127 protein-coding genes, 2 tRNA genes and 2 pseudogenes (1 of these 131 only partly in view) are annotated in these 111,198 nt (G+C 55.4%); 82 read left to right on the top strand and 49 right to left on the bottom strand.

The window, feature by feature from the left end:
- The 20 genes from DWY76_RS09375 to DWY76_RS09290 all read left to right on the top strand — a co-directional run.
- A protein-coding gene (locus tag DWY76_RS09375; RefSeq protein ID WP_120081142.1) for a hypothetical protein crosses the window boundary here: on the top strand, positions 1-29 show its 3' portion. It extends 481 nt beyond the left edge of the window; the window shows 29 of its 510 coding nt (coding positions 482-510); its start codon lies beyond the left edge, outside the window; the stop codon is at positions 27-29.
- A gap of 418 nt (positions 30-447) precedes the next feature.
- Positions 448-987: a DNA cytosine methyltransferase gene (locus DWY76_RS09370; RefSeq protein WP_347562243.1), complete on the top strand. Its 540-nt coding sequence runs from the start codon at positions 448-450 to the stop codon at positions 985-987.
- Complete coding sequence (locus DWY76_RS14055; RefSeq protein ID WP_165852599.1) at positions 954-1,331, top strand: hypothetical protein; 378 nt, start codon at positions 954-956, stop codon at positions 1,329-1,331. Before DWY76_RS09370 ends, DWY76_RS14055 begins: the two co-directional genes overlap by 34 nt.
- 32 nt (positions 1,332-1,363) lie before the next feature.
- Positions 1,364-2,335: a DNA cytosine methyltransferase gene (locus tag DWY76_RS14545; protein ID WP_347562246.1), complete on the top strand. Its 972-nt coding sequence runs from the start codon at positions 1,364-1,366 to the stop codon at positions 2,333-2,335.
- Positions 2,325-2,861, top strand: coding sequence for a 3D domain-containing protein (locus DWY76_RS09355; protein WP_120081140.1), 537 nt, complete (start codon positions 2,325-2,327; stop codon positions 2,859-2,861). Before DWY76_RS14545 ends, DWY76_RS09355 begins: the two co-directional genes overlap by 11 nt.
- Complete coding sequence (locus DWY76_RS13860) at positions 2,858-3,214, top strand: hypothetical protein (RefSeq protein ID WP_133300810.1); 357 nt, start codon at positions 2,858-2,860, stop codon at positions 3,212-3,214. The genes DWY76_RS09355 and DWY76_RS13860 overlap by 4 nt, the downstream gene beginning before the upstream one ends.
- Before the next feature lie 327 nt (positions 3,215-3,541).
- Entirely contained in the window at positions 3,542-3,730 is a 189-nt protein-coding gene (locus DWY76_RS09350) for a hypothetical protein (RefSeq protein WP_112148771.1), read from the top strand.
- The gene (locus DWY76_RS09345) at positions 3,727-4,356 is read left to right on the top strand and encodes a hypothetical protein (protein ID WP_120081138.1); all 630 of its coding nucleotides are present in this window, start codon (positions 3,727-3,729) and stop codon (positions 4,354-4,356) included. The genes DWY76_RS09350 and DWY76_RS09345 overlap by 4 nt, the downstream gene beginning before the upstream one ends.
- Positions 4,349-4,618, top strand: coding sequence for a hypothetical protein (locus DWY76_RS09340; RefSeq protein WP_120081136.1), 270 nt, complete (start codon positions 4,349-4,351; stop codon positions 4,616-4,618). Before DWY76_RS09345 ends, DWY76_RS09340 begins: the two co-directional genes overlap by 8 nt.
- Before the next feature lie 2 nt (positions 4,619-4,620).
- On the top strand, positions 4,621-5,268 hold the full coding sequence (locus tag DWY76_RS09335; protein ID WP_120081134.1) for a DUF6273 domain-containing protein: 648 nt from the start codon (positions 4,621-4,623) through the stop codon (positions 5,266-5,268).
- Positions 5,269-5,270: 2 nt separating this feature from the next.
- Positions 5,271-5,615 (top strand): hypothetical protein, encoded by a 345-nt coding sequence (locus DWY76_RS09330; protein WP_120081132.1) that lies wholly within the window; start codon positions 5,271-5,273, stop codon positions 5,613-5,615.
- Entirely contained in the window at positions 5,599-6,078 is a 480-nt protein-coding gene (locus DWY76_RS09325) for a hypothetical protein (RefSeq protein WP_120081130.1), read from the top strand. The genes DWY76_RS09330 and DWY76_RS09325 overlap by 17 nt, the downstream gene beginning before the upstream one ends.
- Positions 6,075-6,251, top strand: a complete 177-nt coding sequence (locus DWY76_RS14050) for a hypothetical protein (RefSeq protein ID WP_165852611.1) — start codon at positions 6,075-6,077, stop codon at positions 6,249-6,251. The genes DWY76_RS09325 and DWY76_RS14050 overlap by 4 nt, the downstream gene beginning before the upstream one ends.
- A 483-nt stretch (positions 6,252-6,734) precedes the next feature.
- Complete coding sequence (locus DWY76_RS14045; RefSeq protein ID WP_165852610.1) at positions 6,735-6,908, top strand: hypothetical protein; 174 nt, start codon at positions 6,735-6,737, stop codon at positions 6,906-6,908.
- 346 nt (positions 6,909-7,254) lie between these two features.
- Positions 7,255-8,022: a hypothetical protein gene (locus DWY76_RS09315; protein WP_165852609.1), complete on the top strand. Its 768-nt coding sequence runs from the start codon at positions 7,255-7,257 to the stop codon at positions 8,020-8,022.
- Complete coding sequence (locus DWY76_RS09310) at positions 8,019-8,603, top strand: DUF1064 domain-containing protein (RefSeq protein WP_243112000.1); 585 nt, start codon at positions 8,019-8,021, stop codon at positions 8,601-8,603. Before DWY76_RS09315 ends, DWY76_RS09310 begins: the two co-directional genes overlap by 4 nt.
- The gene (locus tag DWY76_RS09305; protein WP_120081124.1) at positions 8,564-9,184 is read left to right on the top strand and encodes a hypothetical protein; all 621 of its coding nucleotides are present in this window, start codon (positions 8,564-8,566) and stop codon (positions 9,182-9,184) included. The genes DWY76_RS09310 and DWY76_RS09305 overlap by 40 nt, the downstream gene beginning before the upstream one ends.
- A 20-nt stretch (positions 9,185-9,204) precedes the next feature.
- Positions 9,205-9,732, top strand: coding sequence for a hypothetical protein (locus DWY76_RS09300; RefSeq protein ID WP_120081122.1), 528 nt, complete (start codon positions 9,205-9,207; stop codon positions 9,730-9,732).
- Between the two features lie 161 nt (positions 9,733-9,893).
- The gene (locus tag DWY76_RS09295) at positions 9,894-10,217 is read left to right on the top strand and encodes a hypothetical protein (protein WP_120081120.1); all 324 of its coding nucleotides are present in this window, start codon (positions 9,894-9,896) and stop codon (positions 10,215-10,217) included.
- Positions 10,201-10,554, top strand: coding sequence for a hypothetical protein (locus DWY76_RS09290; RefSeq protein ID WP_120081118.1), 354 nt, complete (start codon positions 10,201-10,203; stop codon positions 10,552-10,554). The genes DWY76_RS09295 and DWY76_RS09290 overlap by 17 nt, the downstream gene beginning before the upstream one ends.
- A 149-nt stretch (positions 10,555-10,703) precedes the next feature.
- Here DWY76_RS09290 and DWY76_RS09285 read toward each other — a convergent pair whose 3' ends face one another.
- From DWY76_RS09285 to DWY76_RS09240, 10 genes are all read right to left on the bottom strand, one after another.
- A complete protein-coding gene (locus tag DWY76_RS09285; RefSeq protein ID WP_279221597.1) occupies positions 10,704-11,129 on the bottom strand; it encodes a DUF2513 domain-containing protein in 426 nt (141 codons plus the stop codon).
- An 82-nt stretch (positions 11,130-11,211) separates the two neighbouring features.
- Complete coding sequence (locus tag DWY76_RS09280; RefSeq protein WP_120081116.1) at positions 11,212-11,496, bottom strand: hypothetical protein; 285 nt, start codon at positions 11,494-11,496, stop codon at positions 11,212-11,214.
- A gap of 217 nt (positions 11,497-11,713) precedes the next feature.
- Positions 11,714-12,604 (bottom strand): SWIM zinc finger family protein, encoded by an 891-nt coding sequence (locus DWY76_RS09275; RefSeq protein WP_120081114.1) that lies wholly within the window; start codon positions 12,602-12,604, stop codon positions 11,714-11,716.
- Positions 12,605-12,733: 129 nt separating this feature from the next.
- The gene (locus tag DWY76_RS14040) at positions 12,734-12,883 is read right to left on the bottom strand and encodes a hypothetical protein (protein WP_207665845.1); all 150 of its coding nucleotides are present in this window, start codon (positions 12,881-12,883) and stop codon (positions 12,734-12,736) included.
- A 174-nt stretch (positions 12,884-13,057) separates the two neighbouring features.
- Entirely contained in the window at positions 13,058-14,683 is a 1,626-nt protein-coding gene (locus DWY76_RS09265) for a DUF4942 domain-containing protein (protein WP_120081112.1), read from the bottom strand.
- 105 nt (positions 14,684-14,788) lie between these two features.
- Entirely contained in the window at positions 14,789-14,968 is a 180-nt protein-coding gene (locus DWY76_RS09260) for a hypothetical protein (RefSeq protein ID WP_112148790.1), read from the bottom strand.
- 20 nt (positions 14,969-14,988) lie between these two features.
- Complete coding sequence (locus DWY76_RS09255; RefSeq protein ID WP_120081110.1) at positions 14,989-15,579, bottom strand: hypothetical protein; 591 nt, start codon at positions 15,577-15,579, stop codon at positions 14,989-14,991.
- A 122-nt stretch (positions 15,580-15,701) separates the two neighbouring features.
- Positions 15,702-16,601 carry a hypothetical protein gene (locus DWY76_RS09250; protein ID WP_243111999.1) on the bottom strand — a complete coding sequence of 300 codons (900 nt, stop codon included), beginning with the start codon at positions 16,599-16,601 and terminating at the stop codon, positions 15,702-15,704.
- 118 nt (positions 16,602-16,719) lie between these two features.
- Positions 16,720-16,932: a hypothetical protein gene (locus tag DWY76_RS09245; protein WP_120081108.1), complete on the bottom strand. Its 213-nt coding sequence runs from the start codon at positions 16,930-16,932 to the stop codon at positions 16,720-16,722.
- A gap of 20 nt (positions 16,933-16,952) precedes the next feature.
- Positions 16,953-17,300, bottom strand: coding sequence for a hypothetical protein (locus DWY76_RS09240; RefSeq protein ID WP_120081106.1), 348 nt, complete (start codon positions 17,298-17,300; stop codon positions 16,953-16,955).
- A 434-nt stretch (positions 17,301-17,734) separates the two neighbouring features.
- Here DWY76_RS09240 and DWY76_RS09235 point away from each other — a divergent pair, with 434 nt between their 5' ends.
- Positions 17,735-18,028: a hypothetical protein gene (locus DWY76_RS09235; protein ID WP_243111997.1), complete on the top strand. Its 294-nt coding sequence runs from the start codon at positions 17,735-17,737 to the stop codon at positions 18,026-18,028.
- A gap of 382 nt (positions 18,029-18,410) precedes the next feature.
- Here the strand turns inward: DWY76_RS09235 and DWY76_RS13855 are convergent, their stop codons facing one another.
- A complete protein-coding gene (locus tag DWY76_RS13855; protein WP_133300809.1) occupies positions 18,411-18,686 on the bottom strand; it encodes a hypothetical protein in 276 nt (91 codons plus the stop codon).
- 755 nt (positions 18,687-19,441) lie between these two features.
- Here DWY76_RS13855 and terS point away from each other — a divergent pair.
- The 39 genes from terS to DWY76_RS09050 all read left to right on the top strand — a co-directional run bounded on the left by terS (position 19,442) and on the right by DWY76_RS09050 (position 49,722).
- The gene (gene terS / locus DWY76_RS09230) at positions 19,442-20,176 is read left to right on the top strand and encodes a phage terminase small subunit (protein WP_165852606.1); all 735 of its coding nucleotides are present in this window, start codon (positions 19,442-19,444) and stop codon (positions 20,174-20,176) included.
- Complete coding sequence (locus DWY76_RS09225) at positions 20,160-20,648, top strand: hypothetical protein (RefSeq protein WP_120081099.1); 489 nt, start codon at positions 20,160-20,162, stop codon at positions 20,646-20,648. Before terS ends, DWY76_RS09225 begins: the two co-directional genes overlap by 17 nt.
- A gap of 89 nt (positions 20,649-20,737) precedes the next feature.
- A complete protein-coding gene (locus tag DWY76_RS09220; protein WP_120081096.1) occupies positions 20,738-22,576 on the top strand; it encodes a phage terminase large subunit family protein in 1,839 nt (612 codons plus the stop codon).
- Positions 22,577-22,579: 3 nt separating this feature from the next.
- Positions 22,580-22,816: a DUF6148 family protein gene (locus DWY76_RS09215; protein ID WP_120081094.1), complete on the top strand. Its 237-nt coding sequence runs from the start codon at positions 22,580-22,582 to the stop codon at positions 22,814-22,816.
- A gap of 14 nt (positions 22,817-22,830) precedes the next feature.
- Positions 22,831-24,429 carry a phage portal protein gene (locus DWY76_RS09210; protein WP_120081092.1) on the top strand — a complete coding sequence of 533 codons (1,599 nt, stop codon included), beginning with the start codon at positions 22,831-22,833 and terminating at the stop codon, positions 24,427-24,429.
- Positions 24,386-25,543 carry a head maturation protease, ClpP-related gene (locus tag DWY76_RS09205; RefSeq protein WP_120081090.1) on the top strand — a complete coding sequence of 386 codons (1,158 nt, stop codon included), beginning with the start codon at positions 24,386-24,388 and terminating at the stop codon, positions 25,541-25,543. The genes DWY76_RS09210 and DWY76_RS09205 overlap by 44 nt, the downstream gene beginning before the upstream one ends.
- 13 nt (positions 25,544-25,556) lie before the next feature.
- Positions 25,557-25,907, top strand: coding sequence for a hypothetical protein (locus DWY76_RS09200; RefSeq protein ID WP_120081088.1), 351 nt, complete (start codon positions 25,557-25,559; stop codon positions 25,905-25,907).
- Between the two features lie 14 nt (positions 25,908-25,921).
- Complete coding sequence (locus tag DWY76_RS09195) at positions 25,922-26,959, top strand: major capsid protein (protein WP_120081086.1); 1,038 nt, start codon at positions 25,922-25,924, stop codon at positions 26,957-26,959.
- 1 nt (position 26,960) lies between these two features.
- A complete protein-coding gene (locus DWY76_RS09190) occupies positions 26,961-27,350 on the top strand; it encodes a hypothetical protein (protein ID WP_120081084.1) in 390 nt (129 codons plus the stop codon).
- Position 27,351: 1 nt separating this feature from the next.
- Complete coding sequence (locus DWY76_RS09185) at positions 27,352-28,056, top strand: hypothetical protein (protein WP_120081082.1); 705 nt, start codon at positions 27,352-27,354, stop codon at positions 28,054-28,056.
- A gap of 1 nt (position 28,057) precedes the next feature.
- Entirely contained in the window at positions 28,058-28,564 is a 507-nt protein-coding gene (locus DWY76_RS09180) for a hypothetical protein (RefSeq protein ID WP_120081080.1), read from the top strand.
- A gap of 1 nt (position 28,565) precedes the next feature.
- Complete coding sequence (locus DWY76_RS09175) at positions 28,566-28,862, top strand: hypothetical protein (RefSeq protein ID WP_120081078.1); 297 nt, start codon at positions 28,566-28,568, stop codon at positions 28,860-28,862.
- Positions 28,863-28,876: 14 nt separating this feature from the next.
- Positions 28,877-30,334 (top strand): phage tail sheath subtilisin-like domain-containing protein, encoded by a 1,458-nt coding sequence (locus tag DWY76_RS09170; protein ID WP_120081076.1) that lies wholly within the window; start codon positions 28,877-28,879, stop codon positions 30,332-30,334.
- 16 nt (positions 30,335-30,350) lie between these two features.
- A complete protein-coding gene (locus DWY76_RS09165) occupies positions 30,351-30,884 on the top strand; it encodes a phage major tail tube protein (RefSeq protein WP_120081074.1) in 534 nt (177 codons plus the stop codon).
- Positions 30,885-30,955: 71 nt separating this feature from the next.
- Entirely contained in the window at positions 30,956-31,579 is a 624-nt protein-coding gene (locus tag DWY76_RS09160) for a phage tail assembly protein (RefSeq protein WP_120081072.1), read from the top strand.
- Positions 31,580-31,706: 127 nt separating this feature from the next.
- On the top strand, positions 31,707-35,699 hold the full coding sequence (locus DWY76_RS09155; RefSeq protein WP_120081070.1) for a phage tail tape measure protein: 3,993 nt from the start codon (positions 31,707-31,709) through the stop codon (positions 35,697-35,699).
- Positions 35,689-35,898, top strand: a complete 210-nt coding sequence (locus tag DWY76_RS09150) for a phage tail protein (RefSeq protein WP_112148809.1) — start codon at positions 35,689-35,691, stop codon at positions 35,896-35,898. The genes DWY76_RS09155 and DWY76_RS09150 overlap by 11 nt, the downstream gene beginning before the upstream one ends.
- Positions 35,895-36,968: a preprotein translocase subunit TatB gene (locus tag DWY76_RS09145; protein ID WP_243111995.1), complete on the top strand. Its 1,074-nt coding sequence runs from the start codon at positions 35,895-35,897 to the stop codon at positions 36,966-36,968. The genes DWY76_RS09150 and DWY76_RS09145 overlap by 4 nt, the downstream gene beginning before the upstream one ends.
- Positions 36,965-37,573 (top strand): phage baseplate protein, encoded by a 609-nt coding sequence (locus DWY76_RS09140; protein WP_112148810.1) that lies wholly within the window; start codon positions 36,965-36,967, stop codon positions 37,571-37,573. Before DWY76_RS09145 ends, DWY76_RS09140 begins: the two co-directional genes overlap by 4 nt.
- A gap of 12 nt (positions 37,574-37,585) precedes the next feature.
- Positions 37,586-37,978 carry a phage tail protein gene (locus DWY76_RS09135; protein ID WP_112148811.1) on the top strand — a complete coding sequence of 131 codons (393 nt, stop codon included), beginning with the start codon at positions 37,586-37,588 and terminating at the stop codon, positions 37,976-37,978.
- Complete coding sequence (locus tag DWY76_RS09130) at positions 37,975-38,292, top strand: hypothetical protein (RefSeq protein ID WP_112148812.1); 318 nt, start codon at positions 37,975-37,977, stop codon at positions 38,290-38,292. Before DWY76_RS09135 ends, DWY76_RS09130 begins: the two co-directional genes overlap by 4 nt.
- Entirely contained in the window at positions 38,285-39,430 is a 1,146-nt protein-coding gene (locus DWY76_RS09125; RefSeq protein WP_120081068.1) for a baseplate J/gp47 family protein, read from the top strand. Before DWY76_RS09130 ends, DWY76_RS09125 begins: the two co-directional genes overlap by 8 nt.
- Positions 39,423-40,190, top strand: a complete 768-nt coding sequence (locus DWY76_RS09120; protein ID WP_112148814.1) for a phage tail protein I — start codon at positions 39,423-39,425, stop codon at positions 40,188-40,190. The genes DWY76_RS09125 and DWY76_RS09120 overlap by 8 nt, the downstream gene beginning before the upstream one ends.
- Positions 40,187-41,314 carry a hypothetical protein gene (locus DWY76_RS09115; protein ID WP_120081066.1) on the top strand — a complete coding sequence of 376 codons (1,128 nt, stop codon included), beginning with the start codon at positions 40,187-40,189 and terminating at the stop codon, positions 41,312-41,314. Before DWY76_RS09120 ends, DWY76_RS09115 begins: the two co-directional genes overlap by 4 nt.
- A gap of 19 nt (positions 41,315-41,333) precedes the next feature.
- Positions 41,334-42,203, top strand: coding sequence for a hypothetical protein (locus tag DWY76_RS09110; RefSeq protein WP_015564791.1), 870 nt, complete (start codon positions 41,334-41,336; stop codon positions 42,201-42,203).
- Positions 42,204-42,223: 20 nt separating this feature from the next.
- Complete coding sequence (locus tag DWY76_RS09105) at positions 42,224-42,673, top strand: hypothetical protein (protein ID WP_120081064.1); 450 nt, start codon at positions 42,224-42,226, stop codon at positions 42,671-42,673.
- Positions 42,674-43,060, top strand: a complete 387-nt coding sequence (locus tag DWY76_RS09100; protein WP_112148818.1) for a hypothetical protein — start codon at positions 42,674-42,676, stop codon at positions 43,058-43,060.
- Positions 43,060-43,635, top strand: a complete 576-nt coding sequence (locus tag DWY76_RS09095) for a hypothetical protein (protein ID WP_120081063.1) — start codon at positions 43,060-43,062, stop codon at positions 43,633-43,635. Before DWY76_RS09100 ends, DWY76_RS09095 begins: the two co-directional genes overlap by 1 nt.
- Before the next feature lie 42 nt (positions 43,636-43,677).
- A complete protein-coding gene (locus tag DWY76_RS14035) occupies positions 43,678-43,830 on the top strand; it encodes a DUF6273 domain-containing protein (RefSeq protein WP_005940875.1) in 153 nt (50 codons plus the stop codon).
- A 146-nt stretch (positions 43,831-43,976) separates the two neighbouring features.
- Positions 43,977-45,206, top strand: coding sequence for a reverse transcriptase/maturase family protein (locus tag DWY76_RS09090; RefSeq protein WP_120081061.1), 1,230 nt, complete (start codon positions 43,977-43,979; stop codon positions 45,204-45,206).
- Between the two features lie 20 nt (positions 45,207-45,226).
- Positions 45,227-46,486 carry a DUF6273 domain-containing protein gene (locus DWY76_RS09085; RefSeq protein ID WP_120081059.1) on the top strand — a complete coding sequence of 420 codons (1,260 nt, stop codon included), beginning with the start codon at positions 45,227-45,229 and terminating at the stop codon, positions 46,484-46,486.
- Positions 46,487-46,500: 14 nt separating this feature from the next.
- Positions 46,501-46,704, top strand: a complete 204-nt coding sequence (locus DWY76_RS09080) for a hypothetical protein (protein WP_120081057.1) — start codon at positions 46,501-46,503, stop codon at positions 46,702-46,704.
- A gap of 12 nt (positions 46,705-46,716) precedes the next feature.
- The gene (locus tag DWY76_RS09075) at positions 46,717-46,887 is read left to right on the top strand and encodes an XkdX family protein (RefSeq protein ID WP_097782167.1); all 171 of its coding nucleotides are present in this window, start codon (positions 46,717-46,719) and stop codon (positions 46,885-46,887) included.
- The gene (locus DWY76_RS14030) at positions 46,874-47,038 is read left to right on the top strand and encodes a hypothetical protein (protein WP_165852605.1); all 165 of its coding nucleotides are present in this window, start codon (positions 46,874-46,876) and stop codon (positions 47,036-47,038) included. The genes DWY76_RS09075 and DWY76_RS14030 overlap by 14 nt, the downstream gene beginning before the upstream one ends.
- Entirely contained in the window at positions 47,028-47,441 is a 414-nt protein-coding gene (locus DWY76_RS09070; RefSeq protein WP_112148821.1) for a D-Ala-D-Ala carboxypeptidase family metallohydrolase, read from the top strand. Before DWY76_RS14030 ends, DWY76_RS09070 begins: the two co-directional genes overlap by 11 nt.
- Before the next feature lie 18 nt (positions 47,442-47,459).
- Positions 47,460-47,855 (top strand): hypothetical protein, encoded by a 396-nt coding sequence (locus tag DWY76_RS09065; protein ID WP_112148822.1) that lies wholly within the window; start codon positions 47,460-47,462, stop codon positions 47,853-47,855.
- Positions 47,848-48,165: a hypothetical protein gene (locus DWY76_RS09060; RefSeq protein ID WP_005940900.1), complete on the top strand. Its 318-nt coding sequence runs from the start codon at positions 47,848-47,850 to the stop codon at positions 48,163-48,165. The genes DWY76_RS09065 and DWY76_RS09060 overlap by 8 nt, the downstream gene beginning before the upstream one ends.
- 178 nt (positions 48,166-48,343) lie before the next feature.
- Positions 48,344-49,402: an IS30 family transposase gene (locus DWY76_RS09055; RefSeq protein WP_112148824.1), complete on the top strand. Its 1,059-nt coding sequence runs from the start codon at positions 48,344-48,346 to the stop codon at positions 49,400-49,402.
- A gap of 243 nt (positions 49,403-49,645) precedes the next feature.
- Positions 49,646-49,722, top strand: a tRNA-Met gene (locus DWY76_RS09050).
- A gap of 119 nt (positions 49,723-49,841) precedes the next feature.
- Here the strand turns inward: DWY76_RS09050 and DWY76_RS13850 are convergent.
- Positions 49,842-50,090, bottom strand: coding sequence for a hypothetical protein (locus DWY76_RS13850; protein ID WP_133300808.1), 249 nt, complete (start codon positions 50,088-50,090; stop codon positions 49,842-49,844).
- A 23-nt stretch (positions 50,091-50,113) separates the two neighbouring features.
- Here DWY76_RS13850 and DWY76_RS09045 point away from each other — a divergent pair, with 23 nt between their 5' ends.
- From DWY76_RS09045 to DWY76_RS14025, 4 genes are all read left to right on the top strand, one after another.
- Positions 50,114-50,740 (top strand): hypothetical protein, encoded by a 627-nt coding sequence (locus DWY76_RS09045; protein WP_133300807.1) that lies wholly within the window; start codon positions 50,114-50,116, stop codon positions 50,738-50,740.
- Positions 50,741-50,840: 100 nt separating this feature from the next.
- Entirely contained in the window at positions 50,841-51,167 is a 327-nt protein-coding gene (locus DWY76_RS09040; RefSeq protein WP_243111994.1) for an EAL domain-containing protein, read from the top strand.
- A 120-nt stretch (positions 51,168-51,287) separates the two neighbouring features.
- Positions 51,288-52,232 carry a GTP-binding protein gene (locus DWY76_RS09035; RefSeq protein WP_120081053.1) on the top strand — a complete coding sequence of 315 codons (945 nt, stop codon included), beginning with the start codon at positions 51,288-51,290 and terminating at the stop codon, positions 52,230-52,232.
- Positions 52,233-52,280: 48 nt separating this feature from the next.
- Positions 52,281-52,427 (top strand): hypothetical protein, encoded by a 147-nt coding sequence (locus tag DWY76_RS14025; RefSeq protein ID WP_165852604.1) that lies wholly within the window; start codon positions 52,281-52,283, stop codon positions 52,425-52,427.
- A gap of 51 nt (positions 52,428-52,478) precedes the next feature.
- On the opposite strand, the gene DWY76_RS09030 is transcribed toward DWY76_RS14025, so the two are convergent.
- Positions 52,479-52,994, bottom strand: a complete 516-nt coding sequence (locus tag DWY76_RS09030) for a PTS glucose transporter subunit IIA (RefSeq protein ID WP_097781401.1) — start codon at positions 52,992-52,994, stop codon at positions 52,479-52,481.
- Between the two features lie 164 nt (positions 52,995-53,158).
- Positions 53,159-54,181 carry an aminotransferase class I/II-fold pyridoxal phosphate-dependent enzyme gene (locus tag DWY76_RS09025; RefSeq protein ID WP_005944946.1) on the bottom strand — a complete coding sequence of 341 codons (1,023 nt, stop codon included), beginning with the start codon at positions 54,179-54,181 and terminating at the stop codon, positions 53,159-53,161.
- Positions 54,182-54,352: 171 nt separating this feature from the next.
- On the opposite strand from DWY76_RS09025, the gene DWY76_RS09020 reads away from it, so the two are divergent.
- The 4 genes from DWY76_RS09020 to DWY76_RS09005 all read left to right on the top strand — a co-directional run bounded on the left by DWY76_RS09020 (position 54,353) and on the right by DWY76_RS09005 (position 57,775).
- Positions 54,353-55,426, top strand: a complete 1,074-nt coding sequence (locus tag DWY76_RS09020) for an ATP-binding protein (protein ID WP_097775006.1) — start codon at positions 54,353-54,355, stop codon at positions 55,424-55,426.
- A complete protein-coding gene (locus tag DWY76_RS09015) occupies positions 55,416-56,150 on the top strand; it encodes a response regulator transcription factor (RefSeq protein WP_044954127.1) in 735 nt (244 codons plus the stop codon). Before DWY76_RS09020 ends, DWY76_RS09015 begins: the two co-directional genes overlap by 11 nt.
- Positions 56,147-57,469 carry an SLC13 family permease gene (locus DWY76_RS09010; protein ID WP_120081051.1) on the top strand — a complete coding sequence of 441 codons (1,323 nt, stop codon included), beginning with the start codon at positions 56,147-56,149 and terminating at the stop codon, positions 57,467-57,469. Before DWY76_RS09015 ends, DWY76_RS09010 begins: the two co-directional genes overlap by 4 nt.
- A gap of 219 nt (positions 57,470-57,688) precedes the next feature.
- Positions 57,689-57,775, top strand: a tRNA-Leu gene (locus DWY76_RS09005).
- Positions 57,776-57,998: 223 nt separating this feature from the next.
- Here DWY76_RS09005 and DWY76_RS09000 read toward each other — a convergent pair.
- Positions 57,999-59,156 (bottom strand): annotated as a pseudogene (locus DWY76_RS09000) (relaxase/mobilization nuclease domain-containing protein); the annotation flags it as partial.
- Positions 59,128-59,562, bottom strand: coding sequence for a plasmid mobilization relaxosome protein MobC (locus tag DWY76_RS08995; protein ID WP_120081047.1), 435 nt, complete (start codon positions 59,560-59,562; stop codon positions 59,128-59,130). The gene DWY76_RS08995 and the pseudogene DWY76_RS09000, both read right to left, overlap by 29 nt.
- 804 nt (positions 59,563-60,366) lie before the next feature.
- On the opposite strand from DWY76_RS08995, the gene DWY76_RS14230 reads away from it, so the two are divergent.
- On the top strand, positions 60,367-60,528 hold the full coding sequence (locus DWY76_RS14230) for a hypothetical protein (RefSeq protein WP_207665844.1): 162 nt from the start codon (positions 60,367-60,369) through the stop codon (positions 60,526-60,528).
- A 213-nt stretch (positions 60,529-60,741) separates the two neighbouring features.
- Here the strand turns inward: DWY76_RS14230 and DWY76_RS08990 are convergent, their stop codons facing one another.
- From DWY76_RS08990 to DWY76_RS08970, 5 genes are read right to left on the bottom strand one after another with little or no spacing between them, the layout of a single operon-like run.
- Positions 60,742-62,145 (bottom strand): hypothetical protein, encoded by a 1,404-nt coding sequence (locus tag DWY76_RS08990; RefSeq protein WP_120081045.1) that lies wholly within the window; start codon positions 62,143-62,145, stop codon positions 60,742-60,744.
- 1 nt (position 62,146) lies between these two features.
- Positions 62,147-62,941, bottom strand: coding sequence for a carbohydrate-binding protein (locus tag DWY76_RS08985; RefSeq protein WP_120081043.1), 795 nt, complete (start codon positions 62,939-62,941; stop codon positions 62,147-62,149).
- 11 nt (positions 62,942-62,952) lie between these two features.
- A complete protein-coding gene (locus DWY76_RS08980) occupies positions 62,953-64,749 on the bottom strand; it encodes a heparinase II/III family protein (protein WP_120081041.1) in 1,797 nt (598 codons plus the stop codon).
- Positions 64,750-64,763: 14 nt separating this feature from the next.
- Positions 64,764-66,026, bottom strand: coding sequence for a response regulator (locus DWY76_RS08975; protein ID WP_015565852.1), 1,263 nt, complete (start codon positions 66,024-66,026; stop codon positions 64,764-64,766).
- Positions 66,001-67,818, bottom strand: a complete 1,818-nt coding sequence (locus tag DWY76_RS08970; RefSeq protein ID WP_015565853.1) for a sensor histidine kinase — start codon at positions 67,816-67,818, stop codon at positions 66,001-66,003. The genes DWY76_RS08975 and DWY76_RS08970 overlap by 26 nt, the downstream gene beginning before the upstream one ends.
- A gap of 344 nt (positions 67,819-68,162) precedes the next feature.
- On the opposite strand from DWY76_RS08970, the gene DWY76_RS08960 reads away from it, so the two are divergent.
- The 8 genes from DWY76_RS08960 to DWY76_RS08925 all read left to right on the top strand — a co-directional run bounded on the left by DWY76_RS08960 (position 68,163) and on the right by DWY76_RS08925 (position 81,416).
- On the top strand, positions 68,163-69,482 hold the full coding sequence (locus DWY76_RS08960) for a sugar ABC transporter substrate-binding protein (protein ID WP_015565854.1): 1,320 nt from the start codon (positions 68,163-68,165) through the stop codon (positions 69,480-69,482).
- Positions 69,483-69,659: 177 nt separating this feature from the next.
- On the top strand, positions 69,660-70,586 hold the full coding sequence (locus DWY76_RS08955) for a sugar ABC transporter permease (protein WP_120081037.1): 927 nt from the start codon (positions 69,660-69,662) through the stop codon (positions 70,584-70,586).
- A gap of 16 nt (positions 70,587-70,602) precedes the next feature.
- On the top strand, positions 70,603-71,463 hold the full coding sequence (locus DWY76_RS08950; RefSeq protein ID WP_005920167.1) for a carbohydrate ABC transporter permease: 861 nt from the start codon (positions 70,603-70,605) through the stop codon (positions 71,461-71,463).
- Between the two features lie 73 nt (positions 71,464-71,536).
- Positions 71,537-73,333 (top strand): beta-glucuronidase, encoded by a 1,797-nt coding sequence (gene uidA, locus DWY76_RS08945; protein WP_005943354.1) that lies wholly within the window; start codon positions 71,537-71,539, stop codon positions 73,331-73,333.
- Positions 73,334-73,335: 2 nt separating this feature from the next.
- Positions 73,336-74,499 carry a glycoside hydrolase family 88 protein gene (locus tag DWY76_RS08940; RefSeq protein ID WP_120081034.1) on the top strand — a complete coding sequence of 388 codons (1,164 nt, stop codon included), beginning with the start codon at positions 73,336-73,338 and terminating at the stop codon, positions 74,497-74,499.
- Positions 74,499-76,187 (top strand): DUF2264 domain-containing protein, encoded by a 1,689-nt coding sequence (locus DWY76_RS08935; RefSeq protein ID WP_120081032.1) that lies wholly within the window; start codon positions 74,499-74,501, stop codon positions 76,185-76,187. The genes DWY76_RS08940 and DWY76_RS08935 overlap by 1 nt, the downstream gene beginning before the upstream one ends.
- Positions 76,188-76,377: 190 nt before the next feature.
- Positions 76,378-79,392: a glycoside hydrolase family 2 TIM barrel-domain containing protein gene (locus DWY76_RS08930; protein ID WP_005943346.1), complete on the top strand. Its 3,015-nt coding sequence runs from the start codon at positions 76,378-76,380 to the stop codon at positions 79,390-79,392.
- A 395-nt stretch (positions 79,393-79,787) separates the two neighbouring features.
- Positions 79,788-81,416 carry a recombinase family protein gene (locus DWY76_RS08925; protein WP_243111992.1) on the top strand — a complete coding sequence of 543 codons (1,629 nt, stop codon included), beginning with the start codon at positions 79,788-79,790 and terminating at the stop codon, positions 81,414-81,416.
- Positions 81,417-81,945: 529 nt separating this feature from the next.
- On the opposite strand, the gene DWY76_RS08920 is transcribed toward DWY76_RS08925, so the two are convergent.
- A complete protein-coding gene (locus DWY76_RS08920) occupies positions 81,946-82,524 on the bottom strand; it encodes a cytidylate kinase-like family protein (protein ID WP_120081030.1) in 579 nt (192 codons plus the stop codon).
- Entirely contained in the window at positions 82,524-83,924 is a 1,401-nt protein-coding gene (locus DWY76_RS08915; RefSeq protein WP_120081028.1) for an MATE family efflux transporter, read from the bottom strand. Before DWY76_RS08915 ends, DWY76_RS08920 begins: the two co-directional genes overlap by 1 nt.
- A 304-nt stretch (positions 83,925-84,228) precedes the next feature.
- Between DWY76_RS08915 and DWY76_RS08910 the strand changes: the two genes are divergently transcribed.
- The 5 genes from DWY76_RS08910 to DWY76_RS08890 all read left to right on the top strand — a co-directional run bounded on the left by DWY76_RS08910 (position 84,229) and on the right by DWY76_RS08890 (position 89,788).
- Positions 84,229-84,732 (top strand): CarD family transcriptional regulator, encoded by a 504-nt coding sequence (locus tag DWY76_RS08910; protein WP_120081026.1) that lies wholly within the window; start codon positions 84,229-84,231, stop codon positions 84,730-84,732.
- Between the two features lie 193 nt (positions 84,733-84,925).
- Entirely contained in the window at positions 84,926-86,263 is a 1,338-nt protein-coding gene (locus DWY76_RS08905) for a potassium transporter TrkG (RefSeq protein ID WP_120081024.1), read from the top strand.
- Positions 86,264-86,274: 11 nt separating this feature from the next.
- Positions 86,275-86,922 carry a TrkA family potassium uptake protein gene (locus DWY76_RS08900; protein WP_097779996.1) on the top strand — a complete coding sequence of 216 codons (648 nt, stop codon included), beginning with the start codon at positions 86,275-86,277 and terminating at the stop codon, positions 86,920-86,922.
- A 279-nt stretch (positions 86,923-87,201) separates the two neighbouring features.
- The gene (locus DWY76_RS08895; RefSeq protein ID WP_165852612.1) at positions 87,202-89,085 is read left to right on the top strand and encodes a DUF4118 domain-containing protein; all 1,884 of its coding nucleotides are present in this window, start codon (positions 87,202-87,204) and stop codon (positions 89,083-89,085) included.
- Entirely contained in the window at positions 89,078-89,788 is a 711-nt protein-coding gene (locus DWY76_RS08890; protein WP_120081020.1) for a response regulator transcription factor, read from the top strand. The genes DWY76_RS08895 and DWY76_RS08890 overlap by 8 nt, the downstream gene beginning before the upstream one ends.
- Positions 89,789-90,006: 218 nt before the next feature.
- Here the strand turns inward: DWY76_RS08890 and DWY76_RS08880 are convergent, their stop codons facing one another.
- The 26 genes and pseudogenes from DWY76_RS08880 to DWY76_RS08765 all read right to left on the bottom strand — a co-directional run bounded on the left by DWY76_RS08880 (position 90,007) and on the right by DWY76_RS08765 (position 111,154).
- Entirely contained in the window at positions 90,007-90,729 is a 723-nt protein-coding gene (locus tag DWY76_RS08880) for an ABC transporter ATP-binding protein (RefSeq protein WP_120081018.1), read from the bottom strand.
- Positions 90,722-91,564, bottom strand: a complete 843-nt coding sequence (locus DWY76_RS08875) for an ABC transporter ATP-binding protein (RefSeq protein WP_120081016.1) — start codon at positions 91,562-91,564, stop codon at positions 90,722-90,724. Before DWY76_RS08875 ends, DWY76_RS08880 begins: the two co-directional genes overlap by 8 nt.
- Complete coding sequence (locus DWY76_RS08870; protein WP_243111989.1) at positions 91,561-92,715, bottom strand: branched-chain amino acid ABC transporter permease; 1,155 nt, start codon at positions 92,713-92,715, stop codon at positions 91,561-91,563. Before DWY76_RS08870 ends, DWY76_RS08875 begins: the two co-directional genes overlap by 4 nt.
- Before the next feature lie 5 nt (positions 92,716-92,720).
- Positions 92,721-93,599 (bottom strand): branched-chain amino acid ABC transporter permease, encoded by an 879-nt coding sequence (locus tag DWY76_RS08865; protein ID WP_120081012.1) that lies wholly within the window; start codon positions 93,597-93,599, stop codon positions 92,721-92,723.
- 174 nt (positions 93,600-93,773) lie between these two features.
- The gene (locus DWY76_RS08860; protein WP_120081010.1) at positions 93,774-94,991 is read right to left on the bottom strand and encodes an ABC transporter substrate-binding protein; all 1,218 of its coding nucleotides are present in this window, start codon (positions 94,989-94,991) and stop codon (positions 93,774-93,776) included.
- 269 nt (positions 94,992-95,260) lie between these two features.
- Positions 95,261-96,478, bottom strand: a complete 1,218-nt coding sequence (locus tag DWY76_RS08855) for a carboxynorspermidine decarboxylase (protein ID WP_120081008.1) — start codon at positions 96,476-96,478, stop codon at positions 95,261-95,263.
- Entirely contained in the window at positions 96,478-97,737 is a 1,260-nt protein-coding gene (locus tag DWY76_RS08850) for a saccharopine dehydrogenase family protein (protein WP_005943308.1), read from the bottom strand. Before DWY76_RS08850 ends, DWY76_RS08855 begins: the two co-directional genes overlap by 1 nt.
- Positions 97,738-97,773: 36 nt before the next feature.
- Positions 97,774-98,649, bottom strand: a complete 876-nt coding sequence (speB, locus tag DWY76_RS08845; RefSeq protein WP_005943304.1) for an agmatinase — start codon at positions 98,647-98,649, stop codon at positions 97,774-97,776.
- Positions 98,649-99,506, bottom strand: a complete 858-nt coding sequence (gene speE / locus DWY76_RS08840; protein WP_044953854.1) for a polyamine aminopropyltransferase — start codon at positions 99,504-99,506, stop codon at positions 98,649-98,651. Before speE ends, speB begins: the two co-directional genes overlap by 1 nt.
- Positions 99,507-99,519: 13 nt before the next feature.
- The gene (locus tag DWY76_RS08835; RefSeq protein WP_097775018.1) at positions 99,520-100,986 is read right to left on the bottom strand and encodes an aminotransferase class I/II-fold pyridoxal phosphate-dependent enzyme; all 1,467 of its coding nucleotides are present in this window, start codon (positions 100,984-100,986) and stop codon (positions 99,520-99,522) included.
- Between the two features lie 553 nt (positions 100,987-101,539).
- Positions 101,540-101,881 carry a hypothetical protein gene (locus DWY76_RS13845; protein ID WP_133300806.1) on the bottom strand — a complete coding sequence of 114 codons (342 nt, stop codon included), beginning with the start codon at positions 101,879-101,881 and terminating at the stop codon, positions 101,540-101,542.
- Positions 101,878-103,437, bottom strand: coding sequence for an IS66 family transposase (locus DWY76_RS08830; RefSeq protein ID WP_242985192.1), 1,560 nt, complete (start codon positions 103,435-103,437; stop codon positions 101,878-101,880). The genes DWY76_RS13845 and DWY76_RS08830 overlap by 4 nt, the downstream gene beginning before the upstream one ends.
- A 108-nt stretch (positions 103,438-103,545) precedes the next feature.
- On the bottom strand, positions 103,546-103,902 hold the full coding sequence (gene tnpB / locus DWY76_RS08825) for an IS66 family insertion sequence element accessory protein TnpB (RefSeq protein WP_117472324.1): 357 nt from the start codon (positions 103,900-103,902) through the stop codon (positions 103,546-103,548).
- Positions 103,896-104,240, bottom strand: a complete 345-nt coding sequence (locus DWY76_RS08820) for a hypothetical protein (protein WP_117472322.1) — start codon at positions 104,238-104,240, stop codon at positions 103,896-103,898. The genes tnpB and DWY76_RS08820 overlap by 7 nt, the downstream gene beginning before the upstream one ends.
- A 54-nt stretch (positions 104,241-104,294) precedes the next feature.
- Complete coding sequence (locus tag DWY76_RS08815) at positions 104,295-105,863, bottom strand: recombinase family protein (RefSeq protein WP_120081006.1); 1,569 nt, start codon at positions 105,861-105,863, stop codon at positions 104,295-104,297.
- A 13-nt stretch (positions 105,864-105,876) separates the two neighbouring features.
- Positions 105,877-106,197 (bottom strand): type II toxin-antitoxin system RelE/ParE family toxin, encoded by a 321-nt coding sequence (locus DWY76_RS08810; protein WP_120081004.1) that lies wholly within the window; start codon positions 106,195-106,197, stop codon positions 105,877-105,879.
- Positions 106,194-106,499 (bottom strand): type II toxin-antitoxin system RelB/DinJ family antitoxin, encoded by a 306-nt coding sequence (locus DWY76_RS08805; protein WP_035393314.1) that lies wholly within the window; start codon positions 106,497-106,499, stop codon positions 106,194-106,196. The genes DWY76_RS08810 and DWY76_RS08805 overlap by 4 nt, the downstream gene beginning before the upstream one ends.
- 237 nt (positions 106,500-106,736) lie before the next feature.
- Positions 106,737-106,946, bottom strand: coding sequence for a hypothetical protein (locus DWY76_RS08800; RefSeq protein ID WP_097775234.1), 210 nt, complete (start codon positions 106,944-106,946; stop codon positions 106,737-106,739).
- A 48-nt stretch (positions 106,947-106,994) separates the two neighbouring features.
- Positions 106,995-107,279 (bottom strand): hypothetical protein, encoded by a 285-nt coding sequence (locus tag DWY76_RS13840; protein ID WP_165852601.1) that lies wholly within the window; start codon positions 107,277-107,279, stop codon positions 106,995-106,997.
- Between the two features lie 144 nt (positions 107,280-107,423).
- A complete protein-coding gene (locus DWY76_RS08795; RefSeq protein ID WP_097775233.1) occupies positions 107,424-107,963 on the bottom strand; it encodes a hypothetical protein in 540 nt (179 codons plus the stop codon).
- Positions 107,964-107,972: 9 nt separating this feature from the next.
- Positions 107,973-108,359 (bottom strand): hypothetical protein, encoded by a 387-nt coding sequence (locus tag DWY76_RS08790; protein WP_223382614.1) that lies wholly within the window; start codon positions 108,357-108,359, stop codon positions 107,973-107,975.
- Positions 108,360-108,591: 232 nt separating this feature from the next.
- Positions 108,592-108,798 carry a hypothetical protein gene (locus tag DWY76_RS08785; protein ID WP_005946665.1) on the bottom strand — a complete coding sequence of 69 codons (207 nt, stop codon included), beginning with the start codon at positions 108,796-108,798 and terminating at the stop codon, positions 108,592-108,594.
- 189 nt (positions 108,799-108,987) lie between these two features.
- Positions 108,988-109,122 (bottom strand): annotated as a pseudogene (locus DWY76_RS14380) (DUF4367 domain-containing protein); the annotation flags it as partial.
- Between the two features lie 164 nt (positions 109,123-109,286).
- Positions 109,287-109,727: a hypothetical protein gene (locus tag DWY76_RS08775; RefSeq protein WP_005929376.1), complete on the bottom strand. Its 441-nt coding sequence runs from the start codon at positions 109,725-109,727 to the stop codon at positions 109,287-109,289.
- Between the two features lie 438 nt (positions 109,728-110,165).
- Positions 110,166-110,576 (bottom strand): hypothetical protein, encoded by a 411-nt coding sequence (locus DWY76_RS08770; RefSeq protein WP_015564578.1) that lies wholly within the window; start codon positions 110,574-110,576, stop codon positions 110,166-110,168.
- A 188-nt stretch (positions 110,577-110,764) separates the two neighbouring features.
- Positions 110,765-111,154, bottom strand: coding sequence for a hypothetical protein (locus tag DWY76_RS08765; RefSeq protein ID WP_120081002.1), 390 nt, complete (start codon positions 111,152-111,154; stop codon positions 110,765-110,767).
- Positions 111,155-111,198: the final 44 nt, after the last annotated feature.

The raw sequence follows: 111,198 nt of genomic DNA, 5'->3' as shown, positions 1-111,198 counted from the left end.
ATACAAAGCATGGTTCTTCTCGAACGTGAAATAAGCAGCCCTGCACCGCAGAAGCGGGGCTGCTTTTATATGGCGCATGGCGCTTTTTCTAGGCATTGAGCGTTGCAAGCAGGGTCGGACCCTGTATGTGCCGAGTTGAGTTTTCCATGGAAGCCGGTACGGTCAGGAAATCAGCCGACCGGCATAGCGGAATGGTGCTGTACAGCAGCGTCCTCCTTTCCGTTAAAGCCCGGTGCAAAACCGGGCTGCCATTTCCGCAAAAGTCGCACCCGCATGGAATCGACGGGACCGGGTGCGCCGCAGCATGAGCGTAGAAATGCCCTGTTCAATCCGCCCAGGAACAAAAGCGGTAGGCCATTGCCGTGGCCACCCCGTCCGGTGCTCTCTTTGCCGGACGGGTATGATATGCGGACGCATAGAGGATGACCCTGCTTCTGACTATCCCCCATGAGCAGGAAAGCCGGTTCGATGCCGGCCGTCCGTGCAAAAAGAAATGAGGTCAATATGATTCATCTGGGAGATATAACAAAAATCCACGGTGATGAAATCGAGCCGGTGGACTGCATCACATTTGGAAGCCCATGCCAAGACTTGTCCATTGCCGGACGAAGAGCAGGTCTTGCAGGAGAACGGTCTGGACTGTTCATGGAAGCTGTTCGGATCATAAAGGAAATGAGGTCAAGCACAAATGGATTGTGTCCAACTTTCGCTATTTGGGAGAACGTACCCGGAGCCTTTTCCAGCAACAACGGAGAAGACTTCCGGGCGGTTCTGGAAGAACTTGCCCGCATTGGACAACCAGACGCTGCCATTCCTGGACCTACGAGGGGGGGGCAGATGGAGCAAGGCCGGTGCAATCACCGGAAACGGATGGTCTTTGGCTTGGCGACAGCTGGACAGTCAATATTTCGGAGTGGCCCAGCGCAGAAAGCGTATCGCTCTTATCCTCGACCTTGGAGGTCAACGCGCCGGAGAAATATTATTTGAGCGCACGAGCCTGTCAAGGCATCCTGACCCGCGCATCCCGGCGTGGAAAGAAGTTGCCGGACTTGTTGCAAACCGCCTTGCTGGAAATGATCGAGTGGTGGGAGCCGGGGACTTCTGCACGAGTGATGGAAGCATTGGCAGCGGAGGAGCAGAAACGGATAAGGCAGGAAAAGCTGGCGGCTCTGAACGAGAGGAAAGAACACCTGGAAGAAATAGCAGTGAAGCAGCTGCGTATTCGCTTAAAATCCGCTCTGGGTGCGCCGGAGGCGGAAAGGGCGCTCTTGTGCAAACAGAAAAAGTCGGGACACTATCGACACTCCAAGACCAAACGCTCTTCCAACTGATTCGAGAACCGACATACTGCATTAGCGGGAATATGGTTGACCGGAAAACAAACCAGAACGGGTCAGGAGTAAGAGAAAACGGATCCTTTACAGTTAACACTGTTGACCGGCACGCGGTGGTATACAGCATTCAAGAAGAAAACCCGGTAGTTTTGGAAAGCAATCAGGTTCACGCAACGGTCACGCAGACGGGTATTTGCCCAACATTACCGGCGAGTATGGGCCTTGGCGGCGGGCATGTCCCAATGATTACGGACCACCCGGCAGACAAGCCTGTTGTTTTTGAAAACCATGCGCAGGACGCACGGTACAAGGAAGCCCCCACCTGTTCCCCAACGGGCTACGACAGTTGGGGAACAGGTGGGGGAAATACGCCGCTCGTGGCCGTGCCGGGGCAGGTCACAAGCTACGGCATCGGCAATGGACAGGCACACGCCTACGCCAGTAAGGAAAAATCCGGGACGCTGGACACCATGCACGATGCGCAGGCTGTGGCAATCGAATACTCCGGCTGCCTGAATCCATGGGACACCCAGGCGCGGCGGGTATATGGCGAAGATGGCACATTCCCAGCACTTCCGTCCAGAGAATCAGCGGGCGGGAACCAGCAGGCGGTACTTGCTGGGCAGAGAACAAGATGGATTGTCCGCAGGCTGACACCGACAGAATGTGAGCGGTTGCAGGGCTACCCGGATGGATGGACGGACATTGGAGAGTGGACGGACACCAAAGGGAAAAAGCACAAGGCGGCGGACAGCCCACGGTACAAGGCGCTTGGAAATTCCATCGCTCTGCCGCAATGGTTCTGGATTGCGCAAAAAATGAAGCTATACATGGGTGATGGCGCAAAGTTGGGAAGTTTGTTTGACGGAATCGGCGGTTTCCCACTGGTCTGGGAAACTACATACGGCACCGGGACTGCTCGGTGGGCATCGGAAATTGAAGAATTTCCGATTGCCGTTACAAAGAAACACTTCCCGGAAAGGAAAGAATATGAAAATTGATGTGGGGAAAATCGCTCTGGTGGCGGTCATGATTGCAGGTATACAGGTCAACGTGCTTTATCACCGGATTGATGATCTGGAATGTCAGCGGGACATTTACAAGTCCCGGTATGAGGACTGGGAAGGCGTTTCAAAGGAAGTGGCAGAATACGCCGACACACTGCGGGATTCTCTGAAAGCACGGGACCGGCTGGATGGGAAGCTGCTGGTTGAAGATGCTGGAGATTTTCTCTGTACAGCCTATTGCACCGAAAAGCGAGAGCACATCTGCGGAACAGGAACCGGGATCACAGCCAGCGGTGCCCCCGTGGAAGCTGACGTGACGGTGGCGGCAGACCCGGACGTGTTCCCGTTTGGGACTGTCCTCTATATCGAGGATGTAGGAGTGCGGATCGTTCAGGACAAAGGAGCGGGAATCCAGGGAAAACACTTGGACATAGCCGTTTCTGGAAGCCACGAAGATGCACTGAGCTGGCAAGGCTATGGAACGCACCGGGTCTGGATCATCCAGGAGGCAGCGAAGTGATGTGGGGCAAGCTCCAAACGCACAGAGACAAGAAAAATGACGCAGAAGTTTTGGCTATTGCTGCTGCGGGTGCCCCGTTGGATGTCATGGCTATGTTTTTTGAATCACACATTGAGGAGTTGCCTGACTTGTGCGTTGAAAAACTTGCAGAAGCAGTTGATAAACGCGCCAGCGATACTCCATATCGCCGGGAATCTGAAAACTGGAAAGACCTTGCAGCTTGGGCAAGAATTGAACTTAAAAGGAGAAAAAGCAATGGACGGATTTGTGAAAACACTGGGTGTTCTGATGGTTTTGGCAGCTGTGGCACTGTGGGCGGCACTGATTTTCTTTGTGCCTGCCGCACTGATTAAGTTCCTTTGGCTTTATCTGGTGGCATGATGGACAATGAAACACTGACACGGATCCTCTCGGCACGGTTTATAACGTGTAATGAACAGACCAGAAAAGGCAGTAAAGGCTGCACGAAAGAGTGCAAGCTCTATGAGCTACAAGAGCCGGGTATGACCTGCCGGGACAGCGTCCTTCTCCACGCAGAGGAAGCAAAGAAAATTTTGAAAATAAGGTCGCACAACTCCTGACACAGGCCGCCCGCTGCGGCGGCCTTTTTTGTGAGCATGGGAACAGGCCCGGCCCGGTTCAACTCCGGGATTGCCCAAAACTGAAAGGAGAACACACCGATGCAGAGGTACTACATTTTGCTGAAAGCGACCGGTGCTGGTGGGTGGCCGGGTTGGCTGCCGTACCGGCTGGATGCGGACAGCGCCGAACAGGCTGTTGAAAAAGCCAAGGAGCAGGCCGAGAATCATTACCCGGAGTACGAAAAGTTTGAAGTTCAGGCTATCGAAATTGAAAGGAGAAGCAAATGAAGCTGGCAGCAATCGCAAAGCTCATTAAGGCAGATGGGTACTGTAAACTCTACAAAGTGTTCTATGACGATTGCAGAACCTATGATTTGTACATTGGAACCAAAACGGCAATCTTCCCGCTGACCGGATTTCCGAAGGCACAAAATGAAAGTGAGTTGGCAACCCTCCTGGGCATCAGCAAAAAGGAATGGGCAGACATCGAGTTTGATAATGACTGCCCGGATGATCTCCATCACATCGAAGGGATGGATTTGGACGACACGGAAGACGGAGAAATGGACTGCGTGACCGGAAGAATCGGCATCCGGTACTGCGGGTGTGAACTGGTTCCAATGATCGAGCCTGTTTCGGGAACGGTCGGTTTTGTGGATGCGAAGCAGATCATGCCAGTAGCAGATGAAATCCGCAAGAGCGGATATTTCAAATACTGCGCCAGGAAGATGGCGAGCGGCGGACGCTACTATGTTATCAAGGACGGAATGGTGGTGCGCGGCGCGGTGCTTCCTGTAAAGCTGGAACCTCTGGCAAAGTCTGGACTGCGTGAGCTTGCCGACATGGTGAAAAAGACTAGGGATGTTGCCGATGTGGAGGACTTGAGCGAACAGGAGAACAAAAACGATGCGTAAGACTTTGGAACTGCTGGCTTTGTCCACCTGCACTGCCGCGCTGTGCGTAACACTGACTGGGTGTGAAGCAGTCAAGGGCACAGCAAGCGGTGAAAAACCGGTCAAGACGGTATATGTTTACCTGCCGGACGGCACTTTACTGGACAAAGGACGGGCGGACAAGGTAAGTTCGTTTGCACACAATGATCGTATCGTGAAAGTCACGATTGACGGGAAAACATACGAGACCAGCTGGGCCAATGTGGTTTTAGTGGAGGAATAACGATGAGCAAGATTTTGAAAAGTGTAACCTTGGGTGATGTGAAAAATGGTGGCATCTTCAGAGCGCTGGGCAAGGAGTTTGTGAAGCTGGATGCGGACGAACACGGCTGCCTCGTTCTGGCAAAGGACATTTGGACGAAAATGCCGTTCCGTGAGGGAGACGACCCGGAATGCCCCAATGATCTGCGCCGGAGCGAGATCATGTCGTATCTGGGCAACCGTTTGGCAGAGTTTACCGAGAAAGGCACGCCGCTGGATATTTTCATCCCGTTCAAGATTGATCTGCAGGATACGACCGGCCAGACTGAATATGGAACTGTCGAGTACCGGATTGGCTTGCTGACCCTGCGCGGGTACGGAAAATATTGGCGGCTGATCCCGAAGGTAGATGCGCCGTGGTGGTTGGCAACGCCTTACGGTACGCCGAATTGCTCTCCGCTCACCGTCAATTACAGCGACGTCTGGTACGTCTACACCGATGGCTCCTTCAGCAGCAGCTGGTACAACTACTCCTATGGTGTTCGCCCCGTTTTGTGCTTTTCCTCTGCACTCTTGGTCTCTGTCGAGGACGAAAGAAAGGCCGGGTTTTCGCTTTCCGATGTTCCGCTGGATGACCTGCTGGCCGAAATCAAGAGCCGGACGGAGGGCTAATCATGGATGCGGTAAAAAATGACGTGAAGCGGCTGGTCAAAATTGAGCTGGCCGCTGCAAACAAGAAGTTTCGGATGTTTGCAGGGCCGCATGAGGGCGCGGGAATCATCCAAGAAGAAGTCGTGGAAGCTGCGCAGGAGATGAACGGTCTGCGTCAGGAACTCAATGCAATGTGGATGAATGTTTACTCCAACAATCCGCAGATTTCCACGAAGGGTGTATATGACCGGGCTGTTGCTCTGGCCGTGGAAGCTATTCAGACAGCAGCGATGGCCCGGAAGTTTGAGCGCAGCCAACGCCGTCACTGGCCGGGAGCGAAGGAGCCGCACTATGGCGAAGGAGAATGACGCACCTACCGAAATCGAGACCATCACGCTGACCATGAGCCGCCCAGTGGCGGAGGCTGTGCAGACTGCCTGCGAGTGGTATCTGCGGCTGCACATGGGACAGTTTTGGGATGTAGCCGATGATCTGTGCCTTGCAAAATTCCACTCTGATCTGAAAAATGGGGCATTCAAGACCAAGAAGCAGGAAGATAACGCTTTTGAGGTTGCGATAGACCGCAGAGATTTCATGCGTATAGGAATGGAACAGGCATATAACAGATTTGTTCTCCCTGCCCCTATCTCGGATGTAATGAGAGTGCCATACCGGGCGGAAATCGTTTGGCTGGTCATCCGGCACGCGCTGGCCTGGCACGATAACCCGGAAGGTATGCCGGGCTGTGTCAGCTACTACGACCCGATGAACCGCAGCGACCAGCCGCGGCCGAAAATCGAGTTGAGAGAAAAAGGAGCCGACGAGGAATGAAATACAAAGCGGAAGTCGTGGCCTATGAATCCTACGGCGAAGTTTACTTAGGAGATTTTGAGGTCGAGGCAGACAACGAGGAAGAAGCGGACATGGCAGCCCGCTGCGCCGCCAAAAAGCAGCACCCGAACCTTGAAGATTTTGAAGTTGGAAAGTTGGAGACAGTACCATGAGACAGAACGGAGCAATGTTTATCTGCAACCGGTGAAGAAAGCAGGTGTTCGCGGAACGGTTCGACGATGGTGTGTTTGACCAGAAAGCATTGGATGGTTGGGCGCTTGAAATGAGAAACATCCATGGAATCGGAGATCTGTGCCCGAAGTGCTACAAAGTGTACCGCGAAACGATGGATCGTTTTTATGAAGGTGGCCGACATGGAGGGTAAGACAGATAACTCCCAGAAAAAGGAAGAACACGATTCTTTGAAACCTGCAAGGGATGCCATTGCAACTGCTATGCGGGCCGCCCAATTTGCGAAAGCGACCGGCACCCCACTGCCGAAACCACTTAAATGGCAGCGTGAATTCTATGACGCTACCGGTGTGTTTCCATACGGCTGGTATGAGTGCCCGGTATGCGGGTACAGGACAGATTGGGAACCGCACGCCTGTCCGATTTGCCACACACTGCTAGAACCGTGACGAAAGGAACACAGGATGATGGAACCTGAAAGAACCTGCTGCACCTGCCGCTGGCATGAGGGCTACACCTGGGTATGCTTCAACGGCAATTCACCGAACCGTGCCGACTTCACTGACCCGGAGGACACCTGCGAGTGCTGGGAAGTCAGAACGGAAGAAAACAGCATCGGTGACTACGAAGTAAACTAATCAAGCTCTAATCAAGAATTAAGCAAGCCCGTCGTTAAATTGCCGCCCTGACGAGGCGGCAAGGGGCTTGTATGTGTAACTTAATCTAGCGACCACAGAAGAACACAAGCCGGGGAAAGCGGGGGTCAAGGGGGAGAAAACGAGGGCGGGTCTGTAGGGCTTGACGGAATAGGAAACTTAGAAAGACCTGCCCGGCGTTGTATCCCCCTTGCCCTGCGAAGCCGTGTGTGTTTGGTCCACAGAAAAGAAAATCCCAGTAGAACTTTGCGGAAGGAGGAAGTGAACGGTGCGGGCATGGTACATTCGGGAGCAGAAACACATTCTCGGAACATCCGATTATGCAGAAGTGGATCTCTTTGAAACAACGGACAAGGAACACACCGCGAGCACCCGCCGCAAAAGAGAGCTGGCAACCTCCATTGCGCAGCAGAAGTATAACGACATGATAGCAAGGCGGTATTTCTGCCAGCTGGCCTATACGAATTTCGGGGAAAGCGACTGGGCAGTCACGTTTACATACGACCACAACCACCAGCCAGCACCCGGAGATTTTGACCAAGTAGACCGGGACTGGACGAATTTTACTCGCCGCTTGAAGCGCTTCTGCAAAAAGATGGGTCGAGAAGCATCCAAGTGGATGCAGGTTGCAGAGTACAGCGTGATGGATGAGGACGGGAAAGTTACCGGCAGACACCACCATCATGCGATCCTGCAAGGCAATCTGACATGGCAGGAGATCAAGGACTTGTGGCGGGACAGCACCGGGCGGCCGATGGGGCTTGTGAAAGTTGAACCTATCGATCTGACCTGTTCCAGCTTTGAACGCTTGACGACCTACATGACGAAAGCCCGCGCCCGCATCCGCCGCTGGCGGCAGAGCCAAGGACTGAAAAAGCCGAAAACTCCGCGCCCGAACGACACAAGATGGAGCCGCAAGCGCTTTGACGAAGCGTTTACCCTACCGGATGATCGTGCGTACTGGGAGAAAAAATACCCTGGCTATACTCTGCGTGAGTGTGAGCAGCATATCACCGGCAACAACACCAAGCATTTGATCCTCAAGTTGAAAAAGAAACCGGAGACCCGGCGGAAGAACAGGAGAAACCAGCCATGAGCATGAGATTGGAACTTTCTGACCTGCCGCCACGCTACCGGGCACAGGCGGAAAAGCAGCTTGCACAGAGAAGGTGCGGGGGCAAAGCTGCACCTGCATCGTTGGAAGCCGCTGTGAATGCCGCCAGATCGACCGGACACGAGTTTGACAGCCGGGGCGAGTATGACTACTACATGGGAACTGTTCTGCCCAAAGTCCAGAGTGGCGAGGTCGTGAAGGTAGAGCTGCACCGCAGGTTTACTATGCTGCCGGAAAAAGAATACGGCAATGTGAAGCTCCCGGCGGCGCACTATACCCCGGATTTTGTGCTGACCTATGCTGATGGCACGGTTGAGGTGGTGGAAGTGAAAAGCAAATTCACCCGGCGGCAGCAGCGTGATTACATCCACCGCCGCCGTATGTTTATCGATCTTGTGGCAGAACCGCAGCACTGGCGGTTTATTGAGTATATCACGCCAGATACGGCGGAAGAAATCAGAAAGTGGAAGCGCCTGGCCGAACAGGCGGGAAAGGATTCATCATGGGAAAAAGCAGGGCAAGGATGCCAGCATTCTACCGGCAGAGCATCCAGAATGCAGTGAATCAGCAAATCAACATCGGCAAGTCGAAGCACCGCACGACGCTGAACCGTGAGGCAATCGGGCAGGTCGTTTCGTACTGCGCAGTTGCCGCGGCACATGATCTCTGGGACTGGGGCGAGAAAGAATCTACGCTCCTGACCTTGAAGATGAACAATGCTGCATCCAGGTATATCATGGATCACGACAAGTACGGTGCACCGGAAGCCCTCAAGCGGCTGGAAGCACGCACTGCCCACCTGATGCCGGAAGAATTTTGGCTCCCGGCGGGTGGTCTGGTAGGCTCTGAAAAAAAGCTGCGTGTTCTGGCTGAACGCCGGGACGCTGCAAAGATGATCGTTCGTTTCTTTGTGGAATCGCTGGAAGAAATGGAGTACACCCCTGAACAGATCGAGGTCGTGAAGGAAGAAATCAAGAAAAATTACCAACAGTTCCTCGGCTGGGTGGACGATGGCGGAGAAGAATTTGCCTATGATCGTCTGCGCCGGGTCATTGAGGACATTTACGGCGTGGGTGCCATGGTGGAGCGCGTCAAGGGTGAAGAACCCGTTTTCGGAGAACCCCTTTTCAAGAAAGATTTTTGATTTTTTGGGAGGACTGAGCAGTGAAAGTACACGAGGCGGAGGCAATCTTGAAATATTATGCGGACATCCCGCAGCGGATAGAGATCATCCGCCGTCAGTGTACCGCACTGAGCGATGAAGTGGACCCTATGCGGGGCATGGGCACCGATGGAATGCCCCGTGGCGGAACGCCTGGGGACAGCACGGCGGCGATGGCCTGCCGGATGGATGAACTGGGCATTGGAGACCAACTGCGTCAGCTGGAACAGCAGCGGGCGGTTTTGCTGGGAGATCAGCGTATCATCCAGGGACAAATGAACAGGCTGGACAGTGGCCACAATCTGATTTTAACGGAGTTCTACATCGGCCACAAAAAATGGCACGAAGTACAGCAGAAAGTTCCATACAGTGTGCAGCACTTGAAGTACCTGCGAAACGTCGCTCTTGCACAGCTGGGAAGGAACCTGGAACGGCTCCCGGAGTGCGCCGCTTTATTATCGCGTGCGTTAAACACGCGCGAGGGACAGCGCCGAGCGGATGCCTGGGCGGAGGGTGACATTCTCTTATAGGCAAGGCTGCCTGCGGAACTTCATGTGCAGGCGCTTCCGCAAAATCGTGTCCGATGGTCGTAGAAAAACAAACACGACTACCCCAAAAATCTGAAAACAGGCATAGAAATAACCCGGCGGGCAGTTGGCCTACCGGGTTTCGTGCAAAGGAGGACAAAGTTATGGGAAAGAAGCATAAAAACAAGGTTCGGGTGCCGCCCGGAAGGATGTATAGGCTGGTGCGGAGTGACAGGAGCGTATACTGTGACGCAGAGAACGCGCTCAGAACCTGCTTTATCAAAGAAACCAAAGAGCAGCAGGCCGCACGGGAAGAGGGCGAACTGTGCCGGTTCGTGAGGATGGCACCGGATGGTGGCGTTGAACTGATTTCAAACGCAGGAAGCGTAGTCCGTTTCAAGAACGCAGAAGATCTTGCGAAAACGCTGCGTTTCGCAAAAGATGTGCTGAGGGTTACGGAGGCCTTGAAAAATGGGAATCAAAATTGAACTGACCGATGATGAAATTATTGAACCGTCTGGCGGAATAGCAATGTTTAACCTTCCGGGCGGAGAATTTCCGGGGAACGAGGATGTGCTGTTTGATCTGCGCTGGTCTGTGATTCCACGGAGAGAGGGCGGAATTGAAGTCTTTGGAGGAAATGATGGCAAAATAGTCCTGGAATCGGAAGAAGAGGTAAAGGATCTGTGCGAAGCTATGATACGTCAAATTAGAGCAAAACCGATATTCTCGGATTCAGGAGAGCCGCTGCTGGACTGCCAATCTGAAAGGCGGGCAGCTGAACCGGATTTACGCGAAGGAGGACAAAGTGAAGATCAAAATTGAGATTGACAGCGGCATGATAAGCCCGCGAGAATATGCCGTTAGAACCATCGCAAAAGAAATCGTGAAAACTGGAATCAAAGAAAAGCAAATCTGGTACAACGAAGCGGCAATCCAAACCGAATTGGAAAATGCAGAGGTAGGAAAGCTCGTCAGGTGTTGGTTAAAAAATGTTTGGCCGCTTCCACAGCTACGTTCTTTGCAATCTCGATTATCACATCTGCGCTGAAAGAGCCGGCCTTTTTGGCAACGCTTTTGACCTTTTCCCAGTTCGTATCAGACCGAATGTTTTCAAGAAATCTATGCCCATCAGGCGTAATGCGGGAAATGGGAATGCGATAAGTGTCTTTCGAGAAAAGCGTTTCAACAAACCCGGATTTGACGCAATACTCAACGGCGTAAAAGAGATCGTCGTTGTCGTAGGTCTTTTCAAGTTCAAGCTGGTAGGCTGGCGGTGTTTCCGGGTCATCCAGCAGGAAGTCGTTCACATTGTTTTTCTGGTAAGAAATGAAATAGCAATAGTGGTTATAGTCTGTGTACTCTTCTGCGCAAAGCATAACGGCGCGGACGCAATCCATGTTTAACTTCATACAAACCATCCTTTCAACACCATAAGCCCGTCAGGTCATCGACCCGGCGGGCTTTTTTGGATTTTGTGATTTACTTTTCGTGCGGCGGCTGGTCATCCGGCGGAGCGTTGCGCTTGAAGATAATCTGCGGTTCGTTCGGATCCCGGCCTTCCTCTTTGGCGTTCTGGGCGATTTCGTCCATCAGGCCGACAGGAAAACCGTTTTCGTCGAGCGGCCCATCGTAACCGGTGAAGTCAACGACGTTCACGCAGGGCGGTTCGGGGATGGTTTTGTAGTATCTGCCGTCCTCATAGTTCTGATCCGTGACCCGGTTCCAGTAACCAATGTCTCCGTGCTGCTCCTGGGCGGCTTCCATCGCTTCCCGTGCCTGTTCTTCAGTCAATCCGTCGAACAAGAGCCTGGAGCCATCAGCAAAGGCAGCGACCAGCCGCCAAGGAGCGAAAAACTCTGCATCTTTCGTAGAAATGCCTCCTTCTGGGCAGTTAAGCCCCTAAATTGTAGGTTTTGTATCAAAAAGGCGGGTTAAATATGCCGAAATATCATCTTTAGCAGAAAAAGATGAAGTTTCGTTGTCAGGATTTCGATTTCGTGGGGGTGTACCCATTCAGGCAGCGATTGAAACCGCGTTTCGTGAGGGCATCGGTAACTCTGTCCTCTGGGAAGTAGTAAGTAGAACCGTCTGCCGCAGGAACAGCCCCAGCGGGATGCTCTGCGCCGGTGTACCAGTCCGTTTCCGTGTCGTACTTGCGATGCAGGTACTTGTAAACGTCGCGCTGGGCTTTGTCGAACACCTCCACGAAAGAGAAGGATGCACAAGGGGGCATCTCTTTTGCCAGCATGGGTGCGTTCTGCGCCAGCCATGCAGCCATTACGGTTTTGGCTGCATTTCGTTTCGGCTTGCCTTCCCGGTGCACCAGATCCAGCAGCTGCACAACAAAGGGCTTTGGCAGATCGTTCAGCACTTCTTCCAGCGGGTACGGATTTTCGTGCAGCAGGGGCGACGTGCGCAGCTCCGGCACGAGATCCAGATCGTGACAGGTTACAGGCTTCTGGCGGTCGTCGATGCGCTCACTGGTGTAATACAGCATATCTTTGATTGCATTCTGTGCCGCGTCGGAAAGCTGCTCCACCAGAGCAACACTGTCTGCAAAGCTGATCTGCGCCTCGTTTCGTTCGCCGGTGCTGCGGCCCGTCTTATAGGCCACATCAATGATACCAAGCTCCATAGCCAGCCGGAAAATGTGCTTGCAGGGCTTTTTGCGCTTTACAAAATCGTTGCAGGTGCAGCTTGCAAGGCTGGTCTGGTACGGCTCTTTGCCGGATCCATAGAAAACCCCGGTTTCGTGTTCCTTGTCCACAGAAAGCGGGCTGGTCTTGCTCTGCTGGGCGCTGGCAAGGCGCTTTTCTTCGTCAGTGTCTGCGGGATGCTCTGTCCAGGGGCCGAAGGCGGGAATCATAGTCATAACGGGAAACCTCCTTTTCGTGTTTCGTTACTGTCATGATAGAGCAAAACGCAAATAAAAGCAATAAATTAGAACAAGATTTCGTGACGAGATGCAAGAATAACCCCGGCGGGCTGCCGGGGCTGGCTGTCAGAACGGCAGGCCGGTATAGTTGCGCATGGGAATGGCATCGGCGGCGGGAACCAGCATATTAAGCAGCTGCCGGTATAAAGCCGGGTTTGCTGCACGCTGGGCACGGAAGTCCTCTAGGAATTGCGCCTGCGCTGCCAGATCAGCCAAGTTTTCGTCATCCACGTTGTAGCATTGGCATTGATCCGGCCCAGCGGAGTATATCCAACATCGAACCATGAAAATACCTCCTTTCTGTTTCGTGATGTTCCCGACGTAAATGCCGGGAAGATGGGGCAGGGTTGCTTTGTCCGGTGCAGCCCTGCCAAAATATCCGGTTTCGTGTTAAGCGTTCAGCTGTAAAAACGTGCTCTGCGTGGGGATCAGGTGCCGGGTGAGGGTGTCGGTGTAGCTGGCCTCCCCCTCGTAGCTGTCAACCACCCGGCGGTCTGAGGCGGCCATATCGTGATAGCTCTTTTTGCCGTAGGTGGGCGGCAGCCAGCCTTTGCGCTGTCCGGCGTAGAGGTTGAAGGACTTCAAAACGTCCGTGTTCGTAAACTCGATGTGGCAGGTGCCTTTCTTGTAAAACGTGGCGGTGAAATAGTGCAGCTGGATCTTCTGGGTCTGGCCGCTCTTTTCGGCGGCATCCAGGACGGCGCGGAGTTCGTCCCCATTGTAGGGCTTGCCGTTCGTGTCCAGGAAGTGCAGTACACGCTCGATCTGGGCAACATGGCCTGTTGCGTTGTACCGGGGGCAGAAACGCCCATCGTATGTATCAAAAGCGTTGCAGCGGAAAATCACCTTGCGGTTGATCTTGTACGCGGAGTTCGTGCACCAGCCGTTGTAATAATGCACGTTCTTGCTGTACTCGTCGTTATAATGCAGGTTCGTCCAGTCGTCGAACAGCTTTATAATTTCGTGGTCGATGCTGGAAAGAAGATTTCGTGAAATTTCTTCCCGGACGGTCAGAATGTTGTACGCGCTGAAGTCGTAGCCTTCAAGCTCTTTGATTCGCTTCTGGTAATCCCGCTGCATTTCGTAGGTCATCGCATCGAACAGCTGCGGCATTTCAAACAGCTGTTTCCAGTACATCCCGCGCAGTTCACGGATAGCGTCGTTATAAGATTTTGTGAAAGCCATCACAGGGTTTTCTTTCTTACCAGCGCCGGCAGAGGAAAACAACGACTTGATTCCGTTGTACTCTTCATAGATCCGGCGCACACCCTCTGCGGCGGCGTTGTACCGCTCAATGGCTGCCGTGATGGGGTCGGAAGATACCAGGGCGGCAAACTCCGGGTTTTCTTTCAAGCGCTCTGCGGTTTCGTTTTTCAGATCCAGCCGGATCCGGCTCACCGGCTCCCGGTCGGGAATGTCCACCGACACAAGCGCCACCTCTACGCGGGCGGCGCGGCGGGCGTTCTTGAACGCATCCGGGATATATTTTACCGTGGCGTGCAGCTCTTCCAGCTTTGCGGCCAGCTCTTTCCGTTCGTTGGTGCAGGGGTTGCGCAGGGTTTCGGCGTTGAGCAGACAGCGGATTTTGCCGCCGTCCTGCATGACATCCAGCGCTTTGAGCAGGTGCGCGGCACCGGCGGAGAAAGGCGGATTCATGACGATTGCGGCGTATTTCGTGGTGGGGCGGAAGGTCAGAAAGTTATCATGCACCACCCGAAAACCGTCTTTCTTCAGCACGGCGCGGAAGTCGCTGGAAAGCTCGATGCAGTCAAGCTCTGCGCTTCGTGCCTTCTCCTTGTCGTAGCGGTCGATTTCGCCGGTCTTATAGTCGTGGTGGACGTTGAACGCCAGAGCGTGGACCTGACGCGCAAGCGCTCCATCACCGGCGGACGGTTCAAGGATGGGTTTCGGGTAGGTGGTGAACCCGGATTTTACTTCCCGCAGGGAGAAAACCATATCAAAGGCCAGACTGTCCGGCGTGGGGTAGAAGTCCAGGGAATCGTTTGGGGTGGTCATGGTGTAAACCTCTTTTCGTGTTTCGTGATATGCCCGGCGGAATGCTGGGCGGTGGGGCGGGGCCGCTTTGTCCGGTGCGGCCCTGCCAGGGCATCCGGTTTCGTGTCAGGCGTTGAGCTGGTAGCCGCGGCGGGCGCAGATGAGGCGGAGCCGGGCGGCGGCGATCTGCTGGCGGACCTCTTCGGGCCTGCCGGTGCACTGGGCTTTCCGGCGCAGGTCTTGCAGTGTCCACTGCTGACGGATGATCTCGCGGGCCTGTTCAAAGATGTTGTCAAACTTCTTCATGATTTCGTTCTCCTTTCGTATCATGCAAACAGGCGGTTGCATACCTGCTGTATTTCGTCGTTCGCCTTCATCGGGGCAATGAGCACGGAAACGGCGGCCTTCTTCGGGTCTACGGTGTCCGTTGCCAGGATGGGCGCAAACGGGCTGTTGCTGCTGTGGTAAACAAATTCGTGATGATCCACAAAAGCGTCATACTCCGAATTTATCATGATGGGCCGGGATCCGTTGCGGAACATTCGGAACGTGCCCCAGACTTTGCCCTTTGCTTCGACTTCCTGCAAGATTGAAGTGCGTTTGACTTCTTCTTTGCAGGCGCTGAACTTCTGGAACATCTGCGCGGCGGTCAGCTGGTGCGGATCGTTGACCACAAACCCGTCATCACTGGAAACGATGGTCACGCCGTCGGCGGGTGCGTCCTGCATGGTCACGGGCTGGATAACATCCCGGTAGAGGATGGCGGGCAGCTTGAACGCTGCATAGCCGGTGATGATGTACACGCTGCCGCTCTGGCAGGTGATCCGAACGGCGTTGCGGCTTTTTGCCTGCCCTTTCAGATAGGCGGTGATCTTCTTCACGTTCAGCCCGGCGGGGGTGCTGGTTGCTCTTTTCATATTGCAAAAACTCCTTTTCGTTTTCGTTCTGTTTTTCGTGCCCGGTGCGCTGCCGGGGTAGTGGGGCGGGGTTGCTTTGCCCGGTGCAGCCCTGCCAAAATATCCGGTTTCGTGGTGGTGGGTCATGCCAGCAGCCCGGCGGCGATGCTTTCAAAGTCCAGCTGTTTCACGGGTGCTTCATCCGGCACAGCCACGGCGGCGGGGGCCTGCTTTGCATCCTCTACGGCCTTCCGGGTCTTGCGCCAGGCATCCAGCGCGGCGGCCTGACCCTTGCGGTCGGTTTCGGGGACAGCCAGGAAAGCGGCCTTTGCTTCCCGCTCTGCCTTGCGGAGTGCATCCGGGGCGGGCTGTGCGCTGGCCTGCGCGGCCTTTTTCGTGGCGGCGGGTTTCTTTGTGGCTTTCGGTGCGGTGGGCTTGCTGGCCTTCTTTGCGGCCTTCTTCGTGGGCAGCGGGTCAACGTGCACCAGCTCCGGCAATTCGTGGTGTTCTTCGGTGATGATGGGGGCGGCCTGTTCTGCTGCTGCCTTTGCGGCCTTGCGTTCTGCGGCCAGCTTCTTGTTATACTCCATGATGGCGGCGACAGATCCGAAGCGGCCGGCGGGGGCCTGCTTTGCGTCGTGTACCTGCAAGCAGCTGAACAGGTGCGATTTCGTGGGGTAGAAATGCGGCGCGGGGGCTGCTTCCTTGCCTTCGGCTTCAGCGGCTTCCCGCTGGGCCTTGCTGGGGCGGGTGGTGTACTTCCACAGGTAGCATTCAATCAAATGCGTTTCGCCCTTCTTGACGCTCTTGCCTTCTTTCTTCCAGTGATCGAAGGTGTGCAGCTCTGCCGCTGCAAGGATGATTTCAACGTCTGCGATGGTGGCGGGCTGCTCGTCGCCGTTCTCGTCGGTGGTGACTGCGTTTGCAGCCATTGCGGCGATCTGCTCCGGGGTGTGGTGCGCGGTGGCGATGGCGTGCAGGGTGGCGGGGTCCAGCTTCGCGGCTTCGTTCATGATGATCTGATTGTTGGTCATGCCTTTCATGGTTCGTTCTCCTTTGTTCGTTGTGGTTGATGTTCGGGATGATCTCCCGGCGGCTGCCGGGGTAGTGGGGCGGGGCCGCTTTGTCCGGTGCGGCTCTGCCAGGGCATCCGGTGGGCATTCAGCCCAGAAGCGCGGCCGCGGCATCCTGCCAGGTGGGGAAGGCGTAGAACGTGCGGCGCTCTGCGTTGGTGTTCTCGTTGGTGATCTGGGCGGCGATCCGCTGCCCGGTGCGGGGGTCCCATCCTTCCAGCCGATACCCGGCGGCCTGAAGGCGGCGGGCTGCGGCGTTCTCCTTGCAGTTCCGTTCGCGGATCTGTTCAAGTGTCATCATGTTGTTGCGCTCCTTTCGGTTCAATCTTCGGTGCAGTCGTGGCAAAACAGAGCGTCAACCACTCTGTCATCTGCGAAATTGTCCGGGGTGTCGTTGGCATCAACTACCAGCTGCACCCGGTCATAAATCCGCAGATCGGTTTTTGCATCGACGGTAAAAAACCAGTCGTCACCGTCCAGCGCATCGGTGCACCAGACTTCAACCGCGCCGTCATCGGTGGCGGTCATGCCCTGCACAATGGCCGGGGCGATGTAGCGGCCCAGGGGGCCGACGGTGTAGGGGCATTGCGCCGCGGCCTTTGGTGCGGTGCCTGCCAGCAGTGCGGCCGCCAGTGCGGCGGCGGTGGTGATCTTCTTTGCAAGTTTCATGTTCTTTGCTCCTTTGCTTTTCAGTTTCACCCCGGCGGGCTGCCGGGGTTATGGGGCGGGGCCGCTTTGTTTGAGCGGTGCGGCCCTGCCAGGGCATCCGCTTGACTTTACCGCCTTTCGGTGGTAAACTGGCTTACAAGATGCGTTGTGGAAAATTCATCTTGCAAGCCTGTCACCTGCTTTAGTGGGTGGCGGGCTTTTTTGCTGCCTGCTTCTTTTTCCACTCTGCCAGGTAGGCGGCCCAGATCGCTTTTTTCAAAGCGGCGGGGAGCTTGAAAAATTCAATGCTCATGTGTGCTTTTCTCCTTTCGGCTTACTCGCAACCGTCCGGCTGTTGTCTGGCTCGCTTGCTGTGGCTGCATTCTAGCATGACGGAATGCCACTTGTCAAGCATGACGGAATGTTTTCTACGTTTTGCACAAAAGAATGACGGAATGCTTGTTGATTTTTGCATGGCGGAATGCCGCTTTTTTTGCTATAATAAACGCAGGCGCGAAAGAGGTGATATAATGCCTATCTCGGACAAAAAGAAAATTTCAAACAGCCGGTATATTGCAAAATGCGATTCAATCCAGATTCGCCCACCAAAAGAACGCGGCGACGAAATCAGAGCGGCCGCAGCCGCAGCGGGTCAAAGTATGCAAAGCTATATTTTACAGGCTTGTGCCGAAAGAATGACCCGTGATGGATTCACCCCGGCGGAATCCGGGGAAGAAGGGGGACTATAGGGGGTTACTGGGGAGAGTTCTAGTCTGCTAGGTTAAAGCCCTACACCTGCTTCTCACTCCCGTTAGGTGGAGAATCTGACCCCTCCGGCAAACGTCCAAAACCGGCCCGGATGGAGCACCGCCAGCGCCAGCCGTGACGCTGGAACGCCGACAGCGGGAACGGTGCCAGCGCTGACCATGCCCACCGGCACCGCCAGCAGATCAGCCCCACCACCGGCACCGGGACGCACCCCGCCGGAACCATTGCCGCCAGTGCAGACCAAAGGCCAGAGCAGCAGCGCACGCCGCGCCGTCTGCCCTGGCCTTTTTCTTTTGCCCATCTTCCCGCCGCTGGCCCTGCTGCCTGCCCGCTGCACCGGATCGCCTGCCGGATCGGTGCGGATCAGTGACGGCCCGGCCCGGTCGATGACCCCGCCGGCACCCCGCCGCCGCAGCAGATCACCCCACCCACCCGCACCGCCAGCCAGAAGCAGACCGACACCAACAGCACCGCCAGCGCCGCACCGATGACCCCGCAGCCCACAAGCTGCACAGCCTGCACACCCTGCCAGACCTCACAGCAGCCAGCAGCCCACCGCCAGCACCTACCGACACCGCACCCCGCCAGCCCTGCCGCCCACCTGCCGCAGCAGATCACCCGCCAACAGCCAAAAACCACCCACCGCAGCCCGCCGCCGGAGGGGTCAGATTCTTTACCTGACCGGCATATGGCCTTTGCAGTATAGCCAATAGCTAGGCTATAGCCGCCTTATCTAACCCCCTGCCCCCTTCCTTCTCCGCCTCGACGGCCTGCCGCTGTCCTGGGCACCGCCCACCGGCGGCCCGGCACCGGCCCGGCCTGCCGTCGCTCCGTCCGGCCCCGCCGCCGGAAAGGTACTGCCCCCGCCGGCGGGCGCGGTGCGGGTTCCGAAGCCCCAAAATTTTTCTAGGTTCCAAATTTTTTGAAGGGCTTCCGCGTTTTTGACCCACGAAAAGGGGGTACGGGTCAAAAAATGTAAGTCTGGGGCGAACATGGCGGTAATGTCACCGGGATGGTGGACGCTTACAATTTGTAAGCAACTCACGTTTTGCCGGTGCCAACAAATCATCCCGGTGTGATCTTGTTGAGGTCAACAAAATCGGGATAGACCATCTTGCCGGGGCTGGCAAAATGGTGGCTATGTCATAAAGTGTTTACATTTGAAAGCCCCAACCGGCAAAAGATAAGACGTTATAAGACGGTTTTGGTGCTATACTTAGTACAGTGGAATTATGGAGAGAGGCCCCACGGCGGCGAACCGAGGGGCCTTTTTCATACACTGTTGCTTACAAGTTGTAAGCGACCCGAAGAAATGCCGCAGGACCGGCGGCGAAACTGAATGCTCTGCCTGGATGATTTGCCAGACGGGGCATTTTTTATTGGAGGAAAACCAAATGGCAAGGCGAAGCGATGAGCGCGATGCCGCCCGCGCTGAGTACATTGCCCGGATGGAGAAAGACGGAGAAGTGAATCTTCGGCAGCTGGCGGACGATCTCCATCTTAAATATGATACGGTCCGCCGCTGGAAGGCAAAGGACGGGTGGGGCCCGCCCGCACCCCGGAAGCCCGGCGGACAGCCGGGAAACAAAAACGCCGTGGGCAACCCCGGCGGCGGGGCACCTGTCGGGAATGAGAATGCAATGAAGGATGGAGCCTATGCGACCATCTTCTTTGACAAGCTCACCCCGGAAGAAAAACAGATCGTAGAGAATGCGCCCCGGAACAGCACCGAGCTGACTTCCCACGAAATCGGCGTGCTGTTGCTCCGGGAAAAGTACATTCTGGACAAAATCAAAGAGTATCAGGCTTTACCGCCCGACCAGATGATTACATCCAGTGTTATGGATATGCGAGTACCCGGCGGACGTGGCAAGCGGAAGCGGGACGGCGCAAACCAGCAGATCGGTATGTATCAGAAGGAGACCCCGGCACAGCGTATCTTGCAGCTGCAGGAAGCCTTGAACAAAATTCATGGCCGCATCCTGTCTGCGGCGGCCCAGATGCAGAAAAACGAAATGGACAAGCTGCACCTGGAAACCGAACAGCAGCGGCTTGAACTGCTGCGCATCCGGGCGACCGGCGAGATCGGAGAACCGGGGGACGGTGACAAAGATGCTGTACACGAGTAAGGCCGTTGGCGAATGGCTGGGTATCACTGACCGTCAGGTGCGGAACCTGCGGGATCAGGGCGTGCTGTCCGAAGTCCGGCCCGGTGTCTTTGACATGAAGGTCTGCGTCCGGCAATACCTGAACTTCAAGATCGGAAACAAAGACGATCAAGCCCGCCTTGTTGCTGCCCGTGCCGAGCGGGAGGAAACCCGCGGCAAGATCGAGAAAATGCGGATGGAGGAAGCCCAAGGCGACCTGCATCGCACCGAGGACGTGGAACGCGCCCTGAAAACCATCTTTGCCAATTTCAAGAACAGGCTGGAAACCATCCCGACTAAGTACGCAAGTACCATGGCCCAGCTGACCGACCCGGCGGAAGCCCACGACATTCTGCAAAAAGCAGTGCAGGAAGCACTTGTGGAATTGAGTGACCCCGAAATTGCGCTGGCAGCACCAGCGGGGGAGGAACCCGAAGATGAGCAGGAAGAATAAATGCCGGGGTTGTGTCTGGGGAACCCGGCTGAATGAGATTCAGCAGTTCTGCCCGTTCGGCGGCTGCGTGAAGAAAGGCGGCGGCAGCAATGGCAATGATCCACCTGGAACCGCAGACTGCACAGATGTTCAGCCGGGCACTGGGTGCGCTGAAGCCGCCCCCGAACCTGACCCTTAGTCAGTGGGCAGATAACTACCGCCGCTTGTCGGCGGAAGCATCCGCAGCACAAGGCCGTTGGAATACGGACAACGCACCTTTCCAGCGGGAGATCATGGATGCCATCGGGGATGTCCATATCCGCAAGGTGGTAGCCATGATGTGCGCCCAGTCCGGCAAGACGGACGGCCTGATCCTGAATACCATCGGGTACTACATGAGCTACTACCCGGCCCCTATCATGATCGTGCAGCCTACGGTGAACCTGGGCGAGAGCTTCAGCAAAGACCGTCTGGCTACCATGATCCGGGACACTCCGGTGCTTCGGGGCCTTGTGGATAACAAGAGCCGCTACTCCGGCAACACGATCATGAAAAAGAACTTCGCCGGTGGTCAACTGACCATCGTTGGCGCAAACGCCCCGACCGATCTGCGCGGCCGCCCCATCAAGGTGCTGCTGGCGGACGAGGTGGACGCTTACAAAGCCAGCGCCGGCAAAGAAGGCGACCCGGTCATGCTGGCCGAGCAGCGTCAAACGACCTACTGGGATTACAAGACGGTGCTGGTATCGACCCCCACCGACAAAAACAACAGCCGCATTTTGGACGAGTTCAACGCATCCACCCAAGAGGAATGGACGGTGCCTTGCCCGAACTGCGGCTTTTATCAGCCCTTTGTTTGGGACAACATGGTATTCGATAAAGACAAGTGGCCGGAAGGCGGCGTGCAATACCGCTGCGCCGAGTGCGGCTGCCTTGACAACGAATACCGCTGGAAGAAGAACAGCCTGAAAGGCAAGTGGCACGCAGAGCACCCGGAACGGGCGGTGCGGGGCTTCCACATGAACAAGATAGGCTCGACCCTCTGCGGGTGGGACAAAATCGTGGAGGACTTTATTGCCGCTGACCTGGATGCACAGCGCGGCGATTACGAGAAGATGCAGGTCTTTGTGAACACCGACCTGGGCTTGCCATGGGAGGAACCGGGCGAAGCGGTGGAGGCAAACAACCTGCTGGACCGCCGCGAGTTCTACGAGGCCGAAGTCCCGGACGGCGTAGTGTACCTGACGGCTGGTGTCGATACCCAGGATAACCGCTTCGAGGCCGAAGTGGTGGGCTGGGGTATCGGCAGAGAAAGCTGGGGCATCCGGTACCAACGCATCTACGGCGACCTGAAACGCGGTCAGGTGTGGGCAGACCTGGACGAGTTCCTTTCCCGCACATGGAAAAAGAAAGACGGCACGGAACTGTCCCTGCGGTCTGTCTGCATGGACAGTGGCGGCCACTTCCCGGATCAGGTCATCCGGTTTTGCAAAGAACGGGAGGAACGGCATATCTGGGCCATCAAAGGCCGCGGCGGCATGGACGTACCCTACCTGCGCAACCCCACTCAGAACAACCGCGTCAAGGGCGAACTGTTCACCTTGGGCGTTGACACCGGCAAGAACCACGTCCTTGCCCGGCTGAAAGTGCTTATCAAAGGCCCAAACTACTGCCACTTCCCGGCGGCAGAAGATGCCGGGTATGACGAAAATTATTTCAAGATGCTTACTGCGGAACACAAGGTCACACGCTGGAAGTCTGGCCGCAAAGTGGAACGGTGGGAGCTGAAGGATCCGGCGCAGAAACGTAACGAAGCATTTGACGTGCGGAACTACGCGACGGCTGCGCTGGAAATCAGCAACCCGCCCGGTCTGGAAATCCCCGGTGAGGATGCACAGCGTCCTGCACAACAGCGCCAGTACCGCAGAAGGAGATCGGGAGGTATCTAACCAATGCCTGTTATTTCAAAAGAGACCGCCCAGCGGCACCTTGATATGTGGCTGGAAGCTGAGGCTGCCGTATCGACCGGGCAGAGCTACCAGATCGAGCAGATGGTCTTGACCCGCGCCAGCCTGAAACAGATCCGGGAAAGCATTGCTTTCTGGGAAAAGAAAGTGGCTGAAGCGGAAGCGGAGGAAAGGGGCCGGGGCAGAAACCGGATCTACCACTTCTCTCCGCATGACGTGTAAGGAAGGTGGAGCACATGGCGAATTTCCTTGATAAGGCCATTGCGGCAATCTCCCCCGAAAAGGGGTATCGCCGCGCTGTGGCCCGCACGGCGCTGTCTGTCATAAACAACGGTACCGGCTACGGAAACTATGGAGCTTCCCACACATCCCGCTCTATGCGGAGCTGGCACGTTGGCGGCGGCAGTGCAAAAGAGGACATCGAGGACAATCTGGAAACACTGCGCAAGCGGAGCCGGGATGCTTACATGGGTATCCCACTGGCAGCCGGCGCAATCAAGACCCTGCGCACTAATGTGGTGGGGAGCGGCCTTGTGCCGACACCCCAGGTCGATGCGGACTATCTGCACCTGACCGAGGAACAGGCTGACCATTTGCAGGCGGAAATTTCCCGCGAGTTCAGCTTGTGGGCGGATAGTGCGGCCTGCGATGCAAGCGGCATGGATAACTTCTGGCGGCTGCAAACACTGGCATTCACCAGCTTCCTGATGAACGGTGACGTATTTGCAGCAGTGCAGTTCAAAGAACGTGGGAACTGGCCGTATGCCTTGCAGCTCCGGTTGATCGAGGCTGACCAGGTGTGCAGTCCTGACCGCACAGACAGAATGAATCCCTGCAAGGTGGACGGTATCAATGTGCACCAGATCGTTCAGGGCGTGGAAACGGACAAAGACGGCGCAGTCATTGCCTACTGGGTAGCCAGCAGGCACCCGCTGGCCTATGATAATCCGCTGCCTCTGACCTGGACGAGGGTGGAAGCCCGTGACAAAGAAACGGGAGAACCGAACATCCTGTGCGTCACCCAGAGGGAACGCGCCGGGCAGCGGCGCGGCGTTCCCCTGCTGGCACCGGTACTGCCCACGATGAAGCAGATGGGCAGATACACGGATGCAGAGTTAGCTGCGGCCATCGTAGCATCCTCCATCACACTGTTCATCAAACATGATAACCCGGTCAGCGGAGCGCCATTTGGTGAGGATCCGCCCGACAAGGCAGAGGATCCGAACACTCCGCCTGATGAACTGGCAATCAACCTTGCGCCGTCTGCGGTGTTTGACCTTGCGCCCGGCGAAACACCTGACACGTTTGATCCGAAACATCCGACCACGACATATGACGGCTTTATGTCAGCTATGTCCAACCAGGTGGCGACGGGTATTGAAGTGCCCAGCGAGGTGCTTTATAAGAAGTTCAGCTCCAACTACTCCGCAAGCCGCGGTTCTCTGAACGAGTTTTGGAGAACGTGCGATGTGATGCGGGACGGCTTTGCGGCGGACTTCTGCCAGCCTACCTACGAAAAGTGGTTTGCCGAAGCGGTAGCCCGTGGACGTATCCATGCGCCGGGCTTCTTCGATGATCCGGCTGTTGCAAAAGCCTATATGGCCTGTAACTGGAACGGCCCGGCACGCACCAATCTGGATGCAAAGAAAGAAATCGAGGCGACTATCCTGCGTATGGAGCAGGGCATTTCCACTGCCGAGCAGGAAACGGCGCAGATGACCGGCGGAAGCTGGCGGGCCAATATGAGGCAGCGCAAAAGTGAGATGGAAAAAATGAAGGAGGTAGGCTGCAATGGGCAAAGCCAATTCCCAGACGAACCCCAAGTCAACGAATAATAAGTTCTGGCAGTTCCGCAATCTGGCCGACGATGACCAGAAGGCGGAACTGCTGCTTTATGGCGATATTTCTGAGCGCAGCTGGTGGGAGGATGCAGCGACCCCGAAACGGTTTGCGGATGATCTTGCCGCCCTGGGCGATGTGAAAGAAATCACCGTGTACATCAACTCCGGCGGTGGTGATGTTTTCGCGGCCCAGGCCATTGGCAATATGCTGGAACGCAATGCCGCCACCGTGACGGCCCACATTGACGGGTTGTGTGCAAGTGCTGCCACTATCGTTGCCTGCCATGCAGACAAAGTTGTGGCCGCGGCAGACGGCAGCTACATGGTCCATCCGGTCAGCATGGGCGTTTGCGATTACCTGACCGCAGAGGATATGAAGAACTGCCTGAAAGCGCTTGAGACCATCCGCAGCAGCATCATTGCCCTGTACGCCAAAAAGTCCGGCAAGACCGAGGATGAATGCGCTAAGTGGATGGATGAAACGAACTGGTGGACGGCAACGGAAGCCCAAGAAAAAGGCTTCGTAGACGAGGTGGATGACGATGCAGAAGATTCCGTTGTGGAGAATCGCAATGGTGTTCTGTTCGTCAACAGCATCAGCATGAACACCCCGTTCAACGAAGCACCCAATTTTGTCAGAAGTCGGGTTACGGAAAAACCTGTGAACCGACCTGAAAATATGAACCCGGCGGAAAAGCCGGAACGCAATGACCATGGGGAGGTAAAAGACATGGACATCAAGACCACGGATGATCTCCGCAAGGCGTACCCGGATCTGGTAGCCACCATCGAGAATGAGGCTATCACTGCCGAGCGCACCCGCATTCAGGAGATCGAGAACGCAACTCTGCCCGGCGCGGAAGATCAGGCCAACGAGGCGAAGTTTACGAAGCCCGTTGATTCTGCGTCCTTTGCAAAGGCTGTCATTGCCAGCATGAAGGCAAAACAGCAGGAGCAGAGCAAGAAATACCTGAAGAATGCAAAGGAGGCTGCGGAGAACTCCAACGCCAACAGCATCGACAACACGCCGCCCGCAAACCCTGAAGCCGAAGATGAGGAAAGCAAGGCATTTATGAATGCAATCCGCAAGGCTAACGGCGTGAAGTAAGGAGGATGGAACTATGATCATGGATCTTGCAAGAAAAGATTTCAGCACGGCCCCGGAATATTTCATTGCCGGAACCGACATCGGCATCGCAAAGGCCACCAAGACGGCCAGTGCGGCGGTCGAGGCGCACGCCCCTGTTCTGATCGAGGGCGGCAAAGTGAAGCCGGTTGCAGATGCAGCCGGTGCAGGTCAGGCGGTTCTTACCGGCCTGTATGGTATTACCGCTGACAGTGCAGAGGCAGACAAAGAAGTGCCGATTTATCTGACCGGTGAGTTTTTCGCTGCTGGCCTTGTGCTGCCGAAGAACGTGAGCGTAGACGACGTTGAAGTTCCTCTGCGCAATCTTGGCATTTTCCTGAAGTAAGGAGGACAACATTTATGGCTAATGAAGTAAGCGTTTATGAGCCTCGGCACCTGATCGAGGTTGTTCGCACCACCCCGCCGATCCGCACGTTTCTGCGGGATCGCTTTTTCTCCAACGTGAAAACCTTCCCGACCCGCCGCGTTGACATTGATATTGTCAAGGGCAATCGCAAGATGGCTGCATTCATCCATCCGCTGGTTGGCGGCGAGATCGTGCAGAGCGAGGGCTACGAGACCAAATCCTATGCACCGCCCCTTATCAACCCGGCGACCATCAGCACGGCAGACCAGTACATGGAACGCCTGCCCGGTGAAGATCTGTTCTCTGGCCGCACCCCGGCAGACCGTGCAGCAGAAAAGCTGATCGAGGAATACAACCAGCTGAACGACATGACCACCCGCCGCGAAGAGTGGATGGCCGCACAGGTGCTTACCACCGGCAAGCTGAAGGTCAAGGGCAAGGGCGTGGATGAAGTCATCGACTTCGGCTTTGGCAACAAGATCACTCTTGAAGGCACGAAGCAGTGGGGCAAGTCCGCCGCTGACCCCTGGGGCAATCTGCGCGACTGGAAGCAGCTGGTGAGCCGTAACGGCTTTGCCAACGCAGATATGGTCGTCATGGGCAAGGTTGCAGCCGACAATTTCATGGCTGACGGTAAGATTCTGGAACTGATGGACAAGCGCCGCTTCGACATCGGTTCCATGGCACCCAAAGAGCTGGAAGGTGGCCTGACCTATTACGGCCACCTGAACCTGCCCGGTGTGGACGTTTACGGCTACGACGAAGTTTATCTGGATGACGCGACCGGCGAGACCAAGCCGCTGATTCCCGATAACATGGTGCTGATGATCCCCAGCAACGCAAACTTCATGCGTGCCTACGGCCTGTGCAACTATCTGGATGATGGCGGCAACTGGCACAGCTTTGAGGGCGACCGTCTGCTGCGCACCTATGTGGAGCATCGTCCTGACCGCCGCTTCATTGAGCTTCAGAGCCACCCGCTGCTGATCCCTGATAAGGTAGATTCCTGGCTGGTAGCTGAGGTTTGCTGATATGCTGGACGTTGACCAGAATTACGGCGAACCGGACACCCCGAAGCCGCTCCCTACGTTCAAAGACTATGTGGCGCAGGATGTGGAAACGGTGTTCTTCAACCTGAACGAGTTTGCAGAAGAACGCTACATAGATGATAAGCGGATGCTCTGCATTACCCAGCACCCCGGCGTAAATGAACGTGCGGCGCACTGGGAGGGCGGAGCAAAACAGTCCTTTGACCAGGGAATGTATAAGGCCGATCTGCTGCTGTTCGTGAAACAGAAAGACTACGGCCCGATGCCAAAGAACGGTAAGCAGATCACACTGGATAAGAAGCGGGACTACAAAATCAAGTCCTGCTCCCTGAAGGCGGGAGTTTACCGGATGGAATTGGAAAGGGTGAGGTAAGGTGGCATACTTCCATACCAACTACGACGCTTCCACCATGACGGTTTCCGTCAATGACGAAGAAGTGTCCCGTGCCCTTGGCGTGTTGTCGAACAAGACCCCGGCAGCGCTGAAGGTGGCGGTCAACACCACGGCCAGACAAACGCGAAAGCTGATGCTGACCGAGGTAAAGAATCGCTATGACCTCAATGCGGCTGGTAGGCGTATGATCGAAGATCTGCGCCAGCGGCAGAGAGCAACCAATCACCACCCGACGGCCATCCTCGCCATCATGAAGAACGACCCCGGCGCATTTCGGGCAGATCTGGGCTATTTCAGAACCAGCCCCACAAAGCCCTTCATGGGTCCGTCTGTCCGAAATGCGCCGCCTGTTTTTCAGGCACACGTTCTGAAAGGAAACCCGATGATCGGTCTGAGCGGAACCAGTGAAAAGAGCAAGGGCTTCCTGGTTCAGTTCAAGTCGAAGCACATCGGCATGGTACAGCGCCAGTTGGGCGTGCCTGCTGACAAAGACTACACCGAGAGCGGAAAAGAACGCTGGAAGCCGAACGAAAAGCTGGTCACGATGTCCAGCCCTTCCGGCTCTGCGATGCACCGCACTGTGTGGGAAATGCAGGAAATGACCGTGGAGCAGATGCTTCAGGACAACACCGAACGGCGCATCCGGCAGCTGATCGCCAATGCAAAGCGAAAGGGCGTGATCTGATATGGCCGAGAAAATCACCGGCTATACCAGCGAAATGTGCCAGCAAGCCATGATGGACGAGCTGGAAGAACTGTTCCGGGATATGAAGTTTACCGGACAGGAAGGAGAAAAGCCCCTCAAGATCTATAAGCAGTTTTTGCCGACCCAGACAGACGACGATGATGACATTGACACAAACGATGCCATGTACCCCTGCATCATCGTCATCGAATCAAGCGGTGAGGTCAACAATGACCATGATCCGCAGCTGGTTCTCATGCAGCTGGTTATTTGCAGCTATGACCGTGGGATTGATCGGCAGGGGTATGTGGAAACCGTGAACATCAAGGAAGCGATTATGCAGCACTTCAAGCGTAAGCCAGTTTTCGGTGGAGCGTTTGAGGTGGGCTATCCCAGAAAGTGGGAGCTTTCAGACGATGACATGGATCACTACTACTGGGGAATTGTGAACCTGATTTGCAAGACCCCGAACGCACTGAAAAATGAAGAAGTGGAGGCGTTGATTTAATATGGGCACTGAGAAAAAAGCAGCGGTAGAAGTTCAGGAAACTCAGACTGAACAGACCGCAGTGCAGGTGCAGGCCCCTGTGGCATACTGCGGTCCGACTATCAAGGGCATCGCACCGCAGTACACGGTTTTCGTGGACGGCCTGCCCGACAAGCTGAAAGAAAAAGTGGAACAGGTGCCGCTCCTGAAAGCACTGATTGTTCCGCTGGACAAGCTCGCTGAAATGCGGGTGAAACTGGAACAGGACGGCACCAGAGAAAATATTCTCTGCAACAAGGCTGCTGCCCTGATGAAGTAAGGAGGATATGACAGATGGCTATTTCGCATGGCTTTAATAAGACCGAAGCGGCGACCAGCGTCACCGCTCCGGTAACGGTCAACTCCGGCCTGCAGATCGTTGTGGGCACGGCTCCCGTTAATATGCTGGATGACCCGGAAGCAGCGGTGAACACGCCGCTGCTGGTGAACACCTTCAAAGAGGCTGCCGCCGCAGTGGGCTATTCCAGCGATTTTGCAAAGTATACCCTGTGCGAGGCTGTGAGCGCCAGCTTCCAGGTGATGGGCATTTCCCCCATCGTCGTGGTCAACGTCCTGGATCCTGCAAATGCAAAGCATATCACCGAACTGTCCAACAAGACTGTGCAGGTGAATGATGGCATCGCGGAGATCGACGAGACCGGCATCCTGCTGAAAAAGCTGGTGGTGAAGAAGGAACAGACCGTGCTCACGGCGGACGAGGACTATACTGCCAGCTTCAATGATGATGGTACTGTTAGCATCGCCCTGGTCAACGGCGGCAAAGGCGACGGGGCAACGGCCCTGACTGTTTCCGGCTCCATTCTGGATCCGACCAAGATTACCGCTGCTGACATCGTGGGCGGCGTGAATGCGGCCACCGGTGCAGAAACCGGTCTGGAAGTGGTAAGGCAGGTGTTCCCCAAGCTGGGCATGGTTCCCGGCATTCTGCTGGCACCCCGCTTCTCCAAGGATCCTATGGTGTGTGCCGCACTTCAGGCCAAGTGCCGCAAGATCAACGGCGTTTTCGATGCTGTGTGCTTCGTTGACATCGACAGTTCTGCTTCCGGTGCACGCAAGTACACCGATGTGGCAAACCAGAAGGTCAAGCAGGGCGCAACTTCTCGTGAAGCATATGCCCTGTGGCTGTACGGCAAGATCGGCAGCACCATCTACAGCGGTAGCTCTCTGGCCGCTGCTGCGGCAGTCTACAACGACAGCCTGTACAACGATACGCCCAATGCCAGCCCGTCCAATGTCAGCGTACCCATTTCCTCCGCCTGCCTGGAAGATGGCACCGAAGTCCTGATGGATCAGGAGCAGGGCAATGTGCTGAATGAGCAGGGCGTGGCGACCTTCATCCGCTCCGGCGACTTTGTTGTGTGGGGCAATGAGACCTGCTGCTACCCGAAAAACACTGACCCGAAGGACGCTTTCCTTTGCGTCCGCCGCTTCTTCAACCACTCCTGGACCAGCTTTGTTCTGGATAACATGAGCAAGCTGGACAAGCCGATGAACAAGAAGCGCCTTCAGTCCATCATCGACAGCGAGAACATGAAGGGCAGTGTCTATGTCTCTACCGAGGTATGCGCCAGCTACAGCATGAAGGCAGACCCCGACCGCAACACGACTGCTGAACTGGTTGCAGGCCACTACTCCTTCTATCAGTTCTGCACGCCGTTCCCGCCTTTTAAGCAGATCAATAACACCATGGAGTACGAGGCCGGCGCGCTGACCTCCGATCTGTCTCTGTAAGCAGGAGGAATGACATATGGCTCTGAATATTTCCAGCGACCTGGTTCCCCAGGTCATCAATGACTACAATGCGTATACGGAAGATGACCTGCTGATTGGTCTGGCAGATGAAGTCACCCTGCCCAAGATCAAGAACAAGACCACCTCCGTGTCCGGCATGGGCATTGCAGGCGAAGTCAATTCTCCCGTGCCCGGTCAGTTTGAATCCATGGAGGCAACTCTGAACTGGAACACCATGTACAGCTTCGCCACCAAGATGATGAACCCCAACAAGAACATCCAGATCACTCTGCGTGCTGCCATGCAGAACGACAACAAGAACGGCGGCTATACCTACAAGGGTCTGCGCGTTGTTCTGGGTGGTCGCCCCAAGGAGCTGGACCCCGGCAAGCTGAAGCGTGCTGACACCATGGGCAGCACCACCACGCTGGAAGTTACCCGTTACCTGATGGAGGTTGACGGCACTACCGTTATCGACATCGACAAGTTTGCAGGCCGCTACTATGTTGATGGTGAAGATATGCGTGCCGAGATCAACGCTCTTATCTAAACCCGATACATGAAGAAGTCAGCCGTCCCGGACGTGGGGCGGCTGATTCTCTTTTGAGAAAGGAAACAGCAATGGACAATATCGTGAAGTTCGATAAACCCTATAAGTTCGAGGGCAAGGAATACGACAGCCTGGATCTGTCCGGCATGGAGAAGATGACCGTACAGGACTTGATCGACATTCAGAAAAACATCGGCAACGAGCTGGCGGCCATGTCCGTGATGGAAATGACCACTTCTTTTGCACAGGAAATGGCCGTTAAGGCCACCGGTAAGCCTGTGGAGTTCTTCAAGCTCATGCCCCGTGGCAAGATCAAGAAAGTGCAGGCAGCGGTCGTCAAGGGTATGGACAACAGCGAGAACGCCGATGAAGTGAAAAAACAGCTGGAATCTCACACCCTGAAGTTTGCAGCGCCCTACACCTACGAGGGCAGCGAAAAGGCTGAGCTGAAGGGTAAGACCTTTGACAGCATCGACCTGTCCGGCGTGGGCGAACTGAACACTATGAGCGAATCCATGGCAGAAAACCGTATGGCTGCGGGCGGATTTGCACCGGTGAATACGCATCGCAACTACCTGTACTGCTGCATCATCGCCAGCATGGGCACCGGCTACCCGGTGGACTTCTTTGCCGGTCTGCCGCTGTGCGAGGCGGTCAAGCTGCGCGATGCCGTAAACTCTGATTTTTTCGAGTAAAAGGCGGGGCAAAAGGACTTCGGAAAGCAGCTATCCAGCTATCCATTGCCACGCATTCCAACATGACGGATCTGCTGCACCTGCCCCGGCGGGAGCTGGTGGATCTGTGTAACGAGGTGGCAGACGTATGGCGGGAAATGGAGCACTAGACCTCAGCATCCGCATCATGGGCAAGGTGGACCCGTCCCTTGTAACTGCAATAAAGCAGACGAAGGGGCTGACCGGTGATCTGGCAAACGCATTGACGGGAACCAAGTCACTGGGCAGCACGGTAGCAAACACTCTGGGCGTAATCGGGAAAACCGGACTGGGAATCATGGCGACGCTGACAACTGCGTCCGCTGTCATGATTAAAAAGACAACCTCCATGGCAGAGGAATACCAAGCCCAGGCGGCAGATGCAGTCAAGTATGTTGGCGGCATCATGAACGATGACGGCAGCATTGACCCGGAAAAGCGTGCCACCATGGAGGACGCGATCCTCAAGATGACCACGCAGGTCCCAATCAAACGGGACGAGATGGCGCAGATCGCCGCATCGCTGGGACAGTCCGGTAAGAGCTATGAGCAAATCTTTCTGGATAACCAGCAGACCGGAGAAAAAAGCTACCTGTACGATACGGCCCGGCTAGCTGCCGCGTGGGACATTGATGCAAAGTCTGCGGCCGATTATATGGCAAAGTGGGAAACCGCTTTTGGTAAGACCCACAACCAGATTATCGACATTGCAGATTCCATCAACTATCTGGGCGGCCACATGGCTACCACGGCGGCGGAAATCGCCAGCGTGGTGAATACGTCCGGCGGTGTCGGCCAGACAGCCGGCGTTGACCTGCACACGACCTCTGCGCTGGCAGCCACCATGCTGGCTATGGGCGTTAATGAGGGAAAGGCTGGAACAAGCCTGAACCGTGTGTTTACAAACATCACCCTTGGCAACAGTGCAACGGATGCGCAGGTGGGCGCATGGAACAGACTCGGTTTTGATCCTGTGCAGATTGCAAAGGATATGCAGTCCACCGGGCCGAACGGAGAAGATGGTGCAGCAAGCACTCTGTACAAAGTCTTTGAGGCGATCTCGAAACAGGACAAGTACCAGCAGACTGCGACCATCAAGACACTGTTTGGACAGTGGGCCATTGAGGGCGTTTCAAAAATTGTGGGCAACTTGCCTGCGTTCCAGAATGCCTTGCTTATGGCTGGTGATACCAGCGCATACAGCGGCAGCATGGAGAAAGAATTGCTTGTTCGTCTGGACACCGGCGAAGCGGTAAGCCAGATGGCAAGTAATGCGACAGACCGCCTGCTTATCAAGATGGGTAATCAGTTCCTTCCGGCAAAGAAAGAACTGACATCCATGTGGATCGACATAGCAAACGGTATCACCGAGAGCTTGCCAGATCTGTCCAACATCGTCAATGGCATTCTGCCGATGTTGCACTCCGCGCTGCTTGGAATTGGCAATGCGGCGCAGGCGGCATTGCCGTGGATCCAGAAGGGCATCGACTACACTGCAGAGCATGGGCCGGAAGTGGCAGGGGCCATTGCTGCCATAGTCGCGGCGTTCGGAGCTATGAGCTTTGCGCCGACGGCTTATAGCACAGGATCCTCGCTGCTGAACACCATCGGGAACATTGCAATCGGCGGAAAACCGAGCGGTGCCCCAGGCGGAACATTCGGAGGCATCACTGTCCGAAATCTGATGGGCGCACTGACACCCACAAGCCTGATCCAACGGGCAGTTGGTGGCGCATCCTTTGTAAAATCGAATGCCGGAATGTTTGCTGAAAATGCAAAGTACGGCGTTCAGATGGCCGGTGCCGGAGCGCAGCAGCCCACAACGCGCCTTGGAAAAATTGGGCAGACGTTGGACGGCGCTGGTGTCGGCATCTGGGCAACACTGAAAAATTTCAAGGGCCTGCGAAGCGGAACCAAGAAAGGAAACACCGGTTTTGTAAATGATGTGCTGGAAGCTAGCACGAACGGTGGCCTGCTGGGCGTGCTGAAAAACTCCGGCTCCGGCAGGTATGTTTCCAATGTCGGTCAATCGCTGGGCGGCCTGAAAAATGCTCTGGTAGGGTTCGGGAGCAGCAATCCGGTAGGACGATTTATCTCCAAGACCGGCAGCGTTGCGGGACAGATCCTTTCCGGCATTGCAGGGCCGAATGGCATTGACATCGGCGGCATGGCAGGTGGAGTGAAAAATTTCCTCGGCGCAGGAAAGACAGTCATTGGAAACGGGCTGTCCAATGCGTGGCAGACCGTCAGCCAGTCCAAGGTGGGTTCTACCGTCCTCGGTGTCGGCAGCAAGGTGGCGGGTGCGGCATCCAAAATCGGCGGTGGCGCTTTGAGTACGGTGAAGGGTGCCTTGAACGTCGGCGGCGCAGGGCTGAACGTACTGAGTACAACAGTAGGCCCGGTGGCCGCAAAACTGGGCGGCGGTTTTATGTCGATGCTTGGTACATTCGGCCCTGTCATTACCGGCATCGGCACGATCGTTGCGGCGGTTTCACTGTTGGGAGACCACTTCGAGGACATTCGCAACATTGTCGGAACGGTATTTGGCGAAGGCGGGCTTGCTGTCTTTGACAAATTCACCGAAAAGATAGCCGGCATCGGCGACACCGTGAAGCAGGTGTTCGGGCAGCTCACTACCCCGGAGGGCTTGCAGAGCATCCAGGAAAAGCTATCCGGTTTCAGTATCGGAGGGCTGAACCTGGGTGACGTGTTCGGCGCTATGACCCCGGCCATCCAGACGGTTATGCCGCTGATTGAATCGTTTGCCGGTGTGTTCTCTCAGATCGTGGATCTGGGAGTGAACCACATCAAGCCGGTGCTGACTGAAATCTTCGGCTTTATCGTGAATGAGGGCATCCCGGCAGTCATGCCGCTGCTGTCCACGGTGGTCAGCCTGGTGGGCACAACTCTGGTCAACGCCATCAAGGTGGCGGTGGATCTGGTAGGCAAGGTGCTTCCGGTGGTAGAGCCTGTGATTCTGGGCATCATAGGCTTCCTGAAGCAGGTTGCGACCATCGGTGTGAAAGCGGTCAACTTCATCATTGGAGCGCTGAACAAAATCCAGCTCACGATCCCGGAAACGCTGTTCGGCATCCCGGTTCCGGTAATCGGCGGTAAGTCGTTCGGATTCAACCTGTCGCCTGTGTCCGTCCCGGCATTTGCCAACGGCGGCATGACGCATGGGCCGTCCATTGCTGGCGAGGCTGGCCCGGAAGCTGTTATCAGTTTCCGGCGTGGTGTTCGTGAAAAGAACATTGATACCTGGCTGACAGCTGGTAAGCTGCTGGGCGTTGGCTTGGGCGATCTGCTTGGCCTGCCAGGCAGAAAGCCGAAGATGTTCGCGGACGGCGGCTTTACAGAAGAAGATTCTAACCTGATCGACTTCAACAGGGTACGTCGCCAGCAGTATTACAACCAGGTGGCCCAAAGTTTCGATACTATGGTTCAGCCGGTTGCAGCGGCATTGGTACTGGGTTCCGACGCTGGTGTGGCGTTCAGCCGTATCACGGAGATCGCAAACTATGCAGTGGATGGGCTGGAAACTCTGGCGGCAATGCCGACACCTACCGTGTCGGATGACCAGGGCAAAGCCCAACAGCTGTTGAACACCGGAATCGGGAAAGTGATTGCCGGTGCCCAGTCTGTTCTCGCAAACGAAAATGCTCAGAAAGCAATCCAGTTTATCCGGGGAGCGGATGCGGAAAAGGCAAAGCTGGAATACGCTGCCAACCCGGACAACTACGATCTGAGCAATGTAAACTTCTTCCCGACGGCTGGCAACAGTGAGCTGACAAGGCAAAATCTGTCGATGCTGGCAGACCTTCAGAACTACCAGCAGGAAGTGGAGCTGAAGCCCATCGGCGGGAGCGAAGATACTTCCAGTGGCGGCACCGGAAGCCTGCGCGGTGGATCCAGCAACAACTACCAGCGCACCTATACAAGTTCCAGCGGAAACACATATGTTTATGCACCAAACTTCACCATCTACGGCAGTATGAATGCCGAAGATCTGCGCTCCGTTATGGACGAAGGCTACGAGAAGTTCTGCGAGTATGTGGAACGGTACGAACGCGAAAAGAGGCGCACGCAGTATGGCACTTGATTACACCACGAAGTCCGGTGACACCTGGGACTTGATCGCCCTGAACGTGTACGGAAGTGAGCTGAAAGCCGATTGGCTGATGCAGAACAACCCCAGATATATCCATATCGTCCGGTTCGATTCCGGCACGGTGCTGTCAACACCAGCTCTGCCGGCTGAAAAGAGCGGAGATCTTCCGCCCTGGAAGGCAGGTGCATGATGGTACTGACAGCAGCGAGACCCAAAGGAAGGCAGGCTGCGGTTCTTCTGACCTACGAGAAAACCGATATTTCGGAAGAAATCGCACCTGATCTGGAAAGTTTCAAGTACACGGATGTGGCTGAATCCAAAAGCGACAGTGTGAGCATTACAGTCAATGCCAAAGCTGCCAAATGGAAAAATGACTGGATGCCGGAAAAGGGCGTGAAGCTCTACCCGGCTATTGTTGTAAAGGACTGGAATATCGGGGGCATTGAGAGCGGCTACAGAGATTACAGCGCCGAGTGCGGGGCATTCGTGCTGGATGATCTTAGTTTTGCCGGTGCACCTGATTCGCTGACGATGGGCGGCGTGGCAAAGCCGAACGACACCAGCTTCAGCGAGAGAAACCGGACCTTTACATGGAAGAACACCAGCGTAAAGAAAATCGCTGAAACCATTGCAGGCCGTTACAAATTGGAGCTGAAGTTTGAGGGAGACGACCACAGCATTGATGCAAAGGAACAGGACGGAACAGATAGTGCCTTTCTGCAAGATCTGTGCAGCACCTATGCACTGGTTATCAAAGTCTACACTTCAAAGCTCTGGGTGTACGACCGGGAAAAGTACAAGGCGAAAGATCCTGTATGGACGGTATATGAGAGCCGGCCCGTTGGAAATCCGACGGCCCTGTGCGTAGAGCCGGGAAGTTTCAAGTGGAACACAAAGCTGACTGGAACATACACGGGCGGCCTTTATACCTACACCAACAAACAGAAAAAAATCAATATCAACGTCAAGGTGGGCACGGACGAACGCCAGCTTAAACTTACTGGAAAGGTAAGCAGCGAGGCAGACGCAAAAGCCCGCCTGATAGCGGCCATCAAGAATGCCAACCACGGAGCAACCCAGATCAGTTTTACGATGTTGGGCTATCCGGCCGGCGCTTCAGCGCAGTGCTTTAACCTAGTTGGCTATGGAAAGATGGACGGAAAGTATTTCGTTGATCAGATGGAACACAGCATATCTCCATCCAGCGGCTACAAAACACAGGTCAAGGCCAGCAAAGTGGAAAAGGAGGATTTCGCATGAGCAGTGAAGTGAGATTCGGCAATGTGAGTTCTATCGACTATGAGGCTGGAAAGTGCGAAGTTACTTACCCAGACAGGGACGACACCGTTACGGAAATGGTGCCGTTTCTGTCCAATGGCGAGTACCAGACACCGGAAGTTGATGATCTTGTGCTTGTCCTGCATCCAGGAGAAAGCCCGGAGGATGCTGTTGTGGTGGGCACCGTTTGGAATGAAAAGAACAAACCGCCTGAAGGAAAAGAAAAAGTCTACCGAAAGGATTATGCCAACTCACGAGGAAAGGCATATCGGAAGTTTGATGCAAATGCAAAAGAACTGACCGACTATGTGGACGGAAAGAAAATCCTGAAGGCGAAAAGTCTTGAGATCCAGGTGGGCGGTGCAACCGTGACCATCAGCGAGGGCGGAGAAATCAAGGTGACATCCCCGGCGGGGATCACGCTTGCAGCATCCGGCGAATTGAAAATGACGGCATCGACCATCAATGCGACCGCTGGAACAGTGAACATCCAGGGCGGAGGTGGCGATGTTGTTGTGTCCGGCAAATCGCTGGTATCGCATACGCACACCGGAAACCTTGGCAAGAAAACATCCGCACCCCTGTAAGGAGGTTTTGGAATGTATGTTGGAATTTTCGGCGATGTGATTTTCTCCGTGGGACACCTGCGTGTGCTCACCCCGTCAAACTTCAAGGGAACGACCGGCGCAAACTGGGCGGAACATGAAGTTCTGGGAGGAAAAGCACGAGCAGAGTATTTATCACCGAAACTGAGAGAGTACACCTTTGATATTCTTCTGGATGCAGCACTCGGCGTGAATCCTCGCAAGATGCTGAACCGTCTGACAGAAATGTCAGAGAACGGAGAGATTCATTACCTGATTATCGGGTTTGCACCGGTATCGCAAAACAAGTTTCGGGTCACTGAAATAAGCGACAGCTGGGATTCGGTGATAAAACACGGGCTTTTGATGCAGTGCAAGGTGAGCCTGACCATAAAGGAGTACATATGATCGACTTCAGCAGCACGGTGGTTGAGCTGTCCGGTGACAGCGAAAAACAAAAAGAAGTGCAGGACATTGCAAAGTGCCTTCGCACACTGTATTCCACACCAATCGGGAGCCAAGAGGGCGACAGAGAACTCGGAATCAATCCAAACATATTTGTCGATAAGCCACTTCCGGTGGCAAAGGGATTATATGTGGCTGAGGTAACAGAGAAAACCGCATCGTTTGAGCCGCGGGCAAGAGTGGTGCGGGTGGACTGGCTGGACAGTGATGTGCTGCATGGCGTTGTAATTCCAAAGGTGGTGTACGAGCTTGTCTAAAATAAAAGAGTTTGAGAACATCCCGGACATCGACATTGAAGGCGAAGAAACGCTGGAAGAAGCTGTGGCCGATTGCAAGGCGCTGTTTGGCAAGTACAACAAAGAACTTTTCAACGGTGAGGTATCGTTGGAACGGTGTTCTGAAGCACGGCTTGTCCTTTTGACACTGGCACATCGTTCGCATCACAACATGGAGTACAGCACGGCGTGTCTGAAAGCGGAACTGCTGCCTACGAGCACGGGGCCGAATTTGGACAACCTTGCTCCGCTTGTTGGAGTGGAACGCCTGGAAGCCGGAAAAGCCACGGCGGTTATTCGATTCACACTGTCTGCGCCGAGAACGAGTGCAACCGGAATCCCGGAAGGAACACAGGTGAGAACGGCAGACAAACGGTATTTCAAAACCGAAAAGTATGCGGAGATCTTACCCGGCGAACTGACCGTGGACGTAGTTGCCGTGGCGGATGAGGCAGGAAGCAACAGCGATGGGATTGCCGAAGGCGAAATCAATGTGCTGGTGGATCCTATCCCGTATGTGTCCGGGGCAAAAAGTGTTTCGGCAAGCACGGGCGGTACGGATACGGAAGGTGACGATTCATTTACCAGACGTATCAACTATGCACCTTCGATTTTCTCCGTGGCCGGTCCGGTGGATGCCTATGAATACTTTGCATCGAGCTGGCGGTCCGATGTGGCAGATACGAAGATCGTTTGCAAGGAAGGATACACAATCCACATTTACTTCCTGATGGCCGGAGGCAGAGTTCCGACAAGGGAAGAATGTACCGGAATGCAGGAATATTTCGACACGGTAAAGCGCCCGATGGGTGATCTGGTTCTTTGCCATGCGCCGGAAGAAATCCCGTATGACATCGAGCTTACTTACCATATTGCCTTGAGCAATGTCAAGAATGCATCGACGATTCAGGAAAATGTGGAAGCAGCTGTGAAGGAGTATGAAACCTGGCAGAGAAAAATCGGCCGGGACATCGAACCGGCGGAGCTGATTATGCGTGTACGGGAAGCTGGTGCGAAACGCCCACGTCTGTTGACACCGGTCGAAACAACTGTCTCCGAAATTCAGGTGGCAAAGCTCCGAAGCTGCAAGGTGACATACGGAGGAATCGAAGATGATTGAACTCCACGAAGTTGGCCTAGTCGAAGGGCTACCGCCTGATGTTGCCAAAGAGCCATGGGTACAGATCCTTGACGCAGTTTTCAGGGAGCGGCGCAAGAAGGAACTGGAAGCTGCCGAACGCTTGAAAATCTACACGGATATTGACCGTGCAGATGAGGCAGTTCTGGATATTCTTGCGGTTCAGTTCCGCGTTGACTGGTACGACACCAGCTATCCGATTGAAACAAAGCGCAGGATCATCAAAACTGCGCTGGAAGTCCGTCGGTACTGCGGAACGGAGTGGGCAGTCCAAAAGGCGCTGTCCTCGATTTATCCGAATGTGAAGATAAGTGAATGGTATGACTACGGAGGAAGGCCGGGCTACTGGCGAATGAACGTAGACATTACCGATGATGGTGTCATTTACTACACACCGGAAGAAATTGAAAAGCGCCTTGGTTATGCCCGGCGCTGTACCGCTCACCTTGAGCACATCATCTACATCGTCGAACCGCATGAACGGTCGCCCGCTTATATCGCCGCCGCACCCTGCGGCATGGCGACATCCTGCACCGTAAAGGTCCCCGGTAGGATCAAGCCGCGGGAAATCGGCGCAAAGGCGTATGTTGCCGGTGCGGTCGGAAGATCGAAAATGCAGGTTGCCGTGGCGCTGCCCGGTGCCGTTGAAGCAAAGGCAGTGAAAGCACGAGCCTTTACGGCGGGCACCGTTGAACGGTCGCACACGGCGATAAACATTGTTATTGGAGGACAGACAACGTGAGTTGGGAAAAATCTAGCTACACCGCCGCCGGTGCCGCCCTGCTGTCGGAATCTCTCTCCGGTGGTGCGCTGGTAATCACCCGCGCTGTGAGCGGCACCGGTACGGCTGACGCAGACCTCTCGGGGGAAACCGGGGTAAGCGGCGAAACACATGACCTGAAATTGCTGGACATCGAAACCGTTGAAAGCGGCGGTGAGACGGCTCGTCGGGTAAAAATCCAGATCACCGGTGCGGATGAAACGTACATCATGCATCAGGTGGGCGTTTACGGCAGGCTGAACGACGATGCAGAAACACTCCTGTTTATTATGCAGGATGCACGCGGAGTGGAGGTCCCGTCCACGAAAGTGAACGGCGATTTTGAGATTGAGCTGTCGGCGCTGCTTGCTGTGTCGAACAAGGCCAATATCAGCATTACCGTTGACCCGCAGATGCAGGCTCTCGCAAAGCTGGTCAAGGCCGAGATCGAGAAGCACAACGCCGACGCCAGTGCCCATGCGGCGACTATCACGGCAGCGGTCAGCGCAGCCGTGAAGAACCTGTCTGAATCCGGGGAAATCCTGAACGAAGAACAGGTAAAGGCTCTTATCAAGGAGCAGGTGGACGGCGGCACAGGCGGCGGCTACTATGGCTCCTACAAACTCACCCTTGCAGCTGACGAGTGGAAGCCCGCCCGCAGCGAGGATGATTACGAAAACGCTGGCGGTATGGATTACTACCAGTGCATTTATGATGCAGAACTGTCGGACAGCACCAGCGAGCTTGTACCCGTTGGCGTTGTATCTCCCGGCAGCTTCTATACTACGACCAAAGCGGGCGTCCTGAACGGGTGCGAAACGCATGATGGTTTCATCAGATTTTTCGCTCAGCGCATCCCGGAAGCAGATATTCAGGCGACCGTAACCCTGTTCGGGAAAGGAGGTGGTTCGGGTGAAACCGGTAGCGTAAGCATCGGTCAGGGCTTGAAGCGCGACGCAAGCGGCGCTATTGCCGTCCGCATCGGCGAAGGTCTTGACTTCGACAGCGCAAACGCGCTGACCGTCCGCAAAGAAACCGTTATGACGAGTGAAGACCTGCTCGACGAGGAAGAAACGCAGCAGGAAATCGTTGATATGCTGAAATAATTTTTAGGAGGACACTATTATGTCTAAGCAGATTTCTACCAAGACCACCATCCGCAACCTGACCGCTGAGATCAAGAAGACTTTCGTCAAGAAGGACGCCTTTACCCCTGTGCAGGCCGCAGCCAACGCTGCTATCAAGTCTCTTGGCGTTGACGGCAACACCGTGAACTTCTACACCTCTACCGACAAGAGCGGCACTGCTGCTTTCTCCGTTGACTTCCCCTCTGAGCTGTTCCTCGACCAGACCAAGACCACCTTCGTGGCCAAGTTCAAGTTCGATGCTGCGACCTACCCCGGCGCTACCGACCCCAAGCTGGACGGCAAGCCCGTCATGGTGCTGGCCGTCAAGGGCGAGAATCCTGACTCCTGCACCTACTCTTTCCTGAGCATGGCTGCGCTGGTGGATACCTACAAGGCTAAGGCCGTCGGCAAGGATGCTTCCACCACCGTTACCATCGCTGGCTATGAGGTGGATGTCAAGGTCAATGTTTCCGCTGCTGCGGGCAACGCTCTGACCCTGAAGGACGACGGTCTGTATGTTCCCACCCCTGAGGAAGTGGACATTTCCGGCAAGGCCGATAAGGTCACTGGTGCTACCACCGGCAACCTCGCTGCGCTGGACGGCGAGGGCAACCTGACCGACAGCGGCAAGAAGCCTGCCGACTTTGTGGCCGCCGAGGCTGGCAAGCGCCTGATGACCGATGCCGAGGGCGAAAAGCTGGCCGGTGTCTCTGAGGGTGCCACCAAGACCGCAGCCAGCTCCACCAACGGCAATGTGAACATTGACGGCAAGGAAGTCGTCGTGTACACCGAGCCGGAGAATGTTCTGCACGACGAGGATGTGGAGGACTTCTCCGCAGAGGAGATCGCCGCTCTGCTGGCTGACTAAGACATGAGGAGGTAAGCTCTATGGCAAAAGCGAAGATCAAAACGCTTTTGGGCACAGGGCTTGCCGCGCTTTGCGGCCACATCAAGCAGTGCAACACCGCACTCGGAGACCTTTCCGAAGCAACGGCAAACGGATTCGAGGAAACCGATGACATCCTGCACGAAAAGCAGGATGTCACGGCTGCGGTGTCTTTTACGATTCCGGTCGATGGCTGGGGCGAGGATGATTCCTCCCCCGGCTATTTTTATTGTGACATCCCCATTGCGGGCCTGTTGGCTACCGACATTGTGGATGTTACGGTACTGCCGGAATTTTACGATGTGGCGGGTGCGGTGGGCTTTATTGCGACCGAAAGCCTCGAAGGAAAGCTGCGGCTGAGGGCCGCCAAAGCTCCGACCGAGAAAATTTCTGCACAGTATCACATTACAAGCACCGTGAAATACACGGCTGCACAGGAAGGGGGAACCTAAATGGCATACGGTTCTTTTAACGCAGGCCCCGGCAAGGCGCCGGATGAAGATGTTGTCCGCACTAACCAGATCGGCGTACCGGGCGGCGTGGCAACGCTGGATGCGGATGGTAAGTTGTCTGAATCGCAGCGTCCGGCGGTGGACGCATACACCAAGGCTGAGACCGACCAGCGCATCAGCGCAGCCATGGACGCTCACAACGGTGCGGAGAATGCCCACAGCGACATCCGTGCCAGTGTGGCAGCTATGAACGCCAGCATCAAGGCCATTGAGCTGAAGTTCGGCACGAACGTCACGAAAAACCCGTTTTCTGCCACGTTCGGCAGCCTTGACGGTCTGGCCGTCGCCGGTGTGTGGAACGCAGAACAGGCGAGGGTGGAGTTCTGATGGCTGAAACATTCAAGGTCGGCGCGAATGCGCGGGAGCTGCTGCGGTACACCCAGAGGGCAACCCGCATTGTCACCGACGACATCAGCCGGAGCGATGCCCGGAAGATCATCCAGAAAGTCGCGACGCTCGAAGATGTGCGCGACATCCAGAAGGTGTGCGGCACTGCCGTCCATGCACTCGACACACGGGACAGGGAGGGCTTTTCCAAAAGCACTTTCCGTCTGTACGGTGAGGGCATCCGGCTGACTGCCCGGCAAATCCTGCTGGATGCACACGCGGCAAACAACGTCAATTTCCAGACCGACTACGACAAGCGCGTTGAGAAGATCGGCGCAGTTGTGGACGGCTGCTCTCTGCTGCTGGAATACCTGACCATCTGCACGGAGGAAGGTATCATCAGTGCGAAGAAAGCCGGTATCTGGACAAAGAAGGTCACGGACGTAAAATACCCGGCGATGAAGTGGCTCACGTCGGAACGCGGACGTGCCGAAAAACTCCGGGCAGAAGCGGAACGGAAACGGCTGACCGAACAGGCTGCCGCCCTGAAAGCCGTCCTTTACCCGGAACCGTAAACGCACAGCGGGCAACCGCTTTGCATAAAGGGTGCGGTTTGTTTGTCTGACGCTGCCATTTGGTGGCTGCGCTCTCCGAACACCAACAATAACAACAACGTCTGGAACGTCAACACCGATGGCTCCAACAACAACAACTGGTACAACAACTCCTATGGTGTTCGCCCCGCTCTGATGGAACCGTGTGACGAGTAGGCATAAGCTGAAAGCAGTGCGCCCATCAAAGGAAACCGCATCCTGTCGCTTGCCGATGCAGGCAAGTGATAAATACATCCCGCTGAGGTGGGCCATCCCTGCCGGATGCAGCCCACTACCGTAACGCGAACCAGCGGAGGGTCATTTTGACATACGAAGAACTGTGCAGCTTTGAGGTACTTTACAAAGCCTACCTTGAAGCCCGGAAGGGAAAGCGCAGTAAAAGCAAAACAATCGAGTACGAGGCGCAGGCGCTGGCCTGCACGGAAAAGCTGTCCCGCAAGCTGGCTGTGCGTGATGTACGCCAGCCGGGCGGCGACATCCGGCAGCAGATACGCTATGTGCCAAGTAAGTTTGAGGTCTTTGCCGTCTACGAGCCGAAGCGCCGCATGGTACACGCCCCCGCATTTGTGGACAAGGTGGTGCTGCACGCTCTGGTCGATAACATCCTGTATGATGCCCTGACAAAGAGCTTTATCCGGGACAGCCACGCCAGCCAGACCGGAAAAGGCACAGACGACGGCCTGATGCGCCTGAAAACCCACATGGTGGACTATTACCGCCGTGAGGGCCACGGCGCGGACGGCTGGGTGCTGAAAGGCGACGTGCGGCATTTCTTCGCCAGCATCGACCACCGGAAGCTAAAACGCAAGCTCAAAGCCGTGCTGGACAAGCGCGGCGTTGACCCGCGTGTCTATGAGCTGCTTTGCATCTACATCGACGTGATGGAGGACGGCTTGCCGCTGGGCTACCAGACGAGCCAGCTTTTCGCCCTCATGTTTTTGGACGAGTTCGACCACATCATCAAAGAAAAGTACCGCATCAAATACTATGGCCGATACATGGATGATTTCTACATCATCTGTTCGGACAAGAAGAAATTGCAGTGCATTCTCCGGGATGTTCGGGCGCTCATGGACAGTTACGGCCTTGAGCTGAACCAGAAAACCGCCATTTTCCCGCTGCGGAACGGTATTGATTTTCTGGGATTCCATAGCTACCTGACCGACACCGGCGCGGTCATCCAAAAGCTGCGCCGGGATAGCTCCAAGCGGATGAAGAACAAGATCAGATATTGGGAGACGGCATACCCCGCAGGCGAAGTGACCAAGCAGGAAATCCTGCGGAGCTTTGATGCGTGGGATGCCCATGCCGCCCATGGTGATACTTACTCTTTACGCCGCAAGTACGCTGACCGGCTCGAAAAATTGCTTGACTGTAAAATCCCTATCCATCGAAAAATCAACTCGAACAAACTCGCGCGTGACAGACGGCGGGCGAGGCAATGCCGCTGCATCTACAAGAAGCAGCACAAAGCCCTGTCCCTCTCTGTATCGCAGAACACGCAGCCCGCGGAGATCATGCCGTGGGCCTGAACGAAAACAAGGAGGTAACAATGGCAAACGTAAAACTGGGCACGAAAGCCGTTGGCAGCATTGTCAAAATCAAAGTCAACGGCGCGTCCAAAGATTTTATTGTTGTGCAGCAGGGCAACCCGAACACCAGCACCTACGATTCGAGTTGCAATGGAACGTGGCTGCTGATGAAGGACATCTACACCACGTCCACGTTCGGCAACAATAACTCCTACAAGGATTCCAGCATCCACACATACCTGAACGGAACGTTCTACAACCTCATCGACAGCAACATCCGGGCGGCTATTAAGCAGGTGAAAATCCCGTACCAGAACGGCACTGGTTCCGGCGGCAGCCTTGCCACCGGCTCCAACGGCCTGAGCACCAAAGTGTTCCTGCTGTCTGGTTATGAGGTTGGTTTGACGACCAGCGACAACGGCTATTTCCCGAAGGACGGTGTGAGGCTGGCATACTTTGGCAACAGCTCCAGCGGTAACAGCAAGCGTATTGCATACAATGGCAGCTCCGCTGCCATTTGGTGGCTGCGCTCTCCGCACACCAGCAATTACTACTACGTCTGGAACGTCGTCACCGATGGCTCCAGCAACAACTACGGGTACGACTACTCCTATGGTGTTCGCCCCGCTTTCATTCTTCCCTCTACACTCGTGGTCTCTGACGATGGCACGGTCAGTGTCAACACTGCACCTACCGTCAGCACGGACGGCGCAGCTCTGGGGCGGAAGAACGCGGCCTTTGCGTGGAAGTACACCGTCAGGGACGCCGACGGCGACACCTTGACCGTCACCGAAAAGCTGGATGGAAAGGCCGCCAAGACCCGCACCGGCGTTGCAAGCGGCACGGCCCTGACCTTTGAGCAGACGGCCAGCGCTGCCGGATTCCAGAAAATCCTGAACGGCAACCACACCATCACCGTTGAGGTGAGCGACGGCAAGGAAACCGTCAGCACGTCCGCGACCTTTACCAAGGCCGTCCACGCCGCAAGCGTGACGCTGGCTGAACCGTTGGCCGTTGAGGGCGACATTACCGTTGCCGTGCTTCAGGTGACCGGCTCCATCCCCGATGATGCGAAGTTCAAAGCCGAAGTGACCAACAACGCACTCGACAGCTCCCCGGTCTGGCAGGATGCCACGACCGAGGTAAAAAAAGGCGTGAACATCGTCTTTGAGAATAAGACCGCCACCAACGGCGCGGCGTTTAACTTCCGCGTCAGCGTGGAGCGCGGCGAATCCGGCGAGGGCGGCTACATCGAAGCCGTCTCCGGCGCATTCCAGTAAGGAGGACAGTCACCATGATTCAGTGGAAAAAGGACAATCTGCCCACCCGGCAGGAGAAGGAAGCCGCAGCCAAGAAACAGCAGGAGCATGAGCGGCTGCCCGACCGTGTGGCTGAAATGGAAGATGCCCTGTGTGAGCAGGACGCAGTCAACGAGAAGCGCTTGACCGACATCGAAACCGCGCTGTGTGAGCTGGACGCAGCGCTGAACAAGGAATAAGGAGGTATCACCATGAACATTATCTGGGCAAACCGCCTGATTGCAGGCACTAAGACTTGGGCAGAGATGCCCGCATCCCGCCGCGTTGGCGTGAAGAAAGTTCTGGCCGAGCGCGTAAACAAGGGCGAGATCACCGCCGAGGACTACAAGCGCATCACCGGTGACGACTATGACGTGGCCTGAGCTGTGTGAGAAGCTGTTGACCCGGCTTGAAGCGCAGGGCGAGAACATGAGCACCGAGCGTGCAGAGTTCGGGGTGCTCATGGTGGACTGTGCCATGCGCGGGTGCGGGGCTGATCCGGGCATGAAGGGAGATGGTAGCAATGGCGATTAAAGCCTATTCGTATGCGAAGGACGGGAACAGAAAGCTCTCCGCAAATTTTGCGGTGAAGGAGTTCCGCTGCAAGGATGGGAGTGACCCGATCTTTATTGACGATGAGCTTGTGACCCTGCTGCAGAAAATCCGGGATCATTTCGGGAAGTCTGTGACGATCACGAGTGCATACCGTACCGCCGCCCACAACAAGGCGGTGAAGGGGGCGACCTACAGCCAGCATTGTTACGGCAAGGCTGCGGACATCCGGGTGCAGGGCGTGGGTGTTGAAGCTGTGGCTGCCTATGCCGAGACCCTACTGCCGAATCGTGGCGGCATCGGGCGCTATCCTGTAAAGGCGGGCCGCCCTGCTGGTTGGGTACATATCGACACCCGCGCGGCAAAGAGCCGGTGGGTAAGCTGAAAGTAGGAGGAAAACAGTATGGAGAACATTCTGAAAGTTTTTCTGATGGCATTCCCTGAATGGCTGGCCTGCATCTTCATGGTGGTCGGCCTTGTGGTCACGGCGCTGGCGGCGGTACGTCTGGGTTACGGCCTTGTGGTCGCAAAGACCGTGTACAAGTGGATCGTCAACGCGGAAGAAAAGTTCGGCGCGGGTGCAGGCGCAGAGAAGAAAGCGCACGTTATCGCGGTGCTGCGCGGCTACACCCCGGACTGGCTGGACTGGGCAATCAATGAGCGGACGCTGGATTGGATCGTACAGCTTGTGTTCGACTTTACCAAGAAGAAGCTCGAAGATTACATGGCAAAGAAATCCGTGGAAACCACCACTGTGGCCCGTTTCGGTAAGGCGGGGGAGGACAAGCGTAATGACTGACGAGGAACTGGAACATCGCCTGACAGCGGTCGAAAACCGTGCACAGAGCAACACCCACCGGCTGGACGAGCTGGGGAAGCTGACCGATGCAGTAAACGGCATGAACACCAATATCAAGTTGACCATCCAGCAACTCGAAAACACAAACAAGAGCCTTGAAATTGTAACGGCTCAAAACAAAAAGCAGGACGACCGCCTGACCGCGCTGGAAAAAGCCCCAGGAACATTTGGGAACAAACTTTGGTGGGCTGTGATTGCGGCGCTGGTTTCCGGCCTTGTGGCCTATGAACTGACGATGCTTCTGCACTGAAATGAAAATGCCCCGCTGGCATCCGGATGGATTGCTGGCGGGGCATTTTTTGTTTGTCTGGAAGTTTTGCACAAAGGAAATGTGCAAAGTGTGGAAAAATTGCGAATTGACAACGGTATACCGTATAATTTACGCTTAAAACGAAAATAAACGCCATAGTCGAAAGGAGGAAAACGGCGTGCGAGTGTTCAAACAGCTTACGCTTACAGACCGAATCCGTATTGAAAAGTGGTTGAAAGATGGGCTGAGAGTAAAGGAAATCGCAGACAGGTTGCGGGTTGACCCGTCCACGGTGTACCGGGAACTGAAACGCGGCAGCTACGACAAGTTGGACGGTAAGACGTGGAAGCTGATTCCTACATATAGCCCGGATATTGCAGAACAAAGGTATCAGGCACATCTTCGGGAGAAGGGACCAAACCTTAAGATTGGCAAGGATCATGAGCTTGCAAGCTATATCGAGCAGACCATTATAGATAAGGACTGTTCACCGGCTGCTGTGTACGGTTATGCCTTGGAAGAAGGACGAACATTCAAAACGCATATATCTGTGCCTACCATATACAGCTACATCAAAAAGGGCGTGTTCCTGAACTTGACGCAAAAGGCTCTGCCCAGACATGGAGTGCATAAGGGCGACTATAAAAAGGTGAAAACAAAGGATCCTGCTCGTGCGCCTGCCGGTGAGAGCATCGAAAAACGCCCGGCGGAAGTAAAAGACCGTGAAGAATTTGGACACTGGGAAATGGACACGGTATATTCTGGCAAGAAGAAAAGCACGGTTGCGCTGCTGGTGCTGACTGAGCGCAAGACCCGGAACGAAAATATTATAGTGGTGCCAGATCGCCGCGCAGAGACGACCGTGCGGGCAATCAATGCACTGGAACGGAAGTTGGGTGCAGAGAAGTTTGGCATTATCTATAAGAGCATCACAGTGGACAACGGCAGTGAGTTTGCATTGGCCGACCAGCTGGAACAGTCCTGCATCACCGGAGATAAGCGGACGAAGGTGTACTATTGTCATCCGTATTCTTCTTGGGAACGCGGGAGCAATGAGAATGTGAACGGCATGATTCGCCGCAGGCACCCGAAAGGCACAGACTTCTCAAAGGTCACGGCAGAGGAAATCGCGGCTACGGAGAACTGGATCAACAGCTATCCCAGAAAAATTTTCGGCTATAAGAGCGCCGGCACAATGTTCCGCGAATGCCTACGGGAGCTTGGTCTGACAGCATAAGCGACACGAAAGCAGAAAACCGTTGGTAAAATCGAACAATAGAGGGCGGCTGCAAGCGGAGAAAACTTGACGGCCTGTCTGCTTTACGCTAAAATCCACAAAAATAAGGCCGAAAATTTGTTGCATTTAATGCTTTACTTTTCAGAAGAAAAAATAAATCAAAAAAATACTTGACATCCGCCCGCCCTTGTGGTATTATACTTGAGCAGTCAGCGAGAACCGCTGAGAGCACAAAGTAAATATCGCGGGGTGGAGCAGTCTGGTAGCTCGTCGGGCTCATAACCCGAAGGTCGTTGGTTCAAATCCGGCCCCCGCAACCACCAAGCGTTCTGAGATCTCTCAGAACGCTTTTTTTGTTGTCTGTATCCGATACGAAGAAGGGGCTGCTGCACATCGCTTTAGCCGAAAGTGCAGCAGCCCCTCTTACTGTATCAAAAATTTACACCCACTCGCCGCTGAAATGGTAGCTGCCAACAAGGCCCGCACCGATGTGAACAACGTTTCTTCCATGGGCCGTGATGGCTCCGGCATCCGCATGATGATGTGGGCAGGCGCTACCATGGAGGCAGGCCCCCGTGCAGGTCAGGCAGCCGGCATCAACAGTCGTCCGTCCTTCCCCTTCGGCGGTATCTGGCCCATCTTTGGCAACGACGGCAAGCGTTTCTTCAATGAGACCATCACCCGCCACGGCTCATCCGCAGCTGTTACCATGTGGCCGAGAACGCGCCTGTCACCATGCGCACCTGCCCGGCGGACATCAACGGCGCGAACATGCCGTTCTACAACCGCTCCCACATCACCCGGTACGATCTGGAGCTGTACTCGCTGGAGCCGCTGGATTTCTGCACGCTGGATACCCTCAACTATACCCAACAGATGCCCTACATCACCCACGGCTTCCTGCGGGCGGACAGCCGCAACAGCATGGGCTTCATCCTGCTGTACGGCAAAAAGAACGTCTCCCGCTACGGCTTCCGTCACTCGGTACTGGAGGCCACACGCCGCCCGGTGTGCCATGTCATCATGCAGCGCTGCGCGGGCAGGGATATGCTGGACGATGCCGCTGCCGAGGCCCAGCTGGCCGAGGCGGATGAACTGTTGACGGCTGTGGGCTTTGTGCAGTATCTGCCGCGGCGCTGGGCAAAGCCCGGCTGCGAGGATAAATTCTGGCAGGGTGCTGCTGCCGGCATGGATGTGCTGGCCTTCGGCCTTTGCGCCTGCACAAAGCTGGACGGCATGGAGACCACCAACACCGGTGACCTGAGCGTTTATCTTGCACACAGTGCGGATTATGAGCAGATCACTGTGTCCACCGTTCCGGCAGAAAAAACCGAATAACAGCTGCAAAGCACAGCTTTTCCCAGCCAATGGGAAGGGCTGTGCGCCGCGGCACTGGCCCTTGGCTGCGTGAGCAGGCGGCAGCAGCGCCCGCAAGGTGATGGCCTACGAAGCCCTGATGCGCTCCGATATGGAAGCGCTGCGCTCACCCGCTACCATCATGAAGCTGGCGCAGGAGCAGGGCGCACTGTGCGAGATCGAGCGGCTGACCTTCTTCAAATCGCTGGAGACCTTCGACCACCCGCGCAACATGCAGATCATTGCCGAGGGCGTGGAGACCGCCGCCGAACTGCGCAAGGTCATCGAGCTGGGTGCGGATGCGCTGCAGGGCTACTTCCTTGCAAAACCTGCCGCCGTACCGGCCAAAATGGCACCTGCCGCCCGCAAGGTCATTGCCGAGTACAGCTCTGCATCCGACAACGGCTGAATACGAACATAAAAAGTCCCGCAGAAATGCGGGGCTTTTTGCATCTGCCACTGGCGTATTGCAGTTTGCTGCGGTATACTGGAACCGGGCAAACAACAGCACAGGAGGTGCTTTTTTATTATGGTACAGGTAGACCTTATCACCGGCTTTCTGGGCGCAGGCAAAACCACCTTTCTGCGCCGGTATGTCCGGTATCTGGTGGCACAGGGCCACAATGTCTGCATTCTGGAAAACGACTTCGGCGCAGTGAACGTGGATGCCATGCTGGTGCAGGACCTTCTTGGCCCGAACTGCGACCTTGAGACCATCAGCGGCGGATGCGACTGCGACACCCACCAGCGCCGGATGCGCACCAAGCTCATTGCCATGGCCATGCGCGGGTTCGACCGGGTGGTGGTGGAACCCAGCGGCATCTTTGATGTGGACGAGTTTTTTGATGTGCTGCGGGACGACCCGCTGGACCGCTGGTATCACATCGGCAATGTGATCGCCGTAGTGGATGCCATGCTGCCGGAAACGCTTTCGCCGCAGGCTGAGTACGTGCTGGCATCCGAGACGGCCAACGCGGGCCGGGTGCTGGTCAGCCGTACCCAGCTGGCCGGGCAGCAGCAGACCGCTGCCGCCGTGGCCCACCTGACCCGTGCGCTGGAGGGCTGCAAGTGCTCCCGCCGCTTTGCGCCGGAAGAGATCATCACCAAGGACTGGGCACGGCTTACCGATGCCGACCTTGCCGCCATTGCGGCCTGCGGCTGCAGGCAGGCCAGCTGCGAAAAGCTGCATTTTGACGAGCACGAAGCCTTCAGCTCTCTGTGCTTTCTGGAGCAGCACCTGACGCTGCAGCAGCTGCAGGCCGCTGCCGACCACCTGTTTGCGGATGCCGCCTGCGGCCATGTGCTGCGGGTGAAGGGCTTTGCACCGGACCCGCAGGGCACCACCGGCTGGCTGGAGCTGAACGCCACCGCTGCCGGCAGAACGCTGGAACCCATCCCGCAGGGGCAGGATGTGCTCATCGTCATTGGCGAAGGGCTAGACAGGGCAAGGATCGAAACGCAGCTTCACCGCTGAGCTTTCAACGAACGTTGTAAAACTGGTGCAAAAAAGGAGAACAGAATCATGAAAAAGAACCCGCAGATGCCCTCGGCGCGGCGCATCATCGGCATGGTGGTGGGTGTTATCATCATCGCCCTTGGCCCCTTCATCCAGTTCTTCGATGGACATTTCGCCCAGAAGGCGCTGAAATATAAACAAGAAAAGGAATAACAAAAAAGGCGTGGGCCTCCGAATGGAAGCTCACGCCTTTTACGATTACGATCAGAACTTGAACAGCGGAGTGCCGGCCAGCACATCGCCCTCGGCCAGCATCTTCAGCTCGCCCATGTCATCGCCGTTGGTCACGATGATGGCGGTAGCGGTGGGATGGCCTGCGGCGCGGATGGCGTCCAGATCCACCTTCAGCAGCGGGGTGCCGGCCTTGACCTTATCGCCCACCTTGACCAGTGCCTTGAAGCCCTTGCCCTGCATCTCCACGGTGTCCATGCCAACATGGATCAGGATCTCAATGCCGTCCTCGCTGGTCAGGCCCACGGCGTGCAGGGTGGAAGCCACCTGTTCCACGGTGCCGTCAAACGGAGCATACACGGTCTTGCCGGTGGGCTCGATGCCGCAGCCGGGGCCAAGGATGCCCTGTGCAAAGGTCTCGTCGGGGATGTCGGCCTGTGCCAGCACCTTGCCGCGGATGGGGGTCAGAACGGTCTTGCTCTGACCAAAGAATTTAGCGGTCTCTTCCTGCTCGGTCTTGCCGCCGAACAGCTTATCAAAAAAGCCCATGTTAAAATACCTTCTTTCCGATCATTTCATAGAGCCAGCTGGCCGGAACGCTGTCCTGCAAGGCCCACCGTCTCCAACCCATTGGTCTACCCAAAAGATACCACATTGTGAAAGGAATTGCAATTGGTATCCCGCATAAAACCGGCAGAAAATCTTCGGCAGGGTCACATCAGGTCGATCAGCTGCTCGATCTCCTCCATGCGGGTGGCCCAGCTGGTGGCAATGCGCATCACGGTGTGGGTGTCGTCGTACTTCTCCCAGAAGCCGAACTTTGCCAGTGGCTCCAGCGCTTCCAGCTGGCTGTTTTCCAGAATGGGGAACACCTGATTGGTGGGCGACTCCATATAGAAGCGGTAGCCCTTGGCAGCAAGGCCCTCCTTCAGACGGTCTGCGGTTTCGATGGCGTTCCGGCTGATGCGGGTGTACAGATCGTCGGTGAACAGCACATCGAACTGCAGGCCCATCAGACGGCCCTTGGCAAGCAGCGCGCCCTGTTGCTTGACCATAGTCATAAAGTGGGCCGGTGCGCCGTGGGGGAACACCACGGCCTCGCCGCACAGCGCGCCCACCTTGGTGCCGCCGATGTAGAACACATCGGTCAGGCGGGCGATATCCTGCAGGGTAACATCGGTGCCCTTGGCCATCAGACCGTAGCCCAGGCGTGCGCCGTCCATGAACAGGGGCATGTGGTACTCCTGACACACAGCGTGCAGCTCTTCCAGCTCAGCCTTGGTGTACAGGGTGCCGTACTCGGACGGGTGAGAGATATATACCATGCCGGGGAACACCATGTGGTCGTGGTTGGCATCGGCATAGAAGGTGGCGCACCAGTCGCGCACATCGGCGGCGCTCACCTTGCCCTCGTGGGCGGGCAGGGCAATGACCTTGTGGCCGGTATACTCAATGGCACCGGCTTCGTGTGCAGCCACATGGCCGGTGGCAGCAGCCATCACGCCCTGCCAGCGCTGCAGCATGGACGCAATGACGATGGCGTTGGTCTGGGTGCCGCCGGAGATGAAGGTCACGTCTGCATCCGGGCAGCCGCAGGCAGCGCAGATCTTTGCTTTGGCGCTGGCGCAGTAGGGGTCGGTGCCATAGCCGGGCACCTTTTCAAAGTTGGTCTCGGCCAGCTTTTGCAGGATGGCAGGGTGTGCACCCTCACAGTAGTCGTTCTCGAAATACAGCATATCGTTACTCCTGATCCAGTGAGATAAAGTGTTGATAAGGCTATTCTACTACGGGGGAGAGGGAGTGTCAAATCGCGTCCCTCTTTACGGCAAAGGATTTTTACTGTATCTTTAGTTTTTCTATGGTATAATGCGGGAAACGGAATATATTATTTGGGAAGGGGAATGTGCATGAAAAAACAGACGCTTGTGCGGGATGCCACCGTAATGCTGCTGGCTCTGTTCGCCGCCTATGCCATGGTGATGCTTACACAGGCCGTTATGGGTCGCATTGAGGGCGTAGCAATGCTTATCTTTATGCTGGCGGTATTCGTCACCTCTATGTATACAGAAGGTTATGCGTGGGGTGTGGCGGCTTCGCTCATCAGCGTGCTGGCTGTGAACTTTGCCTTCCTCTCACCGTATTTCGCCTTCAACTTTACCCTGTCGGAAAACCTGTTCTCCGGCCTTGTGATGCTGGTGGTGTCCATCATGACCAGCACCCTCACCACCCGCATCAAAAAGCAGGAACAGCTGCGTATGGAGAGTGAAAAGGAAAAAATGCGTGCAAACCTTCTGCGCGCGGTTTCTCACGATCTGCGCACCCCGCTCACCTCCATCTACGGTGCCTGCTCCACTGTGATTGAAAATTATGACTCGCTGGATAAGGAAAAGACCATTAAACTGCTTGGCGAAGCCTGCAGTGATGCCCAGTGGCTGACCCGCATGGTGGAGAATCTGCTTTCCGTCACCCGCATCGACAGCGAGAAGGTGACGGTGCAAAAGACCCCCACTGTGCTGGACGAACTGCTGGATACGGTGCTGGTCAAGTTCCGCAAGCGCTACCCGGAGATCCCGGTGGAGCTGGAAACGCCGGATGCCTTTATCGTGATCCCCATGGATTCCATGCTCATCCAGCAGGTGCTGATGAACCTGCTGGAAAATGCCGCTCTGCACGCCGAGGGCATGACAAAACTGACCTTGAAGGTGTTCACGGTGGGCAATCGTGCGGTGTTCGAGGTGACGGACGATGGCTGCGGCATCCCCAGAGAACGGCTGAAAACGCTGTTCTCCGGCACCGACCCGGATGTACCGGCAGACAGCCGCAAGCACGGCATGGGCATCGGCCTTTCGGTGTGTGCGGCCATCATCAAGGCGCACGGCGGCGAGATCAAGGCCGAGAGCCGTCTGGGTGAGGGAACGACCATCCGCTTCTGGCTGGAGACCGAAGAAATTGAAATGGAGGATGCAGAAGATGAGCAATAACAAATTCAAGGTCCTGATCGTAGAGGATGAGGCAAATATCTGCAGCTTTATCGAAACGCTGCTCACCACCAACGATTATCAGGCTCTGGTGGCTCATACCTGTACCATGGGCCTGACTCTGTTCGCCTCCCACAACCCGGATCTGGTCATTCTGGATCTGGGCCTGCCGGACCGGGACGGGCTGGAATTCATCCGCACCGTGCGGCAGAAGTATATGACCCCCATCGTGGTGCTCTCGGCCCGCACCGACGAGATGGATAAGATCGAAGCGCTGGATCTGGGTGCCAATGATTACATCACCAAGCCCTTCAGCACCGGCGAACTGCTGGCCCGCGTGCGCGCTGCCCTGCGGCTGAACCGCTACAGTGCTATGCACGGCGGCAATGCCCCGGCGGGTGAGTTCCGCGCACAGGGAATGCGCATCAACTATGACCGCCGTAAGGTGTTCGTGGACGAGCAGGAGATCAAGCTGACCCAGACCGAATACAACATCGTGGCATTCCTTTCCCAGCACGCGGGCCGCGTGATGACCTATGCGGCCATCGTCAAGGCCATCTGGGGCGATACCGACATCGGCAGCACCAAAAAGCTGCAGGTGAACATGGCCAATATCCGCAAAAAGCTGGGCAGCCGTCCGGGCAGCAATGCCTATATCCTCAATGAGCTGGGCGTGGGCTACCGCATGATCGACGAGGATGCCCGCAGCGGGGAGATCAACGAATGATACTTGCACTGATCCTGTTTGCTGTTACCTATGTATTGATGCTGCGGCTGCAGCAGTACCGCCCGTGGGTGGCACTGTGCAGTGCGGTGCTCTTTATTGTGCTGGGCGAGGCAGGGGTCTACGAGTTTTCACTCCGCGCCGCGCTGCAGGCCGTGGATTATAATGTGCTGCTCATGATGGCGGGCACCATGGGTACGGTGGCACTGTTCATCGAGAGCAAAATGCCTGCCCGCCTGGCGGAAATGCTTATCGTCCGTGTGCCGGATGTCAAGTGGGCGGTGTGTATGCTGGCGCTGTTCGCCGGTGTCATCAGTGCTTTTGTGGACAATGTGGCCACGGTGCTCATGGTGGCACCGGTGGGCCTTGCCATTGCCCGCAAGCTGAAGATCTCGCCGGTGCCGGTGCTCATTGCCATTGCGGTGTCCTCCAACCTGCAGGGCGCGGCCACGCTGGTGGGCGACACCACCAGCATCCTGCTGGGCAGCTTTGCCGACATGAATTTCTTCGATTTCTTCTGGATGCGGGGCCGTCCGGGCATCTTCTGGGGCGTAGAGCTGGGCGCACTTGCTTCGCTGGCAGTGCTGCTGTGGCTGTTCCGCCGCGAGACCCAGCCTATCGCCGCAAAGGTGGAGACTGAGGTGGAGGACGATGTGCCCACTGCCCTGATGCTGCTCACGGTGGGGCTGCTCATTGCGGCATCCTTCCTGCCGGAGCCTGCAGCCGGGCCGCTGCACACGGTGTACGAGCTGCGCAGCGGTCTTGTGTGCATGGGGCTGTGCCTGTTTGGCGTGGCGCGCGCCTGCCTGCGGGCAGGGTCGGCAAAGCCACTGGCGCATGTGTTGGGCGAGCTGGACTGCGATACCCTGCTGCTGTTGTTTGGCTTGTTCATCGTGATTGCGGGCATCCACGCGGCGGGTGCTATCGACGCAGCAGCCCGGCTGTTCCATGCCGTGGCAGGGGAAAGCCCTTTCCGGCTGTTCACCCTGCTGGTGGTGGTGTCGGTGGTGCTTTCGGCCTTCATCGATAACATCCCTTACGTGGCCGCCATGCTGCCGGTGGTGCAAAGCATCGCCGCCCTGATGAACGATGGCGTGGGCGTGGAACCCTATGTGTTTTACTTCGGCCTGCTCACCGGTGCAACGTTGGGCGGCAACCTGACCCCCATCGGTGCTTCGGCCAATATCGCGGCCATTGGCATTCTGCGCAAAAACGGCGAGACCGTCACCACCCGCGACTTCCTGCGCATTGGCGTGCCCTTTACGCTGGTCGCCGTGCTGGCAGGTTATGCGTACCTGTGGCTGGTGTGGGGCAAAGTCTGATCTTCTGGCCTCCGGAACGGCTGCCTGCTGAAGAAAAAAACAAAGAAACTCCGACCCTCTGCACCGCCGGAAAATCGGCCTGCAGAGGGCTTTTTTCGCGAAAGTATGACGTTTTGTAGTGAGGAAAAAGTTTTTTTGAAAAAATGCTTGACAATTCTGCCATATCTGGTATAATAACTATCGTTCCGAGCAACACAGCTCGCAAACAAAACAGAATATGCGGATATGGCGGAATTGGCAGACGCGTTAGATTCAGGTTCTAATCGGGGCAACTCGGTGGAGGTTCAAGTCCTCTTATCCGCACCATGACGAATGTTCTTACAGCATTTAGCTGTCAAAGAACATTCGTCATTTTTTTATTTGCTAAATAGCGACATCACAGGGGGCGTAGTTCACAACTACGCCTTTTCTTGTATTCACCGACACATCAGGTGTCGGTAAAGGAAGTGCGCTTGGAATCTCGATGGTGCCCACGCAGTTGTAGTGAATGCGGAGCCGCTGCTCCCATACACCATTGACCTTTTCTGCATTCATGGAACTTGGTGTCAAGCTCTGTGATTCTCTGGTCGAGTGCGTCCTCGTTGAGCAGACCATGTTCCTGCAAGAGGATCAAGGTCTGTGCCATAGCTTTGAGGTTGTATTTTTTCGCCCAACGCTCGTAGCCGATGCCCTTGCCCTGTTTCAGCTTCGCCTGAATATCCACCAGTTTCCCGATGCGGTCGGACTTAAACTGAATCGTGCGCTTGCGCTCAGCGTTTTCCTGCAAGGCGGCAAGCACGAGTCCTTTCTCAAACTTGTCACCGATGCTGTGCGCCCGGATGAACCTTGTTCTGCCAGAGGGCAGATAGCTGAGTTGTCCACGGCTTTCCTTGACGGCGATGCCGTACTGCTGCATGAGCTTGTCAGAGAAATCTTCAAAGCTGGTGGCACGGTACAGCACCGAAGAAATCTGTTTCCGCAGGGTATCTTTTACGGTTTCAAACTTCTTCTGCTTGGGCTGCTGTCCGGTTGCGGTGAGGGCTGCGTTTTCACGGTCAAGTTTCAACTGGCCGCGCCTGCGCGCCCAATACTCAGCTTCGCTGACACGCTCTTTCGAGCCGTTGAGCAGGTCGATCTGGTACAGTCCGGCACCCTCGCACAGCTCCATGACCTCGACACGGAGGTGCCGCATGGTCTGGGCGGTGCTGGAGTGCTTCATGCCCTCGCGCCAGTCGCGGGGCTTCTGCATATAGGGTTTGCACTCCACTTCTCGTGTTCGGATGCTGCCGATCACGATGTGGACGTGGATATTTCCTGAATGGTCGTGCCCATCCGGGTGAGTGCAGACGATGGCGGGATGACCGGGAAAGTTTTCTTCGCAGAATTTCAGGCCAAGTGCCTGTGCCTTTTCCATGGTCAGTCCATTGTCGGCTGCATCTCTGGGGTCAAAGCTGATGATATACTGGTGGCTTTTGATATCACCATGCTGGGTATTCTTACCATACTTGCGGTTTGCCAGCAGACAAGCTGTTGCAAACGAGAAATCGCCGCACTCAAGGGTATCGAGCAGGTAGGATTCCCGCAGCTTCGGTCTGCCTTGTTCGTCCAGAAGCTGTTTTCCGGTGAACGCGTCGTGCTGGTAAACGAGGTACGCTTCGATGGCGGTGTAATCCGAGTTCTTAGAGCTGATATGCTTGAGCGTTGCCATACAGTTCACCCAGAACTTTCTCGGCGTGCAGCCGAAATGTGGTCAGGTCTGCAAGTTCGTCAAGGAGTTTCGCCCGGATCTGCTCGGTGTCTGCACCGCCGGAATTGAAGTGCCTTGCAAGCTGGTTGAGGTTGCCGCCCACCTTGCTGCACTGGGCAAGCAAGGTGGAAACAGCGGTCAGGGTTTCTTCTCCGCCGCCTGCAACGATGACCGTTTTCTCGATCTTGACGTTGTGGATGGCGCGGCGGATGAAAGTGGAGAGGGAGAGATTCAGGAGTTTGCAAGTGAGTTCCAGTGACGCTTTTTCCTCCGCTGTCACACGGAACTTGATGATGTGCGTTTTGTTGTTCGGCGTGTCGTGGCGCTGGGAATTGCTGGGAATCGATTGAACATTCGTTTTGGTCATTGTACCTCCTGTCTGTTCGATAACTCCTCGGTGAAGTTATGTAAAGCACGACACGCCGTTGCTGTTCGCACCGTCAGGTGCGAACCATGAGCAGGGTTTGGGGCAGGCACGCCCCAACAAGATCACTTCGGAAATGCAGACGCATTGTAGAAGTGAAGTCCCGGATGGACAGAACATTTTCAAGAATTGAAAATTTGTGGCCACGGGACGGTTCTTGCCCTCTACCGCTGCGCTCAAAATCGTTTCCGGGTAATTGTTTCCGAATTGTTAAGGCGCAAAAAATAAGTAGAGGTGGTGCTGCTCATGTAAGGGAGTCACCGTTTGCTCCGAACGAAGTTCCTGCCTCTGTTTGTGCAGCGGCGTTGTCCGGCTCGCTCACGGAAGGTGTGAGGTCATGGCACGGTATCACGTTCAGACGGCTTATGCAAGATTCAAGGTACAATATGAAGAAAGCTGAGCGCAGTGCGGACACTACGTTCTGCTTCTTTCAAGCGCAAGAATAACACTTTACAGTTGTACAGTCAGCAACAAAAAACAAATTTTGGAAGATTGAACAACTACATAAGATTTTATTTGTGAAAAAGAAAAATACCGCCCATGCAGCGCAGCGATGGATTTTGTCGGGTGAATCGGCGGCAAAATGAATCGGGTGTGTTGCGGGGCGGTAAATTCTTCGTGGACTTTTCCTCACGGAAGTGGTGGGTCTCACGGTGATAACCAACCACTTTCTGTGGCTGTGTTCAAAATGAACACGACCACATCTTGTGGATGGTTTCAAACCAATCCACAAAATCAGTGAGATTTGTGACAGAGAATATCATGTTTCGCAAGGTGCGTCAAGATGATTTTGAAAAATTTATGACGGTAAAGCATAAGAAGTCTTACTATTTGGCTCAAATTGATGTCTACTTGACTTTTTTATTGAAGAGATGTCCGTTTTATGCTGCTGCATCTGTAACAGCCTGACGATAAGCACTTGCAGCGTTGTTATTTTATTCAACTGGCTGGGGGATAGTCCTCTGCATCGGGCGAAGTATTCCTCAGTACGGTTTCCACCGCGCACAGAGCAATCTTGGCAAGATTCAGCGTGGTATGGGGATTCATGGCGGTATGCCTCCGTCTATTTTTCTGTGTATAGAATACCACATAAACAAAAAGAGAACGGACGGTCGTTTCTGTTTACGAATTGAGCGCCTGCCACAACGCATCTGAAGCATCAAACACTGCCACGCTGTACCCGGCAAAGCGGCTCTGGATATCAACAGTCTGGCTGCCATCGGCGGCAGTGTTGTAGCTGCCCAGTTCCAGCCCGGAAAGGGCGGGCTGGCTGCGCCACGGGATAAGCTTTGTCTGCCATTCCGCGCCCAGCTTTTCGCTCAGTGCCCCATAGGCCTGTTCGAAGTCCTCCGGGTCATCCAAGATCCAGATTTTGCTCTCGCCGTTGGCAAGGTCGGTGTTCATCTGGGTGGCACCGGCCATCTGACCGTTCATGTCGGTCAGGGCGGCATCGGCGCTCCATGTGTAGTTGTTCACCTGCACCACCACAGTCCCGTCGCCGTTGGCGTCCTCCGCATAGTCTGCCAGCGCAGTCTGCAGGCGCTGCACGGCCTCGTCCGGCAGGGCCTCCGCCGTGACTACCGCCACGGTGTAGTCCGGGTCTACGGTAGTCAGCAGGCCGTGCGCCACATACGCTACGCCCACAATGACCATTGCCGCCACCGCCACGATGCCCCAGTTGTAATACCACCAGTTGGCGCGGGAGCGCTTTTTCTGCTCCTGTGCGGTCAGGGGCTTATCCGGCGCTGCCGGGCGCGGGATGCTGCGCACCTCTACGCCGTATTCCTGCCGCAAAACCGGGAACAGGGTCTGCATCGCTGCCAGCCCCGGCAGCCAGAAGCCGAACAGCACCGCCCAGAACACGCTGACCGGGAACAGCAAGATCATGCCGCCGATGCCCGCCAGCATGAGAACGCCTGCCAGGACGCAGCGCGCCGGGGCGACAGCCAGCAGCCTGCCCGCCCGGCGCAGCAAGCTGTCCGGGGCGGGCAGTTGCAGCGGCAGAACGGCAGCGTAAAGCGTAGCCAGAACCGCCAGCACCAGAAAATCCAGCGCCAGAAAAACGAGAATGGCAAGCCCGGGGTAATACCCCTGCTGCGCGGCGGCTTCAAACACAAAGGCCGATACAAAGCACAGCAGCCCCAGCACCAGCGTGCCAATGCAGCCAAAGCCGCAGGCGGCTTTCCAATGGGCGGCTAGGGTCTGCTTTGCCCGGGGCAGCCACTGGGAGGGGTCGTTCTGCAAGCTGCGCAGAGCGCAGTCTGCCAGCAGCACCATGGCAGGGCCGGTCAGCAGACCGGTGACCGCACTGCACACCACCGTCAGCGGCAGGGAGAGCAGGGTCACGCCCAGCGAGACCCCCAGTGCGGCAGGCAGGCAGAGCACGCAGACCATCAGGTTCGTGCCCAGCAGCTGGCCGAGGTCGCGGCCGACCATCTGGCAAAAGCGTGCAAAGCCTTTTTTCTCCGGCTCGTTTGGGCCTACGCCGTGGCCGTCCCGCCCATAAAGGGCATTGTAGATGCTCATTTTACTTCACCTCGGTGCCAAAGGCTTCGATTTGGGTCAGCGCCGGGAAGGGGGAAGTCCCCTCGGCCTGAATCAGATCCTTCAGCACAAGGCTGCGCACCCGCTTGGGCTCAAAGGCCACGCTCTGGGGTTTGGCGCTTTTCACCAGCGGGATGTTCAGCTGGCTACCATCAGAAAATTCCACCGTGGCCTTTACCCAGTAGTTGTCGTGGGGGAAATCTGCCCGCTCGGTGATGCGCAGCTCATCCAGCAGTACTTCCCGGCCAAAATCCAGCGTCAGGGCTGCGTTCGGGTCGCGGTTGATGCCCCAGCTCTGGTAGGGATACTCGCCGTGGGCGCTATTCTCAAAAATGCCGTCGATGGCGTTGCGGGCGGCAAACACCGCCTCGCCGCGCGTTTCTACGTTGGCGCTGGCGTGGGGATAAAAACCGGTGTCGCCATGCTCGTCATAGCAGTTGAAGGCCAGATTCCGCCGGGCGGCAATCTCTTCCGGCAGTGCCAGCCGTGCCCGGATAACGTGACGGCTGCCCGCAAAGCTCTTGGGCGAGTAGGTGATGGCCTGCTCCCCGAAGGGAATGTGGAAGTTGATCTCCCGCTTGACCACATACACAAGGGCTTCGGGCATGGTGTCCTCGAACTGGATGACGCAGTACTGCCCGGGATGGTCGATCTCCAGCGCCACCCGGTCGCCGGGCTTGTAGCAGTTGGTGTAAACAAGGGATACGGCGGTGTCAGCGTCACAGGTCATCAGGGTGTGGCCGGCTTCGTCCAGAATTTTCAGCTTGATGGTTTCCATGGCAGTTCTCCTTAGTACAGTTCGAGCTTCAGCATTTTTTGGAAATGCAGGGTGATCTTATAGATCGTTTCCGGCCATGCGGTGCGCAGGCGCGGGTCGGTGATAGGCACCGCCGTAACAGCAGCCGTTGCGGCGTCCGGGTCAAAGCGGATGCCGCCCAGTGTGCCCACCGCAAAGCCGTCCGCAGTGGGGACGGGTTGCTGCTCGGTGAGCAGGGTCAGGTCTACTGTGCCGGGATAGTCTGTTTCGTCCCGCAGGGTGATGCCCTGTTCGCTGACAGATACGCTGCGGCGGTAGGTGGTAAGCCCCGGGATGGGCGGGTACGCGCCCGCCAGTTCGCCGGTGATGCTATTTTCCTCGGTGCACACCTCCCGGGCAGCGTATTCCGCGCCGGGCAGCTGCTGCACGCCGTCAAAGGTGGGCAGGTTGTGCCATGCGCTCTGCATCGTCCAGATCTCATACCGCTGAGGGCTGAAGGTCTTTTTGGTGTAGCTCTCCACTCCGATATCGATGAGAAACGGTCTTCCGTCCTTGTACACGGTAATGCTGCCGGTATCGTTGTGGTTGTGGCTGTCGCCGTTGGAGCCAAACTTTGCACCCAGCACCCAGCTGCCCTGCCGTGCGGCATAAATGCCTACACTGGGGTACCATACTGCAGAACGATGCTGGGGAACTGCGGCGTATTCCATCAGTTCCTGCTCGGTAAAGGCGGTGGTCAGCCGGTACCACAGGTTGATGTGGGTGCTGCCGTCCGGGTTCTGCAAATGGTCGGGGTCGGCATCGGCGCGGAAATCTGCCGCCGCAAGGGCCTGCAAAGCATCGCTGCCTACGGCCTGTCCAAAGCGGTATTCCCGTGCACCGCAGCGCCCGGCCAGGGGGCTGCAATCGCCAAAGTTCAGATAGTAAGGTCCTTCCACATGGACATTGCAGATGTACTCCGCGATATTTTTGATCTTTGTTTCTCTGAATAGCGGGCGGAAGGCCTCCGGCGCAACGTTGGATAAAATTTCAAGACAGCCCCACAGGGTCAGTCCGGCGTGGCGATAATACTGCGCACCCTCGTTGCAGCAGCCGTCCGCGCCGTAGTCCTTCAAAAAGCAGTCGAGGCTGTAGGCTGCCTGCTTGACGGCAGCTTTTCGCTGCTGCTGGGTGGTGGGCAGCAGAAAAACGGTGAGCAGCACATTCTGAGTGCACCAGCTCGTCCAGTTACACATAGGCTCTTCGCCGTTGCCCATCCACCAGAAGTGGCTTGTAAAATAAGGCGTCAGGATGCGGGCGTCCAGCTCCCGCTCCATCCTCGCCGTGATGCCCGGCGCGGCAGTATCCAGCTCATCGGGCAGTAAGTACCGGGTCAGCGCCAGAAGCGCGCCGGTCTCGGCGGCAAATAAATCCACGATGGGGCGGGTGGTGTCCGGCAGGGGCAGCTGCGGGGTGTCCCGCACATAACTGTTGTGGGCGGGCAGCTGCCATGCACTTTCCTCGCAGATCGCCCATACGGTATCGGCAATTTCATCCAGAAAGCGCCCTTTGTGCTCCACACACTCGGCACTTACCAGCGCGCACAGCCGCGCCCGGCGGGAAAAGTAAGCCGTCTCCCATGGGGTGCGCCGCCCAGTGTGGGTGAAATCCAGCCAGAGCGAGAGCGGCAGGGGCGCAATGGGCGTTTGCAGCGCGGCTTCCCCCGCCTGCAAAAAGCGCTGCTTTGCCCGCAGGGGCAGCCCCTGCCATGCGGTGTGCTCTTTGACAGGGGGAAAGGGCCGGTAATCGGGAAGAAATTCCGGCAGATGAGCAAGCTGTTCCTGTATCATAAAAGCCTCCGATTTTAAATACTTTGCTGGTATTCCCGCGGGCTGAGCCCCGTGACCTTTTTGAATACCTTGGAAAAATAGAAAGCGCTCTCGTACCCCAGTTTCTCAGCGATCTCGTATACTTTCAAATCGCCCTGTTCCAGCATCTCTTTTGCCGCAGCGATGCGGGTCTCGGTGATGTACTCCACAAAGCCGCTGTCGCCGTATTTGCCGAACAGCTGGCTGAGGTAGTTGGGCGAAAAATTGAATACAGCCGCCACATCGGCCAGCGTCAGTTTTTCCGAAAGATGATTCTTAACATACTCCTGCACCTGTGCCACCACCTGCATCTTCCCGGCGGTGGCGTCGCCCTCGTTGACCTCCACGAACTGGATGGGCTGCTCCACCGTGAGCAGGGGCTGTAGGTGGGCGTTTTCCCGGCAGCGGCGCGCCAGCCCCAGCAGGGAGCCGGTGGGGCGTCCTACCGCCCAGAGCAGCCGTACCGTGAAATAGTTGTATAGAATTTGGCTGGCGCGTTCCAGCAGCGGGCGCAGTACCGTCCGGTATTTTTGGCACTGGGCATCGGTCAGGCAGAAAAGCACATTGCAGCGCATGGCATCCGCCCCGGTCACATAGCAGGGCAGGTAGTTTTGCAGGGTGGTCTCCAGCATCCGCCCGCAGGAAAAACTCAGCTTCAGCTGCTGGGCGGGGGTAAGGGCGGTGTTGGCGATGATCTCGCAGCTGGCTACAAGGTAGGCGTCGCTTGCAAGGTTCAGCTCCATGTGCTGCAAAGGCTGCTCCAATGCGGCTTCGTCCGGGAACAGCCCGGCGTACAACCGCACGAAAAAACGCTCCTGATAGCTGCGCACACTCTCGGCAAGATTTTCCTGTGCTGACAATTCGCCCAGCAAAGCACGCTCCTTTTTTACCTTTTCGGCGGCCTTGGCAAGGGCGGTTTGCAGGTTTTCGGGGGTCAGGTCCAGCTTGACCAGATAATCCACCACTCCGGCACCCATGGCCTGCTTGATGTAATCAAATTCTTCAAAGCTGGTCAGCATGATAAAGGCGGGCAGGGCGTTGCGCTCCCGGCAGGTGCGGGCAAGGGTAAGCCCGTCCATCACCGGCATTTTTACGTCGGCAATGACGATATCCGGCTTCTCCCGCTCAATGAGTTCCAGCGCCAGCTTTCCGTTGCGGGCGGTGCCGCAGACGGTATAGCCCAGCTTTTCCCATTCCAGCATCCCCTGCAGGCCGATGAGCACCAGCGGCTCATCATCCACCAGTAATATCCGCAGCATGGGTGTCTCCTTTCTGTTGATAGGGCAGCCGGATGGTGACCTCGGTGCCCACGTCCTCTTCACTTTCAATGGTCAGGCCGTAACCCTCGCCAAAGGAATACCGGATGCGGCGGTTCACGTTCCACAGGCCGACATGACGGAACTTTTCAGCCTTTTCGGCACCCTCGGCGGGCTCGTCCAGAAGGTGAGCTACCTGCTCCGGCGGCATGCCCACGCCGTCATCGGTAATGCGCAGCAATACGTCCCCGGTATCCGGGTCGGTGGAGATATCCAGCAGCACGCTGCCGTGGCCGCCCTTGGGTTCCAGCCCGTGGAAGATGGCGTTTTCCACCAGCGGCTGCAAGGTGAACCGGGGAATCATGCAGTCCCGGCAAAGGGTCTCGCTTTCAATGCGGGAGACCTCAATCTCCAGGTCGCCGCCGTAGCGGTACTGCTGGATGGTAAAGTAATCGTTGAGCAATGCCAGCTCCTCCTGCAAAGGCACCAGCTTCTGGGTGCCTTTGGAGATGCTTTTGGTCAGCCGTGCAAAGGCGGTGACCATCTCGGCAATGCCGGGCGCGTGCTGGATGGTAGCCATCCAGCGGATGCTGTTGAGGGTGTTGTAGATAAAGTGCGGGTTCACCTCGTTTTGCAGCATCCGGTATTCCAGCTCCTGCTTGCGACGTTCGTCCTCCACCCGGCGGGTCATCAGGCTGTCCACGTTTTCAGCCAGCTGGTTGATGCCCCGGCCGATGTCGCCCAGCTCGTTGTTCCACTCCACCGTGCGGTCGGGGGCAAAGTTGCCGCTGCCCACGGTTTCGATGCGCTTTTGCAGCGCCTCCACCGGGCGGGTGATGACCCGCTCCAGCCAGTGCTGCATCAAAAAGCTCAGTCCCCAGATGATGGCAGTGCCAAGGGCGACCAGCCACAGGTACACGCCGTAGTGCAGCAAAAAGGTATTTGCGGGCAAAAGCTGTACCAGTGCCGCGCTGCGGCCGTTCAGTGTTACCTTGACTACATAATACTTCTGGCCGTCCAGCTGCACCTTGCCCTGCCATGCGGTCTGCTCTGTCACGCCGTTATTGCTGCCGGTGCGCAGGGTGTAGTCCACCTCCCGCAGCGGATTTTCAATCTCGGTCAGGCTGCCGTTTTCGATCTGCCACAGGCGGCTGCCCATCTCCCAGTACAACGCGCTGCCGTCGGTCAGGCTGTAACCTGCTGCCGGGTCGGTGATAATGGCGGTATCCAGCGCAAGGTAGGTGCTGCCCCGGTGCAAGGTGCCCTTGCCGCAGCGGACAGGCTGGCTGATGGCGATGCAGCTCGGACTGCCGGGCAGCAGCGGGTCGGTGGCGAACTGCATCCCGTACCCCTTGGTGAGAAACTGCTTTACGCTGGTGCGGTTGAGCGCCGCCGAGGAGTTCAGCGGGCCGAACTGCAAATGCCGGTCGTTCTCATTGGTAACAAAAAAGCGGAGGATATGGCTGTACAGGGTGCTGGAATAGTATTTTTCCTGCATGGCTTCGTAGGCGGCAATGGTCTGGGTGCCGTTGATATTTTCCTGCGAGATGTACCGCCGCACGGTGCTGTCAATGGAAGCCCAGTTCAAAAGAGCATCGGCGCTTTCCAGACTGGTCTCGATGGAGGTAGCCACCAGCCGCAGGTTGAACTCTGCCGCCTGCAGGGAGTTGGCACGCACATATTGGTTGGAGAGAATGAACAGCGCCGCGCCCACGGCCAGAGAGGTAAGAAAGGTAAAAAAGCGCATTCCCCACACGATCTGCCGCCGCAGCGGGAAACGGTGGCTGCTCTTCATAACGGTGCCTCCTTTCTGGTGACAGTTTGCATTCTTTCCTTTATACAGTACTGATTCCGGCGCGGTTTGTCAACGGCTTTTTTCATGAGAATTGTGTACTTTATATGCTTTTTTCTCTCGTCACGGATGCAAACTGTGCAAGAGAACAAGAAAGTGCAGACTCCAGTGTAAGAAAGTACATCTTTTTTTAAAAGATACAGAAAAACTGCAACTCTTCCCGGAATTTTTCCATTCCGGTTTTTGCGTTTGTGCGGTATCCTAGTGTCAACAAAAGCGAGCGGCTCCCCGGCACGGGGGAGGCCGCTGCACAGAACAAACACACTGCCCTGAAGGAGGACACACTTATGAAAAAGATCTCTCGTCGTTCGTTCCTTACCGCTGCCGCTGCCTGCGGCGCAGCTGCTGCCCTGAGCGCCTGTGGCGGCTCTTCTGCAAGCTCCACCGCTGCTTCCTCCACTGCCGGTTCCACCGCTGCTTCCGCAGCCGCAGGCCCTGTTACCCTGCAGTGGTCAGTGTGGGATAAGGAGTCCACTCCCTACTGGCAGGCCATGGCCGACGGCTACATGGCAAGCCACAAGGACGTGACCATCGAGATGGTGGATCTGGGCTCCAGCGATTACATGACCGTTCTGGCTACCCAGCTGGCCGGCAGCGCTGATCTGGATATCGTGACCATCAAGGATATCCCCGGCTACGCAAACCTGATCAATCTGGACTACCTCAAGCCTCTGAATGAGGTGCTGACCCGCGACACCGGCGATTTCAACGGCACCATCGAGCAGCTGACCACCGATGACGGCAACTTCTACGCCGTGCCCTTCCGCAGCGACTTCTGGGTGCTGTACTACAACAAGGATCTGTTTGATGCTGCCGGTGTGGAGTATCCCTCCAATGACCTGACAATGGAAGATTACGATGCTCTGGCCCGCAAGATGACCAGCGGCTCCGGCGACACCAAGGTCTATGGCTGCCACTACCACACCTGGCGCTCTGCCGCTTCTCTGTTCTCCATTCTGGACGGCAAAAACACCATCATCGACGGCACCTACGACTTCATGAAGCCCACCTACGATATGGTCATTGCCCAGCAGAAGGACGGCATCTGCATGGACTACGGCTACCTCAAGACCTCTTCTCTGCACTACTCCGCAGCCTTTGAGAACCAGCAGTGCGCAATGGTCAACATGGGCAGCTGGTTCATCTCCACGCTGGAAGCTTACATGAAGGATGCCGAGACCAAGTTCAACTGGGGCATCGTCAAGTACCCGCACCCCGCCGGTGCAGAGGCTGGTTCTACGCTGGGCACTGTGACCAGCTTGGCCATCAACGCGGATTCTCCCAAGGCAGAGGCCGCTGCCGACTTCATCAACTGGTGTGTCTCCGAGGAGGGCGCACAGGCCATTGCCAAGACCGGCACCTTCCCGGCCTGCGGCTCCGCTGCTACCGCCGAGATCATCAAGTCCACCGAGGGCTTCCCCGAGGACAGCAATTCTGTGGATGCACTGACCACCAGCAATGTCTATCTGGAAATGCCCTACACCCAGTACGCATCTGATATCGAGACCATTCTGAACGCCGAGCACGATGCTATTATGACCATGAGCGAGACCGTGGACGAGGGCATCCAGAACATGAACGATCAGGTTCCCGCAGTTCTCGGCTGATAAAGCGTTTTCCGCAATACGTTGCGGTTCTCCTTCTTCATCATTTTCGATCCCCATTCATTTTCCGGTGGACGAGCATCGGAAAAAAGCCCTGTCCGAGCGGGGCGGGTATGCACAGCGCCCGCCCCGCTCATTTTTTGGAAAAATGGTTATACTTCCGGGAAAGGAGGCTCTTTTATGGCGAGTGCTGCTGTCCAGAATAAAACTCCCCGTAAAGTGCTAAAAAAATCGACCCGCGATTCTCTGATCGCGTATTCCTTCATTGCGCCAAACTTCATTGGCTTCTGCGTGTTTACGCTGGTGCCCATGGTGTTTGCCATTGCGCTGGCCTTCTGCGCATGGGACGGCCGCCACGCCATTGAATTTGTCGGCCTGAAAAACTTTGTAAAGCTCTTCACCACCGATAAAATCTTTCAGGCGGCTTTGAAAAACACCATCGTCTATGTCATCGGCACCGTGCCGCTTACGCTGGCCTGCTCGCTGGCCATGGCCGTGCTGCTGAACCAGAACGTGAAGCTGCGCAACTTTTTCCGCACCGTGGCGTTCTTCCCTTACGTTGCTTCGCTGGTGGCGGTGGCAGCGGTATGGAACATGATCTTCAACCCCTCCATGGGCCCCATCAACATGATCCTGAACCAGTTCTTCGGCGTGGCGGTGGAAAACCTGCCCCGCTGGGCTGCCGGCAAGGACACCGCCATGATCACGGTCATCCTGTTCAGCGTGTGGAAGAACATGGGCTACTACATGGTCATCTATCTGGCCGGCCTGCAGGGCTGCAACCCGGACCTGAACGAAGCCGCCGAGCTGGACGGTGCAAACCGCTGGCAGCAGTTCTGGCACATCACTCTGCCCCAGCTGCGGCCTACCACCTTCTTTGTGGTCATCATGCTCACCATCTCCGGCTTCAAGGTCTACGACCAGATGTACATGATCACGCAGGGCGGCCCCGGTACTGCTACCATGACGCTGGTATACTACATCTATAATGTGGCCTTCGTCAATACCCCGAAATACGGCTACGCAAGTGCAATTTCCATGGTGCTGTTCGTACTGGTGCTGATCGTTACCATCATCCAGTTCCGCGGCTCCAAGGGCGAGAACTGAGAAAGGAGGAAGAACCATGTCTGCTGCTATTATCAAGACCGAGGCCTCTCAGAAGCGCCGCAATTTCATCTCCAAGTTCCTGATCTATTTCTTCCTCATCGTCATCACAGCTTGTATGCTGCTGCCCTTTTTGTGGATGCTGTCCTCCTCCTTTAAGCTGAATAAGGACGTGTTCGGCTTCCCTATCCAGTGGATCCCCAAAAATCCCCGCTGGCAGAACTATGTGGACATCTGGACCCAGATCCCGCTGCTGACCTTTGTGAAAAACACGGTCAAGATCACCGTGGTGGTCACCCTGTTGCAGCTGTTCACTTCCTCCTTTGCAGCCTACGCCTTTGCTAAGATGCAGTTCAAGGGCAAAAACGCGCTCTTCCTCGGCTACATTGCCACCATTGCAGTGCCTTGGCAGGCCTACATGGTGCCCCAGTTCATGATGATGAGCTCGTGGCATTTGAACAACACCCATCTGGCCATTATGTGCCTGCAGGCCTTCAGCGCCTTCGGCGTGTTCCTGATGAAGCAGTTCTACGAGGGCGTGCCCACCGAGCTGTGTGAGGCTGCCCGCATTGATGGCCTGAGCGAGTACGGCATCTGGTGGCACATCATGCTGCCCCTCAGCCTGCCCGCCCTGTCCACCCTGACCATCTTCACCTTCGTGAACACATGGAACGACTTCCTTGGCCCCCTGATCTACTTGACCAAGACCGAACTCAAGACCATCCAGATTGGTCTGCGTATGTTCATCACCCAGTATTCTGCAGAGTACGGCCTGATCATGGCGGCCTCTGTGGTGGCACTGATCCCGGTGCTGATCGTGTTCCTCTCCCTGCAAAAGTACTTTGTGCAGGGCGTGGCATCCACCGGCATCAAGGGCTAAACAAATCACCCGTAAGCGGGGCGTGGGCAGTACCCGCGCCCCGCATTTTTTGCAGAAATAGAGGGAAAGCGTTATGTTATATCCTGAACAGAATGAAGCGCGCTTGAAGCTGAGCCTTGACGGCACATGGGCGTTTGCGCTGGGCAGCTGCGCGGAAACCCAGTTCGACCCCGCAAAGCCCCTGCCGGACGCCCAGCCCATCGCGGTACCTGCCAGCTACAACGACCAGAACGACCAGACCACCGCCCTGCGCCGCCACTACGGCTGGGTGTGGTATCAGCGCAAGGTCACCCTGCCCGCCTTCTGCGCCGGGCAGCGGGTGGTGCTGCGGTTCGGCTCGGTGACCCACACGGCCAAGGTCTGGCTGAACGGCCAGCTCATTGCGCAGCACAAGGGCGGCTTTACCCCCTTTGAAGCGGACGTCACCGCTCTGCTGCAACCCGGCGAGACCGCACTGCTGACCGTAGCCTGTGACAACCGGGTGAACCACAGCACCCTGCCTGTGGGCAACGAGGACGGGCAGCTGGCCTTCTTTGGCTCGGACAACGCGGGTATCCCCAGTGTGGAGGCTGCCAAGCGTGCCGCCGCACCCCAGAACCGCCCCAACTTTGACTTTTTCAACTATGCGGGCATCCATCGCCCGGTGGTGCTCTACACCACCCCTAAAGAGTACATCGAGGATGTGACCATAGTGCCCGCCGTGGACGGCACGGTGCAGTACGCGGTAAAAACCACCGGCAGCGCGCCTGTCCGTGTCACGGTGCTGGATGCTGACGGCAACGCCGTTGCAAGCGCCGAGAGTGCAGAAGGCACGATCACCATCCCGGAAGTGCATCTCTGGGAGCCCAGACCCGGCACGCCCTACCTGTACACCCTGCATGCCACCTGCGGGGCAGATGTCTACGACCAGACCTTTGGTGTGCGCAGCATTGAGGTGCGGGGCACACAGGTGCTTTTGAACGGCAAGCCGCTCTATTTCAAGGGCTTTTGCAAGCACGAGGACTTTACCGCCCATGGCCGAGGCTTTGACCCGGTGCTGAACGTGAAGGATGTGAACCTGATCCACTGGGCAAACGCCAATGCCGTGCGCACCAGCCACTATCCCTACGCCGAGGAGTTCTACGACCTGTGCGACCGGGAGGGCATTCTGGTCATGGACGAGACCCCGGCGGTGGGCATCGGCGGCGGGGCAGCGGTGAACCCCTATAAGGAATACCCCCTTGCGGAGCATCACCGGCAGGTGCTTGCCGAGATGATCCATCGGGACAAAAACCACCCCTGCGTGGTGCTGTGGAGCCTTGGCAACGAGCCGGATCTGGAGCACTTCCCGCAGGATGCCTACGACTACTGGCACCCGCTGTATGAGCTGGCGCACCAGCTGGACCCGCAGGACCGCCCGGTCACCCTCGTCTGCTGCCAGAACGACTACACCAAGGATATCACCACCCGCACCATGGATATCGTCTGCATCAACCGCTACTACGGCTGGTACAACCTTTCCGGTGACATGGACGCCGCTTGCTATGGCCTGAATCAGGAGCTGGATTTCTGGGCAGAGCAGCACAAGCCCGTGATGATGAGCGAGTACGGTGCGGACACCGTGGCAGGGCTGCACACCGCCGGAGCCGAGATGTTCAGTGAGGAGTTTCAGGTGGAGTTCTACCGCCGTCTGGATGCAGAGTTTGACAAGCGCCCGTGGTTTGTGGGAGAATTTGTCTGGAACTTTGCAGACTACGACACTGTGCAGGGCCCCATGCGGGTGGATGGCAACAAAAAAGGTCTGTTCACCCGGGATCGCCGCCCCAAGCTGGGCATGCACTTTCTGCGCCAGCGGTGGGCAGAGATACCTACGTTTGGATTTAAGGAGTAATCATGATGAAAACCTACCAGAACCACGCTATGACCGACGCCGAGGCACGGCAGGCACTGGCCGATGCCTGCAAACAGGTGGAGACCAATCTGCCCCTGTACACCTACCAGTGCCAGAACCATTCCAGTGTGAACGATATCTACCCCGGCTGCGCCAATAACCAGTGGACCTGCGGCTTTTGGCCCGGTGAGATCTGGCTGGCCTACGAGGCCACCGGGGACGAAAAATTCAAGACAGCCGCCCTCATTCAGGTGGACAGCTTTGCGGACCGCATTGCCCGCAAGGTGGAGGTGGACCACCACGATATGGGCTTTTTGTACAGCCCCACCTGCGTGGCAGCGTGGAAGCTGGTGGGCAGCGAAACCGGCAAAAACGCCGCCATTGCCGCCGCCGACCAGCTGCTGACCCGCTACCAACCCAGCGGCCGCTTCTTGCAGGCATGGGGCACTATGGACGACCCCGGCAACTACCGCTATATCATTGACTGCATGCTCAATGTGCCGCTGCTGTACTGGGCAGCGCAGGTGACCGGTAGCGACCACTACTGCGAGATCGCCGCTGCCCACACCGCCACCACGCTGGCAAACTCCTTCCGGCCGGACGGCAGCACCTACCACACCTTCTTTATGAACCCGGACGGCACCCCCAAGGGCGGACGCACCTGTCAGGGCTATAAGGACGACAGCTTCTGGGCACGGGGACAGGCGTGGGGCGTGTACGGCAGCGCCATTGGCTACACCTACACCCACGACGAAAAGTTTTTGGATGTGTTCCGCAAGGCGCTGGAATTTTACCTTTCCCGCCTGCCGGAGGATATGATCCCCTGCTGGGATATGCTCTTTGCCCCGGAAAGCGGCGAACCCCGGGATTCCTCCTCCGCTGCCATCGTGGCCTGTGGATTGCTGGAAGCGGCAAAGTATGTGGACGAAACAGAAGCTGCCCAGTGGCGCACACTGGCACGGCAGATGCTGGCCAGCCTTGCCGCAAATTATGCGGTAAAGCCTGGTACCCTCGGCTCCGGCCAGCTGCTGCACGGCACTTACAGCAAAAAGAGCCCCTACAACACCTGCACCCCGGAGGGCGTGGATGAATGTACGAGCTGGGGCGATTATTTTTACATGGAGGCGCTGACCCGCCTGACCAAAGACTGGGAGATGTACTGGTGATGAACTTGCAGACCAAAGCGGATTTTACCGCACTGATGCACAAATTTCTCGACCCCCTCAAGCCCTGTTATTCCGCAGGCTGCGCCCGGCTGCATCTGGGCGAGACGGGTGTGACCTACAACCAAAATGCCATTGAGCTGGAAGCCTTCAGCCGCCCGCTGTGGGCGCTGGTGCCCTTCTGGGTGGGCGGCGGCTCTGACCCGGAGTTTGAAAAAATCTACCGCAAGGGTCTTGCCGCCGGCACCGACCCGGAAAACCCCGAATACTGGGGCACCACCGGGGAATACGACCAGTGTTATGTGGAGATGGCGGCTATTGCCTGCGGCATCCTCACCGCACCGGAAAAGCTGTGGACCCCGCTTTCTGATACCGAAAAACAGAACCTTGCCGCATGGCTGGGGCAGATCAACGCCCACACCATCCCGGACTGCAACTGGCAGTTTTTCCGCATCCTTGTAAACCTTGCCCTGAAAAGCGTGGGGATGCCTTACAGCCCGGAACTGCTGGAGGATGGCCTTTGCAAAATTGACAGCTATTACAGCGGCGACGGCTGGTCCACCGATGGCGCCTCCGTGCAAAAGGATTACTACATCCCGTGGGCCATCCAGTATTACGGACTGCTCTACTCTAAATTTGCCGCCGACACCGACCCCCGGCGTGCTGCACTCTACCGCCAGCGCGCCCAGCTGTTCGCGCAGCAGTTCGTCTATTGGTTCGATGCCAACGGCGCAGCCCTGCCCTTTGGCCGCAGCCTGACCTACCGCTTTGCCCAGAACAGCTTCTGGGCGGCCTGCATCTGGGCAGGGCTGGAGCCGCTGCCCCTGCCGGTAATGAAGGGCCTTATCGTCCGCAACTTCAACTGGTGGCTGGGGCAGAAAATGTTCGACCGGGACGGCATCCTGACCATCGGCTACTGCTACCCGCAGATGTACATGGCCGAGCGGTACAACGCCCCCGGCAGCCCCTACTGGGGCATGAAGAGCTTTTTGCTGCTTGCTTTGCCGGATGACCACCCCTTCTGGTCTGCCGAAGCCGCGCCCATGCCCGCATTGGAGCGGCTCAAGCCCATGCCATACGCCAATATGCTGGTGCAGCGCCGGGCGGGGCGGGTAACGGCCTATGCCGCCGGTGTCAACGAGGGCCACGGTCACGGACAGTTCCCGGAAAAGTATGCAAAATTTGCCTACGATACCCGCTTTGGCTTCTGCGCCTCCCGCAGCCGGGAGGTGCTCAATCAGGCCGCGCCGGACAGTATGCTGGCCTTTGTCATCGACGACAACGTGTTTGTGCGCAAGGTGAGCAAAACGTGGGAAATTGAAGCCGGGGCTGTGACCGCGCAGTGGTCGCCCTTCCCCGGGATTGAGGTGACCACCACTATCACTCCCACGGCCACCGGCCACCGCCGCCACCATGAAATTGACAGCAGTTTCGACTGCGAAGCCTATGACTGCGGTTTTGCCGTGCCCAATTTTACACCGGGCTACGCCGAAAGCGCGGAAAACGATACCGCCGAAGCCCATTGCGACACCCTGTGCTGCGCCGTGCGCGGCAGGGGAGAAGCAGTGGTCATCGGCTGCGACCCTAACACCAGCCTGTACTTCACCAATGTCCATCTGCCCGCCGTGAAGTACCACATCCCCAAGGGACACACGGTGCTGGACACCGAGGTCTTTGACGAAGCAAACTAATGCCGCTTCTTTCTATAGCAGTTTGCGTTTTTAATGCACAAGCAACATCCGCAAACTGCATATCGCAAATATGCCGTTTTGATAGGCACTATTTTTGAAAATTGCGATAGAAAAACAGTCGTTTTTGTGCGGCTGTTTTTCTTATATTCTGTGCTATAATGAGAGCAGAAAATGCTGCGAGGTGACATTTATGCCTTTAAATAATCCTATCACATCGGCGCTTCTGGCCGACCCGGAAATTTTCCAGCAGAACCGTTTGCCCTTCCACGCTCATTTTGCAGACCAGACAAGCCCGGAAATGCCGCTGGCCGTCAGCTTGGATGGCGAATGGGCTTTCCACTATGCGGAAAACCTGACTGCGCCTTTCTCAGACTGGGACACCCTGACCGTGCCCGGCTTCATCCAAATGCAGAGCCTGCAAAAGCCCGGCCAGCCCTACGGCACGCCCCATTACGTCAACACCCAGTACCCGTGGGACGGCCATGAAAAGCTGCACCCCGGTCAGATTCCGCAGGATTATAACCCCATCGGGGAATACCAGCGCAGTTTCACCCTGCCGGAAAGCTGGGCAAGCTGCTATCTGCGCCTGAACGGCGCGGACAGCGCTGCCGCCGTCTGGTGCAATGACGTTTACATCGGCTACACCGAGGATACCTTCACTCCCGCTGAATTTGACATGACCGCCGCCGTCCACCCCGGCGAAAATACCCTGACGGTACAGGTGTACCGTTTCTCCTCCGGCAGCTGGCTGGAGGATCAGGATTTCTGGCGCATGAGCGGCTTGTTCCGCTCTGTGGAGCTGTTCACAAAGCCGGAAATTCACCTCGAGGATGTCTTTGTGAAGCAGGATTTTGCCCCGGACTTTTCCAGTGCCACTGTCACCTTTGATTGCAAGGTCAGCGGCGCGGGCACCATCTCGGTGGTGTTTGATGGCGAGGAGCAGTCTGCTGAGGTGGGCGAACCTGCCGAATACGACAGCGGTGTGGTGTTCGGCAAGGGCGAGGCCGACCCGGACGTGGAAGAGGACGTGCAGGATGTCTCCTTCACCTTTACGGTGGAGCATCCCACCCTGTGGAGCGCCGAGCAGCCGAACCTGTACGAAGCAGAAATTGCCCTGCTGAACGAGGGTGCTCTCGTGGAGCGCACCGGATTGAAAGTCGGCTTGCGTAAGTTTGAGCTGAAAGAACGCCAGATGCTTTTGAACGGCAAGCGTATCGTGTTCAAGGGTGTCAACCGCCACGAGTGGAGCTGCCGCACCGGCCGCACCGTCAGCCGGGAAGAGATGCTGTGGGATGTAAAGAACCTGAAGGCCCACAACGTCAACGCCGTGCGCACCAGCCACTACCCCAACGACCCCTATTTCCTGTCCCTCTGCGATGAATACGGCCTGTATGTCATCGGGGAGACCAATCTGGAGACCCACGGCACATGGCAGAAGCTGGGTGCGGACGGCTCGGACGAGTGGACGCTGCCCGGTGCCCGCCCGGAGTGGCGGGAAAATGTGCTTGCCCGCGCCGAAGCCATGCTGGAACGGGACAAAAACCACCCGGCCATCCTCATTTGGTCTTGCGGCAACGAGAGCCACGGCGGCAAGACCCTGTGGGAGATGAGCGAGTATTTCCGCAACACCGACCCCAGCCGCCTTGTGCACTACGAGGGCATTTTCTGGAACCGGGAGTACCCCGCCACCTCCGATATGGAAAGCCAGATGTACACCCCGGTGGCAGACATCAAAAAGTTTCTGGCAGAGCACCCGGAAAAGCCCTTTATCATGTGCGAGTACAGCCACGCCATGGGTAACAGCTGCGGCGGCATCACCGACTACACCGAGTATGCCTACGAAGAGCCCCTGTATCAGGGCGGGTTTATCTGGGAGTACATGGACCACGGCATTGCAGTGACAAGCCCGGACGGCAAGCCCGGCTTTGCCTATGGCGGCGACTTCGGCGACCGCCCCACCGACCGGGAATTCTGCGTGGACGGCCTTGTGCTGCCCGACCGCCGTAACACCCCCAAAATGGACGCCGTCAAGGCGGCCTACGCACCGCTGAAGATCACCCTGACCGACACGGAAGCCGTGATTGAAAACCGGAATCTCTTTACCGACCTGAACGCCTACGACCTTGTGTTTGCGTCCTCGGTCAACGGCAAGCCGGAGCGCCGGGCGGTGCTGCGGGCAGACTGCAAGCCGGGCGGGACGGAGCACATCCCGTTTCCCTTTGCCTTACCGGAGGCTGGGCTTGCCTGCATGACCGTTACCGCCATCCAGCGGGCTGCACTGCCCGGCATCCCGGCGGGCTATGAAGCCGCTTTGGGGCAGGTATGGCACAACTACGCCGTCGCCCGGCTGACCCTGCCCGCCCCGCAGCTGGTGGAGATGGACTGCAACGTCGGCGTAAAGGGCGAGGGCTTCGAGTACATCTTTGGCCGAGGCAAGGGGCTGGTGTCCATCCGCTATAACGGCGTGCAGCTGCTGGACGATACCGTGCGCCCCAATTTCTGGCGTGCGCCCACCAACAACGACGAGGGCTGTGCAGAGCCGTTTACATTTGCCTTCTGGAAAACCGCCGGTCTCTACGCCCGCTGCGATAACCTGACCGCTGAAACAAAGGGCGATTTCGTCATCGCCCGCGCAAACTACACCCTGCCAGATGGGCAGACGCTGCCCATTGATTTTGCCATTGACGGCGCAGGCCGCTGTGATATCACCATGACATGGCAGGGCACGCGCACTGAGCTGCCGGAGTTCGGTCTGCTCTTCCCGCTGCGTCGGGAGCTGACGGAAGTCTCCTATCTGGGTCTTGGCCCCCGGGAGACCACCGCCGACCGCACTGCAGGCGGCAAGATGGGTGCGTGGAACTACAACGTCCGGCAGGATTTTGCCCAGAACACCCCGGTCTACCCGCAGGAGTGCGGCAGCCGCACCGGCGTGTACAGTGCAACTGTCACCGGCAGCGGATTGAATATAGGCATCGGCTTTGCAGGGGACGGCATGACCTTCTCGGCGCTGCCCTACACGCCCCATGAACTGGAAAACGCCCGCCACCTTTACGAGCTGCCCCGGGACGACAATAAGACGGTCGTCCGCTGCGCTGCTTTCCAGCGCGGCGTGGGCGGCGACAACAGCTGGGGCGCAAAGCCCCATGCAGACGCCTGCTTTGCGGTGGAGAAGGGAACCTCGTTCCGTTTTACGATTCAAAAATAAAAATTTACTTGGCTAAAGTGGTGGGTATCATCGTGATACCCACCACTTTGGTCTTATTGCGAAACCGTAACAAGACAAAAATCAGCGCAATATTCAAATAGTATATTTGCGATATGCAATCCAACGTTGTAGCTGCTGTATTAAAAAGTTGAATTTTTATGGTTTATGGAGAAATAAGGAATTGTGTCAAAATGACACAATTGCTCCGGGCACCTTCATAGAACCATGGAATGTGAATATTTTGCTTTCATAGGAGTTCATGTTTTTTACTGAATCTCGTGAAAAGCGTATAAAAAGCTTGCAATCATCTGTAAAATGTGGTATATCCATTATACGAAACATTGCTTTAAAAGAACACTCCACCGTTCAATGATGTGTAAAGTGAGGTGCCTGCCATGACCGCCGTGATCTATGCCCGCTATTCATCGGATAACCAGCGCGAAGAATCCATTGAAGGCCAGATTCGTGAATGCACTGCCTATGCGGAAAAGACTGGCATCACCATCGTCAAGCACTACATTGACCGTGCCATCTCTGCTAAGACAGACAACCGCCCGGAGTTTCAGCAGATGATAAAAGACAGCGACAAGAAGCTGTTTGACATTGTGCTGGTCTGGAAGCTGGACCGCTTTGCCCGAAACCGCTACGACAGTGCCCGGTACAAGACCCAGTTGAAGAAGAACGGTGTCAAGCTCATGTCGGCTACCGAGGTCATCTCGGATGGCCCGGAAGGCATCATTCTGGAATCGGTGCTTGAAGGCTATGCGGAATATTATTCCGCTGACCTGTCCGAAAAGGTCATTCGCGGCATGACGGAAAACGCCCTGAAAGGCAAGTTCTCTGGCGGTGCTATCCCTTTCGGCTACACTATCAATGCAGACCGCCGCTTTGAAATTGACCCTCTCACCGCACCTTTTGTAGCAGAAACCTTCCAGCGGTACAACGACGGCCAGACCATGCGAGAAATTCGGGATTGGCTGAACGAAAAAGGTATCAAAAACAAGCGCGGTGGGCCGATGAGCTTCAATGTTATTCAGCATATGCTGAGCAACCGCCGTTATATTGGTGAATTGAAGTACCGGGACATCCTGATTCCCGATGCGATTCCGCCCATCGTGTCCGTGGAGATTTTCAATGAGGTGCAGGAGAAGATGTTGAAAAACAAGAAAGCTCCTGCCCGGAGAAAGGCAGAGGATGATTACCTGCTCACCACTAAGCTGTTCTGTGGTCACTGTGGTGCGCTGATGTTTGGCGAAAGCGGCACGAGCCGGACGGGTGAAGTCCACCGCTACTATAAATGTGCTACTGCCAAAAAGCACAAAGGATGCAAGAAAAAGACTGTCCGTAAACAGTGGCTGGAAGATTTGGTAGTCAACCAGACGATGCAGCTTGTGAAAGACGATGCCGCCATGGCATCTATCATCGCCAAGGTGATGGAACTGCAAAACAAGGAGAATACCAACATTCCCCTTTATGAAAAGCAGCTCCGGGATGCGGAATCGGGTATCCAGAATATGCTCAATGCGATTCAGGCGGGTATCCTGACCAGTTCCACCAAGGAGAGGTTGGAGCAGCTCGAAGAAACCAAGCGTGAGCTTGAAGCCCGCATTGCGGAAGAAAAGCTGGCAAAGCCCAAGGTCACGGAAGATTTCATCCGCTTCTGGCTGCTGCGGTTTCGTAAGCTCAACATGAACCAGAAAGATCAGCGGCAGGCATTGGTGGATACATTCATCAATTCGATTTACCTGTATGACGATAAGGTTTTGATTACCTTTAACTATAAAGAGGGTACACAGACCATTCCTTTTGAAAAAGTAGAGGAATCCAAAGCAAAGGGAAATGGTTCGGATTTTGATTGCGTAACTGCACCAAGAAAAACCAGTACACATTGTGTACTGGTTTTTCTTTTTCGGTGCGGAAGAGGACTTGAACAGCAACGACGACGACCGCAGCCAGCGGCTGAAACAGGGAGGAGTTGTTGGGGCCGCGTTCTGGTTTTTCAAAGCCCTGCCAAGGGGTTGTAGAAAAATCAGCAAACGCAACCCGTAAGGCCCTGACCGCCAGATTCCGCCGCGGTTCCCAACCCATAGGAATGTCTACCGGGAGGCAGACTGTCTACTGTCTTTTTTGTTTTACACGGCAGTTTCCCTTTAGCAGTAACCGCGGATAAGAGGACTTGAACAGCAACGACGACGACCGCAGCCAGCGGCTGAAACAGGGAGGAGTTGTTGGGGCCGCGTTCTGATTTTTCAAAGCCCTGCCAAGGGGTTGTAGAAAAATCAGCAAACGCAACCCGTAAGGCCCTGACCACCAGATTCCGCTGCGGTTCCCAACCTGTAGGAATGTCTACCAGGAGGCTGCCGCTTATTTTGCTTCACCCAATAATTCCCCTTTCGTAGTAACAGTGGATAACATGGATATCGGCTGCGTGGAACTGCTGCTCCGGGATGGGAGAAAAATTTCCATTGACAAAAACTGCCGCTCACCTGCGTAACGGAACGCAGGCGGGCGGCGTTTTGCACTATCGGCTCTGAGACTGCCGGAAATTACAGCTTATGAAAGACTTTCAATGATCTCCGCACTCTTTTCAATGCCGATGACCCCACTATCCAGCGCAATATGATAGTTGGCGGCATTGCCCCAGTTCATATCGGTGTAGAAGCGGTAGTAGGCGGCGCGGCGCTTGTCCTTCTCCTTCAGCCGGGATTCGGGAGATTTCTCCCGCTCGCCGTAGACTCGCACGATGCGGTCTGCCCGGAACTTCAGGTCGGCGTGGACAAAGACCTTCAAGCAGTCGGTGCGGTCTTGCAGGATGAAGTCGGCGCAGCGCCCCACGATGACGCAGGACTCTTTTTCTGCCAGTTCCCGGATGATCCGGTATTGCAGCTTCCAAAGCAGGTCCTCGTTAGTGAGACCGAAGCTGCGGTCGGTGAAGGCAGAAGCAAGGAAGCCGCCGGGGGTGTACTCTCCGGCCTCCCTGACGTAGTTTTCGTCAAAGCCGCTTTCTGCAGCCAGCTTCTGAAGCAGTTCGGCGTCGTAGCATGGGATACCCAGATGCTCTGCCACCAGTTTGCCGATGGTTCTGCCGCCGCTGCCAAACTCGCGGCTGATGGTAATGATATGTTTTTCCATTAGACTTCTCCTTTCTGGTTCAGTTCACGGTAGGTTTTGAAGATCAGATAGCCTGCAATCAGGAAGGTGAGGATATCCGACATGGGCATGGAGTACAGCACGCCGTCCAGCCCGAAGAACCGGGGCAGCAGCAGGGCAAAGCCCACGCCGAACACCACCTCACGCACCATGGACAGGGCGGTGGATTCCACTGCCTTGCCCATGGCCTGCAAAAAGATGAAGCAGGCCTTGTTGACACAGGCCAGAATGATCATGCACAGGTAGATGCGGAAGGAGCGCACTGCAAAATCGGTGTAGTAGACGCTCTCGTTGGCAGCACCAAACAGGGTGATGAGCTGCCGGGGAAGCAGCTCCACCAGCACCAGTGCAACGGCACCCACGGTGGCTTCTGCCAGAAGCAGTTTTGTGAACAGCTCCTTCACACGGGCAGGCTTTTTTGCGCCCATGTTGAAACCCACCACGGGGATGCAGCCAGCCGCCATGCCCACCACGATGGAGATGACGATCTGGAAGAACTTCATCACGATGCCCACCACTGCCATGGGGATCTGGGCGTATTGCTCCTGCCCGAACACGGTGTCCAGTGCGCCGTATTTGCGGATCATGTTGTTGATGGCTGCCATAGCCGCCACAAGGCTGATCTGGGACAGAAAGCTGGTCATGCCAAGGGTCAGGGTGCGGCCGCAGATGGAGCCCTTCAGCCGGTAGTCACCCTTTTCAGGGCGAATGATCTTCATGTGCAGCAGATACCACACTGCCAGCGCTGCGGTGACCAGCTGACCGATCACTGTAGCCACCGCCGCGCCCATCATGCCCCAGCGCAAGCCGAAAATGAAAACGGGGTCCAGAATAATGTTCAGCACCGCACCCGCAAGGGTGGAGATCATGGCAAACCGTGGGTTGCCATCCGCGCGGATGATGGGGTTCATGGCCTGCCCGAACATATAAAAGGGCACGCCCAGCGTGATATAGAAGAAATATTCCTGGGAGTGGTGGTAGGTTTCGGCGTTGACCGTTCCGCCGAACATGGCGAGAATGTTGTCCGCAAAAATCAGATAGAGCGCAGCCAGCACAATGCTGCTGACCAGACACATCACCACCGCATTGCCGACGCTCCGCCTTGCCTTGGGAACTTCGTTCTGTCCAAGGCTGATGCTGACAAAAGCGCAGCAGCCGTCACCGATCATCACGGCAATAGCCAGTGCCACAACCGTAAGCGGGAACACAACGGTGTTGGCGGCGTTGCCGTAAGAGCCAAGATAGCTGGCGTTTGCAATAAAGATCTGGTCCACGATGTTATACAGTGCGCCGACCAGAAGCGAAATAATGCACGGGATCGCATACTTCTGCATCAGCTTGCTGATGCGCTCCGTGCCGAGAAATTGATTGGAACTTTCCATGGGATTCACCTTTACCTTTCCATTTTGGGGCAAACAAAAACAACGGGCAGCCCTCATGCAACCGGTTTTACGCATGAGTGCTACTCGTTGTACGAAATCATTATAGCCTGCCTGTCTGGAATTTGCAAAGGCAGTTTTGCACAAGAATTGTACTGGGCATTCTGCGCAGATTGCACGAGGAAAACTTTGTGAAAGATGCCCTTTGAAGCCCGCCAACCTACCGTGGTACAATAAAGTAAAAAGTAAAATTACGCTGGAAAGTCTGTTTTTGCAGCCTTTTCATACAAGGGAAAGAGGCAATACCATGTCACGGTTTCAGGCGGGAGCGCTGGTGGTCTACGGAAATCTGGGAGTGCACGAGGTGGAAGGGGTCGGGCTGCGGCACTTTTGTGATGAGCCCGCCAGAGAGTATTACACCCTCCGGCCCTATTTTTCGGATTCCCACGACCGCAGCTATATCCCCACGGCAAAAGAGGGTGTTCTGCGCCCGGTGCCCCCGGCACAGCAGGCAGCAGCCGACCTTGCACGGATCAAAGCGGAGACGCTGCCCATCCCTACGGGAATTCAGACGGCGCTGGCAGAACACTATCAGGCGCTGCTGCACACCAATGATTTTTACCAGTACCTGACCCTGTTCAAGGAGCTGGGACAAAAACAGACCCAGCAGCAAAGCCGTGGCCGGAAGATCAACGCTATGGATGTGTACTTTTACCAGATGGTAGAGCGTGTCCTGCGGGAGGAGCTGGCGGTGGCGTTTGGGGAATCGCAGCAGGAAGCCGGCAGGCGTTTGCTGGAGATTTTGCGCTAAAGCCGCATGGGTACTTTTTGGTGCGTATATTCAGTTCAAGGGTGTTGTCGTGGTCGGCTCGATCTCCTACATTTATTATTTGGTGTTGATCGATCAATTTTAATGGAATCTTTATACTTCTACAATTTTCTTTACGGCTCTTTTATCTATTCCATGCTAATCTTTATGCACACGGATAGGTAAAGGAGCTTTTATGATTCAATATCCTCGTTACAAGCGGCACCGTTTTTCTTCTTTTCAGGTTATTATTGCAGGTTTTGCGGCAGTCGATCTGGTGGGCGCATTGCTTCTGATGCTCCCAATCGCTGCACAGCAGCGGTGCGTCACACCGTTCCATGAGGCACTGTTTACCTCCACCTCTGCCCTTTGTGTGACCGGACTTGTGGTTCAGGATACCGGCAGCTACTGGTCGGCTTTTGGGCAAAGCGTGATCCTTCTTCTGATCCAGATCGGAGGATTGGGTGTCATTACGGTGGGCGCTGCCTTTGCGCTGCTTTCCGGGCGAAAGATCTCCCTCAAGCAGCGCAGCACGATGCAGGAAGCTACTGCTGCCCCGCAGATGGGCGGCATCGTGCGGCTGACAGGCTTTATTCTGCGGATCACCGCCCTGTTTGAATTGGCCGGTGCTGCACTGCTGCTGCCGACATTTTGCGCCGATTATGGACTGCGCGGGATCTGGTACGCGTTGTTTCATTCCATTTCGGCGTTCTGCAATGCCGGCTTTGACCTGCTGGGAACAGAGGGTGCAAAATTTGTTTCGCTGACACGGTATGCAGGAAACCCATTGCTTACCACAGTGATTGCGGCCCTGATCGTCTTTGGCGGACTTGGCTTTCTGACATGGGAGGATATTTGTACATATCGCCTTGATTTTCACCGTTACCGGATGCAGAGCAAGGTGATCCTTGTCACAACGGCATTTCTTCTGGTATTGCCGACGCTGTACTTTTATTGCTTCGAGTTCACGGCAGGCTCTGCCCGGCAGCGCATTTTATTGTCGATGTTTCAATCCGTTACCCCCCGTACTGCCGGTTTTAACACTGCTGATCTTGCTGCGATGGGCAGCACTTCACAGGCATTGATGGTGGTTCTGATGCTGTTAGGCGGTTCGCCCGGCTCTACGGCAGGCGGCATGAAAACCACAACATTTGCCGTTCTGCTGGCCAATATGTGGGCGACCTTCCGCCGCAGAGAAGATGCCGAATTTTTCGGGCGGCGCATAGATGGTTCCGCGGTCAAGAATGCTGCCACGATCGCAGGGATGTATTTGACGCTGTTCTTCCTCGGAGCCTTTGTCATTGCTGCGGCAGAGCAATTGCCGATGTCAGTCTGTCTGTATGAGACTGCTTCGGCTGTGGCAACGGTGGGTCTGACATTGGGCATCACGCCGCAGTTGGGGGTCCTTTCGCAGGGGGTGCTGATCGCACTGATGTTTTTGGGACGTGTTGGTGGATTGACATTGATCTATGCGGCATTTGGCAGCAGCCCTGCCCACTCTCGTCTGCCGCAGGAGAAGATCGCAATCGGATAAAGGAGACAAGTATGAAATCGATTCTTTTGATTGGGCTTGGCCGTTTTGGCCGCCATATTGCGCAGGAACTGAATGAGCTGGGTCATCAGGTCATGGCAATCGACAGCAACGAAGACCGTGTGAACGCCGTGCTTTCCTATGTGACGAATGCACAGATCGGTGACAGCACCAGCGAATACTTTCTGCGCTCCCTTGGTGTTGGCAATTTTGATGTGTGCATCGTAACCATCGGCGGCAATTTTCAGAGTTCGTTGGAAACAACATCGCTGCTCAAGGAGCTGGGAGCAAAGCTTGTGGTCTCGCGTGCAGAGCGGGATGTACAAGCCAAGTTCCTGCTGCGCAACGGTGCGGATGAAGTGGTCTACCCGGAAAAGCAGCTGGCAAAGTGGGCAGCGATCCGATACAGCTCTGAACACATTCTGGATTATATCGAGCTGCAGGACGACCACGCCATCATGGAAGTGACCATTCCGCCGGAATGGATGGATCGCACGATCGGTGAGATCAATATCCGAAAAAAGTATAACATCAACATTCTTGCGCTGAAAAAAGATGGAAAGCTCGATATGAGCATTACGCCGGATACGCAGCTGTGCCGGGATGAAAGTATGCTGGTTTTGGGAAAATACGCATCGATCCAGAAGTGTTTCCGGCTCTGAAAAGATAGGACGGATCATATGGATGTCGTTTTGTTACTGATGGTTCTTGGAGTTATGTTGAGTGGTTTTTGGGCAGCAGATGCGCTGGATCACATGCGGAAGGAGATCCTTCAACAGGAAGGAAAAAGACGTGGCTGGTGGTCGTGACCATCAAATTGTGCTATACTGTGGGCAAGGCAGGTGATTTTTATGAATCAGAACGACCCACCCACTGAACATATTCTGGCGTGTCTGTCGTCCTCTCCCTCCAATGCAAAGATCGTGCGGACGGCAGCAACGATGGCAAAGGCGTTTGGAGGGACCTTTACAGCTCTGTATGTCCGGACTCCGGATTCGGATCAGATGGGAAAAGAAGACTGTCGGCGCTTGCAACAGCACATTCGTATGGCAGAGCAGGCAGGTGCCGACATTTCTACGATCTACGGGGATGACATTCCGCAGCAGATCGCAGAGTTTGCCCGCATCTCCGGCATTACAAAAATCGTACTGGGGAGCTCCAGCGTACATCGCCGCCATTTCTGGAGTGGACCGTCACTGACTGAAAAATTGACGATGACTGCGCCTAATCTGGATATTTACATCATCCCGGATGCTTCTGCAGAGAACGGCTACGGTTCAGGACGGAAGCTGTTCACCCGTCCGCTTCTGCCGTCTGTCCGTGATCTGCTGATCACCGCAGGCATCCTGAGCTGCATCACGCTCATCGGCTTCTTTTTCCTGCAGCTGGACTTTGCGCGTTATAACATTATTATGCTCTATATGCTGGGGATGCTGTTCACCGCATTGTGTACCAGCGGTTACACCTGCGGTGTGCTGGGCTCTGTTGCCAGTGTTGCGCTGTACAATTTTTTTCTGACGGAACCGCGCCTGACATTCCATGCGTATGACCCCGGTTATCAGGTTACGTTTGCCCTGATGCTGACCTCCGCAATTATTACCTGTACGTTGACGACACGGTTGAAAGACCATGCAAAAATGTCTGCGCAGGCAGCATTCCGGACAAAAGTACTATTTGATACGAATCAGCTTTTACAGAAAGCCAAAAGTGAAGAAGAAATCTTTTCACTGACGGCATCCCAGCTGATGAAGCTGCTGAACCGGAGTCTGATCGTCTACCTGGAACAAAACGGAGGTCTTGGGGCAGAACAGGTTTTTGGAGTTGACGGGGAAACGGCGCAAAACATCTTTTCTGCACCGGAAGAACGGGATGCAGCAAACTGGACGTTTGCCAACAAAAAGCGTTCCGGTGCAGGCACGGATAGCTACCCGGATGCAAAGGGACTTTATCTTGCACTTCGGACCGGAGGCGGCGTGTTTGGAGTGATCGGGATCGATCTGTCCGAAAAACCGCTGGATGCCTTTGAAAACAGTGTGCTGCTTTCCATTCTGGGTGAAGGCGCGCTGGCCATCGAAAACCGCAGAAACGCACTGGAAAAAGAGCAGGCAACCGTGCAGGCAAAAAATGAAGAGCTGCGGGCAAATCTGCTGCGCACGATCTCCCATGACCTGCGCACCCCGCTGACCTCCATTTCCGGCAATGCCAGCAATCTGCTTTCCAACGGAGAAACGCTGGATACAGAGACCCGGAACAAGATCTGCACCGATATTTTTGACGATGCACAATGGCTGATCGGTCTGGTGGAAAATCTGCTTTCTATCACCCGCATTGAGGATGGGCGGATGAATCTGCAGATCTCGCCGCAGCTGATGGACGAAATGATCGAAGAAGCGCTGCACCATGTCAACCGGAAAAGCTGCGAACACACCATCACAACACAGTATGGGGACGAGATCCTCCTGGTCAATGTGGATGCACGGCTGATCATGCAGGTCGTTGTCAATCTGGTGGATAACGCCATCAAATACACCCCCGTGGGCTCGGTCATTCAGATTTCGGCTTACCGGAAAGACCATCAGGTCGTAGTGGACGTTGCAGATAACGGTCCCGGCATTCCGGATCGTGCAAAAGCACAGGTGTTCGAGATGTTTTATACCGGGCAGAGCCGCATCGCAGACAGCCACCGCAGCCTTGGACTGGGCTTGCCCCTCTGCCGTGCAATCTTGACGGCTCACGGCGGAACATTGACCCTGCGTGACAACATTCCCAATGGCAGTGTCTTTTCCTTTGCATTGCCGCAAAGCGAGGTGAACATTCATGAATAAGCCGTCCATTCTGGTCGTAGAGGATGATGTTCCTGTACGGTGTCTGATCACAACGACCCTGAAGACCCACGGCTATAAATATCTGACTGCTTCCAATGGGGAAACGGCGATCATGATGGCCACCAGCCACAATCCGGACATCATGCTGCTGGATCTTGGGCTGCCCGATATAGACGGCATCGAGGTCATCCGCAGCGTCCGCACATGGTCGAACCTGCCCATCATTGTCCTGAGTGCCCGGAGCGAAGATTCTGATAAGATCGAGGCACTGGACAACGGCGCAGACGATTATCTGACAAAGCCGTTTTCCGTGGACGAGCTGCTGGCAAGACTGCGTGTAACGCAGCGCCGATTGAATCTGCTGGCTTCTGACGGCATAAACAGTCCGGTTTTTGTCAATGGTCCTTTAAAGATCGATTTCTCGGCCGGGTGCGTCTGGCTGGGTGAGAATGAATTGCATCTGACCCCCATCGAGTACAAACTGCTGTGTGTGCTGGCGCATAATGTGGGCAAGGTGCTGACACATACCTCCCTCACGCAGAAAGTATGGGGCAGTACGCAGGAAAATGACATCGCTTCCTTGCGAGTTTACATGGCATCCCTGCGCAAAAAATTGGAACGATACCCGGATGCGCCGCATCTGATCCAGACCCATGTTGGTGTCGGATACCGGATGCTGCGCGCAGAAAATGATGAAGCATAGTAAAAAAACAGAGTGCGCCCTGCGGACGCACCCTGCAAAAGACCACAGACAAGCGATATGTACAACAGGGCGTTCCCCGTCGGGAACGCTCTGTTTTTCTTTGTTGGTAGTGTGATGAGCCTGTTCCGCCTGCCATACTGAGGCATTTTTATGCGTTATTTTTTCATGGAGCTGTTTTGCAGCAGCCCCTCTCTGCCGTTAGCGGTTCTTATAAAGTTTCAGGTGCGGTCAACGCACTTTTTGCCGAGGTATGCGGCCTTGACCTGTTCATTGGTCAGCAGTTCAGCACCCGTGCCGGAAAGGGTCAGGGTGCCGGTCTCCAGCACATAGGCGTAATCGGCCACCTTCAGGGCCATGTTGGCGTTCTGTTCGTTCAGCAGCACGGTGATGCCCTGCTGGTTCACGGTGCGGATGATATCAAAAATCTCCCGCACCACGATGGGTGCAAGGCCGAGGCTCGGCTCGTCCAGCATGAGCAGCTTCGGCTTGCTCATCAGGGCGCGGCCCACGGCCAGCATCTGCTGCTCGCCGCCGGAAAGGGTGCCGGCGCTCTGCCAGCTGCGCTCCCTCAGGCGGGGGAACAGACTGTACACCCACTCAAGGTCTTTCTCGGTTTCGGCCTTATCCTTGTGCAGGTATGCGCCGATCTTCAGATTTTCCAGCACAGTCAGGTCGGCAAACACCCGGCGGCCCTCCGGTGACATGGCAATGCCGCTGGCCACGATCTGGTCGATGGGCTTGCCCAGCAGTTCCTGCCCGTTCCACAAAATGGAGCCGCTCTGTGCCTTTACAAGGCCGGAAATGGTGCGCATCAGGGTGGACTTGCCTGCGCCGTTGGCACCGATCAGGGTAACGATCTTGCCGTCCGGTACGTTCAGCGACACACCGCGCAAGGCCTGAATGCCGCCGTAGGAAACATGTAAATCCTTGATCTCAAGCATCTTCGTCCACCCCCAGATAAGCGTCGATCACCCGCGGGTCGTTCTGCACCTCGGCGGGCGTACCCTCGGCGATCAAGCGGCCAAAGTCCAGCACATAGACCCGGTCGGAAATATCCATCACCAGATCCATGTGGTGCTCGATCATGAACACGGTCAGTCTGAAATCGGTGCGGATGCGGTCAATAAAGGCGGTCAGTTCTTCGGTCTCCTGCGGGTTCATACCGGCAGCAGGCTCATCCAGCAGCAGCAGCTTCGGCTCGGTGGCAAGCGCGCGCGCGATCTCCACCCGGCGCTGCAGGCCGTAGGGCAGGCCAGTAGCCAGTTCATTGCGCACATCCTCAAGTCCCAGCACATGCAGCAGGTTTTCGCACTCCTCGCGCTGGCGCTTTTCCTCGTCTGCATTCAGCCGGAAGGTAGCGCTCAGCAGGTTGGCCGAGCGGCGGCAGTGCTTGGCGATGAGCACGTTCTCAAACACGGTCTGGCTCTTCCATAGACGGATATTCTGGAAGGTGCGGGCAATACCCATCTGGGTGATCTTATCGGGCGTGGGGGCGATCATGTGGGAATACTTGCTCGAGTTCTGGCCCTTATAGAGCTTTTTCATCTTGCCGTGGGGCGTGTTCTCAATGATCTTGCGTCCCTCGAACCACACCGCGCCGTTGGTGGGCGCATACACTCCGGTGACAACGTTGAACGCGGTGGTCTTGCCGGCACCGTTGGGGCCGATGAGGGAGACGATCTGATCTTTATCCACCTTCAGGTTCAGATTGTCCACAGCCACCACGCCGCCAAACTGCATTGTGGCGTTTTCAATGGTCAATACGTTTTCACTCATTTGGAACGCGCCTCCTTTTTGGCAGCTTTTGCAGTGGATGCGGGCTTTTTCTGGAACAATTCACGGTCGCCCATGATGCCCTTGCGGAAGAACAGCACCACCGCCATAATGATGATGCTGAACACCACCATGCGGAAGCCGGAACGCAGCAGCGGCACACGGAAGCCGCCGATCCAGGTCTCGTTGTCGAGGAAGCGCAGCAGCCACTCGGAGCTGGCGATGAACAGGAAGGACGCGATGATGGAACCGGACACCGAGCCAATGCCGCCAATGACCACGATCAGCAGGATCTCGTAGGTCATGCTGGATTTGAAGGTGGTGGCCTGCACGCTGGCCTGATACATGGCGAGCATTGCGCCGGAGATACCGGCAAAGAAGCTGCTGATGATAAAGCTCATGCGCTTGTGGCTGGCAAGGTTGATGCCCATGGCTTCGGCAGCGATCTCGTCATCACGGATGGCTTTGAAGGCACGGCCATAGGTGGAGTTGATGAGCAGCAGAATGATGGCGATGCAGATGCCGGAGAAGAGGAAGGGCATCACGGTCTCCAGATGCAGGGTCGTGCCGCCCAGCGAAAGGTTGAAGCTGGCAAAGCTGGTAAAGCCGTACAGAAGGTTGGATCCGTTGGTCAGCGGGCCAAAGCCCTCGTAAACCACGGCGGCACGGATGATCTCGGCAAAGCCCAGTGTAGCAATGGCAAGATAGTCGCTCTTGAGCTTCAGCACCGGCAGGCCGATGAGGAAGGCGAACAGCGCTGCGATAAAACCGGCCAGGATCAGGCAGAACACAACACCCAGCAGCAGGCCGAAGCCGCCCAGAGGTTTGGAGAGCAGTTCCGGGATGGAGAAGCCGATGCCGCCGTTTGCATAGCGCTGATAGATGGACTTCTGCGAAGCGGCGGGAATGGTGAGGATGGCGTAGGTGTAGGCACCCAGCAGCATAAAACCTGCCTGACCCAGACTGAACAGGCCGGTAAAGCCGTTCAGCAGGTTCATGGAGACAGCCACCAGTGCATAGATGGCACCCTTGCGCAGCACGGTGAGCAGCATGGAGGGCACAAAGCTCAGGTTATCCAGTGCCAGCAGCACCACCAGCAGAGCGGCCAGCGCCAGTGCGGCCCGGAGATAGATGCGTTTTTTCTCTTGTTTCATGGTCATCACACTTTCTCGGTCAGGTTTTCACTGAACAGGCCGGTAGGCTTGACGGCCAGCACCACGATCAGCAGTGCAAAGGTGAACGCATCACTGAAGGTGGTAGCGCCTGCACCTTTAATAAGGCTCTCGCAGATGCCGATGATGAAGCCGCCGATCACCGCACCGGGAATGGAGCCGATGCCGCCGAACACCGCAGCCACAAAGGCTTTCAGGCCGGGCATGGCACCCACAGTGGGGGTGACTGCCGTGTAGTTGGAAAAATACATCATGGAGCCGATGGCCGCAAGAAAGCTGCCCACCGCAAAGGTAAAGGAGATGACATTGTTGATCTTGATGCCCATCAGCTGGGCGGTCTCAAAATCGCGGGAAGCGGCGCGCATGGCCATGCCGATCTTGGTCTTCTGGATCAGGGTAACAAGTGCTGTCACCAGCACAATGACGAGGAACGGCGTTACCACCGTCACCCGCTTGGTCTGGCAGCCCAGCACCGTGACGGTGTCGCTGATCCACGGCAGGGCAGGGTACTGCTTGGCCAGACCGCCGGTGACATACCACATCGAGTTCTGCAAAAGGTAGGACATACCGATCGCGGAGATCATTACCGACATGCGCGGCGCAGTGCGCAGGGGCTTGTAGGCAATCTTTTCCACTGCGATGCCCAGCAGTACCGTTGCCACCACCACCAGCGGGATGGAAATGGTCAGCGGAAGGGAAGCAGTAGCGTACACCATCAGAAAACCGGCTACGGTAAAGATATCGCCGTGGGCAAAGTTGATCAGGCGCAGGATGCCGTACACCATTGTGTAGCCAATGGCGATCAATGCATACTGGCCGCCCACCGAGATACCTGCCAGCAAATAGGGCAGAAACTTTGCAGCCATAAGGGGGACCCTCCATTTCTTACAACTTTTAATAAAATAAACTCCTCCAGTCACCTCCGGTGACAGCCCCCTCAGGGAGGAAGCCAAACCTGCCGGAAAGCTATAAAAAGGCTCCCTCAATGAGGGAGCTGGCAACGCCGTCAGGCGTTGACTGAAGGAGTTTACAGGTTCAAATCAGCCTTCCACGCTCTGAGTCTTGACGAACTCAAATGCGCCGTCGGCAGCTTTCTTGATGTAAGCCATATCCTTGTTGGCATCACCGGTGGTCTGGTCAAAGGTGATATTGCCGGTCACGCCGTCGTAGTTTACGCCGTACAGAGCATCGCGGATGGCGGTGCCGTCGGTGCTGCCTGCTGCCTTGATGGCTTCCAGAGCCACCATGTAGCCGTCGTAGCCCAGTGCAGAAACAGCTGCCACGATGTCATTGCCGCCGTTGTTGGTCAGCTTCTGGCTGTCGGCGTTCAGCCACTCCTTAAAGCCGGTCACGAACTCCTTGGCTGCGCCGGAATCATCGTTCTCATCAAAGAAGGTGGAGCAGTACACCTGCACGCTGGTGCCCTTCTGGGCATCCAGAATAACGCTGGACTCCCATGTGTCGCCTGCGGTAATGGGTTTGTCAAAGCCTGCAGAAGCAGCCTGTGTGATGATTTGGGCTGCGTAGGTGGTGGCGCAGGGAGCAAAGATCACATCTGCACCGGCGTTGATGGCGTTCTGGATGTAGGCGGAGAAGTCCGAGGTGCCCTCGGGGAACTGCTCGCTGGTAACAGTGCCGCCCAGATCCTCAAAAGTGTTGACGAAGTAGGTGGCCAGACCGGAGCCGTAGTCCTCGCCCAGCATGCTCAGCACGTAGGCGTTGGCAGCACTGAACTCATCCTTTGCAAAGTTTGCCATGACCGAGCCCTGGAACGGGTCAAGGAAGCAGACACGGAAGTAGTAGGGGTTGGCCTCAGTCACGGCGGGGTTGGTGCAGGAGCAGCCAATGGCCGGGATGGAAGCGGACTGGAAGGTGGGAGCGGCTGCAATGGAAACACCGGAGCCGTAGCTGCCCAGCACGATGGAGACTTTTTTGGAGACCAGCTCCTGTGCAGCGGTCACGGCCTTATCGGTGCTGGACTGGTTATCCACTTCCACCAGCTCCACGTTATAGGTCTCACCGCCGATCTCCACGGTGGGAGCAAGGCTGTTGGCATACTCGACACCCAGCACTTCCTGCTTGCCGCCTGCGCCGTTATCACCGGAAGCCGGTTCAAACACGCCGATCTTAATGGTCTTGCCGCCTGCAGAAGAGCCGCTTGCGGAACCGCCAGAAGAAGAGCAGCCTGTCAAAGCTGCTGCTGCGGCGGTGATGCCTGCCGCTTTCAGGAAATCACGACGCGAAATGAATGCTTTCATAAGAATTGCCTCCTCTATTATTTCTTAACACTTTCCCAGATAAAACAAGAAAAACCCGCAACGGCGCAGTGATCCTCAGATCCTGCATCGTTGCGGGTTTCTTAGCATTGTTTTAGCACATGAAAAGGAACTTGTCTAGGCTGAATTTGAATTTTTTAAAATTTTCGTCAGATGATAAAAAGAAACTGTACTTGAACAGCGTGCATTTTGGGCGGTTTTGATACAGACTGTCTTTTGATTGAATACAGATTTGCCGTAAGGGTCATACTTTAATCCGCTGCACGTCCCAGCCGCATCTTGAAATCGCTGTAGCCGAACTTCACCAGCTCCCGGCAGGTGCCGTTTTCGTCCATTGCCCAGATGGGCGGCAGCGGCATCCCGTTGAAGGTATTGTTCTTGCAGGTGGTGTAGATGGCCATATCGCCGAAAATGAGCCTTTTCCCCTCGGTGAGCGGGGAGGCAAAGCTGTAGTCGCCCACCACATCCCCGGCAAGGCAGGTGGGGCCGCCAAGGCGGATGAGGTACGGCTTTTCGCCGGGGTCCCCGGCATCCAGCAGCGGCGGGCGGTAGGGCATCTCGATCACATCCGGGGTGTGGCAGGCCGCAGACATGTCCAGAATGGCAAGGCTCGTCTCGCCATTTTGCAAAGTGTCCAGCACAGTGGTAACAAGATACCCGGCGTTCAGCGCCCATGCTTCGCCCGGCTCCAGATACACCTGCACGCCGTACTTTTTCTGTGTTTCGGTAATGCACTGTTCCAGCGTGGCAAGGCGGTAGCCGGGGCGGGTGATATGGTGCCCGCCGCCAAAGTTGAGCCACTTCATCCGGGGCAGAAGATCCCCGAACTTTGCTTCCACCGCCGCCAGCGTCAGGGCCAGTGCATCGGCATCCTGCTCGCACAGGGTGTGGAAGTGCAGTCCGTCCAGTAATTCGGGCAGGGCCGGGTCTGCCTGCACGGCGGCATCCCACTGGGCGCGGGTGGTGCCAAGGCGGCTGCCCGGGGCGCAGGGGTCGTAAATTGCATGGCCTTCCTGCGTGGAGCACTCCGGGTTCAGCCGCAGGCCCACGCTCTTGCCCGCCGCCTTTGCTGCCGGGCCGAACTTTGCCAGCTGGCTGGGCGAATTGAACACGATGTGGTCGGCGTACTGCAGCAGCTCCGCGAACTCGTCTGCCCGGTAGGCCGCGCAGAACACATGGTTCTCTTTTTCCGGCAGCTCTTCTTTGCCAAGGCGGCTCTCGTACAGGCCGCTGGCCTCGGTGCCCGCCAGATAAGGAGCCAGCACCGGGTAAACATTAAAGTTGGAAAAAGCCTTCTGCGCCAGCAGAATTTTGCAGCCGGTGCGCTGCTGCACCCCCAGCAGAAGTTCGCCGTTGCGGCGCAGCTGCCCTTCGTCCAGCAGGTAGCAGGGGGTGGGCAGAGAGGCAAGCGCTTCCCAAGAAAGGTTTGCAAGGCCCGCAAAGGGCGGGCGGGTATCGGCCAGCCGCATCAGTCCACCAGCGCCGGGCTGTGGCTCTCGGAACGGGGCAGGCCGTACTTGTCCAGAGCGTCCAGATACGGGTCCGGATCAAACTCTTCCACAGTGTGCACGCCCTTGGTGGTCCACTTGCCGGTGAGCAGCATCAGTGCGCCGCACATGGCCGGTACGCCGGTGGTGTAGCTGATGGCCTGAGAGCCGACCTCCTTGTAGCACTCCTGATGGTCGCACACATTATAAATATAGTAGGTCTTTTCCTTGCCGTCTTTCTTGCCGGTGAAGATGCAGCCGATGTTGGTCTTGCCCTTGGTGCGGGGGCCAAGGCTGGCGGGGTCCGGCAGCAGAGCCTTGAGGAACTGGATGGGCACGATCTCCTGCCCGTTGAAGTTGACCGGGGTGGTGGACAGCATGCCCACATCCTCCAGACAGCGCATGTGGTCGAGATAGCTCTGGCCAAAGGTCATGAAGAAGCGGATGCGCTTTGCCTCCGGGATGTTCTTGGCAAGAGACTCGATCTCCTCGTGGTGCAGCAGGTACATATCCTTGTCGCCCACCTGATCGAAGTTGTACTCCCGCTTGATGCTCATAGCCGGGATCTCCACCCAGTGGCCGTTCTCCCAGTAGCTGCCGGGGGCAGACACCTCGCGCAGGTTGATCTCCGGGTTAAAGTTGGTGGCAAAGGCATAGCCGTGGTCGCCGCCGTTGCAGTCCAGAATATCAATGGTGTCAATGGTGTCGAACTCGTGCTTTTTGGCGTAGGCGCAGTAAGCCTGGGTCACGCCCGGGTCGAAGCCGCTGCCCAGCAGGGCGGTCAGGCCGGCTTCCTCAAACTTCTTTGCGTAGGCCCACTGCCAGCTGTAATCAAAGTAGGCGGAGAAGCCTGCTTCCTTGCAGCGCTTCTCGTAGATGGCACGCCACTCCGGGTCGTCGGTGTTCTCCGGCTCGTAGTTGGCGGTGTCCATATAGTTTACGCCGCAGGCAAGGCAGGCATCCATGATGGTCAGGTCCTGATAGGGCAGGGCAATGTTCATCACGAGGTCGGGCTGATAAGCCTTGATGAGGGCGATCACTTCATCCACCTTGTCGGCATCCACCTGTGCGGTGGTGATCTTGGTAGCGGTTTTGGGGGCCAGCTCTGCAGCCAGCTTGTCGCACTTGGACTTGGTACGGCTGGCGATGCAGATCTCGGTGAACACCTCGGGTACCTGACAGCACTTGTGGATGGCAACGGAGGCCACGCCGCCGCAGCCGATGATCAGAACTTTGCTCATGATTTTTCTCCTTTATGTCAATGTGTGCAAATTCGGTCAGACCTGAAAGCCGGGCCAGCCCTTGTCCAGCGCGATCAGCGTTTCGCGCAGCACCTTGCAGGCGGTGGCGGTGGAAACGCCGGTGGTATCCAGCGTGGGAGCCAGCTCGTTGAGGTCTGCGGCTACGATGTTGGCTTTCGTCACGGTGCGGATGGCATCCAGCAGCTGCAAAAAGCTCACGCCGCCGGCTTCGGGCGTGCCGGTGCCGGGGAAGCAGGAGGGGTCCAGACAGTCGAGGTCGATGGTCAGGTAGACGGGCACCTTGCTCTCGCACAGCTGTTCCGTCAGCTCGGCAAGGCCGGTAAAATCGAATTTGTGCATCTCGGTGTGCTGGGCTGCAAACTCGAACTCGGCGCGGTCGCCGCTGCGGATGCAGAACTGATGGATGCGGCCGTCGCCCACCAGCTCATGGCAGCGGCGCAGCACGCAGGCGTGGCTCAGCTTTGCACCAAGGTAGTCGTCCCGCAGGTCGGCGTGGGCATCAAAGTGCACGATGTGCAGATCCGGATATTTCTTCACAGCAGCCCGCACGGCACCCAGCGTCACCAGATGTTCACCGCCCAGCAGCAACGGGAACTTGCCGTCCTGCAGGATCTCCTCTGCGCGGGCTTCGATGTCCGCAAGGGCGCTCTCGCTGGAGCCGAAGCACAGCTCCAGATCGCCGCTGTCGAAGATGTCAAAATCGGTCAGGTCGGCATTCTGGTAGGGGCTGTAGGTCTCCAGACCATAGCTTTCGTGTCGGATGGCCGCCGGGCCGAACCGTGCGCCCGGGCGGTAGCTGGTGGTGGAATCGTAGGGCGCACCGTACAGCACGATGCTGGCGGCGCGGTAGCTGCTGTCACAGCCGATGAAGTTTTCAATGTTGGGTTGCATCAGTGTTCCTCCACTTCCCGCAGCATTTCCTCAAGGAATGCCGGCAGGTAAAATGCGCCGACATGCAGCCGGGCGGTGTAATAGCGGGTGCGCATGTTCAGCGCCTTCCATGCGTCTGCATCCAGATCATCGATGGGATGATACTTTTTGCTGGCAAAGCCGAACAGCCAGTACCCAGCCGCAAAGGTGGGAATGTGTGCCTGATACACTCGGCTGATGGGGAAGGTGGACGCAATGCGCTTGTGGCTGCGCTGCATGGCGCTGGCATCCTCGGCATAGAAGGGGCTGCCCTGCTGGTTCACCATGATGCCGTCCGCTTTCAGGGCATTGAAGCAGCTGCCGTAGAACTCGCGGGTGAACAGACCCTCGGATGGGCCGAAGGGATCGGAGGAGTCCACGATGATGAGGTCGTACTCCTCCTCGCAGCGGCGGATATACTTGAGGGCGTTCTCAAAATAGATGTGCACCCGGCGGTCATCCATACGGCAGGCGTTGCTGGGAAGGAAGGCGCGGCAGGCTTCCACCACCTGCGGGTCCATCTCCACAAGGTCGATGCGCTCCACCCGGTCGTAGCGGGTCAGCTCCCGCACCACGCCGCCGTCACCGGCACCGATGACAAGAATGTCTTTTGCCTGCTTGTGCACCGCCATGGGCACATGCACGATCATCTCGTCATAGATGAATTCGTCGCGCTCGGTCAGCATCACATTGCCGTCCAATGTGAGCACCCGGCCAAACTCCGGCGTTTCAAAAATATCGATGCGCTGGTAATCGCTCTGCTTGGAGTAGAGCTGTTTGTTCACCCGGATGCTGTGCTTCACGTCCGGGGTGTGAAACTCGGAAAACCAAAATTCCATCTGCATTCCCTCCTTATGCCAGAACGTTCAGCCGCTCGATGTCCGGGTCCTCGGGGCCGGTCATGCTGCAGCCCTTGGCCTTGGCGTACTCGATGTAGTTCAAAATTTCCTTGGTGATGCGCTCGCCCGGGGCCAGAATGGGAATGCCCGGCGGGTAGCACATGACGAACTCGCTGCACACCATGCCCTCGGTCTCCCGGAGGGGCAGGCTCTTTTTGGGGGCATAGAAAGCCTCCTGCGGGCTGGCAGCCACAACGGGGTCGATGTATTCCTGACTCAGCAGGCCGGAGCCATCGGTCTGGTAGCGGCGCTTGATCTCGGCCAGCGCGCTGACCAGACGCTCCACCTCCTGCGGGCGGTCGCCGATGGAAAGGTAGGCCAGAATGTTGCCAATGTCGCCGAACTCGATCTGGATGTCGTACTCATCGCGCAGGATGTCGTACACCTCAATGCCTGCAAGGCCGATATCCAGCGTGTGGACGCTGAGCTTGGTAGTATCAAAGTCAAAAACGGAGTCGCCGTTGCACAGCTCCTTGCCAAAGGCGTAGTAGCCGCCCACGGCGTTGATCTCCTCGCGGGCATACTCGGCCATGTCGGCCACTTGGTGGAATACCTGCCGCCCGCGCTGCGCAAGGTTGCGGCGGGAGATATCCAGACTGGACATGAGCAGGTAGCTGCCGGAGGTGGTCTGGGTCAGGTTGATGATCTGCCGCACATAGCCCGGGTGCACATTGGGGCCGATGAGCAGCAGGCTGGACTGCGTTAAACTGCCGCCGCTCTTGTGCATGGAGACGGATGCCATATCAGCCCCTGCCGCCATGGCAGACACCGGCAGGCCGCCGCCAAAGTAGAAGTGGGTGCCGTGGGCTTCGTCCGCAAGGCAGAGCATCCCGGCATCGTGGGCCATTTTTACGATGGCGCGCAGGTCAGAGCAGATGCCGTAGTAGGTGGGGTTATTCACCAACACAGCCACAGCATTCGGATGCTCTTTAATGGCCTTTTCCACCTGTTCCCGCTTCATGCCCAGCGAGATGCCAAGGCGCTTGTCCACCTCGGGGTTCACATACACCGGCACCGCGCCGCACAGTACCAGTGCGTTCAGCACACTGCGGTGCACATTGCGGGGCAGAATGATCTCATCGCCGCGCTTGCAGGCGGTAAGCACCATGCTCTGCACACTGCTGGTGGTGCCGCCCACCATGAGGAACGCGTGGGCAGCGCCAAAGGCATCTGCGGCCAGCTCCTCTGCTTCCCGGATGACCGATACCGGGTGGCAGAGATTATCCAGCGGCTTCATGCTGTTCACATCCACGCCCACGCACTGCTGGCCCAGAAAGGCGGTCAGCTCCGGGTTGCCGCGGCCTCGCTTGTGGCCGGGCACATCAAAGGGCACCACCCGCATTTTGCGGAACTGTTCCAGCGCTTCATAGATGGGCGCACGGTTCTGGTTCAGCCGGAACCGTGTTCGGTTCTCACTCATGTTTTTCCTCCGTCCCTGATCCCGATGCAAACAAAAAAAGCGCAAGTACCGCACAAAAAGTGCAGACTTGCGCTTTGAAAAGCATTTGAGTACGCCGCCAAAGCCCCCCGGAAGAAACGCCAGAGTACAAAGGCCGCTTCGCATGATTCAAAAAGACGGGATTATGAGAGTCTATATAGCAATTCTGCTTTTACTGCTCTTTATTGACCGTTTCACAAGTCTGCACACTGACTGCGCAATTTCATGGTTGTAAAGGAACCAACTTATAAAATTTGAGCTGCTACACTCAATCAATAATGGCGGCTGTGCCGCCGGTCGGCAGTGGACCCGGCTGTCCGTATGGCCTTAGCCCCGCTGGGCGGTCCATGGTAAATTGCTTTGAAAAGACTCTGCCATGCTTTGTCTCTCAAAATCAAATGTGATTTTATCATGCACAGAAAGCGTTGTCAATGATTTTTTTGAAGAAAAATTTAAAAAATCAATGCACAGAGTACCAACCTGAATACTGTTGCAAAATATTATGATGCACGGTACACGATGGTTACTACGGTTCTTATTGTTCTGCTGATCCTTGCACTGCTGGAGATCGTCCTGCTGAACGGTGCCGCAGCTGTTCGGATCCATCCTCGAGAGTGAGACTTAAGATGCCGGGCAAAACAAAAGAACCAGCGTAATTTCTACGCTGGTTCTTTTGGTGGGCGCGGGTGGATGTCGCGAGCCGCGCTGCTAAAAACAGCCCACCGGGCTGTTTTTGCGCCATCTTCAGCGATGTCGCCGCAGCTGTTCGAATCCACCCGCCCGATGATTTTAGCCTTGTCGCAGTAACCGTCAAATCTCCCGGCGCATAAAAAAGCATCTCTGGCTTAGCAACCGCAGCTGGGCCAGAGATGTTCATTCTTTTGGTATTCTGCATTCCTGGGGTGCACTGGCAGGCAAGAGTTGTTCGGCCCAAGCCTCGTCCATCTGGCTCATAGCGGGAGCATTCCGCAGAACCCAGAGCAAGTAACGGTACGGATCTAATCCGTTTTCTTTCGCTGTCTCAATCAGGCTGTAGATCACACTGCTGGACTGTGCGCCGCCCGGTGTATTGGCAAACAGCCAATTCTTGCGGCCCATAACAAAAGGCTTTATGCTGCGTTCAGCACGGTTGTTGCTCAGTTCCAGCCGCCCATCCTCCAGATAACGGATCAGGTATGGCCACTGCTCCAGCAGATAGTGCAGCGCCCTACCCAGAGCGGACTTTGGTGCCGCCTTGCCGCTGGCCGCATTTGCCCACGCCAATAGAGCGTCCAGAACCGGTTTTTCCTGTTCCAGCCGCTTAGCATGTCGTTCTTCTGGTGTCAGTTCTGCGAAAGACTTTTCCAACTGGAACAGCCTTGAGCAGTAGCACTCGCCGGCCGCTGCCAGAGAATCTTTTCGCTTTTCCTGCAGTAGCGTCTGCAGCGCCTCATCAAATTTTCGCCGCGCGTGGGCCCAGCAGCCAACCACCCGGATATTCTCCGGCAGCCTGTGGTAACCATGGTATCCATCCGCATGGAGCCAGCCGGAGAAGCCCTTTAAGAACTCCTCCGCGTGCTCTGCCTTCCGGTTCGGCTGGTATTCATACAGGACAATCGGATGCTCCGTACAGCCGCTGGTCCTGTACAGCCACATGTAGGACTTGCTGGTCGCCGCCTTCCCGGGTTCTTTCAGTACCTGCAGCGTCGTCTCATCGCCATGGAGAACTTTCTCCCTGCAGAGCTGCCGGTGCAGCACCTCGTAGATGGGCTGCAGCCAGGTATCAGAGACATTCAGCAGCCAGTTGGACATGGTCTGCCGGGAGAGCTTCAATCCCTGGCGGTGAAACTCCTGCTCCAGCCGGTACAGCGGGGAATACATCACAAACTTCTGTACCGCAATATGCGCTACCGCCTCCGCGGAAGCATAGCTGCCGGGCAGCAGCGCAGGCTCCTTCGGTGTTTTCAGGATGTTGGCCTCGCCGCTGTCCTGCTCGCACTTCCTGCAGGCGTAGGTATAGTAGACATCCTCTCGAATCCAGAACCGGGCAGGCTCCATTTGCAGGCTCCGGCGGACCTCTTTGCCGATCTCCTCCATTTTGCTGCCGCAGGCGGAGCAGATCAGCTCTTCTTCGCTCAGACGGTGCTCCACCACTTCAGTGGGTGTGCCCTCCGGAACGATCTCGGTCACGCTGCCGGACTGCTTCTTGCGCGCATGGGCTTTCACGGCAACCTGCTCCGGCGTAGCGGATTTGGTGCCATAGGCGTAGGCTTCAAGCTCATTGAAGCTTAGCGAAAGCTGATCCATCAGGCCCTCCTGCAACTTCTCGGAGGAGGAGCCGAATTGCCGCTTTTTCGCAAGACCCAACTGCTCCAGAAGCCATTGGTTCTGGAGCTTGAGTTCAGTGAGCTGAGTTTGCTGAGATTCATATTCCGCGCGTGAAATGGTCACCATTTCAGCGTTACTTGTGGCAATTCTCTTCTCGTTTTCCATGTGAAAATTATACCACAAAAAGTGTCAAAAAGCCAGTGTTTTCGATGCTTTTCGGAAATTTAATCTGCCTTATATTATGCTCAGCCCAGATACTGGGCGGTGGGCTTTTGGCTGCTCGATCTGTAAGCCTTCCATCAGCCAGCGGTACTGCTGCGGCGTTAGTGACCGTACTTCAGATTCACTTCTCGGCCACTGGTATGCACCCTGTTCCAGCCGCTTGTAGAGCAGAATAAACCCGTCCTTTTCCCAGTATAGTCCCTTGATCCGGTCTCTGCGCCGCCCACAGAACAGGAACAGCGTGTTGGTGAACGGATCCAATTCAAACTGCTGCTGCACCATCCGGGCCAAACCGTCTATGCCTTTACGCAGATCGGTATAGCCACAGGCGATATAGACCCGATCCGCTCCGGAAAAATCGTTCAGCATGGCCGCAGCGCCTCGACCAGGGCTTTCAGCAGGTCCGGACTCAGCTCTTGATAGAAGTCAATGCTGCTATTGCCGATCCGCAGCGTGGCGGAACATTCTGAAACGTTCCGATCCTGCTGTTTCGGTGCTGGTAACTCTGCAAACGCAGGTGCCCCGGGGAATTCCGGTGCCGCATCTGCGATGGACAGCACTTCCCGTTCCCAACGATAGTATGTAGATGGTGTGATTCCTCTTTGCTTGCACCACTGCCGTACCGGAAGACCGCTGCTTCTGCAATTCTGAATCGCTGCCACCCATTTCTGTTGTCGTGCCTGGTGCTTTAGCTCTGTTGATGTCATGGTGTCCTCCCTGATGTTAATAGTAGTGGAACGTCGCGAAACGTTCCACTACTATTATCCCATGGGTGTCCATCCGCCGGGAGATTTGACGGTTACTTGTCGCAAAACAAAAACCTCAGCGTACTTGCATACGTTGAGGTTTTTTGGTGGAGCGAAGCAACCCAAATCCGAACCATTGCCCTCTGGGGCATCTTTGGCGGCGATCTCATCGAAAGTGACGGTTTTTGTGCCGTCTTTGTAGTTGAATGTAATCAAAACTTTTTCATCATAGAGATAAACAGCATTCACGAATGTATTGATAAGCGTTTCCCGGTGGCTTTTCACGTTCGGGTCGAGCTTGCGGAACCGGGTCAGCCAGAACCGAACCTGATTTTCGCTTAACCGTGGCCGAGCGATTTTTTCTTCGGCAATCCGAATCTCAAGTTCTTTCTGCTGGGCTTCCAGCTTTTCCAAACGCGATTTGGTGGAGTTGGTCAGCACACCCGCCTGGATAGCGTTCAGCATATTCTCAATGCCGTTCTCCACCTCGCGCATCTGCTTTTCCAGCAAAGGAAGCGTGGTGTTTTCCTGATCCTGCAACTCCATGACTTCTGCAACGATGGCATCAATCACGGCATCGTCCTGAATCAGCTTCATGGTTTCAGCTATGACCAAATCTTCCAGCCACTCTTTACGGACGGTCTTTTTCTTGCAGGTCTTGAAACGCTTCGCGGTGGCGCACTTATAATAATGATGAACGATCTTGTTTCTACCCGTACCGCACTCGCCGAACATCATGGCACCGCACATTCCGCAGAACAGCTTGGTGGTGAGCAAGTAATCGTCCTCGGCCTTGTGACGGGCAGGAGCACGGCTGTTCTTTTTGATTTTCAGCTGCACTTCTTCAAACAAGTCCTTGTCCACGATGGCCGGGATGCTGTCCGGCATTACGATATCCTTGAAGTGGTTTTCACCAATGTACCGTTTGTTCGTCAGCAGCGTCTGAACACTGTTGTAGGTGAACTTCTGGTTGCGGTTGGTGGTCACGCCACTGTCGTTCAGCCAGTTCATCAGTTCCTTCATAGTTGCGCCATCGTTGTACCGCTGAAAGGCTTCTACCACAAAGGGAGCTTTCAGCGGGTCGACTTGAAAGAACTTCTCTTCGTCCACCTTGAAGCCAATGGGAATCGTGCCGCCGTTGTACTTGCCTTTCAGCACATTCTCAGTCATGCCGCGCACAACTTTTTCAGAAAGTTCTGCCGAGTAATATTCAGCCATGCCGGTGAGCATACTCTTGACCATGATACCCGCAGGGCTGTCAGAGATAGGCTCCGTGGCAGATACCAGCTTGACATGATTCCGCTCCAACTGGTACTCATAGTGGGCCGAATCATAGCGGTTTCGGGCAAAGCGGTCAAGTTTCCAGACCAGCACAATGTCAAACAGCCGCTTTTCGCTGTCCTTGATCATCTGCTGGAAATCCGGGCGGTTGTCGGTTTTGGCGGAAAGGGCGCGGTCAATGTAGTGCTTAACTACCGTGATGCCGTTCTTTTCGGCATAAGCCGTACATTCACGAATCTGGCCTTCGATGGATTCCTCGCGCTGGTTGTCGCTGGAATAGCGGGCGTAGATTACGGCGGTCATGCAAACACCCCTTTCACTTCATTCTCCGCAGGCGGCGCACAAGGTCGGATGCACTGTACAGAACACGGGCCACCGACACGGCATCCCCGCCCACGATGTAGAACACCGAGTAGTTATCCATCAGCATCTGCCGCAGCCCTTGGGTGCGCTCCGGCTCACTTTCCACCAGCGCACAGCGTTCCGGCAGGATGTTCAGCGACTGGATGGCTTCTGCAATGCGGTTGTACTGCCCCATAGCCGTATCAGGTTCAAGCAGACGGTCAGCAATGTAGCTGTAAATCTGCTCCATATCGCTGAGTGCCATCCGGGAAATTTTCACATCATACTGTTTCATCTGTGCTGTTCCCTGAACTGTGCGAATGCGCTTGCAGCATCCACGGTATCACCGTTCTGAATCTCTTTGATGCCCACCTGCAAGGCTGCATGAAGCTGGTCATCGGTCATGGTGTCAGCGTTCAGAGCCGCAGGAGCCTTCGGCAGGGACAGCGAGAAGGGGATGCCGCCAGTCAGGGTGATCTGGCGCAGGTACATATCAATGGCTGTTGCCATCGGGATGCCGAGCTGCTTCAACACATCCTCGGCTTGCTGCTTAACGGTGGGGTTGACACGAAGATTGAGTGTCATCGTTTTTTCCATGGTTATCACCTCGGATTTATTGTAACGTATTTTGCGTTGCAAGTCAATTCGAGGTGAACGCGCAAATGAAATTCTCCATATCGCACAATATATTCATCGTTAAATTGTTCAAAGCGCGGGATATTCACCCTCTATAATAAATTCTTGGAGTGTGCCTAGCTTTTGCTGAGTAGTAAGTTTGAATATTATCTCTCTTGGCTGCGACCATGGCAGACTGGAAGTTTAACCTTCAATAAACTATTTACTGTACAATTCTTTTAGAATACACCAAAGATTCATTATCACACCAACGCCACCAACAAGTGCAATGAGAATCCCTGCAACTACTGTAAGGCGAACATTTTGATTAAAGGCATACCATAAAAAATTAGTGTCCGCACAAAGTATAAGCAAAATTCCAACAATAAATATGCTTACCGATACGATTGCTGTAAGAATTTTTTTCATGTTACACTCTCCTTTGTGTATCACTGTTATTCTCCGAGAAAGTTCGACTCACATCCCTATGATAGTGAACACATCATTCGTTTCAAAACACTTTGCTGCCCAAGGAACTGCTTCTGCAATAATCTCTTTGCAAGTACATCCATCCGATTGACTTTTTGTTAAAATATTATCCCATTGTACTTTTGTAACGATTGTTATTCCATAAAAGTCAAACTCTGGAATCACTTCAAGAATCAGATCTGAAACATGGCGGCTATTCCATACTTCATCACTGATGCTAATAGATGTGTCAAGCCAGCACTTGTCATGATACTGCCCTTGTTGAAATTCCAAGTAGCAGCTGCTGTGTGAGGCTTTTCTTTGATCTTCGTCAATAAAATACTTCAAATTAGTTCACCCGTATTAGCAGATAGCTGTGGTCATCGCTATGTACTACAAGCGGAAAAGTTATATCAAATCCCATTGATCGTTAGCAATTCAACCCATCACAGTAACCATCTGGAAGTATTGATACTGATATTCGTCTTCTAATACAGCCTGCATCTCTTCCATGTATAACGGGTCTTTCAACAGTTTGAGATGAAATGCTCGCTCTCTCCAAAGTCGGACTCCAATTTCAGGGAAAAGATATTCCGTTCCCAGTTGCAAGTCCTTTTCGTTGCAAACAACGTTGTCCTTTTTCATTAAGCTATCAATAATACACTCGGCGGTTGTATTAAACATATCCAGCCCGAACAATTTTATTGATGCCACTTTAGACAACTCTCTCTGGATGCCGATTTCAGTAGCTTTTCCGTTCCGATACTGCACCAGAAAGAACGAATCATTATCCATATATCGTCCTGTTATCAAATTAGGATCACCAGTTTCAGCACAACGCTCCATTTGCATTGCTTCATCAGAAGAATTCGACCACTGTTTCTTCATTTGTAGAAGAGCATTTTCTAGCTCATCTGGTGCCATACCTAATTTTAATTGTCCAATTCCAATATGTGGTATAATAATTATCTCTTTCATAACAAAACCTTATACCAAAAAGGTAAACCACACAAATGCAGCAGTTGCACATATCATCAGAACCAGTAGTATCGTACTTGCAAGTTTCTTCTCAATGGAAACTTTCTGATTTTCGCATAGGACAATCTGCTGAAGATTGTGAAATTCGGCTTCGCTGACATTTCCATTTAATGCTTTCCATGCAGTGCAGCGATCTGTAACCAGCAAAAAATCGGACAGCATTTCCATAAAGATGACAGCGAAAAATGCCAGAGAAAAGAACCACATCCCATTCCATTGAAGTTCTGTCAACACCCTCTGAAGGCTTGAAGGCTTTAATGACACTAACGAAATAATGTAAATCAACGTGTTGCAGAATTCTCTTGCTAATGGCCCTTTTTGTTTAAGAAAATCCATTTTCAACCCTTTCCTTACAAACGGAGTGACTTAACCACCAATAGCCTGATAGTAATCCGTTTTAGAACGAATCAAAGAACCGTTTGACTTGTATTCTTTGACAGTTTGATGGTAGCAATATTTTCGAAATATGTGTTCTATTTTTTCTGCATTGGAATCACCTCATATCAAGTTTGAATTCATATTCTATGCGTCAAATTGTGACTGATTTCAATGATTTTTTTGGTGATGACTAAGATGTTTTATTTAGCTCATTTCGTCCGATGCGGTAAATCTTCTTGTCTTGTTCTCCTACTTCAACAATAAGTTCATTTTTATTGTGATGAACTATTACTGGAATATAGCTATCGGAATTTTCCACCATCAAACATGTGACTCCATTCGTCCATTCACTGTTCAATTCCTTTGATAGCATGGAAATGATTTCTTCTTTCGTCATTTTGATTAATGAATAACCTCCATTTTGTACACTCCCCCAGGAGCTTTTGCTTAGTCAACGTTGCTCACACTGCGTTTGTGACAGCTTTTTTGAAAAAAGTTCAAAATCTTGTCAGCTTTGGACGCTTCAACGAAAAAGTGTCCACACATTTGTAAATAATTACAAGCGTGTGGGCAAAAATTCAGCCAGTTAGGAAATGCTCTCTGCAATTTTTAGAATCTCTTCACGCGGTATCTTTCCAATGATCGTATGTGATATGCCATCTTTCTCCCATACTAGCACATATCTTGTACGGCCTCCGCTATTGTTTGTTCCGAGTGTGGCATCGGCTGTTCCAACTTAACCTCGTTCTAAATAAACCGTCTGGCGGTATCTAACTGATTAACATTTCAACAAAGAAGCTGTGGTTGGAGCCTCCAATATTGAGCAATCCATTTTCTTTCCACTGCATCATAGGGATAACCGGGATTCCCCAGCATCTCTTTTATTCAGGATTTTTCTACTGAAATCCGGATTCCAAATCCTCCCTCTGAGTATGCAATGCTTATCCATGTTTCATCTTTTCTTAGCAAAACGCCTGTCGAAACGCTTTCTGAAGCCGATGCCTCTTCAGCGTATCCTAAGGTTTTCAATTGGTCAATATATTTTTGTATTTCTTCTTCAGAGATATTATTATAAAAGATTGCATAATACCCAGCATTAGAACCATCCAATATATATTCTATCGTTCCACTTTCCGGCTCACAAATAAGCCTAGTGTATTCATTATCCGGCCAAACTGAAGTATAAATACATTTTACATCAGACGGATTGGTTCCTCCATGTGTAGCAAATTTTCCCTGACCTGAAAAACGAATGCAAAGAAAGACCAATATCAAAACTATAAAGGCAACCGCCATACTGCTAAAAAATTCCAATTTCTTATTCATTTGGCTTGCTCCATAATTCAAACGTACAAAGCCACGATTCTTTTCTTTCGACTCTAAAGAATCGTGGCTTTTATACCCATTATCTAATGCTTTTATTACGGAATCGTGATGTCGTAGGAAATGGAGAACTGGCCACCGTTTGCCAAAGCATTCAATTTGTTTTCAAGGAAATTATCTGCATTGGAATCACCTCCATCACGGTTTCCATTTTAGATGTTGATAATAGCAAAGCACAAATAGAAAAAATCCACAATATTGTAGCAAGACGGAGAAAAGATGTCACCAAAACGGTGTAAGCGCAAAGCAGGGATTGGTTCTTGATCTCTGTTGTGAGAGTTCACAAACGTCCGGGGTGCTGTTGCCGGAAGGATGCTTTCTTCAATTTTCTTCCAGAATTCTCTGCAAATAGCGGGCTGTTTATGCTTCTTGAGAATCCATCTAGTGAATACCGACACCCTCCATGATCTTTTCTATCCAATTTGTGGAAGAATCATTTTTCTCACTAAATGACCCCAAATAATGTGACGAACTCTCAACCTCTATTATTACACCATCCGGCATTCTGTATTTTTCTAAACTGAGATTCAAACCTTTAAGTGGGATTGTTCTAGCCAGTTGAGGGATAGAAACTGTATGGAGAATATCAATTTTTGATAAACCTCTATACGTTTCTGTCTTTTCGGCTTCACTTAGCAACCGTTCTGCATACTGATTTGAAATAACCTGTATGCGAAATTGTTCTTTTTCATCCTCGGTCATCTCAAGTGGAACGCCGTGCAATGTGTCCACAATATAGGACGAAATTTTAGCGAAGTGCTCGTCAAAATCAGTGGTATCTTCGTTGGTCATATTTCTGTTCTACCCTCATTATAAGCTTTCCGGTCTGCTTAAAGTTACAGCTTTCAGCGTAAAGCTTCCGTAGTTTTTAATGCTAAACGATAGTTATCGAACTTTTCCACAGCTTTTGCAAAATCGTCGAGAAAAAGTTCTGTATCTTTTTCATTCGTACCACTTTACCCCATTATTAGAATTGAAAATTAGTAGCCCTTTGATATAAATAAGTAAACGATGAATCCACCCCACAAAACAACTTCAGCAATTATCAAACACTTCAAGTGTTGCTGCAATTTTTCGGGGTCAATTTCGCCTTTTTTCAGAAAATCATAAATTGAATTTCGCAATTTATCTAGGTCTTCCTGCTTGATTTCCAGTTTCAAATAAAAATTTTTCCCGAAAAGGAGCTGGTGCATCCCATAATATATTGAAAGCAATATTAAAAATGAAGTAATACTTACAAGCGCTGGCTGGGTCCAGCTTATTGTCATACCTTCTACCGATGTAAGATTTCTATAAAAAACAATATCACTTAAACCAGCTACAAACAACAGAAAATTCCAAACCAAAAATGTATATAAAGTTTTCTTCATTTTCTATACCTTCTTTCACTACTGCCCACATTGCTGGAAATATC

It is taken from the genome of Faecalibacterium sp. AF27-11BH (genome assembly GCF_003603005.1).
Taxonomy (GTDB): domain Bacteria; phylum Bacillota; class Clostridia; order Oscillospirales; family Ruminococcaceae; genus Faecalibacterium; species Faecalibacterium taiwanense.
The sequence above is the reverse complement of the archived record's forward strand: the minus strand, read 5'-3'. Positions and strand labels throughout refer to the sequence as shown.

Excerpts from the sequence above, each read along its gene's own strand:
- DWY76_RS08995 (WP_120081047.1), bottom strand. The coding sequence starts at position 59,562 with ATGACCAAAACGAATGTTCAATCGATTCCCAGCAATTCCCAGCGCCAC.
- DWY76_RS09095 (WP_120081063.1), top strand. The coding sequence starts at position 43,060 with ATGGCTGAAACATTCAAGGTCGGCGCGAATGCGCGGGAGCTGCTGCGG.
- DWY76_RS09140 (WP_112148810.1), top strand. The coding sequence starts at position 36,965 with ATGAGCAGTGAAGTGAGATTCGGCAATGTGAGTTCTATCGACTATGAG.
- DWY76_RS09170 (WP_120081076.1), top strand. The coding sequence starts at position 28,877 with ATGGCTATTTCGCATGGCTTTAATAAGACCGAAGCGGCGACCAGCGTC.
- DWY76_RS08855 (WP_120081008.1), bottom strand. The coding sequence starts at position 96,478 with ATGCGGCTGGCCGATACCCGCCCGCCCTTTGCGGGCCTTGCAAACCTT.
- DWY76_RS08880 (WP_120081018.1), bottom strand. The coding sequence starts at position 90,729 with ATGCTTGAGATCAAGGATTTACATGTTTCCTACGGCGGCATTCAGGCC.
- DWY76_RS08770 (WP_015564578.1), bottom strand. The coding sequence starts at position 110,576 with ATGACCAACGAAGATACCACTGATTTTGACGAGCACTTCGCTAAAATT.
- DWY76_RS09100 (WP_112148818.1), top strand. The coding sequence starts at position 42,674 with ATGGCATACGGTTCTTTTAACGCAGGCCCCGGCAAGGCGCCGGATGAA.
- DWY76_RS09285 (WP_279221597.1), bottom strand. The coding sequence starts at position 11,129 with ATGGATTGCGTCCGCGCCGTTATGCTTTGCGCAGAAGAGTACACAGAC.
- DWY76_RS09305 (WP_120081124.1), top strand. The coding sequence starts at position 8,564 with ATGCCAGCATTCTACCGGCAGAGCATCCAGAATGCAGTGAATCAGCAA.
- DWY76_RS09200 (WP_120081088.1), top strand. The coding sequence starts at position 25,557 with ATGATCATGGATCTTGCAAGAAAAGATTTCAGCACGGCCCCGGAATAT.
- DWY76_RS08870 (WP_243111989.1), bottom strand. The coding sequence starts at position 92,715 with ATGAAACAAGAGAAAAAACGCATCTATCTCCGGGCCGCACTGGCGCTG.
- DWY76_RS09265 (WP_120081112.1), bottom strand. The coding sequence starts at position 14,683 with ATGACCACCCCAAACGATTCCCTGGACTTCTACCCCACGCCGGACAGT.
- DWY76_RS09075 (WP_097782167.1), top strand. The coding sequence starts at position 46,717 with ATGAACATTATCTGGGCAAACCGCCTGATTGCAGGCACTAAGACTTGG.
- DWY76_RS13845 (WP_133300806.1), bottom strand. The coding sequence starts at position 101,881 with ATGAACATCTCTGGCCCAGCTGCGGTTGCTAAGCCAGAGATGCTTTTT.
- DWY76_RS09330 (WP_120081132.1), top strand. The coding sequence starts at position 5,271 with ATGGATGCGGTAAAAAATGACGTGAAGCGGCTGGTCAAAATTGAGCTG.
- DWY76_RS08900 (WP_097779996.1), top strand. The coding sequence starts at position 86,275 with ATGAAATCGATTCTTTTGATTGGGCTTGGCCGTTTTGGCCGCCATATT.
- DWY76_RS09070 (WP_112148821.1), top strand. The coding sequence starts at position 47,028 with ATGGCGATTAAAGCCTATTCGTATGCGAAGGACGGGAACAGAAAGCTC.
- DWY76_RS09010 (WP_120081051.1), top strand. The coding sequence starts at position 56,147 with ATGATACTTGCACTGATCCTGTTTGCTGTTACCTATGTATTGATGCTG.
- DWY76_RS08970 (WP_015565853.1), bottom strand. The coding sequence starts at position 67,818 with ATGAAGAGCAGCCACCGTTTCCCGCTGCGGCGGCAGATCGTGTGGGGA.
- DWY76_RS09295 (WP_120081120.1), top strand. The coding sequence starts at position 9,894 with ATGGGAAAGAAGCATAAAAACAAGGTTCGGGTGCCGCCCGGAAGGATG.
- DWY76_RS09240 (WP_120081106.1), bottom strand. The coding sequence starts at position 17,300 with ATGAAACTTGCAAAGAAGATCACCACCGCCGCCGCACTGGCGGCCGCA.
- DWY76_RS09035 (WP_120081053.1), top strand. The coding sequence starts at position 51,288 with ATGGTACAGGTAGACCTTATCACCGGCTTTCTGGGCGCAGGCAAAACC.
- terS (WP_165852606.1), top strand. The coding sequence starts at position 19,442 with ATGGCAAGGCGAAGCGATGAGCGCGATGCCGCCCGCGCTGAGTACATT.
- DWY76_RS09135 (WP_112148811.1), top strand. The coding sequence starts at position 37,586 with ATGTATGTTGGAATTTTCGGCGATGTGATTTTCTCCGTGGGACACCTG.
- DWY76_RS08930 (WP_005943346.1), top strand. The coding sequence starts at position 76,378 with ATGCCTTTAAATAATCCTATCACATCGGCGCTTCTGGCCGACCCGGAA.
- DWY76_RS09250 (WP_243111999.1), bottom strand. The coding sequence starts at position 16,601 with ATGAAAGGCATGACCAACAATCAGATCATCATGAACGAAGCCGCGAAG.
- DWY76_RS09080 (WP_120081057.1), top strand. The coding sequence starts at position 46,501 with ATGATTCAGTGGAAAAAGGACAATCTGCCCACCCGGCAGGAGAAGGAA.
- DWY76_RS08960 (WP_015565854.1), top strand. The coding sequence starts at position 68,163 with ATGAAAAAGATCTCTCGTCGTTCGTTCCTTACCGCTGCCGCTGCCTGC.
- DWY76_RS09155 (WP_120081070.1), top strand. The coding sequence starts at position 31,707 with ATGGCGGGAAATGGAGCACTAGACCTCAGCATCCGCATCATGGGCAAG.
- DWY76_RS08790 (WP_223382614.1), bottom strand. The coding sequence starts at position 108,359 with ATGGATTTTCTTAAACAAAAAGGGCCATTAGCAAGAGAATTCTGCAAC.
- DWY76_RS09020 (WP_097775006.1), top strand. The coding sequence starts at position 54,353 with ATGAAAAAACAGACGCTTGTGCGGGATGCCACCGTAATGCTGCTGGCT.
- DWY76_RS08935 (WP_120081032.1), top strand. The coding sequence starts at position 74,499 with ATGAACTTGCAGACCAAAGCGGATTTTACCGCACTGATGCACAAATTT.
- DWY76_RS09355 (WP_120081140.1), top strand. The coding sequence starts at position 2,325 with ATGAAAATTGATGTGGGGAAAATCGCTCTGGTGGCGGTCATGATTGCA.
- DWY76_RS08985 (WP_120081043.1), bottom strand. The coding sequence starts at position 62,941 with ATGGAAACCATCAAGCTGAAAATTCTGGACGAAGCCGGCCACACCCTG.
- DWY76_RS09105 (WP_120081064.1), top strand. The coding sequence starts at position 42,224 with ATGGCAAAAGCGAAGATCAAAACGCTTTTGGGCACAGGGCTTGCCGCG.
- DWY76_RS08990 (WP_120081045.1), bottom strand. The coding sequence starts at position 62,145 with ATGAGCATCTACAATGCCCTTTATGGGCGGGACGGCCACGGCGTAGGC.
- DWY76_RS09130 (WP_112148812.1), top strand. The coding sequence starts at position 37,975 with ATGATCGACTTCAGCAGCACGGTGGTTGAGCTGTCCGGTGACAGCGAA.
- DWY76_RS08925 (WP_243111992.1), top strand. The coding sequence starts at position 79,788 with ATGACCGCCGTGATCTATGCCCGCTATTCATCGGATAACCAGCGCGAA.
- DWY76_RS08795 (WP_097775233.1), bottom strand. The coding sequence starts at position 107,963 with ATGAAAGAGATAATTATTATACCACATATTGGAATTGGACAATTAAAA.
- DWY76_RS09340 (WP_120081136.1), top strand. The coding sequence starts at position 4,349 with ATGCGTAAGACTTTGGAACTGCTGGCTTTGTCCACCTGCACTGCCGCG.
- DWY76_RS09260 (WP_112148790.1), bottom strand. The coding sequence starts at position 14,968 with ATGAAGAAGTTTGACAACATCTTTGAACAGGCCCGCGAGATCATCCGT.
- speB (WP_005943304.1), bottom strand. The coding sequence starts at position 98,649 with ATGCAACCCAACATTGAAAACTTCATCGGCTGTGACAGCAGCTACCGC.
- DWY76_RS08875 (WP_120081016.1), bottom strand. The coding sequence starts at position 91,564 with ATGAGTGAAAACGTATTGACCATTGAAAACGCCACAATGCAGTTTGGC.
- DWY76_RS08980 (WP_120081041.1), bottom strand. The coding sequence starts at position 64,749 with ATGATACAGGAACAGCTTGCTCATCTGCCGGAATTTCTTCCCGATTAC.
- DWY76_RS09120 (WP_112148814.1), top strand. The coding sequence starts at position 39,423 with ATGATTGAACTCCACGAAGTTGGCCTAGTCGAAGGGCTACCGCCTGAT.
- DWY76_RS09165 (WP_120081074.1), top strand. The coding sequence starts at position 30,351 with ATGGCTCTGAATATTTCCAGCGACCTGGTTCCCCAGGTCATCAATGAC.
- speE (WP_044953854.1), bottom strand. The coding sequence starts at position 99,506 with ATGGAATTTTGGTTTTCCGAGTTTCACACCCCGGACGTGAAGCACAGC.
- DWY76_RS08860 (WP_120081010.1), bottom strand. The coding sequence starts at position 94,991 with ATGAAAGCATTCATTTCGCGTCGTGATTTCCTGAAAGCGGCAGGCATC.
- DWY76_RS09280 (WP_120081116.1), bottom strand. The coding sequence starts at position 11,496 with ATGGAAGCCGCCCAGGAGCAGCACGGAGACATTGGTTACTGGAACCGG.
- DWY76_RS08785 (WP_005946665.1), bottom strand. The coding sequence starts at position 108,798 with ATGACGAAAGAAGAAATCATTTCCATGCTATCAAAGGAATTGAACAGT.
- DWY76_RS09085 (WP_120081059.1), top strand. The coding sequence starts at position 45,227 with ATGGCAAACGTAAAACTGGGCACGAAAGCCGTTGGCAGCATTGTCAAA.
- DWY76_RS08850 (WP_005943308.1), bottom strand. The coding sequence starts at position 97,737 with ATGAGCAAAGTTCTGATCATCGGCTGCGGCGGCGTGGCCTCCGTTGCC.
- DWY76_RS09145 (WP_243111995.1), top strand. The coding sequence starts at position 35,895 with ATGATGGTACTGACAGCAGCGAGACCCAAAGGAAGGCAGGCTGCGGTT.
- DWY76_RS09275 (WP_120081114.1), bottom strand. The coding sequence starts at position 12,604 with ATGACTATGATTCCCGCCTTCGGCCCCTGGACAGAGCATCCCGCAGAC.
- DWY76_RS08920 (WP_120081030.1), bottom strand. The coding sequence starts at position 82,524 with ATGGAAAAACATATCATTACCATCAGCCGCGAGTTTGGCAGCGGCGGC.
- DWY76_RS08915 (WP_120081028.1), bottom strand. The coding sequence starts at position 83,924 with ATGGAAAGTTCCAATCAATTTCTCGGCACGGAGCGCATCAGCAAGCTG.
- DWY76_RS14545 (WP_347562246.1), top strand. The coding sequence starts at position 1,364 with ATGGTTGACCGGAAAACAAACCAGAACGGGTCAGGAGTAAGAGAAAAC.
- DWY76_RS09210 (WP_120081092.1), top strand. The coding sequence starts at position 22,831 with ATGGCGAATTTCCTTGATAAGGCCATTGCGGCAATCTCCCCCGAAAAG.
- DWY76_RS09195 (WP_120081086.1), top strand. The coding sequence starts at position 25,922 with ATGGCTAATGAAGTAAGCGTTTATGAGCCTCGGCACCTGATCGAGGTT.
- DWY76_RS08955 (WP_120081037.1), top strand. The coding sequence starts at position 69,660 with ATGGCGAGTGCTGCTGTCCAGAATAAAACTCCCCGTAAAGTGCTAAAA.
- DWY76_RS14025 (WP_165852604.1), top strand. The coding sequence starts at position 52,281 with ATGAAAAAGAACCCGCAGATGCCCTCGGCGCGGCGCATCATCGGCATG.
- DWY76_RS09025 (WP_005944946.1), bottom strand. The coding sequence starts at position 54,181 with ATGCTGTATTTCGAGAACGACTACTGTGAGGGTGCACACCCTGCCATC.
- DWY76_RS08830 (WP_242985192.1), bottom strand. The coding sequence starts at position 103,437 with ATGGTGACCATTTCACGCGCGGAATATGAATCTCAGCAAACTCAGCTC.
- DWY76_RS08800 (WP_097775234.1), bottom strand. The coding sequence starts at position 106,946 with ATGAAAAAAATTCTTACAGCAATCGTATCGGTAAGCATATTTATTGTT.
- DWY76_RS08950 (WP_005920167.1), top strand. The coding sequence starts at position 70,603 with ATGTCTGCTGCTATTATCAAGACCGAGGCCTCTCAGAAGCGCCGCAAT.
- DWY76_RS09215 (WP_120081094.1), top strand. The coding sequence starts at position 22,580 with ATGCCTGTTATTTCAAAAGAGACCGCCCAGCGGCACCTTGATATGTGG.
- DWY76_RS09370 (WP_347562243.1), top strand. The coding sequence starts at position 448 with ATGAGCAGGAAAGCCGGTTCGATGCCGGCCGTCCGTGCAAAAAGAAAT.
- DWY76_RS09325 (WP_120081130.1), top strand. The coding sequence starts at position 5,599 with ATGGCGAAGGAGAATGACGCACCTACCGAAATCGAGACCATCACGCTG.
- DWY76_RS09015 (WP_044954127.1), top strand. The coding sequence starts at position 55,416 with ATGAGCAATAACAAATTCAAGGTCCTGATCGTAGAGGATGAGGCAAAT.
- DWY76_RS09180 (WP_120081080.1), top strand. The coding sequence starts at position 28,058 with ATGGCCGAGAAAATCACCGGCTATACCAGCGAAATGTGCCAGCAAGCC.
- DWY76_RS09160 (WP_120081072.1), top strand. The coding sequence starts at position 30,956 with ATGGACAATATCGTGAAGTTCGATAAACCCTATAAGTTCGAGGGCAAG.
- DWY76_RS09175 (WP_120081078.1), top strand. The coding sequence starts at position 28,566 with ATGGGCACTGAGAAAAAAGCAGCGGTAGAAGTTCAGGAAACTCAGACT.
- DWY76_RS14050 (WP_165852611.1), top strand. The coding sequence starts at position 6,075 with ATGAAATACAAAGCGGAAGTCGTGGCCTATGAATCCTACGGCGAAGTT.
- tnpB (WP_117472324.1), bottom strand. The coding sequence starts at position 103,902 with ATGCTGAACGATTTTTCCGGAGCGGATCGGGTCTATATCGCCTGTGGC.
- DWY76_RS09255 (WP_120081110.1), bottom strand. The coding sequence starts at position 15,579 with ATGAAAAGAGCAACCAGCACCCCCGCCGGGCTGAACGTGAAGAAGATC.
- DWY76_RS08895 (WP_165852612.1), top strand. The coding sequence starts at position 87,202 with ATGGCAAAGGCGTTTGGAGGGACCTTTACAGCTCTGTATGTCCGGACT.
- DWY76_RS09190 (WP_120081084.1), top strand. The coding sequence starts at position 26,961 with ATGCTGGACGTTGACCAGAATTACGGCGAACCGGACACCCCGAAGCCG.
- DWY76_RS08835 (WP_097775018.1), bottom strand. The coding sequence starts at position 100,986 with ATGAGTGAGAACCGAACACGGTTCCGGCTGAACCAGAACCGTGCGCCC.
- DWY76_RS08775 (WP_005929376.1), bottom strand. The coding sequence starts at position 109,727 with ATGAATAAGAAATTGGAATTTTTTAGCAGTATGGCGGTTGCCTTTATA.
- DWY76_RS09235 (WP_243111997.1), top strand. The coding sequence starts at position 17,735 with ATGCTTGTTGATTTTTGCATGGCGGAATGCCGCTTTTTTTGCTATAAT.
- DWY76_RS09220 (WP_120081096.1), top strand. The coding sequence starts at position 20,738 with ATGGCAATGATCCACCTGGAACCGCAGACTGCACAGATGTTCAGCCGG.
- DWY76_RS09350 (WP_112148771.1), top strand. The coding sequence starts at position 3,542 with ATGCAGAGGTACTACATTTTGCTGAAAGCGACCGGTGCTGGTGGGTGG.
- uidA (WP_005943354.1), top strand. The coding sequence starts at position 71,537 with ATGTTATATCCTGAACAGAATGAAGCGCGCTTGAAGCTGAGCCTTGAC.
- DWY76_RS08940 (WP_120081034.1), top strand. The coding sequence starts at position 73,336 with ATGATGAAAACCTACCAGAACCACGCTATGACCGACGCCGAGGCACGG.
- DWY76_RS09245 (WP_120081108.1), bottom strand. The coding sequence starts at position 16,932 with ATGATGACACTTGAACAGATCCGCGAACGGAACTGCAAGGAGAACGCC.
- DWY76_RS08810 (WP_120081004.1), bottom strand. The coding sequence starts at position 106,197 with ATGAAACAGTATGATGTGAAAATTTCCCGGATGGCACTCAGCGATATG.
- DWY76_RS09030 (WP_097781401.1), bottom strand. The coding sequence starts at position 52,994 with ATGGGCTTTTTTGATAAGCTGTTCGGCGGCAAGACCGAGCAGGAAGAG.
- DWY76_RS09040 (WP_243111994.1), top strand. The coding sequence starts at position 50,841 with ATGGCCTACGAAGCCCTGATGCGCTCCGATATGGAAGCGCTGCGCTCA.
- DWY76_RS14045 (WP_165852610.1), top strand. The coding sequence starts at position 6,735 with ATGATGGAACCTGAAAGAACCTGCTGCACCTGCCGCTGGCATGAGGGC.
- DWY76_RS08890 (WP_120081020.1), top strand. The coding sequence starts at position 89,078 with ATGAATAAGCCGTCCATTCTGGTCGTAGAGGATGATGTTCCTGTACGG.
- DWY76_RS09150 (WP_112148809.1), top strand. The coding sequence starts at position 35,689 with ATGGCACTTGATTACACCACGAAGTCCGGTGACACCTGGGACTTGATC.
- DWY76_RS08975 (WP_015565852.1), bottom strand. The coding sequence starts at position 66,026 with ATGCTGCGGATATTACTGGTGGATGATGAGCCGCTGGTGCTCATCGGC.
- DWY76_RS09345 (WP_120081138.1), top strand. The coding sequence starts at position 3,727 with ATGAAGCTGGCAGCAATCGCAAAGCTCATTAAGGCAGATGGGTACTGT.
- DWY76_RS09310 (WP_243112000.1), top strand. The coding sequence starts at position 8,019 with ATGAGCATGAGATTGGAACTTTCTGACCTGCCGCCACGCTACCGGGCA.
- DWY76_RS09225 (WP_120081099.1), top strand. The coding sequence starts at position 20,160 with ATGCTGTACACGAGTAAGGCCGTTGGCGAATGGCTGGGTATCACTGAC.
- DWY76_RS14030 (WP_165852605.1), top strand. The coding sequence starts at position 46,874 with ATGACGTGGCCTGAGCTGTGTGAGAAGCTGTTGACCCGGCTTGAAGCG.
- DWY76_RS09205 (WP_120081090.1), top strand. The coding sequence starts at position 24,386 with ATGGGCAAAGCCAATTCCCAGACGAACCCCAAGTCAACGAATAATAAG.
- DWY76_RS09290 (WP_120081118.1), top strand. The coding sequence starts at position 10,201 with ATGGGAATCAAAATTGAACTGACCGATGATGAAATTATTGAACCGTCT.
- DWY76_RS08820 (WP_117472322.1), bottom strand. The coding sequence starts at position 104,240 with ATGACATCAACAGAGCTAAAGCACCAGGCACGACAACAGAAATGGGTG.
- DWY76_RS09110 (WP_015564791.1), top strand. The coding sequence starts at position 41,334 with ATGTCTAAGCAGATTTCTACCAAGACCACCATCCGCAACCTGACCGCT.
- DWY76_RS08815 (WP_120081006.1), bottom strand. The coding sequence starts at position 105,863 with ATGACCGCCGTAATCTACGCCCGCTATTCCAGCGACAACCAGCGCGAG.
- DWY76_RS08765 (WP_120081002.1), bottom strand. The coding sequence starts at position 111,154 with ATGAAGAAAACTTTATATACATTTTTGGTTTGGAATTTTCTGTTGTTT.
- DWY76_RS08910 (WP_120081026.1), top strand. The coding sequence starts at position 84,229 with ATGTCACGGTTTCAGGCGGGAGCGCTGGTGGTCTACGGAAATCTGGGA.
- DWY76_RS09060 (WP_005940900.1), top strand. The coding sequence starts at position 47,848 with ATGACTGACGAGGAACTGGAACATCGCCTGACAGCGGTCGAAAACCGT.
- DWY76_RS09065 (WP_112148822.1), top strand. The coding sequence starts at position 47,460 with ATGGAGAACATTCTGAAAGTTTTTCTGATGGCATTCCCTGAATGGCTG.
- DWY76_RS08805 (WP_035393314.1), bottom strand. The coding sequence starts at position 106,499 with ATGGAAAAAACGATGACACTCAATCTTCGTGTCAACCCCACCGTTAAG.
- DWY76_RS09335 (WP_120081134.1), top strand. The coding sequence starts at position 4,621 with ATGAGCAAGATTTTGAAAAGTGTAACCTTGGGTGATGTGAAAAATGGT.
- DWY76_RS08865 (WP_120081012.1), bottom strand. The coding sequence starts at position 93,599 with ATGGCTGCAAAGTTTCTGCCCTATTTGCTGGCAGGTATCTCGGTGGGC.
- DWY76_RS08905 (WP_120081024.1), top strand. The coding sequence starts at position 84,926 with ATGATTCAATATCCTCGTTACAAGCGGCACCGTTTTTCTTCTTTTCAG.